This window comes from Mesorhizobium yinganensis (assembly GCF_040081985.1).
Classification (GTDB): domain Bacteria; phylum Pseudomonadota; class Alphaproteobacteria; order Rhizobiales; family Rhizobiaceae; genus Kumtagia; species Kumtagia yinganensis.
In genome coordinates, this window is record NZ_JBEBMH010000025.1 from 1 (window position 1) to 85,064 (window position 85,064).

At 63.3% G+C, this 85,064-nt stretch carries 64 protein-coding genes and 7 pseudogenes; 37 read left to right on the forward strand and 34 right to left on the reverse strand.

Annotated elements, in window-relative coordinates; translation table 11 throughout:
• Window positions 1-571 precede the first annotated feature (571 nt).
• From ABMA59_RS37315 to ABMA59_RS28960, 8 genes and pseudogenes are all read right to left on the reverse strand, one after another.
• Window positions 572-1,386: pseudogene (locus ABMA59_RS37315) on the reverse strand (IS5 family transposase).
• Window positions 1,387-1,448: 62 nt separating this feature from the next.
• Window positions 1,449-2,405 (reverse strand): acetamidase/formamidase family protein, encoded by a 957-nt coding sequence (locus tag ABMA59_RS28930; RefSeq protein ID WP_349008849.1) that lies wholly within the window; start codon window positions 2,403-2,405, stop codon window positions 1,449-1,451.
• Entirely contained in the window at window positions 2,405-3,325 is a 921-nt protein-coding gene (locus tag ABMA59_RS28935) for an ABC transporter permease (protein ID WP_349008850.1), read from the reverse strand. The genes ABMA59_RS28930 and ABMA59_RS28935 overlap by 1 nt, the downstream gene beginning before the upstream one ends.
• Window positions 3,326-3,329: 4 nt before the next feature.
• On the reverse strand, window positions 3,330-4,361 hold the full coding sequence (locus ABMA59_RS28940) for an ABC transporter permease (RefSeq protein ID WP_349008851.1): 1,032 nt from the start codon (window positions 4,359-4,361) through the stop codon (window positions 3,330-3,332).
• Window positions 4,358-5,896, reverse strand: coding sequence for an ABC transporter ATP-binding protein (locus tag ABMA59_RS28945; RefSeq protein ID WP_349008852.1), 1,539 nt, complete (start codon window positions 5,894-5,896; stop codon window positions 4,358-4,360). The genes ABMA59_RS28940 and ABMA59_RS28945 overlap by 4 nt, the downstream gene beginning before the upstream one ends.
• Window positions 5,897-5,959: 63 nt before the next feature.
• A complete protein-coding gene (locus tag ABMA59_RS28950; RefSeq protein ID WP_349008853.1) occupies window positions 5,960-6,967 on the reverse strand; it encodes a BMP family lipoprotein in 1,008 nt (335 codons plus the stop codon).
• 61 nt (window positions 6,968-7,028) lie between these two features.
• Complete coding sequence (locus tag ABMA59_RS28955) at window positions 7,029-7,976, reverse strand: nucleoside hydrolase (protein ID WP_349008854.1); 948 nt, start codon at window positions 7,974-7,976, stop codon at window positions 7,029-7,031.
• Between the two features lie 16 nt (window positions 7,977-7,992).
• The gene (locus ABMA59_RS28960; RefSeq protein WP_349008855.1) at window positions 7,993-8,742 is read right to left on the reverse strand and encodes a glutamine amidotransferase; all 750 of its coding nucleotides are present in this window, start codon (window positions 8,740-8,742) and stop codon (window positions 7,993-7,995) included.
• Between the two features lie 265 nt (window positions 8,743-9,007).
• On the opposite strand from ABMA59_RS28960, the gene ABMA59_RS28965 reads away from it, so the two are divergent.
• The 3 genes from ABMA59_RS28965 to ABMA59_RS28975 all read left to right on the forward strand — a co-directional run bounded on the left by ABMA59_RS28965 (window position 9,008) and on the right by ABMA59_RS28975 (window position 11,795).
• Window positions 9,008-9,892: an alpha/beta hydrolase gene (locus ABMA59_RS28965; RefSeq protein WP_349008856.1), complete on the forward strand. Its 885-nt coding sequence runs from the start codon at window positions 9,008-9,010 to the stop codon at window positions 9,890-9,892.
• A gap of 6 nt (window positions 9,893-9,898) precedes the next feature.
• Window positions 9,899-10,912: a LacI family DNA-binding transcriptional regulator gene (locus tag ABMA59_RS28970; protein ID WP_349008857.1), complete on the forward strand. Its 1,014-nt coding sequence runs from the start codon at window positions 9,899-9,901 to the stop codon at window positions 10,910-10,912.
• Window positions 10,913-11,009: 97 nt separating this feature from the next.
• Window positions 11,010-11,795 (forward strand): 2-keto-4-pentenoate hydratase, encoded by a 786-nt coding sequence (locus tag ABMA59_RS28975; RefSeq protein WP_349008858.1) that lies wholly within the window; start codon window positions 11,010-11,012, stop codon window positions 11,793-11,795.
• A 66-nt stretch (window positions 11,796-11,861) separates the two neighbouring features.
• On the opposite strand, the gene ABMA59_RS28980 is transcribed toward ABMA59_RS28975, so the two are convergent.
• Entirely contained in the window at window positions 11,862-13,205 is a 1,344-nt protein-coding gene (locus tag ABMA59_RS28980; protein ID WP_349008859.1) for an aromatic ring-hydroxylating oxygenase subunit alpha, read from the reverse strand.
• A 117-nt stretch (window positions 13,206-13,322) separates the two neighbouring features.
• Between ABMA59_RS28980 and ABMA59_RS28985 the strand changes: the two genes are divergently transcribed.
• On the forward strand, window positions 13,323-14,216 hold the full coding sequence (locus ABMA59_RS28985; protein ID WP_349008860.1) for a LysR family transcriptional regulator: 894 nt from the start codon (window positions 13,323-13,325) through the stop codon (window positions 14,214-14,216).
• Window position 14,217: 1 nt separating this feature from the next.
• Here the strand turns inward: ABMA59_RS28985 and ABMA59_RS28990 are convergent, their stop codons facing one another.
• Entirely contained in the window at window positions 14,218-15,474 is a 1,257-nt protein-coding gene (locus ABMA59_RS28990) for an NAD(P)/FAD-dependent oxidoreductase (protein ID WP_349008861.1), read from the reverse strand.
• Window positions 15,365-17,464, reverse strand: a complete 2,100-nt coding sequence (locus ABMA59_RS28995) for an alpha/beta hydrolase family protein (protein ID WP_349008862.1) — start codon at window positions 17,462-17,464, stop codon at window positions 15,365-15,367. Before ABMA59_RS28995 ends, ABMA59_RS28990 begins: the two co-directional genes overlap by 110 nt.
• A gap of 153 nt (window positions 17,465-17,617) precedes the next feature.
• Here ABMA59_RS28995 and ABMA59_RS29000 point away from each other — a divergent pair, with 153 nt between their 5' ends.
• The 8 genes from ABMA59_RS29000 to ABMA59_RS29035 all read left to right on the forward strand — a co-directional run bounded on the left by ABMA59_RS29000 (window position 17,618) and on the right by ABMA59_RS29035 (window position 27,791).
• On the forward strand, window positions 17,618-18,610 hold the full coding sequence (locus ABMA59_RS29000) for a dipeptidase (protein ID WP_349008863.1): 993 nt from the start codon (window positions 17,618-17,620) through the stop codon (window positions 18,608-18,610).
• Window positions 18,611-18,779: 169 nt separating this feature from the next.
• Complete coding sequence (locus ABMA59_RS29005; RefSeq protein ID WP_349008864.1) at window positions 18,780-20,339, forward strand: ABC transporter substrate-binding protein; 1,560 nt, start codon at window positions 18,780-18,782, stop codon at window positions 20,337-20,339.
• 48 nt (window positions 20,340-20,387) lie between these two features.
• Window positions 20,388-21,335 (forward strand): ABC transporter permease, encoded by a 948-nt coding sequence (locus ABMA59_RS29010; RefSeq protein ID WP_349008865.1) that lies wholly within the window; start codon window positions 20,388-20,390, stop codon window positions 21,333-21,335.
• Entirely contained in the window at window positions 21,328-22,200 is an 873-nt protein-coding gene (locus tag ABMA59_RS29015) for an ABC transporter permease (protein WP_349008866.1), read from the forward strand. The genes ABMA59_RS29010 and ABMA59_RS29015 overlap by 8 nt, the downstream gene beginning before the upstream one ends.
• A complete protein-coding gene (locus ABMA59_RS29020; protein ID WP_349008867.1) occupies window positions 22,197-23,183 on the forward strand; it encodes an ABC transporter ATP-binding protein in 987 nt (328 codons plus the stop codon). The genes ABMA59_RS29015 and ABMA59_RS29020 overlap by 4 nt, the downstream gene beginning before the upstream one ends.
• Complete coding sequence (locus ABMA59_RS29025) at window positions 23,180-24,187, forward strand: ABC transporter ATP-binding protein (protein WP_349008868.1); 1,008 nt, start codon at window positions 23,180-23,182, stop codon at window positions 24,185-24,187. The genes ABMA59_RS29020 and ABMA59_RS29025 overlap by 4 nt, the downstream gene beginning before the upstream one ends.
• A gap of 9 nt (window positions 24,188-24,196) precedes the next feature.
• Window positions 24,197-26,224, forward strand: a complete 2,028-nt coding sequence (locus ABMA59_RS29030; RefSeq protein ID WP_349008869.1) for a CocE/NonD family hydrolase — start codon at window positions 24,197-24,199, stop codon at window positions 26,222-26,224.
• Window positions 26,225-26,243: 19 nt separating this feature from the next.
• Entirely contained in the window at window positions 26,244-27,791 is a 1,548-nt protein-coding gene (locus ABMA59_RS29035) for a trimethylamine methyltransferase family protein (RefSeq protein WP_349008870.1), read from the forward strand.
• Between the two features lie 18 nt (window positions 27,792-27,809).
• On the opposite strand, the gene ABMA59_RS29040 is transcribed toward ABMA59_RS29035, so the two are convergent.
• Complete coding sequence (locus ABMA59_RS29040; protein WP_349008871.1) at window positions 27,810-28,418, reverse strand: TetR/AcrR family transcriptional regulator; 609 nt, start codon at window positions 28,416-28,418, stop codon at window positions 27,810-27,812.
• An 816-nt stretch (window positions 28,419-29,234) separates the two neighbouring features.
• Here ABMA59_RS29040 and ABMA59_RS29045 point away from each other — a divergent pair.
• From ABMA59_RS29045 to ABMA59_RS29080, 8 genes are read left to right on the forward strand one after another with little or no spacing between them, the layout of a single operon-like run.
• Window positions 29,235-33,884 (forward strand): DUF6603 domain-containing protein, encoded by a 4,650-nt coding sequence (locus ABMA59_RS29045; protein ID WP_349008872.1) that lies wholly within the window; start codon window positions 29,235-29,237, stop codon window positions 33,882-33,884.
• The gene (locus ABMA59_RS29050) at window positions 33,881-35,458 is read left to right on the forward strand and encodes a hypothetical protein (protein WP_349008873.1); all 1,578 of its coding nucleotides are present in this window, start codon (window positions 33,881-33,883) and stop codon (window positions 35,456-35,458) included. Before ABMA59_RS29045 ends, ABMA59_RS29050 begins: the two co-directional genes overlap by 4 nt.
• A gap of 1 nt (window position 35,459) precedes the next feature.
• Window positions 35,460-36,431, forward strand: coding sequence for a hypothetical protein (locus ABMA59_RS29055; RefSeq protein WP_349008874.1), 972 nt, complete (start codon window positions 35,460-35,462; stop codon window positions 36,429-36,431).
• Window positions 36,428-40,753 (forward strand): hypothetical protein, encoded by a 4,326-nt coding sequence (locus tag ABMA59_RS29060; protein ID WP_349008875.1) that lies wholly within the window; start codon window positions 36,428-36,430, stop codon window positions 40,751-40,753. The genes ABMA59_RS29055 and ABMA59_RS29060 overlap by 4 nt, the downstream gene beginning before the upstream one ends.
• Window positions 40,750-42,519 carry an FISUMP domain-containing protein gene (locus ABMA59_RS29065; protein WP_349008876.1) on the forward strand — a complete coding sequence of 590 codons (1,770 nt, stop codon included), beginning with the start codon at window positions 40,750-40,752 and terminating at the stop codon, window positions 42,517-42,519. Before ABMA59_RS29060 ends, ABMA59_RS29065 begins: the two co-directional genes overlap by 4 nt.
• Window positions 42,512-44,419, forward strand: coding sequence for a glycosyltransferase (locus tag ABMA59_RS29070; protein ID WP_349008877.1), 1,908 nt, complete (start codon window positions 42,512-42,514; stop codon window positions 44,417-44,419). The genes ABMA59_RS29065 and ABMA59_RS29070 overlap by 8 nt, the downstream gene beginning before the upstream one ends.
• On the forward strand, window positions 44,410-45,714 hold the full coding sequence (locus ABMA59_RS29075) for a hypothetical protein (RefSeq protein ID WP_349008878.1): 1,305 nt from the start codon (window positions 44,410-44,412) through the stop codon (window positions 45,712-45,714). The genes ABMA59_RS29070 and ABMA59_RS29075 overlap by 10 nt, the downstream gene beginning before the upstream one ends.
• On the forward strand, window positions 45,701-46,894 hold the full coding sequence (locus ABMA59_RS29080) for a hypothetical protein (protein ID WP_349008879.1): 1,194 nt from the start codon (window positions 45,701-45,703) through the stop codon (window positions 46,892-46,894). Before ABMA59_RS29075 ends, ABMA59_RS29080 begins: the two co-directional genes overlap by 14 nt.
• A 42-nt stretch (window positions 46,895-46,936) precedes the next feature.
• Here ABMA59_RS29080 and ABMA59_RS29085 read toward each other — a convergent pair whose 3' ends face one another.
• The 3 genes and pseudogenes from ABMA59_RS29085 to ABMA59_RS29095 form a co-directional block, all read right to left on the reverse strand.
• The gene (locus tag ABMA59_RS29085; protein ID WP_349008880.1) at window positions 46,937-48,622 is read right to left on the reverse strand and encodes a ComEC/Rec2 family competence protein; all 1,686 of its coding nucleotides are present in this window, start codon (window positions 48,620-48,622) and stop codon (window positions 46,937-46,939) included.
• Window positions 48,623-49,006: 384 nt separating this feature from the next.
• Window positions 49,007-49,503, reverse strand: a pseudogene (locus ABMA59_RS29090) (type II toxin-antitoxin system VapC family toxin).
• A gap of 3 nt (window positions 49,504-49,506) precedes the next feature.
• A pseudogene (locus tag ABMA59_RS29095) lies at window positions 49,507-49,817 on the reverse strand (hypothetical protein).
• 380 nt (window positions 49,818-50,197) lie between these two features.
• On the opposite strand from ABMA59_RS29095, the gene ABMA59_RS29100 reads away from it, so the two are divergent.
• The 8 genes from ABMA59_RS29100 (at window position 50,198) to ABMA59_RS29135 (ending at window position 60,835) form a co-directional block, all read left to right on the forward strand.
• Window positions 50,198-51,202: a sugar ABC transporter substrate-binding protein gene (locus ABMA59_RS29100; protein ID WP_349008881.1), complete on the forward strand. Its 1,005-nt coding sequence runs from the start codon at window positions 50,198-50,200 to the stop codon at window positions 51,200-51,202.
• Between the two features lie 186 nt (window positions 51,203-51,388).
• Complete coding sequence (locus ABMA59_RS29105; protein WP_349008882.1) at window positions 51,389-52,477, forward strand: ABC transporter permease; 1,089 nt, start codon at window positions 51,389-51,391, stop codon at window positions 52,475-52,477.
• Window positions 52,474-53,985: a sugar ABC transporter ATP-binding protein gene (locus tag ABMA59_RS29110; protein ID WP_349008883.1), complete on the forward strand. Its 1,512-nt coding sequence runs from the start codon at window positions 52,474-52,476 to the stop codon at window positions 53,983-53,985. The genes ABMA59_RS29105 and ABMA59_RS29110 overlap by 4 nt, the downstream gene beginning before the upstream one ends.
• Window positions 53,982-54,968, forward strand: a complete 987-nt coding sequence (locus ABMA59_RS29115) for an ABC transporter permease (protein WP_349008884.1) — start codon at window positions 53,982-53,984, stop codon at window positions 54,966-54,968. The genes ABMA59_RS29110 and ABMA59_RS29115 overlap by 4 nt, the downstream gene beginning before the upstream one ends.
• Window positions 54,969-55,062: 94 nt before the next feature.
• Window positions 55,063-56,136: a LacI family DNA-binding transcriptional regulator gene (locus ABMA59_RS29120; protein WP_349008885.1), complete on the forward strand. Its 1,074-nt coding sequence runs from the start codon at window positions 55,063-55,065 to the stop codon at window positions 56,134-56,136.
• 439 nt (window positions 56,137-56,575) lie between these two features.
• Complete coding sequence (locus tag ABMA59_RS29125; RefSeq protein WP_349008886.1) at window positions 56,576-57,655, forward strand: substrate-binding domain-containing protein; 1,080 nt, start codon at window positions 56,576-56,578, stop codon at window positions 57,653-57,655.
• 81 nt (window positions 57,656-57,736) lie between these two features.
• A complete protein-coding gene (locus ABMA59_RS29130) occupies window positions 57,737-60,004 on the forward strand; it encodes an ABC transporter permease (RefSeq protein WP_349008887.1) in 2,268 nt (755 codons plus the stop codon).
• Window positions 60,005-60,058: 54 nt separating this feature from the next.
• Window positions 60,059-60,835, forward strand: a complete 777-nt coding sequence (locus tag ABMA59_RS29135; RefSeq protein WP_349008888.1) for an ATP-binding cassette domain-containing protein — start codon at window positions 60,059-60,061, stop codon at window positions 60,833-60,835.
• An 8-nt stretch (window positions 60,836-60,843) separates the two neighbouring features.
• On the opposite strand, the gene ABMA59_RS29140 is transcribed toward ABMA59_RS29135, so the two are convergent.
• Window positions 60,844-61,845, reverse strand: a complete 1,002-nt coding sequence (locus ABMA59_RS29140; RefSeq protein ID WP_349008910.1) for an ABC transporter permease — start codon at window positions 61,843-61,845, stop codon at window positions 60,844-60,846.
• A gap of 25 nt (window positions 61,846-61,870) precedes the next feature.
• On the reverse strand, window positions 61,871-62,611 hold the full coding sequence (locus ABMA59_RS29145; protein WP_349008889.1) for an ATP-binding cassette domain-containing protein: 741 nt from the start codon (window positions 62,609-62,611) through the stop codon (window positions 61,871-61,873).
• 239 nt (window positions 62,612-62,850) lie between these two features.
• On the opposite strand from ABMA59_RS29145, the gene ABMA59_RS29150 reads away from it, so the two are divergent.
• The 5 genes from ABMA59_RS29150 (at window position 62,851) to ABMA59_RS29170 (ending at window position 67,838) form a co-directional block, all read left to right on the forward strand.
• Window positions 62,851-63,834 carry a sugar-binding protein gene (locus ABMA59_RS29150; RefSeq protein WP_349008911.1) on the forward strand — a complete coding sequence of 328 codons (984 nt, stop codon included), beginning with the start codon at window positions 62,851-62,853 and terminating at the stop codon, window positions 63,832-63,834.
• A 71-nt stretch (window positions 63,835-63,905) separates the two neighbouring features.
• The gene (locus tag ABMA59_RS29155) at window positions 63,906-64,751 is read left to right on the forward strand and encodes an aldo/keto reductase (protein ID WP_349008890.1); all 846 of its coding nucleotides are present in this window, start codon (window positions 63,906-63,908) and stop codon (window positions 64,749-64,751) included.
• Between the two features lie 23 nt (window positions 64,752-64,774).
• Window positions 64,775-66,043 (forward strand): ABC transporter substrate-binding protein, encoded by a 1,269-nt coding sequence (locus tag ABMA59_RS29160; protein ID WP_349008891.1) that lies wholly within the window; start codon window positions 64,775-64,777, stop codon window positions 66,041-66,043.
• Window positions 66,044-66,246: 203 nt separating this feature from the next.
• Window positions 66,247-66,996 (forward strand): carbohydrate ABC transporter permease, encoded by a 750-nt coding sequence (locus ABMA59_RS29165; protein ID WP_349008892.1) that lies wholly within the window; start codon window positions 66,247-66,249, stop codon window positions 66,994-66,996.
• Window positions 66,996-67,838 carry a carbohydrate ABC transporter permease gene (locus ABMA59_RS29170; RefSeq protein WP_349008893.1) on the forward strand — a complete coding sequence of 281 codons (843 nt, stop codon included), beginning with the start codon at window positions 66,996-66,998 and terminating at the stop codon, window positions 67,836-67,838. Before ABMA59_RS29165 ends, ABMA59_RS29170 begins: the two co-directional genes overlap by 1 nt.
• Window positions 67,839-67,945: 107 nt before the next feature.
• On the opposite strand, the pseudogene ABMA59_RS29175 reads toward ABMA59_RS29170, so the two are convergent.
• The 11 genes and pseudogenes from ABMA59_RS29175 to ABMA59_RS29225 form a co-directional block, all read right to left on the reverse strand.
• A pseudogene (locus ABMA59_RS29175) lies at window positions 67,946-68,177 on the reverse strand (DDE-type integrase/transposase/recombinase); the annotation flags it as partial.
• A 6-nt stretch (window positions 68,178-68,183) separates the two neighbouring features.
• Window positions 68,184-68,666, reverse strand: a complete 483-nt coding sequence (locus ABMA59_RS29180) for an RES family NAD+ phosphorylase (RefSeq protein WP_349008894.1) — start codon at window positions 68,664-68,666, stop codon at window positions 68,184-68,186.
• Window positions 68,663-69,091 (reverse strand): antitoxin Xre-like helix-turn-helix domain-containing protein, encoded by a 429-nt coding sequence (locus ABMA59_RS29185; protein ID WP_349008895.1) that lies wholly within the window; start codon window positions 69,089-69,091, stop codon window positions 68,663-68,665. The genes ABMA59_RS29180 and ABMA59_RS29185 overlap by 4 nt, the downstream gene beginning before the upstream one ends.
• A gap of 862 nt (window positions 69,092-69,953) precedes the next feature.
• The gene (gene scpB / locus ABMA59_RS29190) at window positions 69,954-70,649 is read right to left on the reverse strand and encodes an SMC-Scp complex subunit ScpB (protein ID WP_349008896.1); all 696 of its coding nucleotides are present in this window, start codon (window positions 70,647-70,649) and stop codon (window positions 69,954-69,956) included.
• 5 nt (window positions 70,650-70,654) lie between these two features.
• Window positions 70,655-70,881 (reverse strand): annotated as a pseudogene (locus ABMA59_RS29195) (DUF1403 family protein); the annotation flags it as partial.
• On the reverse strand, window positions 70,875-71,831 hold the full coding sequence (locus ABMA59_RS29200) for an IS481 family transposase (RefSeq protein ID WP_349008897.1): 957 nt from the start codon (window positions 71,829-71,831) through the stop codon (window positions 70,875-70,877). The gene ABMA59_RS29200 and the pseudogene ABMA59_RS29195, both read right to left, overlap by 7 nt.
• The gene (locus ABMA59_RS29205) at window positions 71,764-72,636 is read right to left on the reverse strand and encodes a DUF1403 family protein (protein WP_349008898.1); all 873 of its coding nucleotides are present in this window, start codon (window positions 72,634-72,636) and stop codon (window positions 71,764-71,766) included. The genes ABMA59_RS29200 and ABMA59_RS29205 overlap by 68 nt, the downstream gene beginning before the upstream one ends.
• A 354-nt stretch (window positions 72,637-72,990) precedes the next feature.
• Entirely contained in the window at window positions 72,991-74,304 is a 1,314-nt protein-coding gene (repC, locus tag ABMA59_RS29210; protein WP_349008899.1) for a plasmid replication protein RepC, read from the reverse strand.
• 153 nt (window positions 74,305-74,457) lie between these two features.
• Entirely contained in the window at window positions 74,458-75,444 is a 987-nt protein-coding gene (repB, locus tag ABMA59_RS29215; protein WP_349008900.1) for a plasmid partitioning protein RepB, read from the reverse strand.
• A gap of 34 nt (window positions 75,445-75,478) precedes the next feature.
• Window positions 75,479-76,723, reverse strand: a complete 1,245-nt coding sequence (gene repA / locus ABMA59_RS29220) for a plasmid partitioning protein RepA (RefSeq protein WP_349008901.1) — start codon at window positions 76,721-76,723, stop codon at window positions 75,479-75,481.
• Between the two features lie 293 nt (window positions 76,724-77,016).
• A complete protein-coding gene (locus ABMA59_RS29225) occupies window positions 77,017-78,246 on the reverse strand; it encodes an ISAs1 family transposase (protein WP_349008902.1) in 1,230 nt (409 codons plus the stop codon).
• A gap of 330 nt (window positions 78,247-78,576) precedes the next feature.
• On the opposite strand from ABMA59_RS29225, the gene ABMA59_RS29230 reads away from it, so the two are divergent.
• Window positions 78,577-79,008: a hypothetical protein gene (locus ABMA59_RS29230; protein ID WP_349008903.1), complete on the forward strand. Its 432-nt coding sequence runs from the start codon at window positions 78,577-78,579 to the stop codon at window positions 79,006-79,008.
• Window positions 78,971-79,321, forward strand: a complete 351-nt coding sequence (locus ABMA59_RS29235; RefSeq protein ID WP_349008904.1) for a hypothetical protein — start codon at window positions 78,971-78,973, stop codon at window positions 79,319-79,321. Before ABMA59_RS29230 ends, ABMA59_RS29235 begins: the two co-directional genes overlap by 38 nt.
• Window positions 79,322-79,480: 159 nt before the next feature.
• Here ABMA59_RS29235 and ABMA59_RS29240 read toward each other — a convergent pair whose 3' ends face one another.
• From ABMA59_RS29240 to ABMA59_RS29250, 3 genes are read right to left on the reverse strand one after another with little or no spacing between them, the layout of a single operon-like run.
• Complete coding sequence (locus ABMA59_RS29240) at window positions 79,481-80,623, reverse strand: site-specific integrase (RefSeq protein WP_349008905.1); 1,143 nt, start codon at window positions 80,621-80,623, stop codon at window positions 79,481-79,483.
• Entirely contained in the window at window positions 80,620-81,006 is a 387-nt protein-coding gene (locus tag ABMA59_RS29245) for a type II toxin-antitoxin system VapC family toxin (protein ID WP_349008906.1), read from the reverse strand. The genes ABMA59_RS29240 and ABMA59_RS29245 overlap by 4 nt, the downstream gene beginning before the upstream one ends.
• A complete protein-coding gene (locus ABMA59_RS29250) occupies window positions 81,006-81,263 on the reverse strand; it encodes a type II toxin-antitoxin system VapB family antitoxin (protein WP_349008907.1) in 258 nt (85 codons plus the stop codon). The genes ABMA59_RS29245 and ABMA59_RS29250 overlap by 1 nt, the downstream gene beginning before the upstream one ends.
• 192 nt (window positions 81,264-81,455) lie before the next feature.
• Here ABMA59_RS29250 and ABMA59_RS29255 point away from each other — a divergent pair, with 192 nt between their 5' ends.
• Together ABMA59_RS29255 and scpB (ABMA59_RS29260) are read left to right on the forward strand one after the other, a co-directional pair.
• Window positions 81,456-82,442, forward strand: a complete 987-nt coding sequence (locus tag ABMA59_RS29255) for a DUF1403 family protein (protein WP_349008912.1) — start codon at window positions 81,456-81,458, stop codon at window positions 82,440-82,442.
• 5 nt (window positions 82,443-82,447) lie between these two features.
• Complete coding sequence (scpB, locus tag ABMA59_RS29260) at window positions 82,448-83,164, forward strand: SMC-Scp complex subunit ScpB (protein WP_349008908.1); 717 nt, start codon at window positions 82,448-82,450, stop codon at window positions 83,162-83,164.
• Between the two features lie 36 nt (window positions 83,165-83,200).
• On the opposite strand, the pseudogene ABMA59_RS29265 reads toward scpB (ABMA59_RS29260), so the two are convergent.
• From ABMA59_RS29265 to ABMA59_RS29275, 3 genes and pseudogenes are all read right to left on the reverse strand, one after another.
• Window positions 83,201-83,386: pseudogene (locus ABMA59_RS29265) on the reverse strand (antitoxin Xre/MbcA/ParS toxin-binding domain-containing protein); the annotation flags it as partial.
• A 23-nt stretch (window positions 83,387-83,409) separates the two neighbouring features.
• Window positions 83,410-84,501 carry a protein adenylyltransferase Fic gene (gene fic, locus ABMA59_RS29270; protein WP_349008913.1) on the reverse strand — a complete coding sequence of 364 codons (1,092 nt, stop codon included), beginning with the start codon at window positions 84,499-84,501 and terminating at the stop codon, window positions 83,410-83,412.
• 132 nt (window positions 84,502-84,633) lie between these two features.
• Window positions 84,634-84,870 (reverse strand): annotated as a pseudogene (locus ABMA59_RS29275) (Tn3 family transposase); the annotation flags it as partial.
• Between the last annotated feature and the right edge of the window lie 194 nt (window positions 84,871-85,064).

Sequence of the window (85,064 nt, forward strand, 5' to 3'; positions counted from 1 at the left end):
TTCGATAGGCTGATCTTCCATGAGCGGGCCAAAGCCGCGGGATGACTCTGTCCGCAATCGCGGAACCGGCTCAAATCGACCTGACCTGGCGGCGAGCCCACAGCCAAAAGGCCGCCAAATCAGCCCAAATACCCGCCTTGCAATATTCTCAGCGCCAATCCGCCAAACCAAACCGGGTTAATGCGAGTCTCCAGCTGGCGGCATCGGTCGCCGTGCTTCTCCGGCATTGCCGAGCCGAGCAGCGCGGTTTCGGAGACATGTATAGATAGTTCTCCGTTGGCAAGGGGCATTTGAGTGTTTACGGTTGGAGAGCTCGATTTACCGAGGAATTGGGCGGGGCGCGACAGACCCGGTCGCCACATGGCGTGCCTGGAGACGCACCGCCGTCGACGGCGCAACCTCGAACCGCGCCGCCATCGCACGCCCGCGATTGGCCGGCGTCGACCCCGCGCACGATCCGTTCCCGCAAGTCTGACGAAATCGGCTTTCCCATGGCAAACACCTCCTGCCACCATGGAATCAGACTTTCAACGACTGCGAAACCCGCGATTCACTTTTCCCGCCCGACGCTCTAGGTCTCGTGGACAAAGGGTAACCAAAGCTTGGCTGCTGCGATGGCGACGAAGCCAAGGTAGGATTCCTTTGTCTTGTCGTATCTGGTGGCGACGCGGCGCCAGTTCTTGAGCTTGTTGAACAGCCGCTCGACCAGGTTTCGCCACTTGTATTTCTCAGCATCGTATGGCGCGGGGTCCTTGCGGTTGCGCTTGGCCGGGATGACCGCCTCGATCTCGGCCTTCGCCAACGTCTCCCTGATGGCGTCGGCATCGTAGCCCTTGTCGGCCAGCAGCGCTTCGATCTTGCCGGCGATCATTCGCAGCAGCGGCGCGAAGCCTTTGATGTCATGCGCTTCTCCGCCCGTCACGACGAAGCCGAGCGGGCGGCCTCTGGCGTCGCAGCGGGCATGCAGCTTGGTGGTGAAGCCGCCGCGCGACCGACCAAGCGCCTCCGTCTGCTGAGTCCCCTTTTTATGCCGGCTGCGCAGTGATGCGCCCGGACAATCGTGCTGTCGATCATGTCGGCGGTACTATCTCGCTCGACCATTTCCGCCAGACTTTCCAGCATGGCATCGAACACGCCGGTTTCGACCCATCGCCGGTAGCGGCGGAACACGCTGTTCCACTTGCCGTACTCGTCGGGAAGATGTCGCCACTGCGCACCCGTGCGCCCCATCCACATCATGCCTTCGAAGTAGAGCCGGTTGTCTTGTGCCGGCCGACACCCGCGTCCGCGCTCAGGCGGCAGCAAAGGCCCGATCAGCGCCCATTCCTCGTCCGTCAGTCCAACGCGTTCGCCCAAGGCTCCCTCCAAAAAGAAGCCTTGAATCAAAACCGGATTCCTCAGTCAACGTTTGTCCACGAGCGCTAGCAATGCGCAATGCAAAGATGCTGCTAAAAGCGATGTCGAGGCAAAACGCGCGGCGCAACAACCCACTTATCGATGGAACACATCACACTGAATGAAGGGTTTACCAGATTGCCGATACGCAGCCGGCAGCATTGAGTCAACAACTGATGTGCTTCATGTACCGAGAGTGCTGTCCTGTCTACCACCCATCGGACCAGACCGGCAACCGCGATCCTACAGGCGTCATCCAGGGGCCGTGCACACCCGATCACGCCGATAACATCGTCGTTTTCGAAGCGGGGCCAGTCGAACGCGTCGTCCATTTCCACGCGCTCGCACATCAGCGTCGTGTTGAACGCACCTTCGATTGCGGTCCCGGCGATCTCGCCATCACCCTGGGCATAATGGCCGTCGCCTATAACGACATGCGCGCCATCGACGTTCGCCCTGAGATAGAGGGTCGAACCAGGCCCCAGATCGGGAATGTCGAGGTTCCCACCGAAATCGCCGGGTGCAACGGCTAGGCGCACCTCGCCATGCGCCGGTGCAACACCAAGCGTTCCATGGAAAGGCCGATAGGGCACACGGAGCTTACGTCCATCCTTCGTCGGCGTTTCCAGGACCTTGCCATCGGCGCTGAAACGCCAGATCCAGACATGCTCGTCCTGCGGCTCCTGCAGGTTGGGGTTCACGCGAGTACCCGATAGAAGGCCGAAATCCGGCGAGATGGTCGCGACGCCCCACTGCCGAGCGGGCGTCAGCGAGATCAGGCGGATGGCGACGATGTCGCCCGCAGACACGCCCTCAACATGGATGGGACCGGTCAGCGGATTGACGCGTGGATAGGGCGCGACCTTTCGTGGCTCGCCGTCCACACTCGTCAGTTTTCCGGAAAAGCAATCCTCGGTGAAGACGGTGAAGGCCTCGCCTTGCGCGACATGCAGACGCGGCTCGTGACCTCCGACGCGAAAGACAAACTCCCGGTCTTGCGTTGCGTGCATCAGGCAGTCCCCTTGCTGACAATTCTTGCCGGACGGTTGCGGACGTAAATACGCCAACGGGCAATACTGAGGCCGACGATTGCCGCGACATAGGGCAGCATCAGCACGAATTGCGATGGAATGGCGAAGGCCTGCAGGCGGTCGCCCAACGCTCCGAAGAAGCCGAAGAGCAGGGACGCCGCCGCCGTCACCCAGGGGTGTCCACCACCGAACAGCGTCGCGGCGAGGCCGATGAAACCCCGGCCGCTGGTCATGTCCGGCAGGAAGAAATGCAGCTTGTCCATCGAGAGTTGCGCACCAGCCAGACCTGCCAAGAGCCCGCTGATGGCGAGCGAAAGCGCCTTCATGCGGGCCACGCTGATGCCGGCCGAGCGTGCGGCGTGTTCGTCCTCGCCGACAGCGCGCAGATAGGCTCCAGTCGGCGTGCGATACAGGAACAGTGCAGAAAGCGGAATGGCCAGGAACGCCAGGAACAAAATGATGCTCTGCCGTTCGAGCGCAGGTCCGATCACCGGAAGGAAGGATAGGCTTCCCGCCGGCATGTGCCATATGTCAGGGAAAGAGATCGGACGAAGCCCGCCCGGGCTCCGGTAGAACCACTCCAGCGCGAACAGGCTGCCGCCGGCGGCGAGCAGGTTGATACCGAGGCCGGCAACGATGAAATCTGCGGAGAAACGCAGGGTGATCAGCGCCAGCAACTGCGACATCAGGATCGAAGCGAAAATTGCTGCGAAGAACGCAAGCGCAGCGCTTCCCGTCGAGCTGCCGACCGCGATTGCCACGAAGGCGGCGACCAGCATCATGCCCTCGACCGCGACATTGAGAATGTTCGCCCTGAGTGTGATCATCGCTGCGAGCGCTGCCAAAACGATCGGCACCGATTGTTCGAGGACAGAAGCAAGAAGGGAGGATAGAGACATACCGCTAGCTCCTCGCCTTGTTCGTGGCGAGGCGCGCCGTCATCAGCAGCACCAGCAGGCCGGTCAGGAGGTCGACAAGCGAGCGCGGGACGTCCGTCGATATCTGCATGTAGGCCGAGCCATTGATCATCATCGCGTAGAAGATGGCAGTCGCCAGCGCGCCGATCGGGTGGATGCGCGCTAGCAACGCGCAGGTGAGACCTACGAGGCCATATTCCGGTGAAAAGTTCTGCTCGAAGCGATGGCCGATACCGAGCACGTAGAGCACTCCGGCAAGCCCGCCGAAACCGCCCGCGATCAGCATCGCCACGATGATGCGGCGGTCGGCGGGGATGCCCACAGCCTTGGCGAAGCGCAGGTTGGTGCCGGACGCGCGAAGCTGCGCGCCCCACTCGGTCCGGAACAGGACCACCCAGGTGGCTATGGCCAGCAGCACGGCCACGACGATGCCACTCGTCGCTCCGGGAACGCCGGGCAGCGCCGGCAGCCAGATCTTGTCCGGCACCATCTCGCTGACGGCGCCATAACTCTTGGTGTCGCGGATGACCTGATTGGAAAGATAGGAGGTGAAGAGCAGCACGATGATGTTGAGCATCAGCGTCGTCACCACTTCGTCGACCGCGAACCGGACCTTGAGCACGCCCGGGATCCAACCCAGGAAAGCACCGGCCAAAATGCCGCCAGTGAGCGCCAGGGGCAGAAGAACGACCGCCGGAAGTCCCGCAAAGGTCACGCCGATGACCGTCGCGGTGATCGCGCCAGCATAAAGCTGGCCTTCGCCGCCGACATTGAAGATGCCGGCACGGAAGGAGAAAATGACGCCGAGCGCGATCAGCGTCAGCGGCGTGGCGCGATTGAGGAACAGCGCGAAATTGCCAAGCGAATCGAAATTGGCGAACAGCAGGTCGCGATAGGCACGCACGGGATCGTCCGTGATCGCCATGACCAGCAGGAAGCCGAGCGCCAGCGTGAGCAGGATTGCCGCAACGGGCGCGTACATGGCACGGGCGGAATTCTTGAGCCGCGTGGCGATCAAGCTGCAGCCTCGAGCGAGCCGTTCATCAACGCTCCGATCGTCACCTCGTCGGCATCCTTCCTGTCGATGATCCGAAGAAGCTGACCGGAATACATGACGCCGATGCGGTCCGAGAGTGCGAATATTTCTGACAGTTCCGAAGAGATCAGCAGCACCGCCCTGCCCCGGTCGGCCGCGGCCATGATGCGGGCGTAGATGAATTCGGACGCGCCGACGTCGAGACCGCGCGTCGGCTGACTGACCAGGAGGAGGTCCGGATCGCGATTGAGTTCGCGCGCGATGACGACCTTCTGCATGTTGCCGCCCGACAGCGTGCCGACGGGTGTGTCCGGAATGGCGCCCCGAACGTCAAATTCCTTGATCTTCTCAGCCGCAAACGCCTCGATGCGGTCCTGATCGACATAGAAGCCGCGCTTGAGGTGCGCCCTGCGGTAGTTGCTTGCCGCCAGGTTCTCGGCGACGGACATGGTCTTGCTCAGGCCCCGGTCGAGGCGGTCCTCGGGCACAAAACCCATGCCGGCCCGCTGCCGGTCGGGTACGCTCGCCTCAGTGATGGTCCTGCCGCGAAGCTCGATGGATCCAGCCTGGATGTCCATCAGGCCGGCGATGGCCTCCGAGAGTTCCGTCTGGCCGTTCCCGTCTACGCCAGCGATGCCCATGATTTCGCCCTCGCATACATCGAGCGAGATATTGTCCAGAAGCAAGCGTCCGGCTGCGTTGGTCATGCTGACCCGGTTGAGTTTCAGGACCGGCGCACCGAACGTCCGCGGCGCCTGGTTCTTGCCACGCCCGACCAGGAAGACGTTTCGGCCGACCATGTCGCGCGCGATATCGGCTTCGCTCACCGCGCCGGTCGCGTGCGTGGAAATGCTTTCACCGTGGCGGATCACTGTCACCCGATCCGAAACCGCCTTCACCTCGCGCAGCTTGTGGGTGATGAAAAGAACTGTGCGACCGAGCGCCCGCAGCCCTGCAATGACTTCGATCAGTTCGTCGACCTCGGGCGGCGTCAGGACGGCCGTCGGTTCATCCAGGATTAGCAGTTTGGCATCGAAGGCGAGCGCCTTGAGGATCTCGACCCGTTGGCGCTGTCCGACAGAAAGCGTTCCGACCACCGCCTCGGGATCGAGGCCGAAGCAATATCGGGCAATCAGGTCGCGCGTACGCGCCACCATGGCCGCCTTGTCCGAGAAGAAGCCCCATTTGCGTATGTGCCGGCCAAGGAAGACGTTCTCGGCCACCGTCATCGACGGCACCAGGGCAAAATGCTGATGCACCATGCCGATGCCGAGCCGGCTCGCCTCGATCGGATCGGCGATGGCGACGGTCTTGCCATTCAAATCGATCGTGCCGGATGTCGGCTGATGAATACCGGCAAGGATGTTCATCAGCGTCGATTTACCGGCGCCGTTCTCCCCGCAGATGACATGCACCTCGCCGCGTCTCACATCGAGATCGACGTGCTTCAGGGCAACCTTGTCGCCAAAGGTCTTGGCGATGGCCGAGAGCTTCAGAATGTCATCAGCGTTGGTCATGTCATGCCCGGGAAAGCATGGCGGAGGGCCAGGTTTGGTACCTAGCCCGCCCCCATCACGCGCCTATTTGAACGCCGTGTCGACTTTCAGCTCGCCGCTTACGACTTTCGCCTTTGCCTCGTCGACCTTGGCCTTGACCGCGGCGGGAACGAGCTTGTCGTTGTAGGCGAGGCCGACGCCTTCATTGGCCAGGCCGTAGATCTGGAGCTTGCCGAACTCGGCCTTGTTGGCTCGGATCTGCCCGATCGAATCGTAGATCGAGTTGCCGATCTGCTTAAGCATCGAAGCCAGCACATTGTGCGGATGTAGGCCGTTCTGGTCGGAATCGACGCCGATCGCATATTTGCCGGAATCGGCCGCACCCTTGAGAATTCCAAGGCCGGCGGGGCCGGCGACGTTGTAGACGACATTGGCGCCGTTCTCGATCGCCGTCTTGGTCAGGTCGTAGGCCTTCTGCGCATCGTTGAAATTGCCGATGAAGATGACCTGCACATCAATGTTCGGAGCAACGGTCGACGCGCCCTGCTTGAAGCCAAGGATGAAGTCCTGGATCACCGGCAGGTCCATGCCGGCGACTACGGCGATCTTGGCTTCGCCGGACGAGAGCGGGAACGTCGCCTTGTCAGTGGCGGCGATCGCAGCCAGCACGCCGGCAAGATAGGAGCCTTCGTTCTGCGCATACTTCACTGACAACACGTTCGGCAGGTCGAGCTGGTCGTCGAAGAATACGTATTTCTGGTCGGGGTGCTGCGGCGCGACCGCGGCGAGATTATCGTGCATGTTCGGGCCCGTGAAGATCACGCTCCATTCTCCCGAGTTGGAGACCGCCTCGAGGTTCTGGCGCCAAAGCTGCGGATCGCTTGGCGAGGCCTGCAAAAGGCGCACGTTGGCGCCGTCCGCCTCGGCACGATCGAAGCCGGTCTTGGCGTTGTCGTTAAAGCCCATGTCGCCAAGATTGTCGCTCATGACATAGACGGCGCTGAAGTCCTGCGCTGTGGCCGCTCCGGTCAATGCCGACACGGCGAGCAGTCCCGCCGCCAGTCCGTTTCTGATTTTCGCGATTTTCATCATGCCCTTGTTCCCGTTTTCGTTGGTTTGCACTTTCAAAGGTCTCGGCCGATTTCCGGCTGTTTCACGAGCCTGCCTGCAGTTCAGACAGTTGGCGGATCGCTTCGACGAGCGCGTCATGCGTGGCCTCGACATCGAAGGCGATCACGACATCGCAATTGTTCGCCTTCTCCGTTCGTCCTGCGAAATCGACGACGGTACGCCCGTAGTTCAGGCCCGGCGCGATCTCGACATCGACGCGCGCCGGCGCAGTCGTGACAATGACGGGGGCCGCCACGGCCAGGATTGCGCATGGATCGTGAAGGGGCATTGCTGGCGGTACGAGTACGCCGGGCCGGTATGTGGTCACCAGCGAGGACAAAAGTTCTGCCGCTAAAGCTGCGGCCGGTCCCTTCAGCCATGAGACACGATCGATGAGCGCGCCGGTGATCGGAACCGTACCGCTGGCGTCGACAGGGACCATCGTAATCGGAATTCCCGAGCCATAGACGATTGCCGCGGCCTCGGGATCGCAGAGGATGTTCCATTCGGCGGCGGCAGTCTTGGTGCCTAGTCCCCAGGCGCCGCTCAGCGTGACGATGCGGCCGATCTTGCTATAAATCTCTGGATGCCGCCGCAGCGCCAGGGCGAGGTTGGTCAGCGGGCCAGTCGCGACGATCGTCAGACCGGGACGGGCGTTCGCCTCGGCCGCAATGCGGTCAATGGAATGCTGCGAATCAAGCGGCGCCCGGTCGAGGTCGATTCTCTCCGCATCGAGCCCGCTCCGCATATCGAGAACGCGTGCGATCAGGCGCTCGCGTACCAGCGGCCCCATCGCACCGGCGCAGACCGGAACGGTTTTCGGATGCGCGGCGGCAACTGTAATTGCACCGTTGATGGCCGTGCGGTCCCCCGAAAGATGTCCGGCACCGGTGGTGACCGCAAGAAGGTTGAGCCGTGGATGGCCAAGCGCAGCCAGAATGCCCAGCGCGTCGTCATTGCCGGGGTCGCAGTCGTGAATGATATCGATCATCACGGCCGCCGCCGGCTCACTGCCGACCGGTCCAGGCGCACAGATTCGACCACAGTTGCCGATATCCGGGCCAGTTCACGAATTCGGTCGGGCACCAGTGAGGGCTGCAGTCGGAGGTGAATACGGCGGTGCGGCCCATTCCGGATTCCGTGACCGCGACCAGCGGATCGCCGTCGATCGTCGCCAACAGTTCCGCGCCGAGAGCGAGGCTCGTGCGATTGTAGCCCAGGAGAGCCGGGAGTGCGCCCTCGACGCCAGCAAGCACCGGATGACCAGGCTTCAGGATGTTCCCGACGATCCCCTCTGGATGCTCCCGGCGATCGTCCGTCGCCATCAGCCTCACGGGCAGGCACGCCTCGACAACCGTATTCTTCCAGCAGCCTTTGGCTTCGATGCCCGTGAAGGTGAGATAACCGCCGACCATGATCAGGCCGCCGCCGCCCTCCACATAATCCGCGATCGCCTGGAGCTTGTTGGCCGAACGGTCGGACCTAAGCCAGGTGTTCGGATGCAGCAGCAGCGTGTTGGCGCCAATGTCGCTCAGGATGACGGTGGAGTACTGGCTGAGCGCCTCGGCGTTGTCGGGGAAGTTCGTCGGCGCCACATGGTTCTCGATGACGTCGACCCGATGGCCGCTCGCCTCCAGCGCTGTCCTCAGGGACGAATAGCCTTCATGGAAGGTCGTGGTCGTGAAGGAATCGAACCCCTTCGTGTGGACCGAGGTAGTGAACCATGTCTCTCCAGCAATAAGGACTCTGCCTGCCATCTCGTACCCCGCAGCATTGCCTCGGCAAGCCTTGCCGCTCGCCCTCAACCCGCGTTCGCAGGCTGCATGGTTCCAATTTTCGTCAGTGGGCTGGACTTCCCCATCATGTGGATGATATGCCCCTATAATCACTATCTACACGCGTAGAATTGGCGTTGCAAGCTGGTTCGACAGGAAATTTCGCCCGCTCTCTTTCCGCCGCGCGACACTTGGGAAAGTTCCTATCTACCGATCTGCGCAGGTTGCCGAACCCGAGGATTTGACATTGCCGCTCTACCGTCAGTTCAACACCCAGGAAGAACTAGACTGGGAATACAGGCCGGAAATCCGGATCGACGATTCAAAGGCGTTCGAGAAAATTATCGCGCAGCGCATCGCCAGGGCCGAGGAGGCGCGGGCGACGCTAAAGCGGACGGCGGATGTTCACTACGGACCGACGCGGATGGAGAAGCTCGATATATATCCGGCGGCTGATCCGGGCGCTCCGGTCGTCGTCTTCATCCATGGCGGCTACTGGTTCGATGGGCGTTTGAAGAAGGAGAACTATATCTGGGTCGCCCGAGGCTTCGTCGCGCGTGGCGTGACCACTGTCATCATCGACTACGACGTCTGCCCGAAAGTCACGGTCGACGAGATCGTTCGCCAGTGCCGCGCGGCGGTCGCCTGGGTCTACAGGAATGCGGAGACCTTTGGCGGGGATTGTAGCCGGCTATACGTCACCGGCAATTCAGCCGGCGGCCATCTGACGGCAATGATGGCGATCACCGCCTGGGCCGGCGAATACATGCTTCCCGCCAACACGGTCAAGGGCGCCTGCCCCATCAGCGGGCTCTACGATCTGGAACCGTTCCAATACACTTGGCTGCAGCCGAAGATCCAGTTCAACGGCCAGCAGATTCGGCGCAACAGCCCGATCCTCCACGTCCCTGAAAACGCGATTCCGCTTCTGGTAAGCTGGGGAACGGAGGAGAGCTCGGAATTCTGGCGCCAATCGGAAGATTTCGCGGCTGCATGGCAGGCCAAGGGTAATACAGTCGAGCTGCACCCCCAGCAGGACGGAAACCACTTCACGGCAATCGACGGTTTCGCCGACCCGGACAGCGAATTTCTGGACAAGGTCCTGTCCCACATGCGGTCGAGCTGGGCGTAGGCGAACATGGTCACAAGAGCGGACGTCGCGGAGCGTGCAGGCACCTCTACCGCCGTGGTAAGCTACGTCATCAATGACGGCCCCCGTCCCGTCGCGGCAGAGACGCGGGAGCGTGTGCTGCAGGCTATCGCCGATCTCGGCTACCGCCCGAACAGGGTCGCACAGGCATTGCGCGGGCAGCGCTCGCGCGTCATCGGACTGATCGTGCCGGACATCTCCAACCCGTTCTATTCGGAATTGGCCCGGATCATCGAGAACCACGCCGATCTTCTTGGATATACGCTCGTCCTTGGCAACAGCGAACAGAACGCTCAGCGCGAGCTCAGATATGTCCGCACTTTCCTGGACAGGCAGGTCGACGGCCTCATCCTGATCAGCGGATCGAGTTCGGACGAACTCATGGCGCTTTTCTCGGAGATTCCCGTACCGTTCATCCTGCTCGACCGCCGCATCAACTACGCGCCGAATGCCTTCCTTCTGGCGACGGACGGCGTGAGGGGGGCTGCGATGGCGACCAATCACCTGATCACGCTCGGGCACACGTCGATCGCCGCCATGTGCGGACCGTCAAAGATGCCGAGCGAGCGGGCCAAAGGCTACATACAGGCGATGGAGGAGGCTGGATTGCAGCCAGTGCTGCACCACAGCGCCGATTTCGACCGTCAATCGACCTACGAGCTCGCGTGCGAAATCCTCCACGCTCATCGGCCTGATGCGATATTCGCGACGTTCGATCTGGCTGGGATCAGCATCCTGCGTGCCGCAGCCGATTGCCACGTCTCCGTGCCTAGCGAGATGGCCGTTATCGCCTACGACGATGTCCAGGAATCGCAATTTACGATCCCGCGCCTGAGCACGGTCGCGCAGCCCACCAGCGATCTTGGCCGTTTGGCAGCGGAACATCTTGTTGGCCTCATCGAAAACAAGCTGGAGAGGACGTTCGGCATGAAGCTCATCGCGCCACAACTGATCGTGCGCGAAAGCTGCGGCGGCCTAATCCACCAGCGCCACAGCCGCTAAATTGCCGCCTTTCCTGGAGATTCCTGGGGCGTTGACCAAGTTGAATCCCTGATGTTCGATACTCCGCAACCAAAGACGCTATGAGGATATGTCGCCGATGCGGGAAGAGGACATCCGGACAGCATCCGATTTCCTGACGACAATTTGGCGCGAAGGCCGCCACGTCGAAAAGATGCCGGATGCGCTGCGTCCGGCGACGCGGACCGAGGCCTACGCCGTGCAGGCTTGTGTCGAGAAGCTCAGCAAACAGCCCCTGGCGGGCTGGAAGATCGCGGCAACCAGCCTCGCCGGCCAGAAGCACATCAACGTCAGCGGGCCCATGGGTGGCCGGCTGCTTGCCGAACGCATCGTCCCCCTAGGGCAAACTGTTCGCCTCGGGTCCAATCGCATGCGAGTCGCGGAAGTCGAGTTCGTCTTCCGCATGGGCACCACGCTTTCGCCGCGCACCCGCTCCTACGAGCAGGCCGAGGTTCTCTCCGCAGTGGCGGCACTGCATCTTGGTATTGAAGTGCCGGATTCCCGTTACCTCGTCTTCGAGCGGGCGGGAGAGGAGCAGATCATCGCCGACAATGCCTGTGCTCACCAGTTCGTGCTGGGTCCGGAAGTCAACGCCGACTGGCGCCAGGCCGATCTTGGCGCGCATGTCGTCCGAGGGCTTAGCAGCCGGGGTTTTGTTCATGAAGGACGCGGCGCCAACGTGTTAGGCGGACCTACGATCGCGCTTACCTGGCTTGCAAACGAATTGTCACGCCTCGGCGTGGCGTTGGGGCGTGGCCAGATCATCACGACCGGCACTTGCTGCGTGCCGGTTCCCATAATGCCGGGCGATTTGGTGACCGGCGACTACGGAACGTTCGGAAGCCTCGAAGTCGCGTTTGGGTAGTGAAAGAAGAATTCCAAACCGGCCGCTGAAATCCGGATCGGGTGGGTTTGAAGCTTAAGGAACCATTTAGGCGGACGACCTTTGAACGTTGCACGCAGCCTTCGGCGACGCGAAGAGCTGCGAGGGCGCGGCCCACTGTTCCTGCCTCTCGCCGCGCCGGCCCGTGATCAGTGCCTGCATCTGCGAAAGATAGGTTTCGATGAAGAACGCGGTCTGTGATTCCAACGGCGTATAGGGGCCTGGGCGATAAACACGCGAGGCGATGCCAAGCGCGTTGTCCTCGGTGATTATCTTGTCCTGAACCGTCGTGACGTCCCACATCCAGGAAATCTTGTCCGGATCGACGTCGGCGTCGGCATCCTTGTCCACGAGCCAAGTCAGGATGACGTCGGTCTCGTTGGCGCTACGCGGAATCATCTGGAACATGGTGAGGTAGTCGTTCGGCGCGCTCACGAACGACAGCCGGCCGATGCGGAATCCGTTCTCGCCGCCATCATAGCTGACACGGCCGCCCATCAGGCGGGACACGGGCTGGCCGTCATCCGAAAGCGTCAGGCGGCCCGAGCCAATCGGCTTGCGGTGCATAGCGAACGGCATCGTATCGAGATCGCCGGGCTCCCAGATTCCCTTGTTAAACTCGGCGTCGCCGATGACGCTGTGCCACGCCTCTATCTCGTCCTGCCACTTCTTAGCATTGTCGTCGTCACGCATAGCGGTCACTTTGACATGGCCATTCACCCGGAAATATTCGGGATGCGCCGGGCGGCAATGATAACACTCGAGGAAGTTCTCGAGCACGAGCTTCCAGTTCGCTCTGGTTAGATAGCTTTTTCGGGCCACGATCCGGGCACTGTCGACGCCGTTCTCGCGCATCAGATCGGTCAGTCCGTTCGCCGCCGGTTCGATGTCGGGCAGGCTCGCTTGGTCGAGGCCGCACATCACGATACCACCGATAACCTTCGTCGGTACCTTGTGCAGCCCGAGTTCCTCTGGATCGACTCCCTCTGGCAGATCGGCCCGCGTCTGCAATTCACCCGTCAGCCGGAACCCCCAGGCATGATAGGGGCAGACGAGCAGGCGGCCGCGCCCGTCCTTGATGCAGAGCCGCGATCCACGGTGCGTGCAGACGTTGTAGTAGGCGGCGATGTCCCCCTCGCCGTCGCCATGGCGCACGACGATGACTTCCTCGTCGAACAGATTGCGGACGATGTAGCGGCCCTTTTCCGGCACTTCGCTGGCATGCGCCACGATCACCCACTGCCGCGGGAACCAGAGCTGCCGCTCAAGCTGGAAAATCGCCGGATCGAGGTAGAAGGCCTGCTGCAGCGACCAGTCCTTGCGGTGCGCCGCTATAAGGCCGAGGACACGGTTGCGGTCGACGGCCGGCAGGGCCTTCTCGTTGGCGGGCATGGAAACACTCCGGCGGCTGGCTACGATGACTTTTCAGCAGAGTTGCGGGTAAGGCGACCTTTCATCAAGCATGATTTTGGCAGACTTCCATATCAAAAAGGCATAAGCAATCGCTCCATGAAGACACTGAAGGCTTCGCTTCCGCTGCTCAATGCCATGGTCGCCTTCGAGGCGGCGGCACGGCATGAAAGTCTTACCGCTGCAGCGTTGGAGCTGGCCATCGCGCAATCCGCCGTGAGCCGCCACATTGCCAATCTGGAGACCAAGCTGGCGGTGCAATTGCTGGCGCGCAAGGGCAATCGCATCGCGCTCACACGCGACGGCGGCATCCTTGCCGAGGCCATCCGAAACGGTCTCGGCACGATACGCGACGCTGTGGAGCGTCTGTCGGAACCGGACCGCGAGACTTTTGTCATCGGCAGCGGCTACGACCTTGTCCAAGCATGGCTCATGCCGCGTTTCGAACGCGTCACCTCGCACGTGACGCACGGGCGTGTCATGCTACTGACCTCCGGCAATGCAGAAGATTTCGACCGCCCGGACGTGGCGATCTCAATCCGCTTCGGCAGGCCAGAAGACTGGCCAGGTTTTGTCGCCCGCAAATTGTTCGACGGAGACTGGTTTCCCGTCTGCTCGCCCGCATTCCTGAAACGATATCCGACACTTCGCTCCGAAGATCCCTCGGTTTTCGCCGACGTGCCCCTGCTGCACCTTTCCGCGGCGCCGGATGCGGTCGACAACTGGCGCTCGTGGATCGGCACGGACCGCGACCTCCCCGGCCCGACCTTTTCAAGCTACATGCCGATGATGCACGAGGCAATAGCGGGCCGCGGCGCGGCACTTGCCTGGGCGGGGTTCAGCGACGAACAATTGAAGCTCGGCCAGCTTGTGCGCTTGACGCGAGCCTCCCGCCGGCATGCGGACGCCTTCTATCTGATCACCCGCAGGAAGACTAACTCCACCGTGCAGGCGGTGGCGCAAGCCCTGCTCGACAGCGTCGGGGCAGGATGACCTATTCGGCTGCCGCTGCGAAACGATTGGCGCCGTGCCGCGCGCTCCACGCGGGCATGGAGGCCTCGACCGCAGCCTCGTCCTCGAACGCGTCGGACGCATAGCGGTCGACGCGGAAGCGGGTCGGATCAATGATCTTTTCCCTGTCGAGCGTGATATCGGTGGCGAGGCGTCCGAGGCTCGGCCCGTGGGTGACGCCGCTCTCGTTGTCACCGCCGACGACCACCACGCTCTCATGACCGGGAATATGCCCGACAAGCAGGCCGACATCCGGCGTGTAGCAGGGGATGCCCTGTGTCCAGCTTGCCACCCTGGAGCCGCGCAGCGGCGGGAAGATCGGCTCGAGCTTCTGCATCTGCTCGTCGACCATCGACTGCATCAATTCCTCATTGTGAGGCCGGCCGGGTTCGATCTCATCGCCACCCAGCCGATGCAGAGGAATGTAGTGGCTTCCCGTGCCCCACATGATCGCACCGAAGGTTTCACGCAGCCAAAGGCGCAACTCGCGGCACTGGATGGTCGGCAGCGTCGACGGCAGCCCGCGATCGTCGGTGACGACCCGCGTGGCTACCACGCGCAGCATCGGCAGGCGCCAGCCCAGGCCGGCGAGGAGCTCGTTGTTCCAGGCGCCCGCGGCAAGCACGACGCCGTCGGCCTCGACCGTCCCGGCGCTGGTTGCAAGCGTCACCTTGCCGTCGGCTTCCACGATGGAAGTGACCCGCGTTCCGCTGCGGACCGCGCCCCCGAGCTTCTCGATCTCGCCAAGCAGCACACCGAGGGCGAGCGTGGTATCGACTTGGATGCCATGCGGATTGTAGGCGCCCGAATGGACCTTGGCCGGATCGACCAGGCCGCCCATGATCTCACCGATCTGGGCGGGGTTCAGGTCCTGCATCTCCTTCGGCGCATAGGGCGACGTGAGCACGGGCATCACGAAGTCTTCGCGCCCCTGCGGCGTCAGCGCCATCATCAGCGTGCCGTTCTTTCGGTAGCCGATCTCGTTTCCGAGTTCATGCAGCATGCGATAGAAATCCAGACCGTACTGCTGCAGCGTCAATCCTTCGGCGCCCATCAGCACCATTCCGGCGGACCAGTGCGATACGAACCCGGCGCCGGCGCCCGTGGTCGCCTTGCCCGGCTCGACGGCTTCAAGCAGCGTCACCTTCCTGGTTCCGGCCTTCAGCAGGTGATAAGCGGTCGAGCAGCCGATTATGCCGCCGCCGACCACTACGATGTGCCTTTCGTTCCCCTTGGTCAAGTCGTGCTTCCTTTGCTTCTTGTGCCGACGGTACCCCGCCTACATAGGTCTCGAGCCACCAGACAATGCGGGCAGCGGAATCGAAATATTCCGGATAGGTGCGAACGCTATGGCCCGCCTTGGGATAGGTCATCAGCGCGCTCGGTGACCCGGACCGCAAGGCCGCGAAATGGCATTCGAGCGCCTGCGACGACGGCGTGCTCTTGTCGATGCCGCCGGCCATGACCAGCGTCGGCACTTTCTTGCGCTGCTTGAAGAATGCCGGACTGCGGGCGTAGTAGGCGCCGCTCCCGTCCCACGGCGAAGCATCGAGGAACAGGGCGTCGAACTCCGGTATCTGCGTTGTGCGGTGCTGGCTGTGCCAGTCGCCGACCGGCGAGATGGGAATCGCGGCTGCAAGCCGGTCGCTTCTTGTCGGAAGCCAGGCCGACATGAAGCCGCCATAGCTGGTGCCGGTGACCGCGACACGCGCAGGATCGACCCAGCCTTTCGCCGCCAGTGCATCAATGCCGCTGAGAATATCGTCCGCGTCGGCGCCGCCCATATCGCCCTTGACCGCTCGGGCGAAGGCGTCGCCGCGCCCCGTGCTGCCGCGAGGATTGGGAAAGAGAATCGTCCAGCCGCGCGCAGCGAGCAACGGCGCGGCGCGCGTCCGCACCATCCATCGATTGCGATGCGCCGACACAGGCCCGCCATGCACGTCTATCAACAGCGGCGTCGCGGTGGCAGTTTGCGTCGGCCGCACGAGCCAGCCCTGAATCTCGAGCCCGTCCGGCGCGGTCCAGGCGAAGGGCTCTATGGCGCCGTGAGTGCCAGTACGAACGCTGTCCGGTGCCGCAAACGAAAAAATCTCGCGCAAGCCTCCCGCGCCGACCTCCACGAGAAATGGCGACGTGGCGTAAGATTCGGCGACCAGCAGCGAGCCGCTGTCTCCAACCGGATATGAAATAGGCGCCCACTCGCCGGATGTGAGGTCGCTGGATGCCCAGTGCTCCGTCAATTGCCGCGTCTGAAGATCGTAGTCGGCCGCAACGGTCTCGTGCCCACGCAGACCTGCGAGTTGCACGGATCCTGATGATCGCCATTCCACGGACGTTACGTCGATGCCGTTGGTCGGGACGATATCCACAGCGCCGGTTTTCGCATCGACTAGCGCCAGTTCGCCGGCCACGAGGCCGCGGTCGCTGCAGAATGCCCGGATCACGGCAACCTTGCCGCCGTCGGGCGAGCCACGCGGCACGCCGATCTGGTCCGGCGGAACGTGCGAAAGAACAACCTTTCCCGAATGCGCATCGATGATGGCAAGCGTGGCAGCGTACCAGCTACCTTCCGCATGATGATCGCTTGCGATCGCTCCAATCATGTCTGGTCCGCACCAGCTTGCCTCCCAGACGTTCAGGCGAGCGGTAGTCAGGAGGGCAGGCTCGTCAATGCAGTCCCAAATCCAGATCGAGCGCCAGAGATCTTCCCCCTCCCCCCAATTGACATCGGGAAGCCAGGACGGCGCATCGGTCGACTGCTTCTGCGCGTAGCCGCCATGGATGCCCGCGAGATCCGCGCCGGTGCCGGCCACGACCAGCAGCAGCCGGTCCCCAGCCGAAGACCAGTCAATTTGCTCGATGCGGCCTTGGACATCCGCGCCGGCGGTCAGGCTGTTGCCGAGCCATATTTCGATACGATCGAAACCCGCCTTATCGGTCGCGGTGGCGGCAGCCAGCCGATGGCCATCGGCCGGCAGCCGTATATGTCGCGTTTCGCGTTCGTTCAGCCGAACGGGAACTCCGCCGTTGCGGGCTACCCTATAGAGGTGATTGGCAACGCCATCCTCGGCGCCCCCGACAAAGCTCTGCCCGATGAAATAGGCGTCGGGATTTTCGGCGTGGCCGCACAGCCCTCTGGCCCCGAAGACATGCCCGTTCATACCAAGCAGACGGGTGTAGAAAGCGAGCGTCTCTGCAAACTGCGGCGATGATCGGAAATCCGCTTTCATGGCACCTTGTTTGTCCGCAACAGCCGATAGATGTCTCTAGACACCAGTGTACAATGGATTGATCCAGAGGCGGGCGCAAGCGCGAATTGCTTGACCGATCGCGCCTGCAATGCACAGTTCGGCTCGACCGATCCACATGACGAGGGAAAGTGCGTGGACATATCCGACCGGGTCCAGACGATCTTTGCAAACGAGGTGATCTGGGACGCACATTCGGGTTTCATGCCAGATCCGGCGGCCAATCTCGACAATCTGCAGGTATGGCGTGACGCCGGCATCGACTATCTTTCCATCGATGTCGGCTTCGATCTCCTGCCATGGGAAAAGACCGTCGCGACGCTCGCCGCGTTCCGCCACTGGATCCTTGCCCGGCCGGAGCAATATGCGCTCGTGTCCTCGGTCTCGGAAATCGCGTCGGCAAAGGCCGATGGCAAGCTCGCAGTCACTTTCGACATCGAGGGCATGAATGCTTTGAATGGCCGCGTGGAGATGGTCGAGTTCTACCATCGGCTCGGCGTGCGCCAGATCCTCTTCGCGTATAACCGCAACAATCTCGCCGGCGGCGGCTGCCACGACGAGGACATCGGCCTGACCGCCTTCGGCCGCCGCGTGATCGACGAGATGAATCGGCTCGGCATGTTCGTGGACGTGACCCACACTGGCTACCGGACCACAATGGACGTCATGGAATACACGGACCGTCCGGTGATCTTCTCCCACTCCAATCCGAAAGCGCTTTGCGGACACGGCCGCAACATCACCGACGAGCAGATCAGGGCTTGCGCCCGCACCGGCGGCATCGTCGGGGTCGTTGGCCTCAACAGGTTCCTCGGCGACAATCGCATCGATTCCGAGCGCATGGCGGATCATGTCGCATATCTGATCGACGTCGCCGGGCCCCGCCATGTCGGCATCGGCCTGGATTATGCTTTCCCGGTCGAGATTGACGGCATCGATACCCTCATCGCGGACAATCCGCAGTTCTGGCCGAGGGACGAATATCCCGAAGGTAAGACCAACTATGTCGAACCACGGCAATTGCTGGAACTCGCCGAAGTCTTGCTGCGCCGGGGACAGGCCGAGCGAACTGTGCGCGATGTGATGGGCGGGAATTTCATGCGGCTGGCAGGCGAAACATGGAGATAGGCGTCGGGATACCGGATCGAATCCGCTGAACCCGATCACCCAGACATGTGACTACTTTCTTCTGGACACGAGTGTCCGGACGTAGCAGGCTGATGGTTCCCGTTGCCGCCGGAACGAGCGAAAACGCCACGGCTGACATCGAATGATGCATAATCAAAGAGGGTCGAACATGAACAAACTTCCCACGATGAACCTTTCACGCCGCACGGTGCTCGCGGGCGCCGGGGCGCTTGGCCTAGCATCGCTGATCTATCCCGGTGCGCAAGCCCGCGCGGCGGGGTCGACCCTCAGGGTGCGGTCTTACGCCGACATCCAGATTCTCGATCCGGCATTCCGTCTCGCCGCTCCGGAGGGCGACATCACCAACGTCATCTTCGCCGGGCTGGTGATCACGACGGCCGGCGATAAATGGGGCTGGAAGCCGATGGCCGTCGAGACGATAGATCAGCTCGACCCGCTGACGATCGCGTTCAAGCTGCGTGATGATATCGGCTTCACCGATGGTTTTGGCCAGATGACGGCGGATGACGTGAAGTTCTCGATCGAGCGCATCGCCGATCCGAAGAATGAGTCGCCCTATGCCGGCGACTGGGTGACGCTGAAGGAGGTCGAGGTCAAGGACAAACTGTCGGGCGTGATCCACCTCAAGGAAGCTTTCGCGCCGCTGTGGACATCGACTTTGCCGACCCCGTCCAGCACCATCCTGTCCAAGCGCGCAGTCACCGAGGCCGGCGGGAAGCTCGGCGTCAAGGCCGTTGCCCAATCGGGGCCGTACTTGCTCAAGGAATGGCTGCCCAAGCAGCGCACCGTGCTCGTCCGCAACCCGGACTGGAAGTATGAGCAAGGCGCCTATGACGAGATCCACGTCCATCCGATCGAGGACGAGAAGACCGCCGAACTCGGCTACGAGGCAGGCGATCTCGACTATACCTGGACCTCGGTGTCGTCGATCAAGCGCCTCAAGGAGACTCCGCCGGCGGATACGACGGTGGTCGAGAAACCGTCGCTGGCCTTCGTCTGGTTCGGCATGAACAAGGCCGTTGCGCCCTTCGACAATCCCGATGCCCGCCGCGCCGTGCAATATGCCGTCGACCGCAAGGCCGTCGTTGACGCCGCCTATTTCGGCGCCGCGGCCACCGCCACCGGTATCATCGCGCCCGGCCTGCCAGGACATCGCGAAAAGAACCTCTACGACTACGATCCCGACAAGGCACGTGAACTAATCGAAAAGGCCGGTCTCAGCGGCCAGACTGTCGTGCTCGACATTCTCAACAAGACGGAGCGACTGTCGGCCGCCCAAGTCATCCAGGCCAATCTGGCGGAGGTCGGTGTCACCGTCGAGATCAAGCAGAACGACAGCGGTACCTTCTGGACGCTCGGCTCGAAGGAGAACGAGTATTCCAAGAAGCTGCAGATGGTGGTGCAGCGCTTCTCGATGCAGCCCGATCCGAGCTGGGCAACGGAGTGGTTCACGCGCAGCCAGATCGGAGTCTGGAATTGGGAAAGCTTCGACAGCGAGGAATTCGACAAGCTTGTGGCCGAAGGCAAGATCGAGCTCGATCCGGCCAAGCGCGACGTCATGTACAAAAAGATGCAGGACCTCATGGAGGAAAGCGGCTGCTATGTCTTCCTTACCCACGAGGTCGCGGGGGTAATGTACCGCAACAGCGTCGCCGCTGCCCTGAAGCCGAACGGCGAGCCGGTGTTCGCGGACTTCAAGCCCGCCTGACGATGGCGCTTCCAGGCACGGCGCGGGGCCGTCCAGGTCTATCCTGAGATGCTCCGCTACGCACTCAAGCGGCTTGGGCTCGGCATCGTCATCGTGAGCGTCGCGATGATGATGCTGTTCGCTATGGTCTACGTCATACCCGGAGACCCCGCGTCTGTGGCGCTAGGCCCACGCGCGACGCCACAGATGATCGAGGCTTTGCGTGCGCGCATGGGCCTTGATCAGCCGATCTGGATGCAGTTCTTGAAATTCTATACGTCCGCCGTTCGCGGCGATCTCGGCACCGAGGTTTTGTCCGGCCGCCAAGTGCTTGACGTCGTATTCGAACAGATACCCTTCACGCTCGCCTTGATCGCCGGGGCGATTTCGTGGTCGGTCCTGCTCGGCATTCCGCTCGGTTGCATCGCCGCGGTCCGGCGCGGCGGCTTCGTCGACCGCGTTGTCGGCATATTGTCGGTCGCGGTGATCGCCCTGCCGTCTTTCGTCATCGCCATCTATTCCCTACTGATCTTCGCGGTGGCGCTGCGGTGGCTCCCGGCGATCGGAGCCGGCGAACCGGGCAATCTGAAGAGCCAACTCAGCGCTCTGATTTTGCCGTCGCTTGCCGTCGGCCTGGGCTGGGTCGGCTACATCGCGCGCATGGTGCGCGCCTCCATGCTGGAGACGCTGGAGGCGAGCCACATCCGCACCGCCCGCGCCTTCGGCCTAACCGACACGCGCATCACTTATTCCTATGCCTTGCGGATTGCGATCCTGCCGACGATCACCCTGCTCGGCGTCGGCATCGGCCACATGCTGTCGTCCTCGGTCTTCGCCGAAATCGTCTTCGCGAGGCCGGGCATCGGCAAGCTCGTCTATGAAGCCATTTCCGTCCGCAACTATCCGATCGTCACCGGCGCCGTGCTGGTGACGACCGTCTTCTTCGTCGTCGTCAACGTGCTTGCCGACATCGTCATCGGCGCATTGGATCCCCGTGTCAGAGCAAGCTTTGATTGAGCAGCGGCCGCTGACGCGGCTCGGCGGCCTGGGACGGGTCCTGCGGCGCATCATGCGCGAGCCGCTCGGCGCGCTCGGGCTGTCCCTTGTCGTGTTCGTCGTCTTCATGGCGCTGTTCGCCGACTTGCTCTCCTCCTATGCGCCCACCAAGCTCTCGCCCGCCGACCGCTTTCAGCCGGCAAGCTGGCTGCATCTTCTCGGCACCGACCATCTCGGTCGTGATCTGTTCTCGCGCGTGCTGCATGGCGGCCGCATCGCACTTGCCATCGCCCTCGGCGCAACGGGAGCATCGCTCGTCATCGGCATCGTGCTCGGCCTTGTCGCCGGCTACGGACCGCGCTGGCTCGACAATCTGATGCTTCTTCTGTTCGATGCGCTGAAGAGTTTTCCAACCGTGATGCTGGCCCTGACGCTGGTGACGCTCACCGGCCCGTCGCTCACGGCCGTCGTGGTTGTCGTCGTTCTCGTCAGCGTGCCCGGGTACGCGCGCATCATCCGCACGCAGACCTTGGTCCTGAAGTCGGCCGAACACGTCATGGCGGCGCGTTCGATGGGGGCAAGCACGACCCGCATCCTCGCCGTCCACATCATGCCCAACGTCATCGGCCCCATCCTGATCCTCGCCTCGATGGACATTCCGGTCGTGGTGGCGATCGAGGCGGGTCTAAGCTTCCTCGGCCTCGGCGTGCGGCCACCCATGCCGAGTTGGGGCTCGATCCTGAACGACGGCTTCGCCAACATCCGCGACTCCTACTGGATCGTCGTCGCGGGCGGTCTCCCGATCGTTCTGACGACGCTCGGCTTCACCTTCCTCGGAGAGACGTTGCGCGATGTCTTCGACCCGCGGCTGAGGGGGCGCGGATGACGGTCCTCGACGTCCGCGACCTCAGCGTCGATTTCGCCACCGAGGGCGGCACCCTTCAGGCCTTGAAAAAGGTCGAACTGACCGTGCCGAAGAATCGCATCGTCGGTGTCGTTGGCGAATCCGGCTGTGGCAAGTCCACGCTGATCAACGCCATTCTCGGACTGCTCGCCGACAATGGCAGCGTCACGTCCGGCCGTATTCTTTTCGAGCAAGGCCAGGACCTTGCGCATCTCGACGGCGCGGCGATGCGCGCCCTGCGCGGGCGCAAGATCGCCACCGTATTCCAGGATCCGATGGGCGCGCTCAACCCGGTGCTGTCCGTCGGCCGGCAGATGCGCGACATCCAGTACCGGTCCAGCGTATCCCGCAAGGAAAAGGATGCGCGTTCCGTCGCTATGCTGCGCAAGGTTCGCATACCCGATCCGGAAAAGCGCCTGTCGCAGTTCCCGCATGAATTCTCCGGCGGCATGAAGCAGCGCATCGCCATCGCCATGGCGCTGATGATGGAACCCTCACTGCTGATCGCCGACGAGCCGACCACGGCGCTCGACGCGACACTCGAAGTCACGATCATCGAGCTTCTCAAAGAACTCCAGCAGCAGATCGGCTGCTCGGTCCTGTTCATCTCGCACCATCTCGGCGTCATTGCCGAACTCTGCGACGAGATGATCGTCATGTATGCAGGCGAGGTGGTGGAGCGCGGCACGACCCGCGACATCTTCCACAATGCGCGCCATCCATACACACGCAAGCTGCTGGCCTGCGATCCCGCCCGCCTATCGCATCGGGCGGCGCGCCTGCCGACCATTCCCGGCACGCTGCCCGACCTGCGTCGTCGGCCGACAGGTTGCGTCTTCAAGACGCGCTGTGAGATCGCCGACGGAGTCTGTTCCTCCATGCCACCGGACACCGTCATCGCCGAAGGCCATGTCGCTCGGTGCTGGCACACGAGCGAGGCGCTGACGGTGGAAGCCACGGCATGACGTCTGAACCGCTGCTGACCGTCTCTGACCTGCGTGTGCGGTTCCGCATGGGCGGGATCATGGCCGGTCTGTCGGGTCAGCCGACCAGCATCGAAGCGGTCGCCGGTGTCAGCTTCTCTCTGGAGCGCGGCCGCACCTTCGCGCTTGTCGGTGAATCCGGCTCCGGCAAGACAACGCTGGCACGCGCTGTGAACGGGCTCCAGGACGCCGCCGGCGGCTCGATCCGCTTTGAAGGTCGTGAACTGCGGGATATTTCGAAAGCCGACTGGAAACCGCTTCGCCGCCGCATGTCAATGATGTTCCAGGACCCGGTCGGCTCGTTGTCACCGCGTCTCAGCGTGCGCTCGATCCTGGCCGAACCCTTCGCCATTCACGGGTTGTCGGGCAAAGACGCGAATGCCGAGGTCCTGCGTCTGCTCGCGCTGGTCGGCCTGCCGCGCGACTTCGCCGAGCGCTACCCGCACCAGCTTTCAGGCGGCCAGGCCCGGCGTGTCGGTGTGGCGCGCGCCGTCGCCCTTGATCCGGTGCTGATCATCGCCGACGAGCCGACCGCAGGCCTCGATGTATCGGTGCAGGGCGAGGTTCTGAACCTGCTCAACGACCTGCGCGACCGCATGGGCCTGTCGCTGCTTATCATCACACACAACCTGCATGTCGTGCGCCAGATCGCCGACAGCATGGCGGTGATGTATCTCGGCCGCTTCGTCGAGGATGGCGAGACCGAGGCGATCTTCGCCGCGCCGCATCATCCCTACACGGCGGCCTTGCTGTCAGCCAATCCCGAGCCGGATCCGGACAAGGTGCACAACCGCATCGCGCTGCCGGCTGAAGTCCCCTCTCTGCTTGCGCGGCCTTCCGGCTGCGAGTTCCACACAAGATGCCCCTTCGCGCGCGACAAGTGCGCGACCGATGCCCCTCACCCGATGCGAATGGGCGCGAGCCTTTTCACCTGCCATTTTCCACTAAACACAGAGACCGAGGCGGCACGCGCCAGCACCGGTTAGGAGAATATGATGGACGACATTCGCGTGGTCACCGAGTTTCCCCGCACGGTGCGCGAGATCGAGAACACGTGGATTCCCATGCCGGACGGCGTGAAGCTCGCCGCGCGCATCTGGCTGCCTGAGGACGCGGAAGCCGACCCTGTTCCCGCCATCCTGGAATATCTTCCCTATCGCAAGCGCGACGGAACGGTGGAACGCGACGCGCTCACGCACCCCTACTTTGCCGGCCACGGCTATGCCTGCGTACGCGTCGATATGCGTGGGACCGGCGACAGCGAAGGCATCTGCAAAGGCGAATATCTCAAGCAGGAGCAGGACGACTGCCTCGCCGTCATCGATTGGCTCGCTGAACAGTGCTGGTGCTCGGGCGCGGTCGGCATGATCGGCATTAGTTGGGGCGGCTTTAACGGGCTGCAGGTAGCGGCCCGCCGCCCGCCGGCCCTGAAGGCGGTGATCTCGCTGTGTTCGACCGACGACCGTTATAATGACGATGTGCATTATCTCGGCGGCGCACAGATGTGCGACAATCTGATCTGGGGCACCACTGCCTGGGCCATCGCCATGACACCTCCCGACCCCCTGATCGTCGGCGATCGCTGGCGCAAGATGTGGGAAGACCGGCTGAACGGCAACGGCATCTGGATGCAGGACTGGTTCGAGCACCAGCGCCGCGACGACTTCTACAAACACGGCTCGATCTGCGAGAACTATGCCGACGTGGAGATACCGGTCTATGCCGTTGGCGGTTGGGCCGACGGCTATCCCAACCCGATTTTCCGCATGCTTGAGAACCTGCCCGGCATCCGCAAGGGTCTGATCGGCCCATGGGGACACAAATATCCGCACTTCGCCATGCCGGGACCGCGCATGGGTTTCCTGGAGGAATGCCTGCGCTGGTGGGACCAATATCTGAAGGACATCGACACCGGCATCGCCGACGAGCCAATGCTGCGCGCCTGGGTGCAAGATCCCATCCCACCGGCTGCGATCTATGACGAGCGACCCGGCCGCTGGGTCGCCGAACCGTCGTGGCCTGGCGCCGGCGTTGGCGAATTGTCCCTGGCGCTGGCCCCCGGTCGCCTTGCGGCCAATGTCCGCAGCGACGAGGTCCTGCCGATTTCCTCGCCCGAGACCGCCGGGCTGTCCTCCGGCGCATGGTGCGGCTACGGCGTCCTGCCGACCTTGCCAGTCGATCAGCGCATGGAGGCCGGCAACTCGCTCATCTTCGAGACGGAACCGTTGACGGAAGCCGCCGAAATCCTCGGCTTTCCCGAATTCGAGGTGACGCTGGCGTCCGACAAGCCGGTGGCGCTGATTTCGGCAACGATGTCGCTGGTGTTGGAAGACGGCGCTGCCGCACGCGTAAGCTATGGCATCCTCAACCTCACGCACCGGCACGGGGATCTCGACCTCGAACCGATGACGCCGGGCAAGACGGAAACCATCGGGATGAAGCTGCGCTGCTGCGGTCAGCGATTTGAGAAAGGCCAGCGCATCCGGCTCGCCGTTGCGACGGCACACTGGCCGATCGTTTTTCCCGGACCCGAGAAGGTGACACTGTCTATCCATTGTGCCGGCAGCAGGCTGATCTTGCCGGTTCGCAAGCCGCAAGCCGTGGATGGCGCGCTAGCGGACTTTAAAAGGCCCGAGAGCGCGAAGCCAACGGAGCAGAAGGTCATCAAGGCCGGCGAGCCGTTCCGTCGCGAGGTGACGACGAACCAGGTCAACGGCGAGACTGCCTATACCCTGATCAATGACGCCGGCACGGTGCTGCATCCGCATACGGGTATCACGCTCTCCGCTAAGCACACGGAGGTCTTCACCGTTCATCCCGACGATCCGAATTCGGCGCGTGGCACCGTCACCTGGAACAAAGCCTATTCGCGCGGCGACTGGGAGGCGCGGGTATCGGTGTCCGCTACCGTGCGGGCGCTGCGGGATGTCTGGCGGATGGAAACGCACATCGTCGCCCGGGACGGTGATGAGATCGTGGTCGATCGCAATGAGGTCAGGGAGTTTCCGCGCGATCTGAACTGAGGCGCGGCGGGGAGGACGTGTGAGCGAGACGAGGGCAGATGAACGCGCAGCCCGCAGACGAGGGCGCGGTGCGGTTGGCGCTCAGACGACGCGCAAGGTAGACTACCACAATCTGCGCAGCCCATTCTTGCCACAACACGTCTTTTCCGACGACCAAGTCGCCGCGATTCACGATACCGCGCTCCGCGTGCTTGAAGAACTCGGCATGCGTATTCTCTTGCCGGAGGCCCGCGCGATCTTTGCCGCGGCCGGCGCATTGGTCGACGAAGAGACGCAGATGGTGCGGATCGGCCGCGACCTGGTCGCCGCCTCCCTTGCTGCTGCGCCGCGCTCGATTCATTGTCATGCCGGCGTGCCCGACCGCGACGTGAAGCTCGAACTTGGCGTGATGACCTTCATCGGCGGCAGCGGTGCGCCTAACGTGACCGACCGGGAGCGTGGCCGGCGCGCCGGCACGCTTCAGGATTTCTCCGATTTCGTACGCCTGGTCCAAGGCTTCGATGCCCTGCAGATCCAGGGTGCCTATGTCGAGCCGCAAGACGTCGATATCCGCGTCCGGCACTACGCCGCGACGCGTGCGCAGTTGACCCTTTCCGACAAGCTGCCCTTCATCTTCGCGCGGGGGACGCCGCAGGTCCAAGACGTGTTCGAGATGATCCGGCTGGCGCGGGGACTCTCGCACGACACCATTCGCAACGGCGTCCATTGCTACACCGTCATCAACACCAACTCGCCTCGGCAGCTCGACATACCCATGGCGCAGGGCATCATCGACTTCGCCCGAGCCGGGCAGGTTTCCATTATCACGCCCTTCTGCCTTGCCGGCGCAATGGCGCCGATAACAGTCGCGGGCGCATTGACGCTTCAGCATGCGGAGGCGCTGGCTGGCATCACCCTCGCTCAGTTGGCCCGGCCAGGCGCGCCGGTCCTTTACGGAAGCTTCTCCTCGAATGTCGACATGAAATCCGGTGCGCCCGCCTTCGGCACTCCTGAGCACGTCAAGGCAACGCTCGGCGCCGGTCAGCTCGCGCGCCACCTCGGCCTGCCCTGGCGCTCAGGTGGTGGTAGTGCGGCCAATGTCTCGGACGCGCAAGCCGCACATGAAAGTCAGTTCGCACTGTGGGGCTCGGTGTTGGCCGGTGCCACAGTCTGTATCCACGCCGCTGGCTGGCTGGAAGGCGGCCTCAACGTTTCCTTCGAGAAGCTCATAACGGATCTGGAGGCGCTGCAATCAATCGCCGAACTCTGCCGTGAAACACCGGGCGACGACAATGCCATAGGCTTCGACGCTATCGCCGAGGTCCAGCCCGGCGGTCATTTCTTCGCTGCCGCGCATACGATGAGCCGTTACCGCGACGCGTTCTACGAGCCACTCGTGGCGGACTGGCAGAATTTTGGCAATTGGACAAAATCCGGATCGCGCACAGCGACCGAGCGCGCAACCGGGATATGGAAGAAGCGGCTCGCCGAATTCACGCCGCCCGCCGCAGCCGCCACAACCGCCGAAGCACTCGATGAGTTCATCACTCGGCGTTCCGCGGAAGGCGGCGCCCCTCCCGTGTCCTGAGCCGTAGCCGCTTGCCGGCTATTTCCCTTCGCGCGATGTCACACGCCGCGTGAATTCTACGAAAGCGTCAAACTCGTGCGGGGTCGGATCCTTGCCGGTATGGGTCTTGACGTAGGCCGGTACCAGAGACAGACGATTGCGCATGGGCTCGACGATCTCGAGCGAGTAGTATCCGATCTGCACGAAGTAGAGGACGCGTGCCCTTACGAAAGCTTCCGTTTCCTCGTAGCCGTACCGCCGGAACATTTCCCGGATGGCGTCGACGCGCGTGTCGTCGGCCTCGTCGACGATCCTGTGCACGTCTGGCGACTGCCTGGCCCAGGCTCGGATCGCGAAATCGAGCCGCGGATCGAAGAGCGTTTCGTCGACCCAGTTTTCAAACACATTCAGCACGGCTTCAGTGATGGTATCAGCCGGTCGCGATGCGCGTTCCACGATAACTTGTGTGTTGCGGTTGCGCCAATAGTCCAGAAGGTGGTCAAGCAGATCCTGGCGGCTCTTGAAATACCAGTAGAAACTCGACCGCGAGACACCAAGGCGCTGTCCGAGCGAGAGAATGCGCACCGATTCCACACCTTCGGACACCATGGCTTCAAGCGCGATGTTTAGCCAATCCTCGCGCGTCACCTTGATGTTGCCTGTCGCGACCGGGCGGCGATCCTCATCTTGGTCGGTAGGGCTCGCGAACATTGAGGTCAGACGCTTTCAACCAAGGAGAATGATCGGCGCGACGCTGCTACAGCCGCGCAGAACGTTCAAGTCATTGCCATCTTTAACGCGCGGCCTGGCACTTGATGTGCGCGCGAGTTCAGGTGGGGAACCTCAAAGGTCTGAGCCACGTCCGCCTTTAAGTGGCCGCGGCCTGCCAGAATGACCGACATTGGCGGCGCCACTGTTCTTGCGAAGTCGCAGGCTCACTGTCAATCCGCAAATTCACGCAGAAAATGACGAACACCTGCAAATCGGCTTCCACGACCTTCCGGAAAATCCAAAAGTCACCGCGGTCTCTTCCATGGGCATCTCCTGAGAGTGTGCATCACAGCGGCACCGCGGTCGGAGTCTGCAATGGCTTCGAAAACTTCGCGGTGCAGATCTACATACCTACGCCAGGCATTTTTGCCGACCTGCATCAGATTGCTCGTCGGATAACCATAGTTTTGCAATGGGTGAACATCCAGCAGCGATCTTTAACAAAATAGCGCCTGTCATCCTTATGACTAATTAGATATAATAAAATTTTAACTTTTACTGCTTGCGCCATATTCGACGGTTCTGTTTTCTCATTGCAAATTGAAGATTCCCCTTCCCTTAGGGAAATCTAGATGCTCTATTAAGCGCATCAACATTTTTGCAGCCACCCGAGAAGATACCGTAAAGTAGAAGCTCTCGGCTTTTGTACTTGAGCGTTTTCGAGAATGACGTAACCCGAGGGGAGGGCGGGGCATGGATCTGGCTGGCCTGAAAACCTATCTGGACGGCCTCGGTCCGACCTTCACGCTCGCGTCCAGCGATGCATACCTCCCGTCCGTGCTGCAGGAGCTGCTGGGCACGATGCCCGGCAAGGCCATCGTGCTGACGGTGGCGCAAGGCGCAATCACCATCAACGGCAGCGTGCTGACGATCACGGCGACGAGCACCGACACCTGGCCGGTGACCGGCCTCGGCTCGGCCAAGATCGTGCTTTCGACCGCCGTGTTGACGGTCACCGATGCGGCGACGCCCAGCGCTAATGCCACTGTCGGCGGGCAACTCCCGGTTGGGGCCGGCGCCTCGGCCGGGGTTACGGTCACGCCGTTCCAGGCTTCCTCGACCTGGACGATCGCGCTGACCGGCACGACCGGAAGCGTGACGCCGACCGAATTGATCGTGCTCGGCACCGGGACGACGCTGCCTTTCGCCATACCGCCCAAACTCGATCTCTTCACCCAGGTCGCGACGGTCGATCCGAAGGCATTCGAGATCCGCTTCACGCCGGCGGGCGGCCAACCCGCCGCCTATCGCTTCGGCGTCTCGGTCAATGGTGCAAGCTGGAGCCTCATTCCCAACATCATCGACTTCGACGGCATGGATCTCGCCGCGCTGATCGGCGGAGGCGGCTGGGCGGTCACCACCATCGGCCATCTCAGCGTGGGAAACGTTCCCCTCGACATCGGTGTGCAGTTCAGCAACGGCCAAGTCTGGCAGGCCTTCGTCCAACCGACGACGGGCGACACTTTCCCCGGCATCGTCGAATTCGCCAACTGGATCGTCAGCGGCAGCGGCTCGGGCACCTCGCAGGGCTTCGCCGACCTGGGCCTGAACCCCAGGGCATTCGACCTTGCCCTGTCACGGGTGGTGCTGAGCTTCGATCCGGCCAAGGCCGAGGTGAAGTCGCTGCTCATCGCCAGCGAACTGACCATCGTCGGCCTCGTCCTCGACCTCGCCCTGATCCTTCCGGACCTGACGCTGACCGGCAATCTGCACGACAACAAGCCGGTCAAGGTCGTCGATATGCTGACCGCGGCCAAGCTGTCGACCGCATCGGTGCCGCAGAACCTGACTATCGCCGAAGCCAGCTTCTCGGCAGCACCGAAGGACGGCAAATATTCCGTCAACGTCGAGGTCGACGGCATTTGGACCGAGGGTCCGGTCAAGCTGGAGACGATCAAGGCCAGCGTCAACTACGCCAAGGTGACAGGCGCTTCGAGCCAGAGCCCGTTCACCGGCCGGTTCGAAGCGGTGATCGGGCTCGGCGACGTGGCCGAGATCGACCTTGGGGCGGAATATGCCGGCGCAACCGAAGGCTGGACCTTCTCCGGCGGCCTGCTCGCCGGGACGACGGTCAAGATGTCCGACGTCATCAAGGAGCTTGGCTCGACCTGGGGCATCGGCACCGTCCCCGGCCCGCTGGAGAGCCTGACGCTGACCGCGCTGTCGGTATCCTACCAGACCGGCACCAAAACCTTCTCGTTCAATTGCGAGGGTGGCTTCGTCGTCGACAAGACGGACGTCAAGGTGGTCTTCACCATCGACCTCGCGCCCACCCAAGGCAAGAGCGCGGGCGACGGCGAGATCGTCGGCACCAAGGGCTATACGGCGAAGTTCGGCGGCTCGGTCTCGGTCGGCAGCAATACGTTCGACATCGTCTTCGATACCGAAAGCACCGGCACCGACATCTTCGTGGCCGACTATGTCCATACCGGCGATCCAGTGGCGCTCGCAGCACTCATCGCCGACGTGTCGACGACGATAGCGGCCGGCATTCCGGCCGGCATCAAGATCGATCTCCAAGAGGTCAAGTTCGTCTTCCTTGCCGAGAAAGGACAGGACAACCTTTGGGCCTTCGGGCTGCGCCTCGGCACCAGCTTCGCGCTGAACGAGATCCCGGTGATCGGACCGAAGCTGCCGCCGGAGCTGACGCTGTCGGTCGAGAAGCTGCAGATCCTCTACGCTTCGGCCGTGATCGGCGACAAGCAGGCCGGCACGATCAACGCCATCCTGCCAAAAAACGTGACGCCGCTGCCCACTGCCGGTGCCGGCCAGGGCATCGCCTTCGAGGCCGACTTGACGGTCGGGTCGTTCAAGAAGCACCTTCAGGCCGGCGTGAAGCCCCCCGCGAAAGCCTCGCCGGCCGCTGTTGCGGCGCCGGCGCGCCGCCGTGCCGCAACTCTGGCCGCCGCGACGGGATCGAATGCTCCGGCCAGCGGCAGCGATCCGATCCAGTGGTTCGACCTGCAGAAGCAGATCGGGGTCTTCAACTTCCAGCGCGTCGGCGTCGGCTACGTCAACAATGAGCTTGAAATCGCGCTCGACGCCTCCCTCGCGGTCGGCCCCCTCGCCTTCTCGGTCGACGGGCTGACGGTCGGTTCGCCGCTGACCACGTTCAAGCCGAGCTTCTCGTTCAGCGGCCTGTCGCTGTCGTTCGACAAGCCGCCGATCGACGTCGGCGGCAGCTTCCTGCGCGCCACGGACACGGTGAACGGCAAGGATGTGACCTCGTTCTACGGCCAGTTGAACGTCCAGGTCTCGTCCTTCGGGCTGAAGGCGGTGGGCGGTTGGACGCCCGACACGGGATCGTTCTTCATCTATCTCAGCATCGATGCGCCGATCGGCGGGCCGCCGGCGCTGTTCGTCACCGGCATCGCCGGCGGACTCGGGCTGAACACCAGCCTGACGCTGCCGACGGTGGACAATGTCGGCACCTACATCCTGCTGCCCGGCTCCGCCCCGAAACCCGCGGACAGCCCGCGCGAGACCATCGCCAACGTGCTGACCGCGCTGCGCGACACCATCCACCCCGAAGTGGGGCAATACTGGGTGGCGGCCGGCATCTCGTTCACCTCGTTCGAGATGATCAAGGCGCGCGCCGTCATTTCCGTCGCCTTCGGGGTCGAGACGCAGATCGGCGTGGTCGGCACCATCGCCATGACCTTCCCGACTGGCGCGCCGAACCCGGTCGCCTATATCGAGGTCGACATCGTCGCGTCGTTCACGCCCTCGACCGGGCTGCTGTCGGTGGATGGGCGGATCAATCCGGCGTCCAACCTGTTCGCCGGCTTCGTGAAACTCTCGGGCGGCTTCGCCTTCTACATCTGGTTCTCGGGGCCGAATTCCGGCAACTTCGTGGTGACGCTCGGCGGCTATCACCCGGCCTTCGACAAGCCGCCGATCTACCCGGTCGTCCCGCGCCTCGGCATGAGCTTCGCGCTCGGGCCGTTCAAGGTGATTGGCGAAGCCTATTTCGCGCTGACGCCCGGCGCGTTCATGGCGGGCATCCGCATAAGCGCGACCTGGGCACTTGGCCCGATCAAGGCCTGGTTCGACGCCGGCGTCGACTTCCTTATCGCCTGGGCGCCGTTCCACTACGAGGCGGACGCCTTTGTCGGCATCGGCTGCTCGGTGGACCTCGGACTGTTCACGCTGAACATCCATATCGGCGCCGACCTCTACATCTGGGGTCCGGAATTTGGCGGGCGCGCCGACATCGACCTCGACGTGGTGTCCTTCTCGATCGCGTTCGGCGCCGTACGGCAGGCGCCGCCGCCGGTCGGCTGGCAGACTTTTTCCGAAAAGTTCCTGCCGGCTCCCTCCGACGCCCCTGTCCAGAAGACCGCGATGCTCGCCGCCCTCCCCGGCGCCGCGCCGCAGAAGCTCATCACCAACGTCATCCGCGCGACGGTCGAGGCCGGCAAGCTCGCCGACGGTAGTGGGGCGGTGAACTGGATCGTCGACCCCGACGCCTTCCGCATCCTGACGGCGAGCACCGTGCCGGCGAACCGCGCCACCTGGGCGACCACACCCACGACCAATAAACCCCCGACCAATCAGGAACTGCCGAACATCCTCGCCGACTACCGCCGCACCGACCCGGTGCCGGCGCTGCTCACGCCGGCGGACGGGCTTGCGCTCCGCACTGCGGCGCCACCGCCGCCGCCGCCCTCGGCGCCGCCCGGAATGGCGCTGATCCTGTCGCGCAACGTGAAGACGGCGGAGGCGCCTGCGGTCTGGGAGCCCGACCTGCATATCGGCCCGATGGACGAGAGCGACGTGATCTCGACCCACGCCATCGCGCTGACCAAGGCCGACACCAACGGCGACTTCACCGACTATGTCACGACCTTCAGCGTCGAGCCGGTGCTCGCCCCTTCGAGCACCGCGCTGTGGGGTAAGAAAAAGCAGAAGCCCGCCGCCAACGACAAACGGCTTATCGAGCATTCGCTGACCGGGTTCCGCATCTCGGCGGTGCCACGGACACCGGCCCAGGTCAGCGGCATCCCGCTGCTGCAACTGATGTATGGGAGCGCCTACACCGTCAACTACACCGCCGAGACCGCGACGGTGGACACCAGTTCCACCGTCACCTCGGCCTTAGACGATGACGACTTCACCATCACCGTCACGGGCACCATATCCGCGACGCTGCCGAACACCGACTTCGTGCTGAACGCCATCGGCGACACGGACGTTGCCAAACGCCGCGCGACGATCCTCGATAATCTCGTCGCGAACGGTTTCGCGACCACGCCGTCCGCGAAGATCAACGTGACGCTGTTCGCCACCGCCACAGCCCTGACCGACTGGCCGCGCGCGGCCGTGCTGGGAGCCGCCCCATGAGCCGCGCCCCGAAACCTCCCGCAAAGGCGTCGCCGCCTTCCGTCGCCGACGAATACGTCACCTTCATCCAGCACCGCATCCCCGGGCTGGCAGACGGCACATACGAACTCACCGTCTCGCAGAGCGTGACCGACACTGCCGGCAAGGCGATTGCCGGCGACGGTCTCGAACGCTCCTACCGCTTCGCCGTGCAGGGCGACCGGTTCAGCATCCGCAACCCCGCTGCAACGGTGTCGAGCGTCTTTCCGGCGAACAATGCGACGGGCGAGTTCGACACGGTCTTTGCCCATGCGGTGTTCAACCTGCCGGCCTTTCCGTGGTCGCGCTATCCCACGACCACAGAGTCGGCAGCATTGAAGGCGCTGTCCTCGGGAGAGGACGTCGAGGCCGACGTTCCGACCTGGCTGGCGGTGCTGATCCTCGACGACGACGACCTGGCGCCCTATCCCAAGTCGGCCTATCCCAACCTGTCGCTCGACCCGGTGACCGCGCAGGTCCGGGACCTGTTTCCGCAGGCGGCGCTGCCGCCGAAAAGCCGCAAGAGCACGCTGGGCACGTCATACTCCTATTTCGACGGGGCGACCGATACCAACGGGCTGGAACTCGGCGAAAGCCTCGACGATCTGATCCAGCATATCGACCTGCCGATGTCGCTGTTCGTCGGCATCGCGCCGACGGTCGAGGACCTGAAGCTCACCGCCCATGTCCGCGAGGTCAGCATCGAGAACAAGCCGCTGCTGGCCGGCGTTGCCCAGCCGGAAGACCCGATCGGCACCTTTGCCATCGTCGTCGGCACGCGCTTGCCGCAGGCGAACCGAAGAACCCGCGCCTATCTCGTCTCGCTCGAGGCGTTGCAGCGCTTCCTGCCCAGCGACGATGACGGGACGACGCCGACCGGCCCGAATGTCGATATGACCCGTTCCATCCGCCTGGCGGTGCTGCAAGCCTGGACGTTCTTCTCGACGGGAACCTCAGCGACCTTCACGGACCGGCTGATGGCGCTGAATACGATCAAAGCCGGCTCGACCCCGGTCACCGGCCTGAGGCTCACCGCCGAGAAAGCGAGCCCGCTTGTGCAAAATGCGCTTGCCATGGGCTACGTGCCGATGAACCATGCGCTGCGCGACGGCGGCAACACCGTTTCCTGGTATCGCGGCCCGCTGGCGCCGACCACGACGGTCTGGGGCGAGATAAAACTCCCCGTCTCCTCGCCCGACCAGATGACGGTCTTCGACCCTACCACAGGGTTGCTCGACAGCTCGCTCGCAGCGGCCTGGACGATCGGACGCCTCGTCGCGCTGCAGGACAAGACCTTTTCGGCATCCCTCTACACCTGGAAGAAGGGGCTGACGCGTCAGGTGGTGGACGCGGCGGAACAGGAGATCATCGGTGACATCTTCAGTTCGCTCTTCGCCGCCGCACCGACGCCGGCTGCGCTGCTCGGCGCCAAGCCGGCGCCGGGGCCAGAGCTGCTGCACCGGGCGATTGGGCTGTTCGCGGCGCTGAGCCCCGCCGCGCGCCGGAGCCCCGACGAGCCGCCGCCGGCTGGCTCCCACCCGGAGGAGGACAAGTGAGATGAGAGCGACAGCCCGCACCCGCCTTCAGGCCAGCATCGCACTGTGCTTCGCCTCGCCGGCAGCCGTCAGTGCCCGTCTCGGCACGACCGATGTGCCCGCCGACATCAGCGCCTGGCTCGGCCGGCTGCATACGCTGATCGGCGTGCCCTTCCCCTATCTCGTCCCCGACGAAGGCATGCTGCCGCCCGAATCGATCCGCTTCTTCCGGCTCGACACCGCCTGGGTCGAGGCGCTGATCGACGGCGCCTTCAGCATCGGCCGCAACCTTACCTCGGCCGAAGACACCGCAACGCTGGCGCCGAGCCTGGCCGCCCCGCCGGTGAGGCCGAGCCTCGTGCTCGACCAGGCGCTGCATCCGCAAGTGACGGCCAAATCGCGGATAGCCGCGCCGCTTCGCCGCCGCCGCGCCGCGACGCGGGCCGCGGGTCCTCTCGCCGTCGCCGACGGGCCGCCCGTGCCGCAGCCCTGGTACGGCTTCATCCTGCGCTCCTCCGTGGTGTCCGACTATCCGGGTCTCGGCGTCAACGTCTATCCGAAGGGCCATAGTCCTGACGACAAGGGCGCGGAAATCATCCTGCTGCCGGTGCGCCGCCTCGACCTGCTGGGCGAGAAATCCGACACGCTGTTCTGCCTGGTCGAAGGCGAGCCCTACCACATCGACATCCACGAGGCTCCGGAGGTGCTGCACTACGGCATCGACACCTATGTGCCCAGCACCCCGCCACAGGCGACAAAAGTGCTGCGCCTTTTCACGGTCACCAACGGCCAGGTCAAGTGGACCGGAAAGACCGACAAGCCCCCGATCGGCGATGCGTTCCGCAGCAAGCAGCCGCGGGTGGTCAAGATGACCGCGCTCGCCGCCCAGGTCGCCAAGTCGAACGGGATAAAATCCGTCAATTCCGCCGAAATGGGATTCGAGATGACCGAGGGCGTCGGCAAGGTCACATTCGTGAACGGGAGCGCAACATGAGCGCTATCATCCCGCTGAATGTCGCCGCGATCCGCGTCAGCGGCTCCGACCAGAGCAACGTGACGCCCACTTTCAAGGGCCGAACGGCCGCCTTCGACCAGTTGCCTTACACGTCCGCCTCCAGGATCGCGAGCACCGGCGACACGATCGTCCGCCCGCTGGCCGACAACAGCGCGAGCTACCGGCTCGATGCCGGCATCCATCTCCACTGGGAACTGCCCGACCGATTCAAGCGCGGCGTGCAAGGCCCCGCCGACGGGCGCGTCACCTTTCCCGCGGCACCGAACCGCTGGCTGGTGATCCGCTCGTTCAGCCTCTACGACCCGGTCGCCAAGACCTGGGGGGCCGTCGCCCAGAGGGGCTGGATCGTCGAAAGCGACTATGTCAGCGCCACGCCCGCGCTCGGACCGCTGGGCGAGGAGCGACATCCGATCGCCATACCTGTGGCAATCGGCGCCACGCCCTTCAGCTACATGGGCCGCGTGCTCAAGGCCGATGGTTGGGACCCGGCAAAGGAGAATCCTGCCGACTACCTGCCGAATTACAGGGGCCCCAGCGGCGACCCGCTCTACCTCACCTGCATAGGCTTCGTCGGCCCTGCCTTCTCGGGCTACTATCCCGACTGCCGGAGCGTGTTCGGCTTCTGGGACAATTTCGGCGACGTCACGCTCGACGACAAGACTACTGTGGCCGACCTAATCACCGGCAGCAAGCAACTGCGCTTCCGGGCGAGCTACCAGGTCATGGGTTGGCTCTCGGACCCGACGGCGGACCCGCTCGCGGGGATGGCCGCGACGGTGACGAAGAATTATGCGACCTACCTCGCCCAGACCGTAGCCGAAAAAGTGCCGGTCAAGCGCACGCCGGCCGATATCTTCGTGACGCTCGCCGCGCAGCAGCTCGGCTGGACCTTCGACCCCGCGGCCATCGGCTATACGCTCGGCAAGGACAATGCCCTCGTTTCGCTCGACGTGCCGGCGACCAGCCTCGTCTCGGGCATCGTGCAGGAGATCGACTGGAACCAGCTCGATCCCGCCAGCGATACGCCGTTCCTCACCGCGCCGGGCGGCGGCACCTCGTGGAGCGACAATGTCGATCTCGCCATCGGCAACACCACCACCGAGGCGATATCCGCCCTCGTCCGCAGCCAGCTTCCAAAACCCTCCGGCACCGGCATCGAGTCGGACTACGAGTTCCTGCTCGACGCGCTGCAGCTCGGTATCCTGCGCGACATCGAGGACGGCGGCAACACGATGACCGGGCTGGTGGAATCGCTGCACAGCAGGGCCTTCGCGCAGCAGTCGGGTGGCCAGCTCTGGACGGTCTCGGCCCAGGCGCAGCCCTCGGCGGACGGCCAGCCGCCTGTGCAGCCGGTCGAGGTGACGCTGCCGCTCCCGCTCGCCGAGAGGCTCAACACGCTGAATCTGGCCCAGCAGGAATACGACGTTGGGCGTGAACGGCTGGTGACGCTGCGGCGGCAGCTCTTTATGGACTGGGTGATTTTCGTCAAGCAATACACGCGCGGCAATACCACTCCCCCGCCTATCGTCGGCACCAATGACCTCGGAGGCTTCCTCGCCACCTCGACGGGTGGCGAACTCGGCGCGGTAAAGGATCAGCAGGCAAAAATCGGGCTCGCCGCGTTCCCGCTCGATCCCGACGGGCGGCAGGTGATCGGCGTCACCACCCAGGACACCGGGAACACCGCCGCAACGCGTCTCGTCGCCGCCTTCAATGCCATGCAGGCCACCCTGAAGGCCGTCAATGCCGATGCGGCGGCAGCGACCGCCTCGCTGCTGGCCGCCCGTGGCCCCAAGGCCCTGCCGCCGCCTCCGGAATGGGTGCTGGAGGCGACGAGCGCCGCCCCCTACTGGCTGCCCACCGACACGGTCGTGGCGATGGAGGGGGACCGGATCGAGCCTGTCCGGCGCAACGGCGCGACGACAGCCATCGCGGTGCGCACTAGCGCCGAGGTCATCGACCGGTTGACGCTGGCCGCCGGCGGTGGATCGTGGACCGTGAAGGGCACTGACCTCGCGGGCCTGCTACCCGTTCCCCCCACCGCCGCGGACGCCGCAACGCTCGGCGCGGTAGCGGCCGAGACCGCGCTGCTGATGCCGATGAACGCGCCCCTCGTGGCGACGGCGCTCGCCGGCCAAGGCGGCGCCGGCAACCCGGCAGTAACCGGTGCCGCAACCTTCACCGCTGCGCTCGCAACGGCACAGGGAGGCGCCGCGCCGCTTTCCGGCGCGCCCGCTTCGGGGCTCTATGCCGCCGTCCGGGCGGTGGGATACAAGCCGGTGCCCGATCCCGTGCAGACAGTCACTACCCCGATCGCGCTCAGCGTCACGTTCACTGCGGCCAATGGCGGGGCGTTTCCGCCCGATCCTGTCGGCTGGCACACCCAGACGCTACTGCCAGAGTTCATGCCAACACGCGTGGACCCCTTCCTGCCGGTCTGGTTGGTGTGGAGCGCCTCGATCGATCCTCTGGCCCACGGCATGGGAACGGACTACACGCCAACCACCATCTCCGACCGTTTCGCCCTCGACAGCGACGCGGTGGACTATCGCTACCGTCTCGGCAGCGGCGCGCCCGTGCCGGGCTTCACCACCGGCAAGCCGGTCACTTATGCCGGAGCGGTCGTGCTGAACAAGCGCCCGACCGAAGGGCTGACGACGCAGATCGACACCTACATCTCGGATTATCCGCCCGATCCGACCAATCCGGCCGACACAGTCGATGCAGAACTGAAGACGGCGCGCGACGACATCGCCGGGCGGCGGATCATGTCGCAGGCGCTGAGCGGCCTGTCGATGCAGCAGACGCTGCAGACGCCGATGCCTCAGATCGAGGTCGCCAACCGTGTCGCCGGCCCGCGCGACGCGGTGACGGGCGCCATCGCCCAGGCGGCGCGCGCCACCGCCGGGGACACTTGGTATGCCACGGCCTTCAACTCGGTGGCCCCGATCTCGACCGGTATTCTCGCCGACTTCAATTTCGGACCGATGCGCTCGGGTTTCATGGAGGTGCAGTCGCTGACAATCGTCGACGTCTTCGGCCAAGTGATGAATCTCGCGACGAAGCCCACGAGTTCGGGCGCGATGACCGTCGCGCCATCGGCCGATTTCCGGCCCGATCCCGGCGACGCCGCCAATGCCGAGAAGATCTACCTGCCGCCGCGGCCGCTGGTGCCGACCCGCCTCGACTTCCACTGGCTGTCGGCGGTGCATGATACTGCGGAAAAGAACGACTTCATCCTGCTCAACGCTCATCCCGCGACCTCGCCGATCTGCGGATGGATTCTGCCCAACCACCTCGACGTGTCGCTGGTGTTCTACCGGGCCGACGGGGCCGAAATCGGCTCGTTCGGGATCGAGCACGGGCAGTCGAAATACCGCACCCGCGCCGGCAATACCGGCAACCCGACCGACAATCTCGCGCTGGACATCGGCCCCACCGTCAAGCCGCCGGTCAACCCGCATCTCGCCGACCTGATGTGGTTCATCGACGGCCAATCGGCCGGCTTCCTCAAGGATCTGATGGCGACGATCCAGGCGACCGACGCCTACATCGCGCCGGCGAGCCATGCACAGGACGTCTCGCTGTCGATCCTTATGGGACGCGCGCTGGCGGTTACGCGGGCGGTCATCGGCCTCTCGACCGCCGGCGGTGCGCTGCCGATCAGCCAGGCCAATACCTCGGACTCGGGTCCCCTCGCGCTGGCGGTAAAGCATGGTTGGACCGACTACGAGACGAGAGAGAGCAAGACCAGCGCGGGGCTTGCCGATGTGATCTTCCCGTTGCGGCTCGGCGATCTGTCGAACATCGACGACGGCCTGGTGGCGTTTCTGCCCGAAGCTCCGGCAGGCAACCCCTATTCGATCGTCTATTCCTCAGCAGCGCCGAAAGCGGGTGCGAACGATGTCAAGCAGCCGCTGCCCGACACGCTGAGCCTGAAACTCAACGACGGGCTGACGCCGGTCACGCTCATCGTCGATCCGCGCTCGCCCGTCCACGCCACGACAGGCATCCTGCCGGTCGGGCTCGTCCAGATCCCGCCCGACCAGTATGCGGCCGCGCTCGGAGACCTGTCGCTGACCTTCGCCACCCATCCCGTGCTGGCGCGTTCGGGTGGTCTCGCCCTGCCGTTGCCGGCCGAAAACGGCTTCTCCTGGTCCTGGATCGATCCCGGCAAGGCGCCGGTGCCGCTGCCGCCCGACACCGCCTCGGACCTGGCCGTCTGGGGCTACAGTCCCCAGAGCCTGATCGAGGGCTGGCTCGGCCTCGTGCCCGATCCGAAACCCGGAGAAAAGGCATGACCGCCGCCGCACTCATTCCTGTCGCGATCGTCAATCCCGCCACCGGCGACGCGTCGATCGACGTTGGAGTCGCGGCGACGCTCAAGGTGACGCTGACCAACAAAACCGGCGGGCGTATCGACATCACCGCCTCGAACCCGGTCTCGACGCTCACCATCTACGGCGACCCCGCGACGCTCTTCACCGCGGCGCAGTTCACTGCGATGACCGCGACGCTCGACGGCTGGACCCCTTCGGTGGATCAGGGCAGCCCGGCGCTCGTCCTGACGGCCAGCAAGGACCAGACCTGGAGCGACGGCGCGGACCTCGTCCTGACCCTCGACGGCGTGATTTCGACCGATGCACCCGGCGCGGACGGCCTGCAGATCAACCCGGTCGGCCTCATCGGCAATGTGCCGTTCAGCGCTTCCGGAACCTTGATTCTGAAAGAGCCAAAGAAACCCGGCAACGCCTCCCTGACCGATGTGTTGCAGGTCAATCTCGACAACCAGGGGCTTGTCTACCGTTCCGACGAAGGCGACCCGCTGACAAACATTCTCTTCCTCAACATCAAGAATACCGCCGCCGCCGCTGTCTACCGCGGCAAGACGGCGGCAGGCAGCCCGCGAGTCGATGTCCGTTTCGTCTATGGCGGCACCGCCGGCGCGCTGGCTCCCGCGACGAACAATGGCGGGGTGGGTCCGGTCGGTTCGGCCTGGAACATTCGCGCCGACCCCAAGGTCGTACCGCTCGGCTGGTCGACCACCAATCCCGACATCGCCGGCAGTGATCCGGTGCCGGTCTGGACCTTGACGCCGTCGACCATGGCGATCCTCGGCACAGGCGACCTCGCCAACGTGACTTTCACCTTTTCCGATATCGTATCGTTCACGCCGGTCGGCCATACGCAGATATATCTGCTGTTCACCGGCTTCATGCAGGACGAGACGACACGCTACGACGACCACGTCTTCGTCCTCGACATCCCCAAAGTCGACCCTCCGCCGACCCGCGGCCTCGTCGCGTTCAATGCGGGCTCTCCGCTGGCCGAAATGCGCGACCCCAATGCGGCGATCCCCGTCTCGCTCCGCTGGACGATGTTCAACGTGGCGCGTGTCCAGCTTCTGGCCTCGGCCCCCACGGTGCCGCCGGCGGTCGTGACTTACCCCGAGCCCAAGCCGCTGGACTATGGCGGTCGCGACCTCAGTATCCCACCGGTTGCGCGCAGCGAGCCGATCTTCTTCAGCCTGCAGAGCTTCGACGGCAATGGCGGCTTCCTGAACGCCCTCCAGTTCACGGTATACGTCCAGGTCTCCTGGGTAAACGACAAGAACGGGCGGAACTATCCCGTTGCGCTGTTCGGCAACACGTTCTGGATGATCGAGAATTTCGCCTACGATGCTCACGGCTCCTTCGCTTATGGCACTCAGAAACTCACCGACGCCTATGGCCGGCTCTATACCTGGGACGCGGCGAACGCCTATGCGCCCGACGGCTGGCAGCTTCCCAGCGTCGCCGACTGGCAGGCGCTTTTCAACCTCTGGCCTTCGTCCACCGCGGCCTTCGCCGAACTGATCGACGGCGGCAATTCGGGCTTCGCAGCCGGCCTCGGCGGACAGCAGGACAATACCGGCACGCTGTCCGGTCTGCTGTCGCGCGGGGTCTACTGGACCGCGAGCGACCCGCAGACGGCGCAGTTCTCGACCGGTTCCGGCACCGGCATGGTCTCGGTCGGCACCCCGCTGCCGGACTATGCCGTCTCGACCCGCTATATCAGACATGTCTGAGGCGGCGGCGATCCGGCGTCCGGCCGAAGCGCTGGTCCGTCGCCCGACGATCTGCCTGTGCATGATTGTGCGCAACGAGGCGCACGTGATCGAGCGGGCGCTGGCCTCGGCGCGACCGTGGATCGATGCCTGGGTGATCTGCGACACCGGCTCGACCGACGGCACGCCGGAGCGCGCGGCGGCTGCGCTGGAGGACATCCCGGGCAGGGTCCATCATCATGCCTGGGTGGATTTCGGCGCCAACCGCAGCCGCGCCATCGCGCTGGCGCGGCGCCTTGCCGACTATGTTCTGATCCTCGACGCCGACATGACGGTCAAGGTCGCCGATCCCGACTTCAAGGCCGGCCTTGTCGCCGACCGCTACTGGCTGCGCTACGACGATCCCGAGCTCGACTATTCGCAGGTCATGCTGGTGTCGAGCCGGCACAACTGGCGCTTCGTCGGCGTGACGCACGAATACATCCACACCGATGCAGAGACGATAGACGGCGTCCTGCCGGCGCTGGCGCTGGTCCATCATGGCGATGGCGGCAACCGTTCGGCCAAGTACACCCGCGACGTTGCGCTGCTGACCCGGGCGCTGGAGGCCGATCCCAAAAACACCAGGGCGATGTTTTACCTCGCCGAGAGTTTTGCGCAGCTCGGCCGCCCGGCCGAGGCGCGCGACTGGCACCGCGCCCGCGCCGCCGCCGGGGGCTGGGAGGAGGAGCGCTGGTTCTCCAGCTACCGCGCCGCGGTGATGGGCGGCGAGGCCGGCGCGCCATGGATAGAGGTCTCGGCGGCGCTGCTCGCCGCCTGGGCCGCGCGGCCGCAACGTATCGAGCCGCTCTACGACATCGTCCGCCACCACCGGCTCGCCGGCGAATTCGCGCAGGGCTATGCCTTCGCCGCCATGGCCGGACACGGCCTCGCCTATCCCGACGATCATCTGTTCATCGCCCGCGCCGTCTACACCCACCTGTTCGCCTTCGAATACGGGCTTTGCGCACTGGCGTTCGGGCGGCTGTCCGAGGCGATCACGGCCTTCAACGCCGTCCTGGGCGGTCCAGACGCACCCGCCGCAGACGTGGCAGCGACCTCACGCGAGGGGCGGCGTGTTGCGGCGCTTGCCCTGCATCCGGCCCAGGTGCGACTGGCGCCTCGCGCCGCCCGTCTCGTCGTCGCGGCGCCGTTCCGCAATGCCGGGCCGTTCCTGGCGCGCCATCTGGCATCGATCCAGCAACAGACCGGCGTCGATTTCCGCGCGGTCTATGCCGACGACGCCTCGACCGACGGCGCGGCGGCGGTGCTGCCTGCCGGCGACACGCGGATCGAAATCGTCACTCGAACCGAGCGGCGTGGCGCCGCCTTCAACCTGCATGACATCGTGACGAACCACTGCGATCCCGACGAGGTCGTGGTCTGCCTCGACGGCGACGACTGGCTGGCGGGGCCTGATGCCCTGGCCCACGTCGCCGCGCTTTACGGCGATCCCGGCTGCTGGATGACATGGGGCCAGTTCGAGACGCCGGACGGCCGCATGGGTTTCGCCCAGCCCTTCGCATCCGAGACGGATTTCCGCGGCCTCAGGCTGGGCAGGCGCGTGACGCATCTGCGGACCTTCCGTGCCGGCCTGTTCCACGCCATAGCCGGCCAGGATCCGGGCTTTGAGTGCCTCAAGGATGCCGGGGGGCGCTGGCTCATGGCCGCGACAGATGCCGCCGTGACGTTTCCGCTGCTCGAACTCGCGGGCTTCCAACGGGTGCGGTTCAACGACCGTGTTCTCGCCGTCTGCAACGACGCCAATCCGCTGTCCCATCATGCGCAGCCGGCGACCCGCGCCGCGCAGGCGGCTGCCTTCGCCGAGGTGCAGCGACAACGCCCCTTCGCCCGTCTAACTGAGGTGCCGGCATGGGCCTGACGGCTGACCAGACCCGCGCCTTCCTGGTGCATGCCCACAATCTCGGGCACGATGCCGCGCGGCTTCTCGACGGAGCCGAAGAAGTGCGCGACTTCGGCCTCCCGGCGCTCGATCACGGCCGGGTGTTCTCGACCGCCGACGACGCCTCGCGGGGGTGCCGGGCGGAACATTTCTTCAACCCGACCATCGCGGCGCGGCGGCGTCTCGGCCAGGGCGTCCACGACCGCTGCGAAGCCGGGGTGTTCGCCGGCCTGCCGGTGGCGCAATCCGACCTCGTCGGCATGGCCGGGCACCTGCCCTTCCCGGTCCGCGCGTCGAGCGAACTCACCCGCCGCATCCCCGCCGGAACCGAATGGGACGTCAGCGCGCGACCGGGCGACTGGGGCCGCGAATACCGCGACGACGTCGTCCGCGTGGTCAACATCGGCATGCTGATCGTCGAGCCGGGAGCGCGGCTCGTGGTGCAGGGAAACCTGTTCTTTCTTCTCTGCCAGCGTGTGATCCATCTGGGCGACGACGATTTGGACGGCTGGCAGATCGGCGTGCTGGCCACGCCCTTCTCGGTCGATCCCGGAACCGGTCCCGACAACGGTGCGCGCGGTCGGGACGGCGAGACCGGCCTGGCCGGCGCCGACGGCGTTGCGCGGCAGGCGACGCCGACGCTGCTGGGACCGACGCTCGTCCGCGATGTGCCGGAAGGCGCGGCCGACGGCCTGCCGGGCGGAGCGGCGACCGACGGTACGCACGGCGGGCCGGGGCGGACCGGTGGCGCGGCCAAGATCGCCGAGATCACGCTGCGCGCGATAGAAGGTAGTGTCACCATCCTCGCCGCCGGGGGCGATGGCGGCAATGGCGGAGACGGCGGAGACGGTGGCAACGGCGGCAGCGGCGGCAACGGCGCTCCGGCGCTGCGGACATTTCGCGGCCTGCTTCCCGCCGGCCGAGGCGGCCGGGGAGGCGCCGGTGGCGCTGGTGGAGCTGGCGGACGCGGCGGCCATGGCGGCCTAGCCTCCAACGTCTATGTCAGCGTGCCCGAAGCCTTCGTCCCGCAGGTCCGGCTCCGACCGCTGCCGTCGCGCGGCGGCGCGGGCGGGCTTGGCGGATCGGGCGGTAAGGCCGGCGTCAGCGGCGCCGGGGTACCTCCGGGCGTCCCGGGTATCGCCGGTCCGGATGGCGCAGCCGGCCGCCACCGGCCGGCGCCACCGATGTTTCTCAACGACCGGCCGGTTGCGAACGCGGCCGCGATCCCCTTCGAAATCCAACCCAGAGGAGGAATGAGCCATGCTGAGCAATGAAGAACGACTGCAACGATTAGGACTGGCCGGCCGCTTCAGCACGCCCGGCGTGCAGGAGCACGTGATCACTGTCAAGGATGTCGACCAGTTGCGGCATGTCCTTGACCTTGGCCACAGCGACGAAGGCCGGGCCGCGCATTTCTCGTCGCTGTTCGGCGGTATTTCGACCGACGGCGATGAACTGATCCAGCGCGTGCAGGAATACGTGCTCGGCAACGGCGCCTTGACGGAGGCCGACCGGGCCGCTGTTGCGAAGGCCTTTCCACTCAATATCTACGTCTCGGCCGATCCGGCAGGGCCGCTGACCATCGATGCGCCCTACGACCTGTCGACCAGCGACGGCAGCACCCGCGTGGCGATCTTCACCGACGTCACCATGAATCCCGGCGGTTACTTCATCTGTTCGGCAACGCCGCTGCAGTTCACCTGCAGCACACTGACACGCGTCGGCGCCGGCGGCGCGGCCGGCGACTTCAACATTCTCGGCAAGACCGGCGCCGACATCCAGGCGCCGGGTGGCCAGAGCGCGCCGGGACAGGCGCAGAACGGAGCGTCGGGCCAATGCTCGTCGGCCGGCATCGCCGGCCAGGGCGGCGGCAACGGCAGCACCGGCGCGGCGGGTGCGACCGGCGCTTCGGGCGGGCGCGGCAATGACGGCGTCGCCAGCCAGATGGCGACCATCACCATCACCGGCGCCGTAACCACGCCGCAGGGTCAGCAGATCCTCGTTGCCTCTCGCTCCGGTACCGGCGGCACCGGTCAGCCCGGCGGGCCGGGCCAGCCGGGCGGCCAGGGCGGCAACGGCGGCAACGGGGTGAGCTGCGGCTGCACCGGCAATGGCGGCGGCACAGGCGGTCCAGGGGGTTCGGGAGGGAATGGCGGCCCCGGCGGCCCCGGTGGCAACGGTGTCAACGCGAGCGCCAATGTCGTCGTCAGCGCGCTGGCGACCGAGATCCCGAAAATCCTGCAAGGCGGCGTCACGGCCGAGGTGCCGTTCGGCAATGGCGGCGCTGGTGGATCGCCGGCCGCGGGCGGGCCTGGCGGCGGCGGCAGCAGCGGCGGCAAGAACAACAATGGCGGCTCGGGTGGCGGCACCGGCGGCGCCGGCGCGACCGGATCCCAGGGAGACCCCGGCACAGTCAGGGGCCAGCCCGCCAAGGTGATCATCCAGCCCCTCTAGGAGGCGGATTTTTCCAGGAGCGGACGTCGGCGCGTCCGCTTCTCAGAACGCCTGAGCGACAACGGTCGGGCCGACGGTGACGCCGAAATAGGCGTCGTCGTCGAAATAGGAAATGTCGAAGGTTCGCCCGCCCGGTCCGGCATTGGCGTTGGCCTGCGTTACATTGATCACGATGTCGCCGCGCGGCCGACCGGGCGTCAGATTGGGCAGGCCATTGTCGCCGGCGACCCGCGACTTGTTCGGAGCGTAAGCCGGATAGGCCGGCGGCGGGATCGGCCCACCGGGCGGCGGAAAGATTTGGTTTACCCCGAACGACGAGGGAATGTGCCCGGTCTGGAACTGGCAATTCGTCAGGTAGAAGTTGCCAATGTTGCCGTTGGCATGCAATCGGCCGATGGCTGCCGGGCCGGGGTGGGCGACACCGTTGAAAATGCCGCCGCCGACAGAAATGACCGCCACCGGCGCCGAGAGAGCGTTTATGAAGGCCGTACTCGTCGATCCGTCGGCTCCGTGATGGCCGGCCTTGAATGCGGCGAAATTCAGCGGCGCTGGGAAGGGCGCGCCGCCTTGCGGGTTGGGGAGTGCCTGCGCCATCACGGTTGCCGCGAGCGCATCCTCACCAACCGTCGTCAGGTCGCCGCCCGTGTAGAAATAGAAGTTTCCGAAGCGCAGAACCAGTCCGATGCTCAATCCATTGTTGCCAGCGCCGCCAGGTATTGGGGCAAGAGCCGGAGGCACCTCCCACATCCAGCCGTTGGCAGCAACGACGAACGCGGCTGGCGAACCGGCCGGGGCAAGTGCCGCGCCACCGCCGAGCGTGTCCCACAGCACTTCGTCGGTCAGGTCGGGCTGGCTGAGCGAGCGGCGATTGTGAACGGCCGTCGGAACGGTGATGGTGGCGCCGCCCGTGAAGGTCGCCGTCCCGGCTACCGAATTCAGATAGCCCGCTGTGGCGCCGGCCGCGCCGGGATCGACGAGAATGGCGTTGCGAAAGACCTGGAAGGTACGGAAACGCGCAGTCGCGGGAATGCCGGGAGCCATCGCGGTGAAGGCCGCGCCGGTCGCGCCCATGGCGCGCGGACCAAGCGCCGTGCCTAGAGGCACAGTGCCGGCGAGCACTCCGGCGTCGCTGGCGACGTTCGTCTGGCGGGGTCCGTTCCTAACGATGACGGGGTTCATCGCGCCGAGCGTTATTGCAACCCGATGATCGCCGTAGGGGATTCCCAAGGCCGCGGCCTGAGCGTTGGTTGTCCCAAGCGGCACCGCAACGCCATGGGTATCCTGGCCTGCCAGGTCGGCGATATTGGCACGCTGGGGCCCGCCAGGGACGTCGTATGCGCCGAGCGTTGCGGCGAGCCCGGCGGCCGCGGCGGCGACTATGACCTGCTGCCCGACGCGGCCGGCAGCGATCGCGGCAATGGCCGCGCGGGCTGCGGCGGCGCCAACTATTTCCGCCGACGCCTCGAATATGTCTGCCTGGAGAAGCGCCACCACGCCGCCCGAATGGTCGACATCGAAATGCGAGGTGACGATGACGTTAACCTCTTGAACCCCATGCAGCGCGAGCTGTCCCGCGACGAAGTTGTTAACCGTCGACGCATGGAGCGCACGGCCGCCGTCGATCAGCATGGTCCGGCTCGCTCCGCCAGGACCGGTATCGCGAGCAATAATGAGGGCGCTTTCGCCTTGGCCGACGTCGATCGTCGCAATGTTTAGAATCCAAGGCATCGCATACCCCCAGCGCGCGTTCGTACCGCTTTCGACCATCCGCTGCTTTTCGATACAGTATCGTAAGAAGCTCACGCAGCGGCAACCGGGGAGTATAGTGAAACCCGCGTGTAAGTCTTGCGTTAAATGAGAATCCAGAAGGAAAGTGTGGCTGACTTCTCTAAATATTTCAGATAATTTTTAGGATGGAATTCATGGATCAATAATTCTGGAGATTCTTTAGGTTGAAAACAAAACGTACCTGGAATTCTCATGAAAAATTTCGGATACTACTGTTTTTGATCTGAGGGTGACGCGTTCCGCAGGGGATTGACGTCGCTCGCCGGTGCTTGAGCTAGTTGTCGCAGTTCGTGGCCAATAGCTACCGGCCGGCGGTCGCAGCGGTCATGGCTCGCGCCGCCCGGGCGGCGTTCGATAGAGAATGATCCGGCCGCTGGGAATGATCTGCGTAAGGAAATCGAAGTGGCGTATATTGCCGGTGAGCAAGATTGCGCCCAACTGCCGCGCCAGCAAATAGATCAGCGCATCGTTGACGAAGCGACGCTCGTGCCCCCCCCTGTGGGAGGATTGCTCAGCCGAAAAAGGAGTCCTGCCAAGACGCCAGCCTGCCCCCAAATAGATGCGTCTGGCGAATGAAGACGGTGCTCCGCGATGTCATCTAGTGTTACCGCAATCGTCTCCAGGACGGATGTGGTCGCAGCATGCCCCGGTGGCATATGCGATAGGTGATAAGCGTATCGACCGCGACCGGGGATCGCCCCTGCAGCACGTCCCAGATAAACACTGGTATCGAGGAAAAGCGGTCTCGCGATTGGCGGTTCGTCATCAGCCAATGGAAAGTCGATGTCGGCCCGGCGCTCAAGCGTTCCGGAATGATTCAGGGGCTACGCAAGATCAATATCCGATAGAATGCTGCCCTTATGAGGACCAGCCGTGCGCCGAGATCATCTTCGAGAGCCAGTCGTGACAGCGCCAATTCCAGAAGCTCCGTTTCTGAAGTGACCTGCGCGCGCCTTGAGGGCCTCGATCAATTCCGACAGCACCCGTCCTGACAAGCGCATGTTCTTAGTAGCGCCGAGGGCCGACGGCCCTGGCTTGCTCAAGAACGGGCTTTTTGCGCATGAGCGCGGCCTTTGCTTCGTTCTCCACATTAGAGCGGGCCCGACCACCATTGGACCCCTCCTGAACAGAATATAGAGTACGTTGAACACGAGGGAAGGACCGGCAGCCTTGCGCTACTTGCGGCCTCAGTCGCCAGGCCGCGAAGTGTTTGCTTCAACGCGGAGCATCTATTCGAGCCGCGCCTCCGAGGGTGGCGACCACCTTACGTCGTGCCACGGTCTTTGACTACGCGCAAATCCACGCCCAGCAACCTAAATCACTAAATCAATTAGCGATTATCTATTGATATTTTATTAGGTCTATGGCGTAATATACGAGAAAAGCTCTTGCCGCGACCACCCGGGTGAAACTTGTAGCCTTTTGGGGCCCGAGTTCTTTTGGACGTGGGGCCGGGGTCACGGATCCTAAAGAGTGTCGGCAGAATGGCGGGGCAACTCGCCACGGGAGGACGTCATGAACAAGACTGCATATGTTGGCATATCACTTGCAGTGCAGATGCTCACTTGTGCGGTCGGCCCTGCGTTCGCCCAGGAAGGAAAGACTGTATGCTACGCCTTCCAGGATCTCTCTACCGGATTCTGGGTCGCCGGCCATTCGGCGATCGTTAAGACCTTGGAGAAGGGCGGCGTGAAGGTCGTCGAGCTCAACGGCGGGCACGACGCCAACCGTCAGCTCGAACAGGTCAAGGATTGCATCGCCCAGGGCGGCAACGGCATCATTCTGACCGCCGACGATGGCGACTCCGGCACGGTCGTGGTTGCCGCCGCGCAGGAAGCCGATGTGCCGATCGCCACCTTCAACCGGCCGCCTTCGGACATGAGCAAGGGCATCATCGTCGTTGCCGACAACGAGGCAGTCGCCCGCGCCGCGGTCGACGCGATGGTGGAGGAAGCCAAGAAGAAATTCGCCGCCACCGGCAAGAAGCTGACGCCGCTGATCCTCATGGGCGATCTCGCCGACCCGAACGCCGTGCAGCGGCGCGCCGGCTTTATGAACTCGATCGCCAAGCATCCGGACCTGTTCGAACCTCCGGTCGAGGTGGCGACCAAGTGGAATTCGCAAACGGCGCTTGCCGGGCTGGAAGCGGCGATGACCGCCAACCCGTCGATCGATTTCATCTTCACCTCGTCCGATTTCCTGTTCCCGACGATCCAGTCGGTGCTGGAACCCCTGGGCAAATGGAAGAAGGCGGGTGAAGAGGGCCACGTCATCCTGGGCGGCCTCGACGGCGACGATGGCGCCTGCAAGCTGATCAAGGAAGGTTTTGTGGATTCGACAGGCGTGCAGGACGTCTATCTCGAGGCCGAACTGGCGCTTACCGGCATTCTCGACGCCATCAAGGCCGGCGAAACACAACCCAATGTGGTCAAACTCGATCCTGGCTTCGCGCTGTCGCAGGCGAATTTCGGGGAAATGGGTGAAAAGACCTGGGGCTGCCAGGTGCTCGCGGCCAAGTAGGTGTATTTCTCCAGTCGGTTCTTCAACTCCCTGGGACCGACGCGCCGGCGGCACGATCACTATCCCGTTCCGCCGGCGCACGCTTTGTCAGGCAGGATCACGTTGAGAAGCAGAAACGCGCCTTCCCTGTCCGTCTTGCGGGCGGCGCCGCCGACGCGCCCGGACACATCGCCGGGACCAGCCTCCTTGCCACGCCGCATCCTGCTTTCCGAATATTTCGTCCTCTATCTGACGGCCGTCTGCTTCGCGATTGCGGCGCTGTTCTTTCCCGCCCTCCTCGATCCGCGCAACATCTCCAATCAATTTTCCAATGTCTGGCCGCTCCTCTGCGTTGCGATCGGGCAGACCTTCGTGGTCGTCATCGCCGGAATCGATCTCTCGCTCGGCGCCACGATGGGGCTGGCGAGTGTGACGGGAGCAGTGGTGATGACCAGCGCCGCCGACAAGCTTCTGCTTGGCGGCAGTCCGCTATGGGGCACGCTGCTGACGGAAAATGGCGGGATGCTTGCCGGTCATCCTCTGGCGACGGCCGCGGGCGTCTCGACGATGCTGCTCGTCGGCGTGCTTGTGGGGCTGCTCAACGGTTTCTTTATCGCCCTCTTCAAACTCCCGGCGTTCATGATGACGCTGGTCAGCCTGATGTTCTTCTCGTCCGCCGCCATCTGGATCACGCAGAGCCAGAACATCGTCAACCTTCCCGATGCGTTCACCCGGCTCGGCTCGGGCGACATCGTCTCCTTCTATTTCGGCGAAAAGCTGACGCCCGAGATCAAACGGCGCGACATCCTGCCGTTCGTCACCTACCCGATGCTGATCGCCGTGGCGCTGGCTGTCGTCGCGCACCTGCTGCTCGCCCGCACGGTCTTCGGCCGCCATGTCTACGCGATCGGCAACAACATACGGACCGCCGAGATCTCGGGCGTTCCGGTTCGACGCACCATCGTCCTGGTCTATGTCATCGCCGGCTTTTGCGCGGCGGTCGCCGCCATCCTCTACTCGGCCCGCCTCGACGGCGGCCGCCCGACGATCGGAGGCGGCTCGGCGCTGCTCGACATCATTGGCGCCACGGTGATCGGCGGCACGTCGCTTGCCGGCGGCAAGGGCAAGGTCACATGGACGGTAGTCGGCGTGCTGTTCTTCGTGCTGCTCTCCAACACGCTGAACTTTATGCGGCTTTCCGCCTTCCACATCGATGTCGTGAAGGGAGCGATCATCCTTGCCGCCGCGCTGCTCGACGTCCTGCGCACTCGCCTCCTCGTGAGGCAGCGACCATGAGCGAACCCGCCCTGTTGTTCGAGCATATTGGCAAGAGCTTCTCCGGCGTTCCGGTGCTTGCCGACGTGACGCTCGCGGTCGGGCGCGGCCGCGTTCTCGGGCTGGTCGGCCAGAATGGCGCCGGCAAATCCACCTTGATGAACATCCTCGGCGGCATTATCACGCCGGATACGGGCGCCATGTCGCTGGACGGGCAAGCCTATGCGCCGCGCGACCCGCGCGAGGCGGCCAAGCGCGGCGTCGCCTTCATCCATCAGGAACTCAACCTGTTTTCAAATCTCAGCATTGCCGAGAACATCTTCATTTCCGACATGCCGCGCCGCCCGGGCGGCCTCGTCGACCGCCCTGCCCTGCACCGCCGCACCGCCGCCCTGCTTCGCGACGTCGATCTGGACCTCGGCCCCGAGACGCTTGTCGAGCACCTGTCGCCGGGCGAGCGGCAACTGGTCGAAGTCACCAAGGCCCTGCGGCTCAACGCCGGCATCATCATCTTCGACGAGCCCACCACCTCGCTTGCCGCGCGCGAGACCGCCCGCCTGTTCCAGTTGATCGGCAGGCTCAAGGCAGCCGGCAGGACCGTCATCTACATCTCGCACATCCTCGCCGACGTGATGTCGCTGGCCGACGATATCGCCGTGCTCCGCGACGGCAGGCTGGTCGGCAGCGGACCGGCGCATGAGTTTGAGGTCGGTCGCCTGATCAATTTTATGCTCGGGCGCGATATCGAGCAGCTCTATCCGCCGCACCTCTCTTCCACACGCGATCATGTCCTGCTCGAAGCGCGCGGGATCAGTTTGAAGGGGGTGGTCAAGGACATCGATTTCAGCCTGCGGCAAGGTGAAATCGTTGGCCTTTTCGGATTGATGGGCTCTGGCCGCACCGAGCTCGCGCGCCTGCTGTTCGGCCTCGATCGGTTCCATCAAGGGGAATTGCGGCTGGGCGGCGAAACGGTATCTCGGATCACCCCGCGCCAGGCGATTGGCGCGCGCATGGCCTTCATCACCGAGAACCGGCGCGAGGAAGGGCTGATGATGAACGTGTCCATCTCGGAAAACATCGCGCTCGCGGCCCTGCCGTCGGTCGCGAGACGGCCCGGATTCATCGACGGCAGCCGCCTCCTCGCCATCACCTCCGAATTCGCCGAAGCCCTGCGGATCAAGTCGGGCCTGATCGAGCGGCAGCCGGTCAAGAGCCTCTCGGGTGGCAACCAGCAGAAGGTGGTGATCGCCAAATGGCTGATGGCTGACCCGGCGATCTTGCTGCTCGACGAGCCGACGCGAGGCATCGATGTGGCGGCGAAGTTCGAGATCTATTCGGTCGTGCAGAAGCTTACCGCAGGCGGCTGCGGCATCCTGTTCATTTCCTCGGAGATCGAGGAGGTGATGGCGATGAGCGACCGCATCTTGGTCATGAGCCGGGGCGAAATCGTCGGTGAGTTCGCGCGCGCGGACTTCGGCAAGGAGCATATCCTGCGCATGGCCTTCCGCGAACAGGAGCGCGCCGCATGACCCGCGCAAGATTGACCGAACTGCTGCTGCGGAACATGACGCTGCTGATCTTCCTCGCCATATTCCTTTATTTCGGCATCCAGTCGCCGCGTTTCCTCGGCCTCGACTCGATCGCCAACATCGTCAAGCAGGCGAGTTTCATCGGCATCATCGCGGTCGGCATGACCTTCGTGCTGCTCACCGCTGGCATCGATCTCAGCGTCGGCTCCAACATGTATCTGTCGGCGATGTCGGCGGGCTATCTGCTGCAGAACCCCGCCTTCCACAATGGCTGGGGCGTGGCCGCGGCCATCGTCGTGGGCCTTGTCACGGGCGCGCTGTTCGGGGCGATCAACGCCTTCTGCATCGTCGTGCTGGGCATCACGCCTTTCCTGGTGACGCTGGCGACGCTTGTCGCCGGCCGGGGATTGGGAACGGCCATCACCGAATCCTTCGGCATCGAATTTCCCGCGCCCTATCTCGCCTTCGGCGCATCGAGCCTTTTCGGAATACCGATGCCGATCCTGGTCTTTGCCGCCGTGGTGCTTGCCGCGCATGTCGTGCTCAGCCGGACGCAGTTCGGCCGGCAGATCTACGCAGTCGGCAACGATCCGGAAGCGGCACGCAAGGCGGGACTCGCCGTCGATCGCATCGTCTTCTCGGTCTATGTGATCTCCGGCCTCTGCGCGGCCACCGGTGGCGTAACACTGATCGCCCTGATCGGCCGGCTCAACCAGACGTTCGGGGTCGGCAAGGAATTCGACGTGATCACGGCCGCTGTGCTTGGCGGCACAAGCCTGTTCGGCGGCGTTGGCCAGGCGTTCGGAGCGGTGGCGGGTTCGACCCTGGTGCAGATGGTCCAGTCGGGGATGGTCTTTGTCGGGGTCAACCTCTATCTGCAGCCGATGGTGCTGGCCGCAATCATCTTCCTCGCGGTCATGGTCGACGCCGTCCGCTCGGCCCGGTTTGCCAGGCTCAGGCGGCGCATGCTGAGGCCGGACTGATCCGGGTGGCAGGGTTTGTCGTTTGCGAAATTGCGTTCAGTCCAATCACTTGCATATGATATCCAGCGGTTATCAAGGCGGAGCAGCATAGCGGATGCATAAACCAACTGGCATCAAGGACCGGCGCGTCACCATGTCGGATGTCGCTAACCTCGCCCAATGTTCTCAATCGACAGTATCGGTCGTCCTCAGCCCCGATTCCAAGATCAAGATTTCGAAGGATACGCGCGAACGGATACTCAAGGCTGCCGCTACCCTCGGCTATAGCATCGAACGGGCGCCGACGCCCCGTGTCGGGCCGCTCAGACGGATAGCGGTGGTATTCGACGACCTCACGGTCTGCCCGGAGGCTGTCATCGCCGTCGACGGCGTCAGGGAATTCACCTGGGAAACCGGCGACATCGTTAGCGCCTACAACTGCCACGCCGACCCGCAGATGGAGGAGCGGACGCTGGCCGCCATCCTGCGCGACAGTCCGAGCGCCATCGTCTACACGACGGTGCGCACCCGGTTGGTGGAGGTTCCCGAACAGCTCTACAAGACCGAAGCATCCGTCGTCCTACTCAACTGCTACTCCAAGGACCGCGCCTTTCCCTCGGTCGTGCCGGGCGACGTCGCCGGCGCCAACAGGGCAACGGACGTGCTCATCGCAGCCGGCCACCGCCGCATCGCCCACATCACCGGGGAGGCTTGGATGGACGTGTCGAAGGACCGCAATCGCGGCTATCGCGAGGCCCTTGCCACGGCGGACATCCCGTTCGATCCCGAACTGGTCAGGGAAGGCAATTGGCAGCTTGGCTCGGGCTATGACGCGACGCTATCGCTGATGCGGATGGCGCGGCCGCCGACCGCGATATTCTGCAGCAATGACCGCATGGCGATCGGCTGCTACGAGGCGCTCAAGGAAATGCGGTTGAACATCCCCGACGACGTGTCGGTTGTCGGATTCGACGACGATGAGATCGCGAGCCAGCTAAACCCGAAGCTGACGACGCTGAAGTTTCCACGCCACCAGATGGGCATATGGGCCGCCGAACGGGCACTGGCGCCCGGGCACAGCCGCGAGGACACCTACCGCATCGTCAAGATCGAATGCGAACTCGTCGAACGGCAATCGGTCGCACGGTTCCCTTCCGCGAACCGGACCGCCAGGGTCACGGCCCTGTAGCCGAAGGTACCCGACCAGCCCTCGAGTCGACCGCCTTCAGCGACCGCGTCAAGTTCCTAAAATGTAACGATTTCATGGCGTTGACACGTCAGCGGCAGGAGGAGACGCGCCTTGCCCCGACGCTAGCCGCCCGCGGACGCCCCGCAATGGCGCCTCAGCGTGCCTGGGACTGCCGGGCGCGACCCTCTGCGGGCAATGAGCTTGACGCGACCGGGCTCGTTTGGGCGGCTGCCGCTTCCCCTTTGGTTGAAGGTTGCGTGCCGAGGCCTGCTCATCGGCCAGTCCTCAAACTGTTCTTGCTGAAGTCCCAAATCCGGCGACCTCCGGCCACACCCACCGAATCCGCTTGCAACGGTCCGGCCGCAATGGCTAATATTATCTGCTAGTATTAGTTCCATTAGTTATCCGGAAAACCGGCATCTGTGGGAGGATGAATAAGATGAAACGGAAACTATTGACGTGCGTAAGCGCCGCCGCGCTGCTTCTGGCCTGCACTGGCGGGGGGCTGGCGCAAGGCATCGAGAAGGCGGTCGGCGGCTACAGCTTCGGCGATGCCGCGAAGGAAAACGGGGCGACCAAGGACTTTCATTCGAAGGACGGCAAGCTGACCTTCGCCATCGTCACGCATACGGCCGGCAACGGCTTCTTCGATCCCGTCTATGTCGGCGCTACCGTCGCCGCCAATCTCATCGGCGCCAACATCCTGCTGCTCGGCTCGGAATCGCCGACCGACGATCCGGCGCGCGAACTCGAAATCCTGAACCAGATCATCCAGGACCCTTCGATCGACGGCATCATCATGACGACGCCGCAGGCGGGCGCCTATGACGACATCGTCCGCACCGCGGAGAAGAACGGCATCCCGATCGCGACGACCAATTCCTACGATCCCGGCATCCTGAACCGCAACGGCATCAGCCACACCGGACAGGACGCTTCGGCCGCCGCGATCGCCGGCGAGGCGCTGGTGGCGTGCCTGGCGGACAAGAAGGTCGAAGGCGGCTCCATCGTGCTGCCGAACGACACGGCGATGGGCAATATCGAAGTCAACAACCGCGTCACTGCCGCCTACAACGCCATCGTCAAGAGCCTCACTGCGGCCGGTAAGCTCGACAAGTTCAAGGTCGACGCGGGTTCGGAAGGCGTCGGCGTCACCGCCGACATGAACGATCCCGTCAACTCGATCGTCTCGCTGTTCGAGTCGCGTGGCGACGTTGTTGGGGCCTTTGCCGCCAACAACGTCTTCACGCCGGCTCTGGCAAAAGCGGTCGCACAGACCGGCATGACGGGCAAGATCTGCGCCTACGGGTTCGATCTCGGCCCGGCCCAGCAGGAGGCGCTCGCGTCCGGCGACCTGACCGGCGCGCTTGGCCAGCAGCCCTTCCTCCAGGGCTTCTGGCCCGTCATGCAGCTCTGGCTGCAGATCGATCGCGGCATTTCGGCTGCAAATCTCGATACGCGTGCTCAGCTTGTGACGAAGGACACGGTCGGAAGCGTAGGCAAGCGCTTCGAGAATTGATTCGGCGTCTATCGTTTCGAAGCGCACCATGAGCGGCGGGGTCGAAACCCCGCCGCCTCCATCTCAAAGAGACGCCCTCGCATGTTAATGTCCGCTGAAGCTGCCGCTCCGCGGCTGAGCCGCGCACCGATGCAGCTTGCCGGCGGGTGGGAACTCAGCCTGCTCGTGCTGATGGCGCTGCTCTATCTCGTGGGGGCGGCCCTCAACCCGGCATTCTTCGGCAGCGCGGACGCGTTGCACGCCGTGCTGCGCGATACCGCCCGCTATGGCGTGATGGCCGTCGGGATGACGTTCGTCATCGTCAACAAGGATCTCGATCTCTCTGTCGGCTCGACCTACGGGCTGACCGGCGTCGTCTTCGCGATCATCTTCTCGCCCACGCATTTCGGCCTCGGCCTCGGCGAGGCGCTGATTGGATGCCTGTTGCTTGGAACCTTCATCGGCCTGCTCAACGGCGCGCTCGTCACGATCCTCAAGGTGCCAGCCTTCATCGCGACGCTGACCACCCTGCTGATCGGGCGCGGCATGGTGTTGGGCCTTACCGGCGGCAAGAACATCGCCTTTGCGCCGAAAGCCAGCGAGTACCCGGCGCTGTTCCAGATGGGCGAGACCAACGCGCTCGGCTTCAACAACCAGATCGTCATCTTCTTCGCCGTGGCCGCCATCGGCTCGCTGGTGTTGGCCAAGACGCGATGGGGCTACGAGACGGCGGCCACCGGCGGTAACGAGCAGGCGGCAAGCTACGCCGGCATAAACACGACCTGGGTGCGCATTCGCGCCTATCTCATCTCTTCCTATTGCGCCACGCTGGCCGGCCTGATGGCCATCTTCCAGGACAAGGGCGTCACCGCCCAGTACGGCCTGAATGCCGAACTCATCGTCATCGCGTCGGTCATCATCGGGGGCGCTTCGATCCTTGGCGGCCGCGGCCGCGTCATCGGCTCTTGCCTCGGCGCGCTGCTCACCGTGCTGATCAACAAAGTGCTGCGCGAAGGCTGGCCGGTGACGCGCACCGTCAGGATCGGGGACGTCGAGACCCAGGTGAACGCCGTGGCGCAGTTGCCGGCGGGCGCCGTGCCGGCGTTTATCGGCCTGTTGCTGCTCGTCGCCGTGCTGATCGAGCCGCAGATCGTCCGCAAGCGGGTGCCGCAGCGGCTGTGGGCGCGTCTGCGCGGCATGCCCCCGCCGCCGCTTCCCGACAGCGGCGGCGTCGCCATAGAGGGCGTCCAGACCAAGGGCGCAATGGGCAGCGACAAGGCGCTGGCGGCCAAGGGCATCTGGAAATTCATGGCGCGGCGCGACGCCTTCGCGATCCTGCTGGCCGTCGCGCTCTGGTTCGTCGGACTGTCGCTCCGCCCCGATTATTGGTGGCATCTCCAGAACAGCTTCGCCGTCCTGCTCAACTATACCGAAGTGGCGATGCTGGCGATCGGGATGACCTATGTCATCGCCAATGGCGACATCGACCTCTCGGTAGGCGCCGTGCTGGCGCTGGCGGCCGCGGCGACCGCGTACTGCCTCAAGGTGCTTGGTCTCGATCCGGTTCCTGCCATCGTCCTCGGCTTGCTGGTGGGCAGCGCCGCGGGCGTCATCAACGCCGTGCTGACGGTAGGCTTCGGCCTTTCCGCCTTCATCGCGACGCTCGGCATGTTCTACATCGCGCGCGGGCTTGCGGCGTGGATCGTGGCCGGGCAGCAATTGACAGGATTTCCCGAAGGCTTCAACCTCATCGGACGCAAGCTCACCGACATCTTCCAGTATCTCGGCCTGGAAATCCCCCCTGGCATTCTCAGCGCCATAAGCCAGGCGGTGAGCATCCAGACGATCTGGATGTTCCTGATCGCGATCGTCGCCGGCGTGATCCTGGCCCGTACCCCGTTTGGCCAGAAAATCTACGCCACCGGCGGCAATCGCCGCGCCGCCGAATATGCCGGCATCGACACGAAGCGCGTGCGTTTTATGTCGTTGGCGTTTTCGGGCGTCTGCGCGGCAATGGCTGGTGTGATCTACGTCGCCTTCTACAGAAGCTTCAACCCGACGGCCGGGCAGTTCCGCGAACTGGATGCGATAGCCGCCGTCATCATCGGCGGCGGCTCGATCTTCGGCGGCTACGGCAGCGTGCTCGGTTCCCTGGCGGGCGCCGCCGTGATCACGCTGATCCGCTCGCTGCTGTCGCTTCAGATCATCACCGGACCCGGCACGTCGTTCGTCATGCCACAGCACTGGGTAAATGTGTTTATCGGCCTGATCCTGATCTGCGCGGTGCTCGCCGATATCTGGATCCGGCAGCAGGGAATTATCGCCGAGTGGAGCAAACGGCTCGGCTTTGGCAGACGACGGGAGGTGTGAGAGATGCACAACGTGGCCCTGCCGTTGGAAGCTCCTGCGGAGTTTCTCATTGAAATGAAAGCCATCTCCAAGGCCTTCGGAGCCGTACAGGCGCTCAAGGAGGTCGGCTTCGTGTTGCGGCCCGGCGAAATCCTCGGGCTGGTCGGCGACAATTCCGCCGGCAAGTCGACGCTCATGAAGGTCCTGACCGGAGCCTATCACCGCGACAGCGGCGAGGTGCTGGTCGCCGGGCATCCCACCAACTTCCGCAATCCGCACCAGAGCCGCGAGATCGGCATCGAGATGATCTACCAGGACTTCGCGCTGTGCGGAAACATGGACGTGGCGCAGAACATCTTCCTCGGCCGTTGGCCGCAAAAGGGTCCGTTCGTCGACCGGGCACGCATGTACGACGAGGCGGCCGGGGTGCTGCGCCGTCTGAACGTCAACGTCAATTCCGTATTCCAGAAGGTTGAAAGCCTGTCGGGCGGCCGCCAGCAATCGGTCGCCATCGCCCGCGCCATATCCTTCGATCCCAGAGTGGTGATCCTCGACGAACCGACCGCCAACCTCTCGCATGTCGCCACGGAGACCTTGCTCAAGACCATGCTGGAACTCAAGGCGCAGGGCGTGGCGCAAGTCATCATCTCGCACCGGCTGACCGACATCTTCGAGGTTGGCGACCGGGTCATGGCGCTCAAGCGCGGCGAAAATGTCGGAGACCGCTATATCCGTCACACGACCGAGCAGGAAATCCTCGAACTGATGATCGCCGGCACCGCCGCCAACGCGCTGACAGCCGATCAGGCGCTTGCGGCCTCAAGGCAGGGCGCTCCGCCCGGTCTCGACTGAGCGTCTCCTCAACCGTCCGACTCGCGGTTGGCCCGAATCCGGTCGAACGCCACGGCGATTACGATGAAGCTGCCAACAAAAATACCCTGCCAGAAGGTGCTTATGCCGAGCAGGATCAGGCTGTTGCGGATCACCTCGATCAGCGCCGCGCCGACAACCGAGCCGAACACCGTACCCGCCCCGCCCATCAGATTGGCGCCGCCGATGACGGTGGCGGCGATCACGCCGAGTTCCATCGACTGACCCAGGTTCGTGGTGACGCCCCCTAGCCAGCCGGCCTCGAGTATGCCGGCGATGCCCGCCATCAGCGAGGAGAATATGAACACGCTGACCTTCAGCCGGCGCACGCCGATACCGGTGAGCACCGCCGCCTTCTCGTTGCTGCCGATCGCAAAGACGTGGCAACCCCAGCGGGTCCATTTGAGCATCAGCGCCGTCACGACCGCGAGCAGCGCCAGCACGATCACCGGGTTGGCGATACCGAATGTCGAGCCGCCGCCCAACCAGAACAGCAGTTTTTCGTCGGGTCCGAACTGGAAGATCATCTTGTTCTGGGACAGCACCATCGCCGTCCCCCGCCCGACCGAGAGCATGCCGAGCGTCACGACGAAGGACGGTATCCGGACATAGGCGATCAGGACACCGTTGATGGTTCCGACGACCAGCGATGCGGCAAGTGCCGTGGCGCAGCCGAGCCAGAGCGGATGGCCGGCATTCATGGTGATCGCCAGCACCATCGCCGACAGGCAGAGCACGGAGCCCACCGACAGGTCGATGCCGCCGGAGATGATCACCACCGTCATGCCGAGAGCCATGATGCCGACAAAGGCGAAATTGCGCGTGACGTTGAAGAGGTTCTGCGGCGTGGCGAACGTGTCCGTGAGCGCGGTAAGCGCCAGGCAGGCGAGCACGGCCGCGATGAACACCCAGAACGCCTGCTGGCCGAGCATCCTGCTGAGCAGGCCATGACTGCGCTGCCCTATTGCGTCTTCGATGCCGCTTGCCGCCATGTGGTCGCCCTGTTGCCTTTCGGGTTCAGGCACGTTCGATCGCGCCGGTGATGATGCCGGTGATTTCCTCCGGCGATGTGTCCGCGGTCGGCTTGTCGGCGACCTTGTTGCCACGCCTCAGGACGATGATACGGTCGGCCACCGCAAAGACGTCGGGCATGCGGTGGCTTATCAACACCACGGCGATGCCGTGCCGGCGCAGCTCGCGGATAAGATTGAGCACCTCTGCCACCTGGCGCACGGAGATCGCGGCCGTCGGCTCGTCCATGAGCACGATGTCGGGGTTGCTCAGCCGCGTGCGGGCGATGGCGACAGCTTGCCGCTGTCCGCCCGACATCTGGCGCACGAGGTCCCGCGGCCGCGTTTCGGAGCGCAGGTCCTTGAACAGGCAGGCGGCGGCGGCGTTCATCGCCGCATAGTCGAGGATTTTCAGCGGGCCGATGCTGCGCGTGAGTTCACGGCCGAGAAAGACGTTCACCGCCGCGCTCAGATTGTCGCACAGCGCAAGGTCCTGGTAGACGATCTCTATTCCGTGCTGGCGGGCCTCCACGGGCCGATGGAAGGTCGTCTGCTGTTCCTTGATGAAGATCCTGCCGTTCGACGGCGGATAGTTGCCCGCGATGATCTTAACCAGCGTCGACTTGCCGGCGCCGTTGTCGCCCATCAGGCCGACGACCTCGCCCGCCGACAACGACAGGGAGACGTCGTTGAGCGCGTGGATGGCCCCGAAATGCTTCGAAACGTTCTCCAGCCGCAGCGCGGTCATTCCATCCCCTGCTCCCGATCCAGCGCCATGGCATTACGCGGCAAAAAGCGCCCCGCAGTCAATAGGCTGACCAACCGTATTTATCAGTCTAATTAGCGATATCTAGTAATTTGAAGGCCAATATCTTGACGATGGGTTCGAGCTACGCGTAGAGTTTTTGCGAGCGGAAGAAACCGCCGGCGGGCGTCGAACGGCGCCCGAGAAAAAGGGAAAAAAGCGAGGGAACAGCGATGAACAGACTGAATACAATTCTATTAGCGAGCGCTGCCTGGATCGGGCTCGCCAGCGGCGCTTTTGCCGAGGACAAGACGCTGGCCATCGTGGTCAAGGGTCTCGACAACCCGTTCTTCGAGCAGATTCATCTCGGCTGCGAGAAGTGGAACGGCGAAAACGCCGCGAGCGGCTACAAGTGCCTCTACACCGGCCCGGCTTCCAGCGCCGACGAGGCCGGCGAGGTGCAGCTCGTCGAGGATCTGCTTAACCGTCCCGACGTCAAGGCGATCGCGATCTCGCCCTCCAATGCGCCGCTGATGGCCAAGCTGCTCAAGGAGAAGGCCCCGAAAATCCCGGTCATGACCATCGACGCCGACCTCGGCAAGGACGACGCGGGCCTGCGCAAGACCTATCTCGGCACTGACAACTACCTGATGGGCGTGAAGTTCGCGGAGCACCTGAAGAAGCTGAAGCCCGAGGGCGGCACGGTATGCCTGCAACTCGGCAACGTCGCCGCCGACAACATCAACCAGCGCGCGGCCGGAACGCGCGACACGCTGTCGGGCGAGAAGGGCATCGAGCGCCTGACCGGCCAGGGCGGCTGGACGGAAGTCGCCGGCTGCCCGGTCTTCACCAACGACCAGTCGGACCTCGCCAACCAGCAGATGGCCGACACCTTCACTGCCAATCCCGATCTGACCGCCTTTATGCTGATCGGCGGCTGGGCGCAGTTCGCGCCGCAGGCCTATGTCCAGGTAACCGACCAGGTGATGGACAAGCTGAAGGCGAAGTCGCTGGTAATCGTGGCCGGCGACACGCTGCCGCCGCAGATGGAAGCGCTGAAGGCGGCGCGCAGCCATTCCCAGGTCGGCCAGCGGCCGTTCGAGATGGGCTATCGCGCGCCCTCGGTCATGATCGACCTGATCGACGGCAAGCCCGTCGAGCCGATCATCTATACCGGGCTCGACGAATGCACCCAGGAAACCGTCGATACCTGCATCGCGAAGTGATTCCAGCGTCGCTCCCGGCCGCGCCGCGGCCGGGAGCGACTATCCCAAAAAGCCGGCGAGGTGGAACGCCAGTGGCGGAAGAACGATCCGAAACCCTTGCCGTGCACTCGGCCGGAGCGGTCATCCCGAAAATCGGCCTCGGCACATGGCAACTCAGGGGCGAGCAATGCTCCGAGATCGTCTCGGCGGCGCTGCGGAAGGGCTATGTGCATGTCGACACCGCGCAAGGTTACGCCAATGAGGAATTCGTCGGCGCCGGGCTGAAAAGCTCCGGCGTGCCGCGCGAAAAAATCTTCATCACCACCAAGGTGCGGCCGGACCGTCTGGCCGACGGCGATCTTCAGCGCTCCGTCGACGAAAGCCTCGCAAAGCTCGGCGTGCCTCAGATCGATCTGCTGCTGATCCATTGGCCGAATCCCGCGATCCCGCTGGAAGGCGCCATCCGCGCCCTGAACGCGGTCAAGCGCGACGGGCGGGCCCGGCATATCGGCCTGTCGAATTTCACCACAGGGCTGCTCGAAGAGGCCTGGCGCCTGACCTCAGAGCCGTTCGCAGCCGAGCAGATCGAATACCATCCCTATCTCGACCAGACGAAAATGCTGGCCGCGTTGCGCCTGCACGGCATGGCGGTTATCGCCTATTGCCCGATCGCGCTCGGCAAGGTTGTAGGTGATCCCTCAATCGAAGCGGTCGCCCGTGCACATGGCCGCACCGCCGCGCAGGCGACGCTGCGATGGCTTGTCCAGCAGCCCGGCGTCGCGGCTATCCCGAAGACCAGCCACATCGAGCGGTTGGCGGAGAACCTCGGCGTCTTCGACTTCGCGCTCTCCGACGCCGAGATGGCTCGAATGAGCGCGCTGGCGCGGCCCGGATCGCGCAACGTCAACGAACCGCAATGGGTCGCTGAATGGGACTGAACGACAAATCGGGAGGGGAAGCGATGGCCATCAGCAGACGACATTTGCTCAGGACGGGCGCGGCAGCCGCAACCGCGGCGAGCCTGCCGCTGCCGTTCATCGGCAGGACGCTCGCCGCTTCCGGCAAGATCGTGGCCGGGATGGAGGCGGGCTCGCCCTACGACACCTTCTACAAGAAGCACGCCGCCGAATTCACAAAGGCTTCCGGCTTCGAAGTCGAGTTCATCTCGATCCCGCACGACAACATCCGCCAGCAATTCGTGCTGGATGCGCTTTCCAGCGCCGGCGGCTTCGACGTCTACATCGCCGATCAGGTGTGGCTGCCGGAGTTCTACCAGAAGGGTTTTATCAGGGATCTTTCCGGGCACGTGACCGACGCCGACCGCGCCGACTTCGGCAAGACGGCAATAGAGACCGTGAGCTACCAGGGCGCGCTGGTGGCCTTGCCGATCATGGTCCACAACTGCGCCATGTACTACCGCACCGACCTGTTCGAGAAGGCCGGCCTCAAGGCCCCTCCGGCAAGCTGGGACGAATATCTCGATTTCGCCAAGAAAACGGCCCACGGTCCGGCGGGCATCTGGGGCACGCTGATCGCCAGCAAACAGGGCATCGAAGCCTCGACCCGGCTTCACTCGTTCTACCAGCAGGCGGGCGGCGATCTCCTAGGAGCGGACGGCAAGCCGACCATCAATTCGGATGCCGGCCGCAAGGCGCTCGAATTCATGACCAAAATGGTCTTCGACGCCAAGGCCGCCCCGGAGGGCGTGCTGGAACTCGCCGACATGCAAGGCATGTGGCTGGAGGGCAAGCTCGCCATGGCTCCGGTCTGGCCGTATCTCTATTCGCTCAGCAAGGAGCCGCTCGGCGGCAAGTTTGCCATCGCCACCGCGCCGGGGCTGGTGAACCCTGGCGGCACCGTCTATTCTTGGGGTTTTGCCGCGGCGAGCGGCGCCAAGAACCCGGACGGCGCGATCGAATTCATCAAATGGGCGACAAGCACCGACATGCTCTACGGCTTCGGCAAGGAATGGCTGAATCCCGTGCCCCGCGCCTCCTCGATCGACCTCATCGGCAAGGACACCAGTATCGGCGACGACGACAAGGCGGCGATTGCGGCCTTCGCCAAATCCGCGGCGGCGGGCAAGAGCATGACCATGGTGCCGCAATATTCGCAGTTGCTCGATATCCTCGGCATCATGAACTCGGGCGTGATGAGCAAGGCGATGACCATCGACCAGGCGCTGGCCGACGGTCAGTCGCGGGCAGAGGCAGCGATGGCGTCGCCCTGAGGGGGGAAGTGCAGCCCGCTCCCGGCACACGAGCCCCGGCGCCTCCCGCCGGGGCTCGCTTTCGCCCGGCCAGGCGATATGACGGCTCTCGGTCACTGACCGGACTCCTGCTGACGCTGCCGGCGCTGATCGCGCTCGCCGTCACCATGGTTTATCCCGTTGCGTGGACTGTATGGCTGAGCCTTAACGGGCCCGAGACCGCAATGCGCGGTACGACCGACTTCCAGGGGCTTGGAAATTACACGCGCATCGCCGGCTCGTCCGGATTCCGGGCGGCGCTGTGGCAGACGCTGCAGATCGTGCTGGCGAGCTTCGTGCTCGAAGCCGTCCTCGGGCTGGCGGTGGCGCTGGCGCTGCATCGCGGACTTCGCGGCAGCAAGGTCTTCAGTGCCATCGTCGCCCTGCCGCTGATGGTGGCGCCGATTGTCGGCGCGCTCTCCTGGCGGTTCATCCTGGTCGACGGCTACGGCATGATCGACTCGATCGCCGGCACCTTCGGCGCAAGCGGCCCCCTTTGGTTCGCCGATGTCTGGCTGGCGCGCGCCTCGATCGTCATCGCCAATCTGTGGATGGCGCTGCCCTTCGACATACTGATGCTGCTCGCCGGCCTCGCCAGCCTGCCCAGCGACCCGCTCGAAGCGGCGCGCGTCGACGGCGCCACGCCATGGCAACTCCTCGTCTTCATCATGCTACCGCTGCTGAAGCCGGTGATCGCGGTGATCCTCGTCGTCAGGCTGGCCGACGCGTTCCGTATCTTCGACGTCGTCTACGTGCTGACCGGCGGCGGCCCGGCCAACAGCACCGACGTGCTCTCGACCTACATCTACCGGCAGATGTTCACGGTGCTGGATTTTCCCGGCGGCGCCGCGGCGGCGATCCTGCTGGTGCTGATCACCGCGGCTTTCTCGCTGCTTGCGGTTCTGCTGCTTCGCGACCGGCGGCCGGACAACTGATGGCGGCCGGCAATCCAACGTCAGGACGGCTGGGCAACGCGGGAACCTATGTCTTCCTCGCCGTCGTCTCGGCGTTCATGCTGGTGCCGATCTACTGGATCGTCGCCACCTCGTTCAAGCCGACCAGCGAGATCCTGGTGACGCCGACCACCCTTCTCACGACACATCCGACGCTCGACCACTATCGGACGGCGCTTGCCGGCGACTTCCGGCGCTATCTCGTCAACAGCCTGATCGCCGCCGGCGGCTCCACCGCGCTCGGCTTCGTGCTGTCGGTGCCGGCCGCCTGGGGTTTTGCAAAGTTCGCCTATCCGGGTTCCAGCGCGCTGCTGTCCTTCACCGTGGTCACCCGCGTCTTTCCGCCGATAGCCCTGGCGCTGCCCTTCTTCCTCCAATTCCGCGCCTTCGGCCTGATCGACAATCCGCTCGGCCTCATCATCGCCTATCTGCCCATCGTCCTGCCCCTGATGATCTGGATCCTCACCGGCTTCTTTCGCGATTTCCCCGACGAGCTGGTCGAGGCGGCGCGCATGGACGGGCTCGGCACGCCGGGGATTCTCGTCCGCATCGTCATGCCGCTGTCGCTGCCCGGCCTCGGCGTTGCCGCGCTCTTCGGCTTTCTCGTTGCCTGGAACGAATTCGTCATCGCGCTAACCATCACCCGCACGCCTGCGGCGCAGACCATGCCGGTCGGCATCTCAACCCTCATCACGCAGTTCCAGACGTTGTGGGGGGAGATGATGGCGGTGGCCGCGATCTATCTCCTGCCCGTGCTGGCCGTCACCGTGGCCACCCAGCGGGGCCTCGTGCGCGGGCTGATGGCTGGGTCGACGAAAGGCTAACCGGACCCGGCAACGCGACGGGACCGGCGCCGGTTCTGTTGCAAATGTTTATCCAGAACAGAAACCGCAGGGCGACGGCTCACACCGCAGTCATGTTGAGAATATTGGCTCTGCAGGATTTCAACCGGCTTTAGTTCACGTGGTGAGCGGTCCTTCAAGCGGCTTGCCGCATCGCACGGTACGAGCGCGTCCCGATTGGTCTGGCTGCCGTCGATGACGATGCGATTCGGTCGACCGTGGCGCGCAAGCGCCTTCTGGAAAACTGCTTGGCCGCTGGTCGCGGTATTCGCTGAACCAGAAGTCGACGGTATCGCCAACGCTATCGACGGCGCGATAGAGTTTGGGTTAAAGCCCGAACAGGCGGCGATCCCAATAGGCCGGCTGATGCAGACTGCTCATGATGGTAGGAAACTCGGGATGCGCCGGATTGATTAGGACGTTGCTGTCGAGGCGGGCAATGATGCTTGGCACGATCAGGATGGCGCTACGCCGCTCCAAACACCATTGTTCGCCGAATGATTTGCTCACGGTGGGTGGCATGGCATCCCACCCCTGAAGCGACGGCGGCGAGAAGATCTCATAGCTCGCCCCGCGCTGAACAGTGATCTCGATATAGTGCTGGTTTGGCGGCAACCGACCACTGCCGTGCACGAGCTTCTCGAGAACAGCTGTCGAGAAATGCGCCGACGCGTAAATGACCGGGCTTCCCGGTGTGTTCCAGCGCCCAGGCGCGACCGTCGAGCCGGAAGCATCGAAGATCGGAAAGACGCCGGCGGGATCCCCGATGCGATAGGCCGTCAATGTCCGGTCGAGGATCTGCGCCGTCACGCAGCACTGCCGTATTTGAGGCCCTGCAGGATGTCGAACACCAATTCGGCACCGATTTCGTTCTGGATGACGACGTCGACCGGTCGCCGGTCCTCAAGCATGGCATGCGGCCGAAACAGGAAGTCGCGCGCGTCGTCCTCGCCGCCCCAGACATCTACGGCAAGGCTCCAAACGCGCGCGAGGCGAGCAAGACGGGTCCCCTCCTCCGCCGACAGGACTTTTCGACCCTTTCGCCGCTCATACGTCGCCCGCGGCACCAGCCGGTACTTGAACTGGCTGTCCTTCGGAGCAACGAGGTTCGCAACACGGTCAAGGGCGACGATCGGCAAGCCATCCTCGATCCGCGCGACCAGACCGATCGGCGAGACGGGCGCAACCTGGCCCGGCAGGCCGAGGACGTCGGCAACGGACGTGATCGCAAGCATCGGAATCTCCTTGTTCACTTGAGACAGAATATAGCCTCACATGATACGACGATCAAGCGTCCTCAGGCCCCTCGTCTCATCCGTTCTATTGGCGGCCGAACGAAGTGGATCCTCTCGGCGACGTCGAGCTCGTCGGCCCAGGGCCTAAATGCTCAGCCGCGCGATGGACCTGGTGATGAGCGTTCCCTCCCTGCTCTGCGCGCTCGCCGGGTGCCAGCCCCCAATCGATCTTGCTCGTCGACATATGTCCAATCTCAGCGTGCCCCTGCCCATCATCGTCAACACCACCATAAATGATCCCCGGCTACATCGTCTTCGAGGCAACCCTGTTCGCTCCTGGGCATGGGATCGTGCCGCCGGAACCGAGCTGGGGCGGCATGCTCGCCGACGCGCGGCGAACTCGATCTACTTGTCGCCTGGCTGCCGGTGCCGATCTTCGGGTCGGCGCTGCTCTTCTTCACGCTCGCCTTCAACATCTAGGCGGAGTGCGCGATCGATCCACGACCGGTATCTGAGCTTTCTCGGCAAGGCCGTCATCGGCGATCTTGGCTTTTCCGGATCACAACCAGCAGCCCGTCGCGAAGCACTTCACAGGATGCCGACGACCTTGTCGCTGCTCGTTGGCGGCGTGCTGATCTGGCTGTTGCAGTGTGCGTTGCAGCACAAGCAGAGGAAAGCACACCAGCCCGCTTTCCTCGCGTTAATCAACTGGTCTTGCGTCAATAGGGAGACGACGCGGCGCTTTGTGCACATGTGCAGCAGTTGCACGAGCATCTGTCTGCGGCCGGTGCCACACGCGGCGAAATCGTCTATCCAACGAGTGACAAGGTCGCCTGGATCCCGCGGTCCTGACTGGAGCAGTCTATTCGTCGAGTGCCACGCTGGCGCCGCTATCGTGTATATCCGCGAATCCGGGTATGATTTCGCCGGCCAGCAGCTTCTCCTTGGAGAGCAGGCCTGCGTCTTCCAGCGCCTCGAACTCCGGCAGGTCGCGCAGCGTGCCGAGGCTGAACTCCTGCAGGAATTCCTTGGTGGTGACGTAGGTATAGGGCGCGCCCGGAGTCGGGCTGCGCGGACCCGACGTAATGAGCTTCGCCCCGCGCAGATGACCGATCAGATCGCGCGAAATCTCTCTTCCAAAAAACGACGACAGGTCCGCCCGGGTTATGGGCTGGAAGTAGGCGACGCACATTAGCACCAGCACCTCCGACTGCGTGAGGTCGACCGCGCGCTCGGATGCGCCAACAGCCGTGCCGATGGCTTCGGCATAAGCAGGCCGGGTGAGATGCTTCCAGCCGCCGGCTACGGCAACCAGGTCATAGGGGCGGCCGCGCAGCTCCACGCGGATATCGTGGATCAAATGATCGATGCTGCAGCTTTTGCCGACGATCCGCGCCAAGCTCTCCCGCCCAACCGGCTCGCTGGCGGCGAAGATAGCTGCTTCGACCCGGTGCATCCATTCGCGCCAGCGCACTTCCGACGGCAGATGATCGAGCTCGCGATCAAACAGCGAATCTTCGTCCGCCCTGGTCCGTCGTTTGCGTGTCGCGTCCACCATGTTCGCTATATCCCGTAAAGGCGGAAGGCAGGGCGGCCGGTAAGCTCGCGCACGGCGCCAAGCTGGACCAGCCGGTCGAACAGCCGGCGCAGGCCCCGGTCACTCATGCCGGCGATCTTTTCGGAGGCAACGATCGCATCGTTGGACAGAAGCTTGTTGACAACAGTGCCCGCCGCTTTGGCCGGAGTTTCGGCGCGACCGCAAGCAGCCGGTCCGCGCGGCGCTCTAGTTGTGGAGCCTCAACAGGTTGTCCCCGGACAGACCGAGTCTGCTGACTGGTGTTTTGGATTTTAGGCTGCCGTGAGGCCTATGCCAATTGTAGCGGTGGAGCCAGGCCGGCAATTCGGCGGCGCGATGGTCTGAGGTCGGATATGCGACGGCGTAGGCCCATTCCCTGAGCGCGGTCTGGATGAAGCGCTCGGCCTTGCCGTTGGTCTTGGGCGTATAGGGTTTTGTGCGGAGGTGTTTGAGGCCAAGCTTGCGGCAGGCCTTGGCGAAGGCTTTCGACCGGTAGCAGGAGCCATTGTCGGTCATGACCCGTTCGATGGTGATGCCAAGGCTGGCATAATAGGCGAGCGCCGCCTCGAGGAAGGCGACGGCGCTTTCTTTCTTTTCGTCGGACAGGATCTGCGAGAAGGCGACACGCGAGGCGTCGTCGATGCAGACATGGACGAACTCCCAGCCGACGCCGCGGCTGTTGGACTGGCCGGTGCGGTCGCCGGTGATGCGATGGCCGACACGCTCGAAGCGCCCGAGTTTCTTGATGTCGATGTGGATCATCTCGCCAGGTTTGTCGCGCTCGTAGCGGCGCACCGGCTCGGCCGGCTCGATGTCCTTCAGCCGCGAAAGACCCGCCCGCTTGAGCACCCGGCTTACCGTCGCCGCCGACACCCCCGTCTGCTTGGCGATGTGTTTGCCGGTCAGCCGCTGGCGGCGCAGCGTCGCGATCTCGTCGGCAATCTGCGCCGCGGTCTGTCGCGGGCTCCGCTGTGGCCGCGACGAGCGGTCGGCCATGCCGGCGCGGCCCTCAGCCTGGAAACGCGCCACCCAGCGCGCCACGACCTTCGCCGTCACGCCATATGTCCGCGCCGCAACGGCTTTGGAGAGACGGCCTTCAACAACGCCGAGGGCCATCTCCTCTCGACGGCATGGCGTCAAACGGGCATTCTTGTGGATGTTCATTCGGTCCTCCGGGAATCACTGAAGCTTTGACAACCTCAGCTTTCCCGGCTGGGACCGAATGGACAACCTCCTGAAAGCTCACATCTAGTTCCGCTGAAAGATCTATGGCGCGCAGCGCAGCGCGCGCCGCGACGGCGAGCAGACTTTTCGTCTGGTCGGTTTCCTCTTTGCGGCTCAGGGGTGGAGCGGTGGTTGTCGATCGACGCGATCGGCATGAGCTCATGCCAAACACTGCCTCGGTGCCCAACAACGGCACCGCGTGGGTCCAGCCCAGCCACTGCGCCATCAACACGTCGGCGAGCCAGCATCCGAGGTAACGTCCCAACCCCTGGTTTTCGGCGGCCATAAACGCGCCGGTGAGCCTCTCTGCCACTCCGGCGCTGACACAGAGTTGCCGAAGCTCGTCCGCCAGATCGCCGATCACCGCATTATCGGGGACGTGACCAAACTCCTCCAACACTGCGGCCAAGCTTCTCTCCGTCAGAAGATTCTCGGCCGGCCGTGCTGCGAGCCTGCGCCAAGCCAACAGCATGAGACCGGCGGGACCGACCGCGTCACCCGGCCGTGTCAGCATCACCGCGTCGCGCAACGCGGCTTCATCCTCCACGCGGCCCGCCTGCCGTACGGTCACCGTAGCGGCCGCCAGCGCGAGGCGGTACCGCCAGACGCCGACTCCCCGCTCCTGTCGGCGCATCACCGCATCGAGAGCACTTATGGCGGCGCCGGCTGCGATCGCCACGTCCTCAGCGTTCTTGTGCGCAAGGCTTTGTGCGTCGGGCACGGCGCGCCGCAGCCAGGTCGGCACCGTCGCCACCAGTGGGGCCGAAGTGGCACCGGAGGGTGTGGCTTGGCGAAACAACGAGGAGTTGGGGCGTAGAATCATCGCTAGCAAGATGAATCAACGCGGCGCTATTGGCAATCGGATTGCACAAAAACCGCCGCGCCTGTCGACGAAATAAAACGACCGATAATCGCGCCTACGGCGTCAACTAGGATCGAGGACCAGTAGCCCGACCCGTCAGCGGAACGCTTCATGTCGTTACAAGACCCAAGTGTAGCACATCTGCAACGTCCAGTTACGAACCGGCCTCGCCTGACATCGAATTTTGATCGCCGCATGATCATTGAAAAGCTCTCGCCAATGCGATTTTTCGTTCCGTCAGGCACTGCAACTGTCATAGCACCGGCGCTTCATATCAATAGAGCCCACGGAAGCGCAGATCCGCAATCCCGCAGGCATGGGAGTCGCTTCGAATCGCTCGAGCCACCTTGCCTTGCTGTCTGGCCGAGAAGTGTGGGCCTTGAGCGCGGCCATGAGCATAGGTCCAACTGAAAACTGTCCTGTCCTTGCCTTCTCGGTCAGCGCCCGCAGGTAGCCGCCGGCAGAGTTGATGTGATGAGCTCGATGCAGGATGTAGGCAACGACAATTGCGGCGGTTTCCGGCCCCATGGCGTGGCACGCTTCCCCGTAAGCTGACGGCGAGATCCCGAGATAACCTCTCACCTGGGCAGCGGTCGCCATGAGGTCGCGCCAGTCGGAGATGCCGGCGACGGCATAGTCCGCGATGTCGGGACAAGCTTTAAGGACAAGTTCAAGGTGATAAGTTTTTGGCGGCTCCTGCGATTTTGGGTTGAAACCGACTGACCCCCTGGCTTGCTCGCAAATGGGTTCAGATTCAAAAAGAGGGTTGGTATGTGAATCCGATTGCTGCAGCTCATTTTGAGACTCATTGGCACTCAGATTCGTTGCATTCATGAAGCTTTTCAATGCGATGTCCACTTCCTCACGGATCGTGTCGAGCGCAGTCGCGAACGGTTCTAATTCAACGATGCTAGCCTTCCGTGGAAGTCGATCCACAACTTCTCTGAAACGCATCCAGAGGGTCTGCCAAGCGCCTGCTGCGCGCTGCTCGATCGCTGCGTCGATCAGCTTTGCGATATCGCGGCGCTGCAGCGAGATGCGCTCGCGCATGAGTTTTAGCGCTCGGGTATCCGCACGGACGTGCTCAGCCGCGGCCTGGAATTCTTCGGCGCGTGCCAACAGAGGCGCCAACGAGAAGCCGAAGGCGTCCATCAACACCCCTCCCCTGCCCTTGCGCGCATATCGCTTGCCGTTCGGGCTGTCCCTGCGCAGGATGATGCCGCAATCGAGTAGAGCTGCTAGATGCCGACGTAGCGTCGCGTTCGCCATACCGTGCGAGCGCAACGACAACTGCTTGTTCGACGGGAAGACGATTAACCCGTTCTCTTCGGACAACTCATCATCCGGATGGCACGACAGCAAGCCTGCCAGGACGGCTAGCGAGCGATCGCCGATGCCGATGATGCTCTTTCCCTCGCAAAGATTGCGATAGACCTGCCATTTGTCGGCGGCCTTACCTTCTGGAATCTCCTTGGCTTCCATCTGCGCTGCCATAAGGGCAAACGACATCGGTCGACTCCCGAAGGGAGTCGTTGCGATATCCCTCTCCATTTCCTTCACCTTCAATCAGGCAAAAGAAATCTGCTCGCCAAATCGACGCCTAAACTCTTGACAGTGATACGCGGAAATGTGATTCTCAGCTTGCTAAAGGTTGAGAAGGGCTTCCGCGACGGTGACGTTCGGGGGCCTTTTTCTTTTGCGGTTTCAATTCTCCTGTTTCGACTGTCTGTAGGCCTGAAAGAGGCTGTCCAGATTGCCAGAAATCCACTCGCCAAAGGATTTCGCTTCGGCCTTCGAGATACTCAATGTGTAGTCCTTTGGGCCGGCTTTCGCGGTTACGCTGACTGATCTGTCGCCGGGTGCCCAAGATACGGCCGCCGGCTTCGAGATTGACTTCCGGACAACCTTCCTACCCTTGTGGAGAGCCTCGAACAGCGCGTTGAAGCGTCCGTCTGAATCCGCCGAGAGGAAGCCCTCGCTGCTGATGAATTCCTTCGCTGCGGCGGCGTTACGAGGGTTATCGATTAGCTTTCGGAGTTCAAGCCATCGATCGCGCCCGATCCCTTTGGCAGCTCCAATGCTCTCAATAATCTCTGGAGGAATTGATTTCGGTATCGTCATCATTTTCGAGAGCGTCTGGTAATCCAGGGACAGCGCGGACTGGACCGTCTCCCGCCCAAATCCACGGTCACCAAGGTGCTGGGCGAAGACGACCTTTTCGATGAATGACAGATTTGCCCGAGCGGAATTCTCCTGCCCCTGGGCGATGACGTGATCGAGATCCTCAAGCGTCTTTACAACAGCGCGAACTTTTCGACCCAGCTCACTTGCTGCACGCAGACGACGATGTCCAAATACCACCATGTAGCGGCCCTCAGCCGAGGGATGCCTGCGGACAAGGATTGGTGTGTCCTGTCCCCGTGTACGAATTGCCTCCACGAGTTCCGAGTACTGCTCGTCGTAAGACGTCATCCGGTCTGAGACGAATGAAACATCAACGACCGCAGGATCGATCTCGATGATCGCCTCGCCATCTGCCAGGAGCGCCGCTTGTCTTGTGAGCTCGTCAATTGATGAGGAGATGGATTTCGCTGCGCCAAACTTGGGCATCGTGGCGAGATGGTTCTCGGCCACGACGTGTACTGCGTCATCGTCGGCGAGAATTCGATTGAAGATGTTCTTTCTGGCCATTTATGTACCTGGAGACGCGCTTTTCGTCTTGAAATCACAGCGGAAAAACGGGATTTAGACTGCCGTCTAGTTTGGGTCGCCGACCCCAAGCTGTGTGTATCAAAGTCCGGATTTCGGTGTTAACAGCCTCCATGGATTCCATAGCCCGGTCGTAGGTCGACCTAGTCATGCCAGATCGCTCTACCTCATAAAGGGTCTGTTTGGTCAAACCAGCGTCAGAGATCGCGGTAGATTTCAGCATCTGATTTTGGAGCATCTGGGACGCGAGGATTGATTGCATGAAACCGACCATCTGAGCCTGCGGGATGTCCGTTGGTTCATAGCGAGTAACAAGGTAACGGAACCAATCCAAGTCGACCCCGCCACCTGCACGGTTCACAGTTTTCAGTAGGTCACCAAGCATTAACAGGAATTGTGACATCGACATCAGATCGAGCATCTGCGGGTGAACCGTGATAAGGACTGAGGTGGCCGCCGCTAGGGCAGTGAGCGTCAGGTAGCCGAGCTGAGGAGGACAGTCGATCACAACCGTATCATAGTTACTGTCGACTTCGCGCAGGGAGTTTTCGATACGGTTCCAGAAGGTCTTCCCATCTAGCGAAGCCTTGTTTTGCATGGCGAGCGGCGTGTCGTACTCGTATTCTTGCAGCTCGAGGGAGGCGGGAACGAGATCGAGATCCGGGAAGTTTGTCTTGCGGATTACGCTCGCAACAGGCTTGCGCTCTTCGTCATACCGTATTGCCTCGTAAATTGAGGGATACCGGTCGAGCTCAGGCTGCACGCCATGGAGAGCGGAAAGAGAGGCTTGGGGATCAAGATCGATCGCCAGAACACGGTGGCCAGTGAGCGCCAAGTGCTGACCAAGGTGTGCGGCCGTTGTTGTTTTTCCGGAACCGCCCTTGAAATTGACAACCGCGATCACCTGCAGCTTGTCACCCGGCCGGCGATGGGGGACATAGTTCTTACTCTCCGAGCGACCGTTGCGGTCCAGCCAATGGCGGAGTTGCAAAAGTTGCTCAGCGGAATACGATCTTCGCCCACCCGCATGCACTGTTGGTGGGACTGCCTTGCCTTCAAGATGCAGCTTCTTCAAATTGCTGGTAGATACCCCGAGAAAATATGCGGCCTCTCCAAGCGAAAAGTCGCGAAGCGTTTTCGTAGCGTTTGGAGGAAATGTTTCCAACCGAAGGAGATTCAGCTTGCGGCTGATCTCGCGGCCATGGGCGGAAATGGTGTCGTCAAATCGCTGCTTGTTGGCAGCAGAGACGGGGGCATTCATTTCGTCGAGACCTCAAATGACGGCATTTCGCTGGAAACTGCCAGATTGCCGTCATTATGCCTGATTCTGCCTCCCCGACAACAAGTTTAAAGTTAACAGAACATTAAACGACTATTCGTCCGAGAATTGACCTGCGCGGCGCAACCACAGTCTACCGCGTGCTGTATCGGGCGACGTCTTGGGTTGAATTTTGAAGCCCATCGCATGTGGGCACAGGAGCCGGGCCTGTGCAACCGGCAAATATCGCCAGGCAGCTGCTGGGTGCGCGGCGATCTCAGTGCCTCGAATCCAGGTTAACGGATTTTAGCGTTCAGGATTGTGCCGAGATATTGAGTATCCCAAGCGGCGCATTTTCGGGGTAGCTTGATGCTATTTTTGCGTCGCGCCGGCGGCTTGCTGGTTTTGCGGCGTGACCCGGTGTGTGGGGGTCTGGCCGGTTCTTCGGCCTGTCTGAGGTGGTTGATGGCGAAGTGCCGGACGGCAGCCATGGTCTTGGCGCCGTGTCCCTTGCGCAGGCGCGACTGATCGTCTTTGAAGACGACGTCGAGAACCCAATGGAGCTGGTTTTCGATGCGCCAATGGCTGCGAAGGGCGTTGGCGGCGGCTTGTGCGACGAGCTTGGCCGATGTGATGCAGTAGCGCGTCTCGAAACGGCATCGATCCTTCAGTTCGGCCCTGCTCGCGACCTTGATGACGGCGGCGACATCGGGCAGACGCAATTCACCGGGGAAACGCCGGTCGCCGCGCAGCCATTCGACCTCCCGCGCCACCGTGACGGTGCGCTGTTCGATGCGGCCATGGCCCTTGTCGATGTCGCCGGCGCGCTCGAGGCTGGCTTGCGGAGCATCGGCGAAGAAGATCTCGATCTCGCGGCGCAGGGTCGGCTGGTTGGCCTTGATGGCCAGAAGATAGTCGGCCCCGGCTGCCCGCACTGCCCTGGCAACATCGCCATTGCAGGCGATTGCATCAATGGTCACGATGGCTCCTTCGAACCCGCCCGCTTCGGCAAGACGTTCCAGCAGCACCGGGATGGCGGCAAGTTCGTTGGACTTGTCGGCGACCGCTTCCTGCCCAAGCACAAGGCCGGAGGTGGTGGCGAAGGCCGAAACCAGATGCAGCGCCGGTTGGCCGGCGCCTAGGTCGTGACTGCGCCGCGCGGTCTTGCCATCGATGGCCACAAGCTCAGGCCGATCCGGCCAGCAGGCTCGAACCCAGTCGGTGAAGCAGGCCAAGAACTGCCGCGGATTGATCCGGTTCATCAGGATCGTCAGCCAACGTCCTGTCGGCACCCCGTGATGATATGGCAGGAAACGACGCAAAAACGCCAGGTGGGCCTCGCCCCAGGCGGCGGCGTGGTCATAGCCATCGCAGTCGGCGATCGTTCCGCAAACCGCCAGAAGCAGCACCTCGGCCAGCGGATAGGCCACGCGGTGCGGAGGGCGGCTATCCTCGATAACCGAAAAATGCGCCAGCAGCGCCCCAAGCCGCGATTTGCCGCCAAGACCCGGCATTGACAAATCCATCCGGCGCATCCGATTCGAGCCGCCAGAACAGATTTACCAATCCCGCCAATCGTAAATACCCGTTAACCCCAGTTCGTAGCCCTGGCGGCGATCTCCGTCACCTTGCCTGACCAGGATGCTTTTGTTAGCTCAATGACCTGCTATCCGTCCTTGACTGCAGCAGATTGGATACGGAGCTGATGCATCTAAGCGTCGGTCCAGCGATTATCACGGCAAGGTCTGAAGAGCGTGAAGATAGACGGCAGTCTAAAGACGGCTTTTCCGCAATAATTTCAATCGAAAATGCCCTTTGCACAGGGGTGTTCTCCAAATGAGCGCCGGGAGGCGTGCATGATCGCTACGGAATATCAATCGTCACGGTCACTATCTCATTTGTCGTCGGCTCCGTTATCAGATCTCGGGATAGCAGCCGGTGTCACGAGCCCGAAGGGGCTACCTTATAGCTACTTTGAACAAGCGACGGAGAATGCGCCCCACAGCGTGCGGTTGGACGGCGCGATGAGCGCGTATCGCCTTGATGATATCGACCTCGCCAGACAGTATCCGGGACATGTCAGCACCTTCCTCTGTGAGGCTTTCCCGGCACTACAAGTCGAGTTCGCTTCTTTGCATCATATCGCAGTCCCCGACCAGAAGGCGTTCGCTGCCGCATTTGCTACCTGGGAAAGCGAAAGCTATCCGCTCGCAGCATGCTGGCACGAGAGGATGGCCGGCGCTCTTCCGAATGGCGACGGCTTTTCATATTGCCGTCGACCTGCTTGATCAGCTTCGAGAGAATGCCGGCGGCTACGACGTCGAATGGTCGTTTGGTGGCGACACGGCGACGATGATCCAGATCGGACATCGCGAAAGCCATGACGTCGATATGATTCTGGATGATCCAAAGCTGCTCGGGTTCAACGATCCGCCCAGAAGTTGCCTGCGGTCGGATGTGGTGCAATCGGACTATCGAGGAGACAGGATTCGGTTTCAGAATTTCGCTTATTCGGGTGTAAGAGAAATCGACTTCATCGTCGCCGGTGCTCTGATAGGAAAGCCTTCGAGACGTGTGAAGGCTGAATCTGGAGTTTGTTGACCGCACAATCGCCCAGCTGATGATCATGCCTGACTACGAAGCGTCCGGCGACCGATTGTGTGGATACCGCGCTGGCGGTGCTCGATGAGGTATTGTCGTCGGCTAAGACGACCTGACCACCTACGTCGATGATCGAGCGGGGGAGGGGAGGGTGCATTCCTACAATCCCGATGCTTTGGTGAGATTTACGCGAAACCGATCGCGCCGGCGTTGGTATTTGCGCGTCATCTCCGCGGAGGCATGACCAAGCTGCTTCTGCAAATAGCGCTCGTCGACCTCGGCCGAGGACGCGAGACCAGATCGCAGGGAATGTCCGGCGAAGAGCTTGCTGCGTTCGCCTTCTGGCAGATCGCCACGCACGCCTGCGGTGAGCGCGGCTCGCTTAACCAGGCGGGCGACTTCCTGGTCGTTGAGTCGTTCGGCGCCAACCGCCTTCCCGTGGCCAGTGACGCGACGGAATAGGGGACCGTGCGCGATGCGCGCCAGCTTGAGCCAAGTCTGCAAGGCCACGACCGGACAGGTCGTGTCGGACGAGCCGCGCCCGATCTCGACCTCGCGCCAACCGGTCTTGCCGCGTAACGTTACCAGCATACCGTTGTCCAGAACCTCCACCCAACCGCGGCTATCTTCAGTTTGGTCACGGCCAACATCCAGCCCGACGATCTCGGAACGGCGCAGCCCCCCGGCAAAGCCGAGCAAAAGCATGGCACGGTCGCGCAGGCCACGCAGCGTGCCGCGATCGAGTGTGTCCAGCATGGCGATCAGGTCTTCGGGCAGGATTGCTTCCTTCTGGCGGGGAGGGGAGGCGTGCCTGTTGCGGATGCCGGCCATGACAGTGGCGATGTGGCGATCCTTGCGATCCAGCGTCAGCCCGCGTTGGGAATAGTTCCAGGAGAGGGAAGAAAGTCGGCGTTCGATCGTCGACACCGATTTTTTTGCTCCGGCCGGGGTGCCTGTGTCCGCGCCGGACGCGATCGCGGTGATGTACAGCCCCACTGTCCGTGGATCGGGCGGCATCAGGGAAAAACCCTGGCGCCGGCACCAGCTCGAAAAGTGTTTCCAGTCGGAACTGTAGGCGCGCCGTGTATTGGCGGAGCTTGCCGCCTCGACATAGTCACGCGCATGGTCTGCGAGTTTTTGCAGGTGGCCGGGAAGTCGCGCTACCGTCTGGGCCGGCAGGGCAGGGGAGGGGGATTTCGCCGGCTCCCCGGCACGTCCCATCTCCGTCACGATGTCGATGATGTCGGGCATCTCCTCGTCCCCGGAAGCATCCGACGGCCCTTGTCCGATGCCAGCCATCATGCCGCTTCGATATCCGTCTGAGAAAAGTTGCTGCCGATAAACAGCAGCGCTTCGTCTGCCCGCTTTGCCAAAGCGTAGGAGAGGCAATCGGCAAAATTCAAGGCAGCCGGATGGCGGCCCTTGCCGTAGGTCAACCAGGCCTGGGTCGCCAGATCAACCATCTGGGAGTCGACAGGAATGATCTCAGCCTCGATCTTGCGGAGCCAGAGATCGATCTCGGCTAATGCATGTTCGCCGCGTCTGCTGACCAGCACCATGCGCGCCTCGATCACGCAGGTTGCCGGGATCAAACGGACAGGGTCCGACACCAACGCTCGTTCAAGCCTTGCCGCCTCGGGCTCGCTACGAAGGATTGCCACAACCGCCGAGGTATCGATCACCATCAGTTCGGAATTCCGTGCTCGTCGTAGCCAACAATTTCCTCGTCACTCCGGCGGTCGAGATCAGGCAACCGCGCCACTCTTTCCCGGATAGTGCGGAGTTCCGCGAGCAGACGCTCCTGGGCAGTGTCGCCGAAACCCAAGCGGTGCAGCCGCTCGCTCAGCGCCTGATGAATTGCCGCCGTCTTGCTGATACCCTGGCGGCGCGCGAGTTCGTCGGCGAGGGCAACCGTGGCCGGATTTTTGATGTTCAGGGACACGTGGGGCTCCAGAAATCTACCTTTGTGATGGTTTCTACCTTGGTTTCCGCCTGCTGTCAAAGACGACGGATAATGCAACATTATCGTTCGTAATTGCTGCATGACGGGTGCGGCGGTATGCTCGCCTCCGGATTGCCAAAAGCGCCGCGATGATTCATCCTGTTGGCGATGATTCTGCGGCCCAGACCTTCAATGCCTCGCGTGGCCTCGCTTCCCGGAACCGCTGTGGCTGCCGCGGGTGCGACTGTCCCGACGTGGCTCAGGCGCGCTGTCCCTGATGCGCAAAGCTTTGCAGCGCACAGTCTTGAGGATATCGCGTTGGCCGCTGGCGCCGCCATCGGCTCTCTTGATGCCGTAGTCTGCCGGCAGGACCGCTGGGCTGGCGCTTGGCGGCAACGGCTGGCGCTCGCCGCCGCTGCACTCTCAGTAAAACAAGCGGGACGCGTAGAAGATGAAGCCGCGTTGCGCGACGCCGTACTACTGACAAAGCCAGGCGATGACGTCGGCCCGGCTGGACGCATGTTTTTGGCCTGGCGCCGGTTGGTAACACGGCCATCAGAAGATTTGCTGACGAGAAAAGACCTCGGCGCGGTGCTGGAGGAATTTGGTCACGCACCCGACGACGACGCGCTCGGCAACCTGACGGGCGAGCTCCGCGGGCTCGCAGCAGGCGGGATAGTCGACATGGTGGTTGGCGCCTTCATGGCGGCCGAGCGCCAAGCTTTCGGACGCGCCGTCGGCGCCTGGTTTGCCGACGCGATGGTCGCACAGCGCCTACGCTGGACTCATGCTGTGCCGCTGCTCGGTGCGGAGGTCAATGCGGCTGGTCTCGCTCGTCCACGGCGATCCGGAACAGGCATCGCGGCAAGCGTCGACGATGAGAGCGCCCGGGCAAAAAATCTGCTGGCCGCGCAGGCGCGTGCGGCGTTGCGCGCGATTGATCTGTCGGCCGAGCTCGGGCGTCGGGCGGACCGGCTGCTCGCAGTCGCGCCAAAACTCAGGGCCAAGGCGGCGGATACTGTCGTCGACAAGCTTTTGTCCGATGACGCCATCGTTGCGTCCGAGAAAATCGCTGGCATGAGCGACCGCGGCCTGCGTCGCCTGTTTGATCGGCTGGTCGAGTTAGGCGCTGTGCGCGAGCTGTCAGGTCGGCCGACCTTTCGCATCTACGGGCTGTGAAGGCAATGACGGAGGCTGCGCGCAAGCGACGAGGCAGGGCGGACGAAAATGCGCTGTTAGACCGCGAGTTGGATCATCTGCCGCCGGAGGCGCGCTGGCGCGAATGGATGCAGCGCGTCGAGGCGACGATCTTTGCCGCCAGCGAGCCGGTGGGCCGCGAGACGCTGGCGCGCATCGTCGGCAAGAACTGCAGCATTGACCTTCTCATCGATGACATCCGCGAAGAGCTGCGTGGCCGGCCTTATGATCTGGTCAGCGTCGCCGGTGGCTGGAAGCACCTGACGCGGCCAGCCTATGCCGATGCCATCCGTGCGGCGGTCGGCGGCGGTGAGACAAAAACTAACCTGACGCAGTCCGAAGTGCTGGTGCTGATGTGCATCGCCTACTTCCAGCCGATCACGCGCGGAGAACTTTCTTCCTTCTTCGGCAAGGAAGTGTCGCGGGACCTGATCGGTCATCTGCGCGGCGCCAAGCTGATCGCATCCGGACCGCGCAGCCCGACGCCCGGTGCGCCCTATACCTATGTGACGACAAAAGAATTCCTGCTCCAGTTCGAGCTCGATACGTTGCGCGACCTGCCGGATTTCGAGGCGCTGGAAGACGCCGGATTGTTGTCGAAGGAAAAGCTGCTTGCCGGGGATCTTCCCGCAGGACTGGTCGGCGGCGGGGAGGGCGATGGCGAAGAGCCGGAGGCGGATCTCGTCGAGGATAAGGCTTCTTGACCGGCATTGCAGCGTCAGATCGGATGTAGGCTGTCTTCACCCACGAGGTCCGTTTTCGAAATCTCGAATAAAGGTCAAAACCGCATCGACCTGTCCGTCTGCAACGAGCTCGGCAGGGGTGCGATGGCCATAGTCGGCAATCGGTTCGTTACGATACCAGTAGATCGCCTTGTCAACATCCCCGGTGAGCTCCGTTGCCGCCGCAATCGCCTTCACCATTTCACACCGTATTGAACGGCTCTTGGTCACGTTGCGGACCTATCGCGAAGCAGAGCCAGCAGCGCCGGATTAATGTAGAGGCTTTCACGACCGACTTTCATTTGCTCGAGCAACCCGTGCTCTGCCAGGGCTTGGAGGTAGGTGGATGCCGCCTGTCGCTTGGCTATGTCGGCCGCGACCAGATCGCTGATGCGGCAATACGGATTGACGAAGATCACCTCGGCCAGCTCACGCGAATAGATCTTTGGCAACCCGCTCCGTATTCGTTCGGCGGTCTGGTCGAGCAGTTTGCGGATTGCGCCGATGCGCGAGGTGGACCAGACAGCAGTCTCCCGTACCGCCTCAAGCATGTACAGGATCCAGCTCTCCCAGGTCCCTTCGGTTGTGACGGCGAGAAGTCCGTCATAGTAGGCACGCTTGTTCGCAATGATGTAACGGCTCAAATAGAGCACTGGGATGTCCAGCAACCCCTTATCGACGAGGTAGAGGAGGTTGAGAACACGACCGGTTCGACCGTTACCGTCGACAAACGGATGGATGGCCTCGAACTGATAGTGCATCACGGCTAGCCGGATGAGGGGATCGACGTCTTCGGTTTCGTGGATGAAGCGTTCCCAGTTGGCCAGCTTATCCCGCAGCAGATTCTGTCCCTCGGGCGGTGTGTAGATGACGGTGCCGGTCGCCTCGTTCATCAGAGCCGTTCCTGGCGTCGCCCGAATATCCAAGTCGACGCCTTTGATTGTGCTACAAACGGCGATTGCCGTCGAAGTCGACACGGGGCGCCGCCGCAGCATCTCAAAACCTTCGCTTAATGCAGTGCGGTAGCGCAGTGCTTCCTTGGTCGCCGGATCGGCCTGTGCGCCAGCCTCATTCGCGAACCGGAACAGTTTGTCGGTGGTTGTGACGATGTTCTCGATTTCCGAGCTGGCCTGGGCTTCCAGAAGAGGAATGGAGTTGATCAAGATGGCCTGGTTGGGAATGAGCTGTCCCGAAATCTTCAGTTCGGCTAAGGCAGCGCGCGCTGCGATGCAGGCTTTCAGAACAGCCCTCGTCTCGATATCTGCAGTCGGGGGCAAGAGCGGCAGATCGTTATAAGGGATGTTCGGCCGAAACGTCATGTCGATCACCTGCACTTTAATCGACACATTGGCTGCACATGTCGTCGGCATCGACATGTTCCACCGACATGTCGAAAAAAACAAAATATATCGACATGTTCAGGGTAGGTCAATATTACGGCCTCCGCTGGGCGAATACCATTCGATCATGAACAGCGATCGCTCGATCCGGCCGAGTTCGCGCAGCGCCCTTGCGAGCTGGCTTTCCCTCGGTGATGCGGACAGCTTCTTCAAGATTGTAGACGGCACCACGGATCGCGTCGTAATCGACGACGCCAGATGGAGCAGATCGTCCCAGTGGTCGAGAATCAGAGTGGTGTTGATCGGCGCCCCGATGTGGTTCGACAGCGCCGGATATGCATCACCTTTGTTGATTTCCACTGAGAAGTGACCCAGTCGACGGAGGTTTTTCCATCGAGAATTGACCCATGTTTGAAGCTCCTCCCACACGGATTGTGTGGGGGACATCGGAGTGATCGACATGGAGTTATTGAGCGTCATCCGACGCTGGCACTACCGAGACCATCTTTCGATCCGCGACATCTCGCGCCGAACCGGACTAT

Bases quoted from the DNA above. Each gene is read 5' to 3' on its own strand.
- repC (WP_349008899.1), bottom strand. From the start codon at position 74,304: ATGGAGAGGGATATCGCAACGACTCCCTTCGGGAGTCGACCGATGTCG.
- ABMA59_RS29085 (WP_349008880.1), bottom strand. From the start codon at position 48,622: ATGCCTTGGATTCTAAACATTGCGACGATCGACGTCGGCCAAGGCGAA.
- ABMA59_RS29140 (WP_349008910.1), bottom strand. From the start codon at position 61,845: ATGGCGGCAAGCGGCATCGAAGACGCAATAGGGCAGCGCAGTCATGGC.
- ABMA59_RS28930 (WP_349008849.1), bottom strand. From the start codon at position 2,405: ATGCACGCAACGCAAGACCGGGAGTTTGTCTTTCGCGTCGGAGGTCAC.
- ABMA59_RS29075 (WP_349008878.1), top strand. From the start codon at position 44,410: ATGGGCCTGACGGCTGACCAGACCCGCGCCTTCCTGGTGCATGCCCAC.
- ABMA59_RS29010 (WP_349008865.1), top strand. From the start codon at position 20,388: ATGCTCCGCTACGCACTCAAGCGGCTTGGGCTCGGCATCGTCATCGTG.
- ABMA59_RS29145 (WP_349008889.1), bottom strand. From the start codon at position 62,611: ATGACCGCGCTGCGGCTGGAGAACGTTTCGAAGCATTTCGGGGCCATC.
- ABMA59_RS29245 (WP_349008906.1), bottom strand. From the start codon at position 81,006: ATGGTGATCGATACCTCGGCGGTTGTGGCAATCCTTCGTAGCGAGCCC.
- ABMA59_RS29225 (WP_349008902.1), bottom strand. From the start codon at position 78,246: ATGGATTTGTCAATGCCGGGTCTTGGCGGCAAATCGCGGCTTGGGGCG.
- ABMA59_RS29235 (WP_349008904.1), top strand. From the start codon at position 78,971: ATGGCGACGGCTTTTCATATTGCCGTCGACCTGCTTGATCAGCTTCGA.
- ABMA59_RS28960 (WP_349008855.1), bottom strand. From the start codon at position 8,742: ATGGCAGGCAGAGTCCTTATTGCTGGAGAGACATGGTTCACTACCTCG.
- ABMA59_RS29160 (WP_349008891.1), top strand. From the start codon at position 64,775: ATGGCCATCAGCAGACGACATTTGCTCAGGACGGGCGCGGCAGCCGCA.
- ABMA59_RS29100 (WP_349008881.1), top strand. From the start codon at position 50,198: ATGAACAAGACTGCATATGTTGGCATATCACTTGCAGTGCAGATGCTC.
- ABMA59_RS29125 (WP_349008886.1), top strand. From the start codon at position 56,576: ATGAAACGGAAACTATTGACGTGCGTAAGCGCCGCCGCGCTGCTTCTG.
- ABMA59_RS28995 (WP_349008862.1), bottom strand. From the start codon at position 17,464: ATGAAAGCGGATTTCCGATCATCGCCGCAGTTTGCAGAGACGCTCGCT.
- ABMA59_RS29055 (WP_349008874.1), top strand. From the start codon at position 35,460: ATGAGAGCGACAGCCCGCACCCGCCTTCAGGCCAGCATCGCACTGTGC.
- ABMA59_RS29065 (WP_349008876.1), top strand. From the start codon at position 40,750: ATGACCGCCGCCGCACTCATTCCTGTCGCGATCGTCAATCCCGCCACC.
- ABMA59_RS29135 (WP_349008888.1), top strand. From the start codon at position 60,059: ATGAAAGCCATCTCCAAGGCCTTCGGAGCCGTACAGGCGCTCAAGGAG.
- ABMA59_RS29005 (WP_349008864.1), top strand. From the start codon at position 18,780: ATGAACAAACTTCCCACGATGAACCTTTCACGCCGCACGGTGCTCGCG.
- ABMA59_RS29030 (WP_349008869.1), top strand. From the start codon at position 24,197: ATGGACGACATTCGCGTGGTCACCGAGTTTCCCCGCACGGTGCGCGAG.
- repB (WP_349008900.1), bottom strand. From the start codon at position 75,444: ATGGCCAGAAAGAACATCTTCAATCGAATTCTCGCCGACGATGACGCA.
- ABMA59_RS29255 (WP_349008912.1), top strand. From the start codon at position 81,456: ATGCCTCGCGTGGCCTCGCTTCCCGGAACCGCTGTGGCTGCCGCGGGT.
- repA (WP_349008901.1), bottom strand. From the start codon at position 76,723: ATGAATGCCCCCGTCTCTGCTGCCAACAAGCAGCGATTTGACGACACC.
- ABMA59_RS29050 (WP_349008873.1), top strand. From the start codon at position 33,881: ATGAGCCGCGCCCCGAAACCTCCCGCAAAGGCGTCGCCGCCTTCCGTC.
- ABMA59_RS28955 (WP_349008854.1), bottom strand. From the start codon at position 7,976: ATGATCGATATCATTCACGACTGCGACCCCGGCAATGACGACGCGCTG.
- ABMA59_RS29080 (WP_349008879.1), top strand. From the start codon at position 45,701: ATGCTGAGCAATGAAGAACGACTGCAACGATTAGGACTGGCCGGCCGC.
- ABMA59_RS29130 (WP_349008887.1), top strand. From the start codon at position 57,737: ATGTTAATGTCCGCTGAAGCTGCCGCTCCGCGGCTGAGCCGCGCACCG.
- ABMA59_RS29020 (WP_349008867.1), top strand. From the start codon at position 22,197: ATGACGGTCCTCGACGTCCGCGACCTCAGCGTCGATTTCGCCACCGAG.
- ABMA59_RS28975 (WP_349008858.1), top strand. From the start codon at position 11,010: ATGCGGGAAGAGGACATCCGGACAGCATCCGATTTCCTGACGACAATT.
- ABMA59_RS29185 (WP_349008895.1), bottom strand. From the start codon at position 69,091: ATGCTTGCGATCACGTCCGTTGCCGACGTCCTCGGCCTGCCGGGCCAG.
- ABMA59_RS28980 (WP_349008859.1), bottom strand. From the start codon at position 13,205: ATGCCCGCCAACGAGAAGGCCCTGCCGGCCGTCGACCGCAACCGTGTC.
- ABMA59_RS29115 (WP_349008884.1), top strand. From the start codon at position 53,982: ATGACCCGCGCAAGATTGACCGAACTGCTGCTGCGGAACATGACGCTG.
- ABMA59_RS29110 (WP_349008883.1), top strand. From the start codon at position 52,474: ATGAGCGAACCCGCCCTGTTGTTCGAGCATATTGGCAAGAGCTTCTCC.
- ABMA59_RS29045 (WP_349008872.1), top strand. From the start codon at position 29,235: ATGGATCTGGCTGGCCTGAAAACCTATCTGGACGGCCTCGGTCCGACC.
- ABMA59_RS29200 (WP_349008897.1), bottom strand. From the start codon at position 71,831: ATGAACATCCACAAGAATGCCCGTTTGACGCCATGCCGTCGAGAGGAG.
- scpB (WP_349008896.1), bottom strand. From the start codon at position 70,649: ATGGTGGACGCGACACGCAAACGACGGACCAGGGCGGACGAAGATTCG.
- ABMA59_RS29230 (WP_349008903.1), top strand. From the start codon at position 78,577: ATGATCGCTACGGAATATCAATCGTCACGGTCACTATCTCATTTGTCG.
- fic (WP_349008913.1), bottom strand. From the start codon at position 84,501: ATGACGTTTCGGCCGAACATCCCTTATAACGATCTGCCGCTCTTGCCC.
- ABMA59_RS29060 (WP_349008875.1), top strand. From the start codon at position 36,428: ATGAGCGCTATCATCCCGCTGAATGTCGCCGCGATCCGCGTCAGCGGC.
- ABMA59_RS28945 (WP_349008852.1), bottom strand. From the start codon at position 5,896: ATGACCAACGCTGATGACATTCTGAAGCTCTCGGCCATCGCCAAGACC.
- ABMA59_RS28970 (WP_349008857.1), top strand. From the start codon at position 9,899: ATGGTCACAAGAGCGGACGTCGCGGAGCGTGCAGGCACCTCTACCGCC.
- ABMA59_RS29165 (WP_349008892.1), top strand. From the start codon at position 66,247: ATGCGCGGTACGACCGACTTCCAGGGGCTTGGAAATTACACGCGCATC.
- ABMA59_RS29070 (WP_349008877.1), top strand. From the start codon at position 42,512: ATGTCTGAGGCGGCGGCGATCCGGCGTCCGGCCGAAGCGCTGGTCCGT.
- ABMA59_RS28935 (WP_349008850.1), bottom strand. From the start codon at position 3,325: ATGTCTCTATCCTCCCTTCTTGCTTCTGTCCTCGAACAATCGGTGCCG.
- ABMA59_RS28950 (WP_349008853.1), bottom strand. From the start codon at position 6,967: ATGATGAAAATCGCGAAAATCAGAAACGGACTGGCGGCGGGACTGCTC.
- ABMA59_RS28985 (WP_349008860.1), top strand. From the start codon at position 13,323: ATGAAGACACTGAAGGCTTCGCTTCCGCTGCTCAATGCCATGGTCGCC.
- ABMA59_RS29120 (WP_349008885.1), top strand. From the start codon at position 55,063: ATGCATAAACCAACTGGCATCAAGGACCGGCGCGTCACCATGTCGGAT.
- ABMA59_RS29025 (WP_349008868.1), top strand. From the start codon at position 23,180: ATGACGTCTGAACCGCTGCTGACCGTCTCTGACCTGCGTGTGCGGTTC.
- ABMA59_RS29170 (WP_349008893.1), top strand. From the start codon at position 66,996: ATGGCGGCCGGCAATCCAACGTCAGGACGGCTGGGCAACGCGGGAACC.
- ABMA59_RS29240 (WP_349008905.1), bottom strand. From the start codon at position 80,623: ATGATGGCTGGCATCGGACAAGGGCCGTCGGATGCTTCCGGGGACGAG.
- scpB (WP_349008908.1), top strand. From the start codon at position 82,448: ATGACGGAGGCTGCGCGCAAGCGACGAGGCAGGGCGGACGAAAATGCG.